The 82549-nt window shown below is 63.5% G+C and carries 73 protein-coding genes and 2 riboswitches (1 of these 75 running past the window's edge); of the genes, 23 read left to right on the forward strand and 50 right to left on the reverse strand.

Annotated elements, in window-relative coordinates:
* The 4 genes from C795_RS0101740 to C795_RS0101755 all read right to left on the reverse strand — a co-directional run.
* On the reverse strand, window positions 1-149 hold the start of the coding sequence (locus C795_RS0101740) for an acyl-CoA dehydrogenase family protein (protein WP_017792037.1). 1099 nt of this gene lie to the left of the window's left edge; 149 of the gene's 1248 nt are visible here — the first part of the coding sequence; it begins with the start codon at window positions 147-149; its stop codon lies off the left edge, out of view.
* Window positions 146-1528 carry a beta-ketoacyl-[acyl-carrier-protein] synthase family protein gene (locus C795_RS0101745; protein ID WP_017792038.1) on the reverse strand — a complete coding sequence of 461 codons (1383 nt, stop codon included), beginning with the start codon at window positions 1526-1528 and terminating at the stop codon, window positions 146-148. Before C795_RS0101745 ends, C795_RS0101740 begins: the two co-directional genes overlap by 4 nt.
* A complete protein-coding gene (locus tag C795_RS0101750; RefSeq protein ID WP_017792039.1) occupies window positions 1525-3147 on the reverse strand; it encodes a long-chain fatty acid--CoA ligase in 1623 nt (540 codons plus the stop codon). The genes C795_RS0101745 and C795_RS0101750 overlap by 4 nt, the downstream gene beginning before the upstream one ends.
* Before the next feature lie 122 nt (window positions 3148-3269).
* Complete coding sequence (locus tag C795_RS0101755; RefSeq protein ID WP_017792040.1) at window positions 3270-3731, reverse strand: MarR family winged helix-turn-helix transcriptional regulator; 462 nt, start codon at window positions 3729-3731, stop codon at window positions 3270-3272.
* 64 nt (window positions 3732-3795) lie between these two features.
* On the opposite strand from C795_RS0101755, the gene C795_RS0101760 reads away from it, so the two are divergent.
* Complete coding sequence (locus C795_RS0101760) at window positions 3796-5259, forward strand: MFS transporter (protein ID WP_017792041.1); 1464 nt, start codon at window positions 3796-3798, stop codon at window positions 5257-5259.
* A gap of 44 nt (window positions 5260-5303) precedes the next feature.
* Here C795_RS0101760 and C795_RS0101765 read toward each other — a convergent pair whose 3' ends face one another.
* On the reverse strand, window positions 5304-5900 hold the full coding sequence (locus tag C795_RS0101765) for a dihydrofolate reductase family protein (RefSeq protein WP_017792042.1): 597 nt from the start codon (window positions 5898-5900) through the stop codon (window positions 5304-5306).
* Between the two features lie 38 nt (window positions 5901-5938).
* A complete protein-coding gene (locus C795_RS0101770) occupies window positions 5939-6640 on the reverse strand; it encodes a cyclase family protein (RefSeq protein ID WP_033348835.1) in 702 nt (233 codons plus the stop codon).
* 49 nt (window positions 6641-6689) lie between these two features.
* Between C795_RS0101770 and C795_RS0101775 the strand changes: the two genes are divergently transcribed.
* Window positions 6690-7034, forward strand: coding sequence for a DUF2200 domain-containing protein (locus tag C795_RS0101775; RefSeq protein ID WP_017792044.1), 345 nt, complete (start codon window positions 6690-6692; stop codon window positions 7032-7034).
* Between the two features lie 6 nt (window positions 7035-7040).
* On the opposite strand, the gene C795_RS14800 is transcribed toward C795_RS0101775, so the two are convergent.
* Both C795_RS14800 and C795_RS0101785 read right to left on the reverse strand, forming a co-directional pair.
* The gene (locus tag C795_RS14800) at window positions 7041-7775 is read right to left on the reverse strand and encodes an HAD-IA family hydrolase (protein WP_017792045.1); all 735 of its coding nucleotides are present in this window, start codon (window positions 7773-7775) and stop codon (window positions 7041-7043) included.
* Window positions 7776-7868: 93 nt separating this feature from the next.
* Entirely contained in the window at window positions 7869-9539 is a 1671-nt protein-coding gene (locus C795_RS0101785; RefSeq protein ID WP_198008407.1) for an HNH endonuclease signature motif containing protein, read from the reverse strand.
* A gap of 169 nt (window positions 9540-9708) precedes the next feature.
* Between C795_RS0101785 and C795_RS0101790 the strand changes: the two genes are divergently transcribed.
* Window positions 9709-11361: an amidohydrolase gene (locus tag C795_RS0101790; RefSeq protein ID WP_017792047.1), complete on the forward strand. Its 1653-nt coding sequence runs from the start codon at window positions 9709-9711 to the stop codon at window positions 11359-11361.
* A gap of 110 nt (window positions 11362-11471) precedes the next feature.
* Here the strand turns inward: C795_RS0101790 and C795_RS0101795 are convergent, their stop codons facing one another.
* The 7 genes from C795_RS0101795 to C795_RS0101825 all read right to left on the reverse strand — a co-directional run bounded on the left by C795_RS0101795 (window position 11472) and on the right by C795_RS0101825 (window position 18046).
* Window positions 11472-12140: a hypothetical protein gene (locus C795_RS0101795; protein WP_017792048.1), complete on the reverse strand. Its 669-nt coding sequence runs from the start codon at window positions 12138-12140 to the stop codon at window positions 11472-11474.
* A 32-nt stretch (window positions 12141-12172) separates the two neighbouring features.
* Window positions 12173-12290, reverse strand: a riboswitch (SAM riboswitch).
* A gap of 23 nt (window positions 12291-12313) precedes the next feature.
* Entirely contained in the window at window positions 12314-12778 is a 465-nt protein-coding gene (locus tag C795_RS0101800) for a hypothetical protein (RefSeq protein WP_017792049.1), read from the reverse strand.
* Between the two features lie 30 nt (window positions 12779-12808).
* Window positions 12809-13705, reverse strand: coding sequence for a DUF1295 domain-containing protein (locus C795_RS0101805; RefSeq protein ID WP_017792050.1), 897 nt, complete (start codon window positions 13703-13705; stop codon window positions 12809-12811).
* Between the two features lie 77 nt (window positions 13706-13782).
* Window positions 13783-15654 (reverse strand): AMP-dependent synthetase/ligase, encoded by a 1872-nt coding sequence (locus tag C795_RS0101810; RefSeq protein WP_017792051.1) that lies wholly within the window; start codon window positions 15652-15654, stop codon window positions 13783-13785.
* A 127-nt stretch (window positions 15655-15781) separates the two neighbouring features.
* A complete protein-coding gene (locus tag C795_RS0101815; protein ID WP_017792052.1) occupies window positions 15782-16207 on the reverse strand; it encodes a DoxX family protein in 426 nt (141 codons plus the stop codon).
* Between the two features lie 184 nt (window positions 16208-16391).
* Window positions 16392-17327 carry a VOC family protein gene (locus C795_RS0101820; protein ID WP_017792053.1) on the reverse strand — a complete coding sequence of 312 codons (936 nt, stop codon included), beginning with the start codon at window positions 17325-17327 and terminating at the stop codon, window positions 16392-16394.
* Window positions 17328-17461: 134 nt separating this feature from the next.
* Window positions 17462-18046 (reverse strand): NADPH-dependent F420 reductase, encoded by a 585-nt coding sequence (locus C795_RS0101825; RefSeq protein ID WP_017792054.1) that lies wholly within the window; start codon window positions 18044-18046, stop codon window positions 17462-17464.
* 112 nt (window positions 18047-18158) lie between these two features.
* Between C795_RS0101825 and C795_RS0101830 the strand changes: the two genes are divergently transcribed.
* From C795_RS0101830 to C795_RS0101840, 3 genes are read left to right on the forward strand one after another with little or no spacing between them, the layout of a single operon-like run.
* Window positions 18159-18806: a MarR family winged helix-turn-helix transcriptional regulator gene (locus tag C795_RS0101830; RefSeq protein ID WP_017792055.1), complete on the forward strand. Its 648-nt coding sequence runs from the start codon at window positions 18159-18161 to the stop codon at window positions 18804-18806.
* A 9-nt stretch (window positions 18807-18815) separates the two neighbouring features.
* Entirely contained in the window at window positions 18816-19481 is a 666-nt protein-coding gene (locus C795_RS0101835) for an esterase/lipase family protein (RefSeq protein WP_017792056.1), read from the forward strand.
* 9 nt (window positions 19482-19490) lie between these two features.
* Complete coding sequence (locus C795_RS0101840) at window positions 19491-20210, forward strand: PIG-L deacetylase family protein (protein WP_017792057.1); 720 nt, start codon at window positions 19491-19493, stop codon at window positions 20208-20210.
* Here C795_RS0101840 and C795_RS0101845 read toward each other — a convergent pair whose 3' ends face one another.
* Complete coding sequence (locus C795_RS0101845; protein WP_017792058.1) at window positions 20211-20852, reverse strand: dihydrofolate reductase family protein; 642 nt, start codon at window positions 20850-20852, stop codon at window positions 20211-20213.
* A 162-nt stretch (window positions 20853-21014) separates the two neighbouring features.
* Here C795_RS0101845 and C795_RS0101850 point away from each other — a divergent pair, with 162 nt between their 5' ends.
* Complete coding sequence (locus C795_RS0101850; RefSeq protein ID WP_026139372.1) at window positions 21015-21476, forward strand: tRNA (cytidine(34)-2'-O)-methyltransferase; 462 nt, start codon at window positions 21015-21017, stop codon at window positions 21474-21476.
* A gap of 32 nt (window positions 21477-21508) precedes the next feature.
* Here the strand turns inward: C795_RS0101850 and C795_RS0101855 are convergent, their stop codons facing one another.
* The 6 genes from C795_RS0101855 to C795_RS0101880 form a co-directional block, all read right to left on the reverse strand.
* Window positions 21509-24733, reverse strand: coding sequence for a helicase-related protein (locus C795_RS0101855; RefSeq protein WP_017792060.1), 3225 nt, complete (start codon window positions 24731-24733; stop codon window positions 21509-21511).
* Window positions 24730-26466 carry a phospholipase D family protein gene (locus C795_RS0101860; protein ID WP_157486909.1) on the reverse strand — a complete coding sequence of 579 codons (1737 nt, stop codon included), beginning with the start codon at window positions 26464-26466 and terminating at the stop codon, window positions 24730-24732. Before C795_RS0101860 ends, C795_RS0101855 begins: the two co-directional genes overlap by 4 nt.
* Before the next feature lie 109 nt (window positions 26467-26575).
* Window positions 26576-27775, reverse strand: a complete 1200-nt coding sequence (locus C795_RS0101865; RefSeq protein WP_017792062.1) for a DUF6361 family protein — start codon at window positions 27773-27775, stop codon at window positions 26576-26578.
* 52 nt (window positions 27776-27827) lie between these two features.
* A complete protein-coding gene (locus C795_RS0101870) occupies window positions 27828-28742 on the reverse strand; it encodes a restriction endonuclease (RefSeq protein WP_026139373.1) in 915 nt (304 codons plus the stop codon).
* 60 nt (window positions 28743-28802) lie between these two features.
* A complete protein-coding gene (locus tag C795_RS0101875) occupies window positions 28803-31154 on the reverse strand; it encodes an AAA family ATPase (RefSeq protein ID WP_051053726.1) in 2352 nt (783 codons plus the stop codon).
* A gap of 5 nt (window positions 31155-31159) precedes the next feature.
* Window positions 31160-31927 (reverse strand): SDR family NAD(P)-dependent oxidoreductase, encoded by a 768-nt coding sequence (locus C795_RS0101880; protein WP_017792065.1) that lies wholly within the window; start codon window positions 31925-31927, stop codon window positions 31160-31162.
* Between the two features lie 270 nt (window positions 31928-32197).
* On the opposite strand from C795_RS0101880, the gene C795_RS0101885 reads away from it, so the two are divergent.
* Window positions 32198-33298 carry an NAD(P)-dependent alcohol dehydrogenase gene (locus C795_RS0101885; protein WP_017792066.1) on the forward strand — a complete coding sequence of 367 codons (1101 nt, stop codon included), beginning with the start codon at window positions 32198-32200 and terminating at the stop codon, window positions 33296-33298.
* 86 nt (window positions 33299-33384) lie between these two features.
* On the opposite strand, the gene C795_RS14805 is transcribed toward C795_RS0101885, so the two are convergent.
* The 8 genes from C795_RS14805 to C795_RS0101925 form a co-directional block, all read right to left on the reverse strand.
* A complete protein-coding gene (locus C795_RS14805) occupies window positions 33385-33744 on the reverse strand; it encodes a metallopeptidase family protein (RefSeq protein ID WP_033348843.1) in 360 nt (119 codons plus the stop codon).
* Window positions 33745-33836: 92 nt separating this feature from the next.
* On the reverse strand, window positions 33837-34685 hold the full coding sequence (locus C795_RS0101895) for a proline iminopeptidase-family hydrolase (RefSeq protein ID WP_232225405.1): 849 nt from the start codon (window positions 34683-34685) through the stop codon (window positions 33837-33839).
* 124 nt (window positions 34686-34809) lie between these two features.
* Complete coding sequence (locus tag C795_RS0101900; protein WP_017792069.1) at window positions 34810-35826, reverse strand: ABC transporter ATP-binding protein; 1017 nt, start codon at window positions 35824-35826, stop codon at window positions 34810-34812.
* A gap of 1 nt (window position 35827) precedes the next feature.
* Complete coding sequence (locus tag C795_RS0101905) at window positions 35828-36892, reverse strand: ABC transporter ATP-binding protein (protein WP_017792070.1); 1065 nt, start codon at window positions 36890-36892, stop codon at window positions 35828-35830.
* 23 nt (window positions 36893-36915) lie between these two features.
* The gene (locus C795_RS0101910; protein WP_017792071.1) at window positions 36916-37884 is read right to left on the reverse strand and encodes an ABC transporter permease; all 969 of its coding nucleotides are present in this window, start codon (window positions 37882-37884) and stop codon (window positions 36916-36918) included.
* A gap of 17 nt (window positions 37885-37901) precedes the next feature.
* Window positions 37902-38927: an ABC transporter permease gene (locus C795_RS0101915; RefSeq protein ID WP_017792072.1), complete on the reverse strand. Its 1026-nt coding sequence runs from the start codon at window positions 38925-38927 to the stop codon at window positions 37902-37904.
* A gap of 7 nt (window positions 38928-38934) precedes the next feature.
* The gene (locus C795_RS0101920) at window positions 38935-40671 is read right to left on the reverse strand and encodes an ABC transporter substrate-binding protein (RefSeq protein ID WP_017792073.1); all 1737 of its coding nucleotides are present in this window, start codon (window positions 40669-40671) and stop codon (window positions 38935-38937) included.
* Between the two features lie 55 nt (window positions 40672-40726).
* Window positions 40727-41656 (reverse strand): acetamidase/formamidase family protein, encoded by a 930-nt coding sequence (locus tag C795_RS0101925; protein ID WP_017792074.1) that lies wholly within the window; start codon window positions 41654-41656, stop codon window positions 40727-40729.
* 412 nt (window positions 41657-42068) lie between these two features.
* Between C795_RS0101925 and C795_RS0101930 the strand changes: the two genes are divergently transcribed.
* Window positions 42069-42839 carry a FadR/GntR family transcriptional regulator gene (locus C795_RS0101930; RefSeq protein WP_051053727.1) on the forward strand — a complete coding sequence of 257 codons (771 nt, stop codon included), beginning with the start codon at window positions 42069-42071 and terminating at the stop codon, window positions 42837-42839.
* Here the strand turns inward: C795_RS0101930 and C795_RS0101935 are convergent.
* From C795_RS0101935 to C795_RS14815, 3 genes are all read right to left on the reverse strand, one after another.
* The gene (locus C795_RS0101935; RefSeq protein WP_017792076.1) at window positions 42836-44131 is read right to left on the reverse strand and encodes a methyltransferase; all 1296 of its coding nucleotides are present in this window, start codon (window positions 44129-44131) and stop codon (window positions 42836-42838) included. The genes C795_RS0101930 and C795_RS0101935 overlap by 4 nt on opposite strands.
* A gap of 69 nt (window positions 44132-44200) precedes the next feature.
* Window positions 44201-44755 (reverse strand): Lrp/AsnC family transcriptional regulator, encoded by a 555-nt coding sequence (locus C795_RS14810; RefSeq protein WP_017792077.1) that lies wholly within the window; start codon window positions 44753-44755, stop codon window positions 44201-44203.
* A 114-nt stretch (window positions 44756-44869) separates the two neighbouring features.
* Window positions 44870-46378: a Na+/H+ antiporter NhaC family protein gene (locus tag C795_RS14815; protein WP_017792078.1), complete on the reverse strand. Its 1509-nt coding sequence runs from the start codon at window positions 46376-46378 to the stop codon at window positions 44870-44872.
* Between the two features lie 170 nt (window positions 46379-46548).
* Between C795_RS14815 and C795_RS0101950 the strand changes: the two genes are divergently transcribed.
* Window positions 46549-47775 (forward strand): cysteine desulfurase-like protein, encoded by a 1227-nt coding sequence (locus tag C795_RS0101950; protein ID WP_017792079.1) that lies wholly within the window; start codon window positions 46549-46551, stop codon window positions 47773-47775.
* A gap of 130 nt (window positions 47776-47905) precedes the next feature.
* Here the strand turns inward: C795_RS0101950 and C795_RS0101955 are convergent, their stop codons facing one another.
* The 4 genes from C795_RS0101955 to C795_RS0101970 all read right to left on the reverse strand — a co-directional run bounded on the left by C795_RS0101955 (window position 47906) and on the right by C795_RS0101970 (window position 51429).
* Window positions 47906-48844 carry a hypothetical protein gene (locus tag C795_RS0101955; RefSeq protein ID WP_017792080.1) on the reverse strand — a complete coding sequence of 313 codons (939 nt, stop codon included), beginning with the start codon at window positions 48842-48844 and terminating at the stop codon, window positions 47906-47908.
* Window positions 48845-49101: 257 nt separating this feature from the next.
* Window positions 49102-50058: a hypothetical protein gene (locus C795_RS14820; protein WP_017792081.1), complete on the reverse strand. Its 957-nt coding sequence runs from the start codon at window positions 50056-50058 to the stop codon at window positions 49102-49104.
* Window positions 50059-50122: 64 nt separating this feature from the next.
* Window positions 50123-50512 (reverse strand): HtaA domain-containing protein, encoded by a 390-nt coding sequence (locus C795_RS0101965; protein WP_017792082.1) that lies wholly within the window; start codon window positions 50510-50512, stop codon window positions 50123-50125.
* On the reverse strand, window positions 50509-51429 hold the full coding sequence (locus C795_RS0101970) for a LysR family transcriptional regulator (protein WP_017792083.1): 921 nt from the start codon (window positions 51427-51429) through the stop codon (window positions 50509-50511). Before C795_RS0101970 ends, C795_RS0101965 begins: the two co-directional genes overlap by 4 nt.
* Before the next feature lie 120 nt (window positions 51430-51549).
* Here C795_RS0101970 and C795_RS16400 point away from each other — a divergent pair, with 120 nt between their 5' ends.
* Window positions 51550-54588: a cytochrome P450 gene (locus tag C795_RS16400; RefSeq protein ID WP_017792084.1), complete on the forward strand. Its 3039-nt coding sequence runs from the start codon at window positions 51550-51552 to the stop codon at window positions 54586-54588.
* 72 nt (window positions 54589-54660) lie between these two features.
* Window positions 54661-56049, forward strand: coding sequence for an MFS transporter (locus tag C795_RS0101980; protein ID WP_017792085.1), 1389 nt, complete (start codon window positions 54661-54663; stop codon window positions 56047-56049).
* 104 nt (window positions 56050-56153) lie between these two features.
* Here C795_RS0101980 and C795_RS0101985 read toward each other — a convergent pair whose 3' ends face one another.
* From C795_RS0101985 to C795_RS0102000, 4 genes are all read right to left on the reverse strand, one after another.
* Window positions 56154-58319 carry an HtaA domain-containing protein gene (locus C795_RS0101985; protein ID WP_198008409.1) on the reverse strand — a complete coding sequence of 722 codons (2166 nt, stop codon included), beginning with the start codon at window positions 58317-58319 and terminating at the stop codon, window positions 56154-56156.
* Between the two features lie 139 nt (window positions 58320-58458).
* Window positions 58459-59295: an ABC transporter ATP-binding protein gene (locus C795_RS0101990; protein ID WP_232225406.1), complete on the reverse strand. Its 837-nt coding sequence runs from the start codon at window positions 59293-59295 to the stop codon at window positions 58459-58461.
* A complete protein-coding gene (locus C795_RS0101995; protein ID WP_017792088.1) occupies window positions 59292-60092 on the reverse strand; it encodes an ABC transporter permease in 801 nt (266 codons plus the stop codon). The genes C795_RS0101990 and C795_RS0101995 overlap by 4 nt, the downstream gene beginning before the upstream one ends.
* Window positions 60089-61162, reverse strand: coding sequence for an ABC transporter substrate-binding protein (locus C795_RS0102000; protein ID WP_157486912.1), 1074 nt, complete (start codon window positions 61160-61162; stop codon window positions 60089-60091). Before C795_RS0102000 ends, C795_RS0101995 begins: the two co-directional genes overlap by 4 nt.
* A gap of 31 nt (window positions 61163-61193) precedes the next feature.
* Window positions 61194-61303: riboswitch (TPP riboswitch) on the reverse strand.
* A 63-nt stretch (window positions 61304-61366) separates the two neighbouring features.
* On the opposite strand from C795_RS0102000, the gene C795_RS0102005 reads away from it, so the two are divergent.
* From C795_RS0102005 to C795_RS0102015, 3 genes are read left to right on the forward strand one after another with little or no spacing between them, the layout of a single operon-like run.
* On the forward strand, window positions 61367-62032 hold the full coding sequence (locus C795_RS0102005) for a Ykof family thiamine-binding protein (RefSeq protein ID WP_232225407.1): 666 nt from the start codon (window positions 61367-61369) through the stop codon (window positions 62030-62032).
* Window positions 62025-63389 (forward strand): NtaA/DmoA family FMN-dependent monooxygenase, encoded by a 1365-nt coding sequence (locus C795_RS14830; RefSeq protein WP_232225408.1) that lies wholly within the window; start codon window positions 62025-62027, stop codon window positions 63387-63389. Before C795_RS0102005 ends, C795_RS14830 begins: the two co-directional genes overlap by 8 nt.
* Window positions 63386-63895 (forward strand): GNAT family N-acetyltransferase, encoded by a 510-nt coding sequence (locus C795_RS0102015; RefSeq protein ID WP_017792092.1) that lies wholly within the window; start codon window positions 63386-63388, stop codon window positions 63893-63895. Before C795_RS14830 ends, C795_RS0102015 begins: the two co-directional genes overlap by 4 nt.
* 21 nt (window positions 63896-63916) lie before the next feature.
* On the opposite strand, the gene C795_RS0102020 is transcribed toward C795_RS0102015, so the two are convergent.
* From C795_RS0102020 to C795_RS14835, 5 genes are all read right to left on the reverse strand, one after another.
* A complete protein-coding gene (locus tag C795_RS0102020) occupies window positions 63917-64798 on the reverse strand; it encodes an SDR family NAD(P)-dependent oxidoreductase (protein WP_017792093.1) in 882 nt (293 codons plus the stop codon).
* Between the two features lie 148 nt (window positions 64799-64946).
* Complete coding sequence (locus C795_RS0102025) at window positions 64947-66059, reverse strand: extracellular solute-binding protein (protein WP_017792094.1); 1113 nt, start codon at window positions 66057-66059, stop codon at window positions 64947-64949.
* Window positions 66052-66930, reverse strand: a complete 879-nt coding sequence (locus C795_RS0102030) for an ABC transporter permease (RefSeq protein WP_017792095.1) — start codon at window positions 66928-66930, stop codon at window positions 66052-66054. The genes C795_RS0102025 and C795_RS0102030 overlap by 8 nt, the downstream gene beginning before the upstream one ends.
* A complete protein-coding gene (locus C795_RS0102035; protein WP_198008410.1) occupies window positions 66927-67904 on the reverse strand; it encodes an ABC transporter permease in 978 nt (325 codons plus the stop codon). The genes C795_RS0102030 and C795_RS0102035 overlap by 4 nt, the downstream gene beginning before the upstream one ends.
* A 20-nt stretch (window positions 67905-67924) precedes the next feature.
* Window positions 67925-69082 (reverse strand): ABC transporter ATP-binding protein, encoded by a 1158-nt coding sequence (locus C795_RS14835; RefSeq protein WP_051053722.1) that lies wholly within the window; start codon window positions 69080-69082, stop codon window positions 67925-67927.
* A gap of 150 nt (window positions 69083-69232) precedes the next feature.
* Here C795_RS14835 and C795_RS16405 point away from each other — a divergent pair, with 150 nt between their 5' ends.
* A complete protein-coding gene (locus C795_RS16405) occupies window positions 69233-69907 on the forward strand; it encodes a TetR/AcrR family transcriptional regulator (RefSeq protein ID WP_198008411.1) in 675 nt (224 codons plus the stop codon).
* Here C795_RS16405 and C795_RS0102050 read toward each other — a convergent pair.
* The 3 genes from C795_RS0102050 to C795_RS14845 all read right to left on the reverse strand — a co-directional run bounded on the left by C795_RS0102050 (window position 69902) and on the right by C795_RS14845 (window position 73301).
* Window positions 69902-70774 carry an EamA family transporter gene (locus tag C795_RS0102050; RefSeq protein WP_017792098.1) on the reverse strand — a complete coding sequence of 291 codons (873 nt, stop codon included), beginning with the start codon at window positions 70772-70774 and terminating at the stop codon, window positions 69902-69904. The two genes, C795_RS16405 and C795_RS0102050, sit on opposite strands and share 6 nt — an antisense overlap.
* 86 nt (window positions 70775-70860) lie before the next feature.
* Window positions 70861-71436: an NADPH-dependent FMN reductase gene (locus C795_RS0102055; RefSeq protein ID WP_017792099.1), complete on the reverse strand. Its 576-nt coding sequence runs from the start codon at window positions 71434-71436 to the stop codon at window positions 70861-70863.
* 53 nt (window positions 71437-71489) lie between these two features.
* Window positions 71490-73301 carry a DHA2 family efflux MFS transporter permease subunit gene (locus C795_RS14845; protein WP_017792100.1) on the reverse strand — a complete coding sequence of 604 codons (1812 nt, stop codon included), beginning with the start codon at window positions 73299-73301 and terminating at the stop codon, window positions 71490-71492.
* A 253-nt stretch (window positions 73302-73554) separates the two neighbouring features.
* Here C795_RS14845 and C795_RS0102065 point away from each other — a divergent pair, with 253 nt between their 5' ends.
* The 5 genes from C795_RS0102065 to C795_RS0102085 all read left to right on the forward strand — a co-directional run bounded on the left by C795_RS0102065 (window position 73555) and on the right by C795_RS0102085 (window position 78038).
* The gene (locus tag C795_RS0102065) at window positions 73555-73938 is read left to right on the forward strand and encodes a winged helix-turn-helix transcriptional regulator (protein ID WP_017792101.1); all 384 of its coding nucleotides are present in this window, start codon (window positions 73555-73557) and stop codon (window positions 73936-73938) included.
* A 117-nt stretch (window positions 73939-74055) separates the two neighbouring features.
* Window positions 74056-75447 carry an amidase gene (locus tag C795_RS14850; protein ID WP_017792102.1) on the forward strand — a complete coding sequence of 464 codons (1392 nt, stop codon included), beginning with the start codon at window positions 74056-74058 and terminating at the stop codon, window positions 75445-75447.
* 183 nt (window positions 75448-75630) lie between these two features.
* A complete protein-coding gene (locus C795_RS0102075; protein WP_026139383.1) occupies window positions 75631-76254 on the forward strand; it encodes a dihydrofolate reductase family protein in 624 nt (207 codons plus the stop codon).
* Between the two features lie 73 nt (window positions 76255-76327).
* Window positions 76328-77419 carry an AlkA N-terminal domain-containing protein gene (locus C795_RS14855; RefSeq protein WP_017792104.1) on the forward strand — a complete coding sequence of 364 codons (1092 nt, stop codon included), beginning with the start codon at window positions 76328-76330 and terminating at the stop codon, window positions 77417-77419.
* The gene (locus tag C795_RS0102085; RefSeq protein ID WP_017792105.1) at window positions 77409-78038 is read left to right on the forward strand and encodes a methylated-DNA--[protein]-cysteine S-methyltransferase; all 630 of its coding nucleotides are present in this window, start codon (window positions 77409-77411) and stop codon (window positions 78036-78038) included. The genes C795_RS14855 and C795_RS0102085 overlap by 11 nt, the downstream gene beginning before the upstream one ends.
* Here the strand turns inward: C795_RS0102085 and C795_RS0102090 are convergent.
* Window positions 78035-78469 carry a VOC family protein gene (locus tag C795_RS0102090; RefSeq protein WP_026139384.1) on the reverse strand — a complete coding sequence of 145 codons (435 nt, stop codon included), beginning with the start codon at window positions 78467-78469 and terminating at the stop codon, window positions 78035-78037. The genes C795_RS0102085 and C795_RS0102090 overlap by 4 nt on opposite strands.
* A gap of 208 nt (window positions 78470-78677) precedes the next feature.
* On the opposite strand from C795_RS0102090, the gene C795_RS14860 reads away from it, so the two are divergent.
* Together C795_RS14860 and C795_RS0102100 are read left to right on the forward strand one after the other, a co-directional pair.
* Complete coding sequence (locus C795_RS14860; protein WP_017792107.1) at window positions 78678-81143, forward strand: DUF4073 domain-containing protein; 2466 nt, start codon at window positions 78678-78680, stop codon at window positions 81141-81143.
* Between the two features lie 239 nt (window positions 81144-81382).
* Window positions 81383-82549, forward strand: a 1167-nt coding sequence (locus C795_RS0102100) for a DUF222 domain-containing protein (RefSeq protein WP_017792108.1), incomplete at its 3' end; no start/stop codon positions are given.

Raw genomic sequence — 82549 nt, forward strand, 5'->3', positions numbered from 1 at the left:
CGCAGATCCTCAATGTCCTCGGCACAGAACTGGTTGTCGCGGTCATACGCGTGAGCGCGATCGCGGAAGCGCGCGAGCAGCCAGTTCGGCAGAAACTGCTCTTCGAGCTGGGCCTGTCGTGCTTCACGGTGCTGTGGTTTCGCGGTCATGCTGAGTTCTCCTTCGCGGCACGGTGCTTCTCAGAAACACGGCGCACTTCAATGCCGTTGTGTCCTTTAGCCATACTGTCCTCACGCCACTCACGCAGCAGCACGGCCCCGTTGTGCCCGCCGAACCCGAACGAGGTCGAGAGCACGGTCGGTCGCTCGTGCGCTTCCGCGAGCGCACGAGCTTGCCCGCTCACGAAGTTCCAGCCGGGCTCCGCGGGGGTATCGAGGTTGATGGTGGGAGGCATTGCGCCGTCGCGCAGCACCATCACCGAAATGAGCGCTTCGACGACGCCGGCCGCGCCGAGCAGGTGTCCCGTGCTCGACTTTGTGGCACTAATTGGGATCTCTCGCGCACGCTCCCCGAGCGCGGCTTCGAACGCGCGCAGTTCGGCTGCGTCTCCGGCGGGGGTACCGGTGCCGTGGGCGTTGATGTGGTCAATGTCTACCGGAGCAACCTCGGCATCGGCGAGGCACGCCGCGATGGCCTGCGCCGCTCCCCGCCCTTCGGGGTGCGGGGCGGTTGGATGATGCGCGTCGCTCGAGGCGCCGAACCCGGCGAGCTCGGCAAGCACGCGCGCCCCGCGTTGGCGCGCACTCGAGGCCGATTCGACAAGGATCGCGGCCGCGCCCTGGCTCATCACGAAGCCCGCGCGGTCCCGGTCAAACGGGCGCGACGCGGCAGCGGGCCTATCTTCAAAACCTGCGGCGAGCGCCCGCAGGTTCGCGTTCGACGCCAGGTTCACGGGGTTGAGGCAGTCCTCCATCCCCACGACGAGCACGGCGTCGGCGTAGCCGTGGCGAATGCGCCGCAGCGCCTCTCCCAGACCGATCGCTCCGCTCGCGCACGTCGCAGAAACCCCCTGCGCGGGTCCCTGAAATCCATACCGCTGGCTGATGAGCGCCGCGGCCGAGTCGGGGGCTCCGTGCATGGAAAGAGTGAGCGGAACGGCCCGCGGGCCGCTGGCATCGAGCGCCCGGGTCGCTGCCTGTATCGCGTCAATGGGGCCGGATCCGGTGGCCGCAATCACCGCGATCCGCTGCAGGTCGAGGTTCGAGGCAGTACCGAATTCAGCGGGCACCCCTTCAGCTTGCTCAAGTGGCTGCGCAATACCTGCTTGGGTGAGCGCCTCGTCTGCGGCTGCAATAGCCCACTGTTGCACTGGACTGATGCGGCGAGCGAGCTGCGCGCCAACCTGCGATGCACCGTCAAAGCCTCGGATCTGCCCGCCGATGCGCACGGCAAGATCGGCGAACTGTGCGCCATCAAGTTCGGTGATGGCACTATGCCCCTCGCGCACCGCTGACCACAGGGATTCGGCGCTCTGGCCGCTCGGAGTGATGGCGCCGAGGCCGGTGATGACCACCCGCTCGCCGTTCACAGCCGCTCCGCAATTTCGGAGCTAGCGAGCTCAGTCACTTCACCGCGCCGGATCTTGCCACCCACCGTGCGCGGAAGCCGCTCCACCCGAAACCACCTGGTGGGCACGAATTGTGGCGCGAGCAGCGACTCTGCACGCGCACGCAGGGCGTCTCGCCCGGGAGCATCTCCCGATTCGCCTTCCATCACGAGCCCGATGACGCTGCCCAGCTTCGGGTGCGGCAGCGCAATCGCGCACACATTTGCGTAGCCTACGAAGGCGCGCTCCACCTCCAGCAGGGACACCTTGTGTCCGCCCGTGATGGCGATGTCGCCGGCGCGGCCCAGGAGTTCGAGTTGCCCGTCGACCATGCGGGCCTGATCGTGCACGGTCGCCCAGCCGTCTGCGCCCACCAGACGCTCCGTCGTGGTGCCCGCGACGTATCCGTCAGAGCAGGCCTCAGCGAGAATCCAGAGCGTCCCCGGCTCACCCTCCGGAAGCTCGGTGCCAGACTGCATAGCACCGGCCTGGGCAGCACCAGCCTGCACACCACCAGCTTCACGCACGCTCGCGCGAACCCCGTCATAGACCTGCACCCGTGTGCCGTCGCCCCCGCGGCTATCGCCGATGAACCCGATCTCGGCCGCACCGTAGTAACTGATCAGCCGAACCGAGGGGAGCTCACTCGCAAGCGCTTCCCGAATGCTCGCGGGCAGATTGGCACCCCCGGTCACCACGAGGTCGAGCCCCGAGAACGCCTCGGGAGTGCGCCTCGCAGCGGCAGCAATCCCCTGCACAACCGCGGGCACCGCGACGACGCGGGTAATCCCCTCACGCGCGACCCGAGCAGCTACCCCAAAAGCGTCGAACTGGTCGGCCAGGTGCACACTGCCCGCAGTCGCCAGACACTCAATCACTGCGTAGAGCGTCAAGCTGTACGAGACCGGCCCGGGAGCCAGCGTCGCGGCACCGGGCAGTGGCTCGAGGTGCGCCGTCGAAATCGCGAGATTCGCGCGGTATTGCGCCCGCGTCTTGATAAACGCCTTGGGATTGCTCGTGGTGCCCGAAGAGAAGAGCAGCAAAAATGCCTCGTCACCTGCGCGCACCTGGGGCTGAGCCAGCTGCTCACGCGGCGGAAGTGCCTCAACCGCGAACCGCGGCTCCGGATCCGCGCGCCCCACGAGCGCCTCGAAGTCTCGGGGCGTGATCACGGTGCCGCCCCAACCGCGCCGAATCAGCGCGGGGGAAAGCGCTGCGTCGTCGGAGATCACCACGCCAATACCCGTGGTGAGAATCACCTCAATACGATGGTCGATCGGCCAGCGTGGGTCGATGACTGCCGACACCGCACGAAACCCCGCAAGCCCGGCGACCACGCGAGCTGCGAGAAACGCCGACTCGACGCTCACCGCGGTGATCGGGATGCCGCCGGTTTCGGGGGCGGGGCAAGGCGGAAGAGACTGAGCCTGGTGGAGCTCGTCTACCGTGGCAAACACGCGAAGCGAGTCAGCAACCAACTTGGCGTATGTCAGGCGCTCGCGTTCCGCGCCCGCGGGTGCCGCGCTCCCACCCGATCCGGCAATTGCGACGCGATCGGGATGCCGGGCTGCCGCCTCGAGAATTGCCCCCGTGATCGGCATGCTCCACCTCCCAGTGCTTGTCGATGCCCCTCTGAGGGGCCTGCGCCCAGTCTAGAGAAGACCACCGTCAAGACGAGTGCCGACAAGCGTGTTCGCGCATGGAGGCTATTCAGCTCGCGGGTCTACTCAGCGCGCGGCCAGGGCTGCACATAGCGGCGTTCGATGGACTCGTTGAGGTGCCGCAGCACCCGGGCCAGATCACCGAGTTCCTCGTCGCTCCAGTCGTTGATTGTGCGGGCGAGGGCAGCGCGGCTCTGGTTCTGTTCAAACTCGAGCGTCATCTGCCCCGAGAACGTCAGCTTAAAGACTCGAGCGATGCCGCCCGCGGGGTCGGCCACGCGCTCGACGTATCCGTCCCGCACAAGCCCAGCCGTCTGCCGGTTCAGGGTCGATGCGTCCAGGCCAGTTACGTCTGACAGCGTGCCAATTGAGGCGGGGCCACCCGCGGCAATCAAGCTCAACAGCGTGTACGCGCTGCCCTCGAGCACCGGGTCATCGCCACGAGCACGCCCCACTGCACTCGTAATGTGCCGCGCAAATGCGAGCGTCTCAAATTCGATGGCCGCAATGAGGTCGGAGGTCATGCCGCCAGAGTAGCAAAATGAGCGTGAAAATGTGCATCTTGCATCCGATGTGTATGATGCATAAGTGATCCGAACTTCGCGCGACTCTCGCGCTGCCTTTCAGCCCTCGCCCGGTCTCATCGTCGCGGTGCTCGCCGCTGCCGGGATTCTGGTGTCGCTCGCGCAGACCCTCATCGTGCCCCTGATTGGCGAGCTGCCGAGCATGTTCGACACCTCGGCCGCCAATGCCTCCTGGATCATCACGTCGACGCTGCTCGCGGGAGCCGTCTCCACGCCAATCACCGGCCGTCTCGCCGATCTCTACGGCAAGAAGCTCATGCTGCTCGTGGCTATCGCTGCATTCGTCGCCGGATCAATCGCTTGCGCCCTCGCCGACTCGCTCGGAGTCATGGTGTTGGGACGCACCCTGCAGGGCGTCGCGAGCGGCATGGTGCCGCTCGGCATCTCGATCCTGCACGAACTCCTGCCCCGCGAGAAGGCCGGGGCGGCGATCGCGCTCATGAGTTCCTCCATGGGCATCGGCGGCGCCCTGGGCCTGCCGATCGCGGCGGGAGTAGCGCAGTTCGCCGACTGGCGGATGCTGTTTTGGGGCGTGGGCATCGCCGCTCTCATCGTGGGCACCGCGATCGCGGTCGTCATTCGGCCGCGGCCACAGGGCCGTACGGGCGCGAGCTTCGATGTTGTGGGGGCGATTGGGCTGGCGATCGGACTCGTCGCGCTGCTGCTCGGTATTTCCAAGGGCAGCGAGTGGGGCTGGGCGAGCCCACTCACGCTGGGATCGTTCGGTATCGCGATCGCGGTTCTTGGGCTGTGGGGCTGGTACGAACTGCGCCTGCGCCACCCGCTCATCAGTCTGCGCACGGCCATCATTCCGACCGTGTTGTACACAAACCTCGCATCGATCATGTTTGGTTTTGTGATGTACGCGATGAACCTCGTCGTGCCACAGGTCATGCAGCTGCCGGTCACGCTCGGTTATGGTCTGGGACAGCCGATGGTGATCATGGGATTGTGGATGATGCCGATCGGAATCGGCATGATGGCCGTCGCGAAGATGGGCGCGGAGATTAGCCGCACCCGCGGGCCGCGAGTCACGCTGATGCTCGCTGGCATCGTGATCGCGGTGGGCTACGGCGTGATCGCTCTGGTCCTCGGCACTTTGGGCAACCGCGCACCGGGAGAGGCGCCGGCCTCGCTTATCCTGACCACGATCGTGCTGTTGACAATTGGTAGCGCGGTTTCGGGCTGCGGCATCGGTTTCGCGTTTGGTGCGATGCCGGCGCTCGTCATGGGTTCGGTGCCCGCGGCGGAGGTCGCCGCGGCAAACGGGTTTAATGCCCTCATGCGCTCGCTCGGCACCACCAGCGCAGCCGCCATCGTGGGAGTGATCCTCGCATCGATGATGCACGACGTGGGTGGGACACTCGTGCCGACGCTCGACGGGTTCCTGGTGTCGCTCGCCGTCGCGGTCGGGGCAGCCCTCGCGGGCACCGCCCTCGCGGCCGCGATTCCCCGCGGGCGTAAGTAACGCGAGTAGCGCAAGGCCGCCAGAAGTCTTCGACCCCTGGGTATCTAGTCGCGAATCACCCCGTACTCCAGGCGTGCGAACTGCCCCACCGCGCGGGCGCTCTCGAGCCGCAGCTTGGCCGGATCAATGCGCCGCGGTAGAAGCGGCGCGCCACCGGGCAGCGTTGCCGGGGCTACCGACACCGCGATGCGGTCGAGCACCCCGGCGTCGTAGAACTGCCCTGCGAGGTCTCCCCCTCCGACGATCCAGACCTGGGGTACGGGTGAGCCAGCGACAGCCGGCTCACCCGCCGCCGCTTCCGCAGCCGCCGCGCAGATTTCGGGCAGTGCGTCGGCCACCGACCCACGCAGCAGCCGCACGTCCGCGCCCTCGGGTACCGGAAGGTCGCGCGAGGAGAACACGAACGTGATCTTGTCGCCGTACAGTTCGCCCCAGCGTTTGGGGTTTTCGAGCAGTTGTTCCTGCTTCAGCACCCACTCATAGGTGTGCGATCCTTCGACCAGCACCCGGGCCTTCGAGGGGTACAGCTCGTCGGTCGGAGCGTCGCCGCCCTCGACGGCAAAGAGCCAGTCCAGGCTGTGGTTCTTGTCAGCGAGGAATCCATTGAGCGTAGTGGCGGTGTCAAAAATGAATAGGACCATGCGGGCAGGCTACAACCCACCCCCGACATGTCATTCAGCTAGCGCATCAGATCACTGCCGGGCCGCCAGGCCACGGCACGCACGGGGGCGCCGTCGCCGGTGAGTGGCAGCGGAAAGAAGCCGACCCGTGCGAGCGCACCGAGTTGTTCGAGGCCGCGCAGGTTCTCCACGATGAGCCCATCACCGCCCAACACGACGTCGTGCACGGGAAACACTCCGGGCGCCGCTTCTTTGCCAAGCCCCAAACCCGCTCCTCCGCCCGCCACTTCGGCAGCGGTGCGATCCGGACTCAGCGTATCGACCCCCAGCACGCGCATGCCGCGATGCCAGAGCGCCTGAGCCGCATCGCGGTCGAGGAACGGATGGTCGAAAGCAAGGTCGGTATCGAAGTGTCGATCCCAGCCGGTGTGAATCAGCACGATGCGCGGCACCGCGACGAACTGTTCGAGCTCAGCCTCGAGCATCGCGGCATCGATGCGAGTGCCGGGCCCGACACGGTCTTCGAGGTGCAGCACGAGCGCGTCGCCGACGAGTTCGTCGAGGGCCACCTCGTCGATGCTCCGGCCGCCCTCGACCGAGTGCGAGGGCGCATCGATGTGGGTGCCGGAGTGCGACCCCAGGCTCACCGCCATCACTTCCGCACCATCAGCATCGAGCGAGAGGGACTGCACGCATCGCACCCCGGGGTCGCCCGGATACACAGTCATGCCTGTACGAATCGAGTGACTCAGATCGATCATGCTGGCAGTGTAACTGGGCGCGGGCGGCGGGCGGGGATACACTCGCGGCATGCACCGAATCTTTGAGACAAGCTTCGCGTCGGTCTATCCGCTCTACCTCGCCAAGGTCGAGCGGAAGGGGCGCACGAAGGACGAGCTTGATACTGTCATCGGCTGGCTGACCGGGTACTCCGCGGCGGAGCTTGAAGATCAGATCGCCCGCGAGACAACATTTCGCGAGTTCTTTGCTTCGGCCCGGCTAAATAAGGCGGCCTCACTCATCACCGGGTCGGTGTGCGGTGTGAAGGTACAGGAGGTCGAGGACCCCCTCATGAAGCAGATTCGTCTACTCGACAAGGTGGTCGATGAGCTGGCCAAGGGCAAGGCGCTCGAAAAGATCCTGCGCACGCTGTAGCGCGGGTTAGCGGGTGCGCACCCTGATTCGATCCGGATCGAGCACAAACTCACACGCGTCCAGGTCGCCCACCACCGCGAACTGTGCCGCGGATTTGGCACCGGTGCCGCTGTGATCGTTGCTTCGGTTGCTGTGACCCAGCATCGCCGCAAAGAAAGTCGCCGCCGATTGGAGTTCGGGCTCGGAGTGCGAGGTCGCGACCGCGAGCACATGGCCGCCCGCAGCAAGACCCGCGCCGATCCCTGCGGGGGCGTCCTCGATGACCAGGCAATCGGCCGGATCGACGCCGAGCTCTCGTGCGGCCATGCGGTAGCCCGCGGGGTCGGGCTTACCGCGGGGAACATCTTCGGCGGCGATGAACACCGGGGGCACGGGGAGGCCTGTGGCCCGAAGCCGCGGTTCCATGATTGAGCGGCCGCCCGAGGTAACGGCGGCCCAGCGTGGATGTGTCTCACGCGCGAGTTGTTCGAGGAGTGCGCGGGTGCCGGGAAGCGCGACCTCGCTACCAGCGTACTCAAGTTCGAGCGCATCGAGTTCGGCGAGCGCTCGCGGAATCTCTTCCTGCGGCAAGAGCTCTGCGAGGGTGTCTTCGCTGCGTCGTCCGTGGCAGGTCAACAGGATAGGTTCGGGGTCCAGGCCCCGGGTGGCGGCCCAGGCCCGCCACACTCGCTCGACGGTGTCGATCGAAGCCACCAGGGTTCCATCGATGTCAAAAAGCAGCGCTGCCACGTCGATTCGCATGCAATCAGCCTACGGTGAGAGCAACTGGTTCGGCGAAGGATCTGGACAACGGTGCTGACCTTGTTCCCGCGGGCTGCTGGGTGGTTTGGGTGATTAAAACGGGGCTGTCCCCTCACCGCCCTGGCGTTTGTCATTACCCCGATCCCTGCTGCTATCGCGGGCCTTACTGTCGCTCCGCGCTTTCAACGGCGGGAAGTCCCTGCCCCACGGTGTTTCACGTTCGGTTCCCGATCCGTGCCCGGGTGCGGGAGGCGCAGCTGTCCCCTCGCCCTCGTCCACCGCTCGAAATCGCACGTTACTCTCAGGCCGGTCGACAAAGGTGCGCCCGGTCGGACTGACCCAGCTGAATACGCCGTTCTGGTCTTGCGTCACCGTCCACGGGGTCGCGTGTTTCAACGTGTGGTGTCGACGACACAAATGCCCCAGATTGTCACTGCTTGTGGGCCCTCCCCACGCCGCATCGATCGTGTGGTCAATATCGCACCAGGCCAGCGACGCCCGACAGCCCGGGAACCGGCAGTGGAGGTCTCTCGCACCAAGGAATCTGCGTTGCGCGGCCGAGGGCCGATACGTGTCGACCGTGAGCACGGTCCCGGTATCAGCGTCCACGGATACTTTCTCCCAGCAGGTCGCATGCGCCGCAATATCGGTGGCGTCTTCGTCGCCGATCGGGCCATACCCCTCCAACGTCGCGACATCAGCACCTGTGCCACTGGTTCCTGCGATGAGGTCCAGCTCGTCAGCGTCCAAGAACCCACTAAACGGCTCGTCGAACTCGTTCTTGCTGGCGCGAAATCCCCCACCAACACCCTGCCTGATGCGGCGCACCGGAACGATCACTTGCACCCGCGCCCTCACATTACTGCCGGGCGCACCATTGGTGCGCAGCTGGTCGAAGTCGCTGGTGAGGAGCATGTCGGTCAAGAGGTCGGCGCGCAGCTGGTCAGCCGTCCGGTTATCGGCCGGAAAGTTATCGGGAGGGCGGTTGTCGGCGGAGCGGGTATCAGCCACATCGAACGTTTGCTGGCAGACCCCAGCCGCAGCCGCAGCTTTCTCGGCGCTCTGTCGCTCATCCAACGCGAGACGCGCCATCTGGTCTAAGCGGTCCTTAATCCCGTACGCATACGGGGCCGGCAGGTATGCCGTCAGATCGGCCATCCCGTCCTCGCGCTCCACCACGAACACCCGCCGCAACGCGCGCGCCCGCTCACACCGCTCCTCACGCCCTTCACCCGAATGCTCCTCGGCCAACTGCTTCGCGACCGGCCGCAACCGGCCCACCGACTCCCCTGCTGCGAACTCGAGCACCCGTGCCTCATACGCCCCGCGCGCTGCCTCGTCATCGATGATCTCGCCCGCATCAACAATCGCGTTCGCGTGCGCCCCCGACAGGTTTCCCCGGGTAAGCGCCCGGTAGACCGCCGGATACTGCTCCACGAGCTCGGTGGCACGCCCCATTTTCAGCGCGATCGTTCGATCCGACTCGTGTACCGCCGCACCGATCTCGGTCTGCACGGCACGGTACGCCATATTGAGGGCACTGTCCGTCGGCTTCCCGCCAGCACCCGCCGCCGCACCAGCCCCCGCAGACACAGACGCAGACGCAGACGCCATCTGCCTGGCCATCATGTCACCGGCCTGCAACAGCATCGCTTCCGCCGCCTCCAACGCATGCATTTGCGCACGCACCGCAACAATTCCCGCCACCACCGAATCGAGCACCGCGAGGAGCTCGGCAGGTGGATTCAACGGTGAATGTCTCATGTGAATAGTGTCCCCGGGACCACTGACATGGGACGATCGGCTTGTAGTTGACAGCCGACGCCGCTTCCACTTAACTGTCACCAGCGCCCCGCTACGTACACCGTACGACACCCGGTCCGAGGCGCATCCCAACCATTCCCTACCCTGACAATGGCGTGAAAGGTTAACAATGAATTCGAGGCTCTCCGGCGGCAACATCGCCGTCATCGGCGCGCACCTGCGCAGGAACGTTGCGGCTGCCGCACACGGCAAGGCTGCTACAGCTCTGCTCATACAGGATGGTGTCATTGCGGCCATAGGTTCAGACGACGAGATCCGCGCTGCCGCAACCGCCGCCGCAGCCACAGCCCCCAACCCCATCGAGATCATCGACGTGCGCGGCGCCACCGTCACCCCGGGGCTGTGGGACTCACACACCCACCCCATCTCGGGTGCGCTCTCTACCCGAGGCGTCGACCTCGGCGGCCTGAGTACGATTGACGATCTGCGCGCGCGCCTCGCAGAAGCCGCCGCGGCACTCGCGCCGGGCGCATGGCTCGAAGGATGGAACCTCGAATACGAGATGTTCGAGGAAACCGGCATCGACCGCAGCACGTTCGAGGACGTCGTCGGCGACCACCCGACATACCTCCGCTTCTACGACGGCCACACCGGCCTCGCCTCGCTATCCGCACTCACCGCCGCTGGGATTCACGAGCCGGTGCACTATCCCGATGGCAGCGAGACCGTCGTGGACAAGAACGGGCGTTTCACCGGTGAGCTCAGCGAGATGTCGATCCTGAGCGACATGGCCGAGGCCATTCCGATCGCCGACATTGAGGCAGAGCTCGACCGCCTCGAGGCGCTGCTGCTCAAGTTCGCCGCGACCGGCATCACCGGCAGCGCGATCATGGACGGCACCGCGAATGACAAGACCATGCTGCGCGAACTCGAGTCGCGCGGTCGCCTGCCGCAGCGCCTCGTGCTGCACGAATGGCATAAGGTACATCACACCGACGCTGATCAGGATCGCGTCATTCAGGAGAAAGACGAGCGCGGCCGCCTCTGGGAAGGCGGCGCGGTGAAACTCTTCTCTGACGGAGTCATCGACACCGGTACCGCACTGCTGCACGCACCAGACACCCACGGCGACGGGCGCGAGGCCGCCTGGCCCGAGTGGAGCGAGTACAAGCGCGTCATTCGCAAGTACCACGATGCCGGGATTCAGATCGCGACGCACGCCGTCGGCGACCGTGCCGTCAACGATGTGCTCGACGCATACGCCGAGCTGCCGCCGCGGGCCGTCGGACAACCTCACCACTCGATCGAGCACCTCGAGGTCATGAGCGATGCGGATGTCGCGAAGCTCGGCACCTCGGGCGTCACCGCGTCAATGCAGCCGCTTCACATGCAGTGGCGCAGCGAGGATTTCAGCGACAACTGGGCCCAGCGTCTCGGCGAGGATCGCCGCAGCACCGGTTACCGGGCTCGCGACGTCATCGATGCCGGTGCCCGTCTGACCCTCGGATCGGACTGGCCCGTGGCCGAGTTCGACCCCCGGGTCGGGATGGCTTGGGCGCGCGGCCGTCACACTCCGGGAGCCGACGCCACCGTTGTCTTTGAGCCCGAGGGGCTACTGACCGGCGAGGAGACGCTTTTGGCATACACTCTCTGGCCGGCACAGGCCCGTGGCTGGCAGGATCGCGGCCATCTTTCGGTCGGTGCACTCGGCGATGTCACTGTATTCGGTGGCGACCCCGTCACCACCACGGTAGAAGATCTCCCCGAGCTGCCAATCGTATTGACCGTTGTCGACGGGAACGTCGTGCACCGGGCAGCGTAGCCCAGCAACCGGCGCCTCAACAGTTCGGCTTCGAACGGACGCGCGGCCCGATCCGGCACATCAGGATCGGGCCGCGCCCTAGACGCCCCCAGGCGAACTCGACCCGTTCGCTAGCTCATCATGACGTCAGCTGAAGTGAAGGTTCGCGCCCCCAGCGCGACCTTGTGGCCCCGGTAGCTGCGAGGTGTCAGGCCAGTCGCGGTGAGCTCCCGAGCTCGCGCAGGGTAACCAAATACCTCGGGCAGGCCGCCTGCTTCGAGAAGCCGCATGGCCTCAGAACGCACCTGCGAGCCCGGGTGCACGAACCCGTGCGGCTCAAACTGGAAGAGGTTCCAGCACCACGCGGTAGCGTCAGCGCGCGTGAACCCGGCCCAGGCCCCCTCGACAATTACAACTGCTGCGTCGGGCGCTGCGTAGGCTTCGTCGAGCTTTGCCCCGCCGAGCCGAAGCCGCTCGACGGCCCCCGCTTCTCGGCGCTGCAAGGCGGCGGCTGCACGCTCGCGGTCGATCGCTGCAAGGCGCTCGCGCACCTCCTCGAGCGTCATCCGAGTGACGCTTCCATCAGACTCCGCGTACTCAAACCCCACGGGGCGAAGCGCGGCCAGGAACCCGACCTTGGTCCCCTCGGTGACGGCTCCGCGCAGCGCAGCGACGTCAAGCAAGGGGTCATCCTCAGTTCGCAGACCGAGCGCCCGCCACCAACCGATATCTCTGACACTGCCGACGACATCGGCAGCGTCCGCGTTCAATCGCGATGACGAAATGGATGAATCAGACATGGGGCAACGCCCCTCTCCGGGGCAAAACACCCCATCGAACCTTGCATCGCGAGGATTCGCGAAGCCCGTTCTTCCCCTGGGACACCCGGGAATCGATGGATTCGGGTTGTCGCGTAACCGGCCAGGTACCTACGGTCACGACTCTTGAACGTGAGCTGAGCGTAGCACGGGGCTCAGACGTTGAGGTTCCAGCCCCGCGAAAGCCTCTTGATCCGGAGCTCTCGTAGGCCCCAGGAGCCGCGCAGCACCGGCCAGATCAGCCAGGCAAGCGGGCCCGAGAATTGCAGGGTGTCCGTCCACGTCGCACGCTCCGGATCATTGGCATGCGGCGCAATGGACATCTGGTGATGCCACTTGCGGGCGAGCAGCAGCGGTCCACTCACAGCACCGCCACGATCGTGCATCGTGCGCACTTGAATAGCTCCACGAGTCTGTATCGAGTCCTGCACCGAAATTTCTTGGCGCCCCACCGGAACGATACCCAGGGCCCGCAGGTGCACGGTGACCGCGTCGCCCGTACGCAGCCGCTCGGGAGTCGGTTCATCAAAACGCATCTGCAACAGCGGGGCGTAGACGCTCGCCACGGTATCGGTGCAGTGCAGGGCCTCCCATGCGGTGTCGGCAGCGCAATCAATCATGAATGAAATCGAGATCCTCACCGCATCACGCTACTTCTTGGGTGGCATCGGGATGAGTACCGATGTGCGTGCTCGATAAGCCTGATACTCGGGGTCATCGCCCCACTTCTGCTCGGCTTTCTTGTCAAGGGTGGGGATTCCGCTGACCCGCGTAAGGAGCAGCACAACAAGGACGGGAGAGAGAAGCGCGATCCACTGCCAGCCCTGCAACGCCGGTGCGGCGATGACGAGTACGCCAATCCACAGCAGAATTTCTCCAAAGTAGTTGGGGTGGCGCGATACCGACCAGAGCCCGGATCGGATGAACCGGCCACGGTTGTTGGGGTCGGCCTTGAACCGACTCTTTTGCAGGTCGGCGGTCACTTCGATCGTGAACCCGATGATCCACAGTGCCAGACCTACCCACGTGGTCCAGTCAAGCGGAGCAGAGTTCGAGGATGCCAGCGCAATCCAGGCCGCCGCCGCAGTCAGGCTCACCCACAGCGCCTGGAGCGTCCACACCATCAAGAATCGCAGCTTCGACTTCTTAATCTCATCGAACCGGTCGTCTCGGCCCGAACGAATGTTGCGCACGAACAAGAAGCTTCCAAGCCGCACGGCCCACACCACCACGACCGATGCCAGAATCAAATCACGCGCGTCGAGCGAGGGCGCGAGCAGCACCAGCATGATCGTCACTGCAATGTAGGTGAGACTGCCCGTGGCGTCAAAGAAGCGATCGGTCTGAGCGATGGATGCCGGAATGTACGCAATCCACTGCACGACAAAGGCCACGAGCACCGCCAAAGCGAAGCCGGGGAAACCGGGGGTTGATCCGGATCCACCTACCGCCCAGCCGTGTTGACTACCAGCGAGCGCAAGCAGAATCCCCATCACGACAACGATGCAGATGACGGAGACGAGGACGACGGGGCGGGGTCGTGACATGGTTTCTGAACTTTCTGAAAGCAGTGATCTGTGTAATGGGAGCGGGGGACGTGGCGGGGCCGACCTCGGGTACTGGGCTATGCGTAGAGCACGTCCACGAGTGGGGCACCCGCTTTGAGGAGCGCCTGTCGCTTCAGCTTCATGGTGGGGGTGACGAAATCGTCCATCTGTTCGGTACCGAGCACGACCGCTGTCCAGGCCTGCACCCTTTCGGAAGGCGGTACTGCGGCGTTCGCCTGCCCAACAGCCGCTGAGATCTCTTCGTTCAGCCTTCCGTCTCGGCAGTCAGCGAAGCTCGTGGCGTTCAATGCTTCAGGCGCGCTATCGCCCCGCTCACTAAACCAGGAAAGCGCAGCCTCAGTATCGATCACGACCAGTGCGGTGAGGTATGGACGGTCATTCCCAACGAGGGTTGCGTGCGCCACCAACGGGTGTTGCTCGACGTCTTGTTCCCAACTCTCGGGTGAGATAGTGCGACCGGTCGAAGTAACGATGACGTGCTTGAGCCGCCCGGTAAGCGTCAGCGCTCCCGTCTCGTCGAGTGATCCAATATCACCCGTTCGAAAATAGCCGTCGATAAACGCGTCCTCGTTTTGCTGGCTATTGCGGTATCCCGCAATCACCCCCACGCCACGTGCGAGAACCTCACCGTTGGGGGCGATCCGCACCTCGTTGCCAGGCAGGGGCGTCCCGACGCTTCCGGCGACGAGCGAGCCGGGGCGACCGCCAGTCAATGGTGCAGTTGTTTCGGTGAGCCCGTACCCTTCGATCACCGGTACGCCCAGCCCGCCAAACAAGAGCGCGAGGTCGGGGCGCAGCACTGCCGCACCTGAGAGCAAGTACTCCATCCGCCCGCCCATGACCGATCGGAGCCTCGAGTAGAAGAGCCGGTCAAAGAATGCTCGCCGCATTCGAAGCATCACCGGTGCTCGGTCGCCAGACTCGATGTACTGTGCCCACTCAATCGCGGTGCGCTGTGCGCTGCGCCATAACGGGAGAAGATGCTTGTCTCGCGCAGACGCGGCCGCAGCCGACTCGATCTTCTCGAGCACCCGGGGCACAACCACCAGAAAGGTGGGTTTGAGGATCGATAGCGCCTGCACCACCTCTTTGGGATCGGAGAGGTGTGCGACTCGCATACCATTGGCGATGCAGATCAGTTGCAATGCCCGTCCAAGCACATGGGTGAGCGGCAGGAACAGCACTGTGTTGCCGCTCTCATGCACGACTTCCGAATAGGCCGCAGCGGTATTGAGTACCTGTCCCACCAGGTTGCGGTGGGTGATGAGCACCCCCTTAGGCGAGCCCGTAGTGCCTGATGTGTACACGATGGTGGCAACGTCGTCGAGCGCGGCCTCGATCCGGCGCTCTTCTAGCTGCGCGTCCGTCACCGAGTCACCCAAGTCAGTAAGTGCAGACAGTGGGGAGTGCGGCCCCGATTCCAACAGCCAAATGGTGGGTGCTTCGGTTTTGGCGAGTGCAGAGGCCGCGATCAGCCGCTCGCGATGCTCGGGAGCGGCTGCGAACGCCACGACAGGTCGCGCGTCGGCGATGATGCTCGATAGCTGCCCAGCGGGCGCCGTGTCATAAACCGGCACGACCACTGCCCCGGCAAACAGCGCAGCTTGGTCAACAACTGCCCACAGGTATTGCGTGGGCGCCATGATCAGCACGGTTTCACCGCGCTGCACACCGCTGGCAATCAGCCCCTTGGCGAGATCCTGCACTTGCCCGGTGAACTGCCGCGTACTCACGGGTGTCCAGGGCTGATCGATCGATGCCCCGACCTGGCGAGTTTCAAACGCGATGTGTTCGGGTGCTGTTTCGTATCGCTGCAGCAGGAGATCTGTGACGTTTCGATATTGGTCAATTTCAACCGCCGAAGGCGTGACGGCGCTATCCGCTGCAACGACAGTGGTGGTCTGGGGCAGTGCACTCGATCGGCTCACGCCTACAACGTTAGCTGAATTTACCTAGATAGGCTAGTTACAACCCTGGCTTATTGCATACTGGGCTCCTTAAAAGCCTGGCTAATCAATTTCGCCCTTCCCCGATCACGAACAACGCGGCCCCGGATCAGCGCCTGCGGCGCGGTCGTTCTTTCCAGGCCGCGGTGGACCACAGGGCCGCGAGCACGAGGAGTGGCTGAAAGAACAGTCTGGCGAACCGCTTCGCATCGGTGTCGAGCCCGAACCCGTCTCGCGCATTGAGCCACTGGGAGATATTTCCGGGGAACACTGCAATAAAGAAGACGGCCACAACCCACCCGACAGCAACCCGCCGCCTGGGCAATGCAATGAGCGCACCACCGAGCGCGACCTCCACGACGCCCGACCCCACCACCACCAAGTCTGTGTCGAACGGGAGGGCCTCCGGCACCTGAGCGACGAACTCTTCCCGCGCAAATGTCAGGTGCGCGATGCCCGCGAACGCAAGAAACGCTCCCAGCAACAGGCGAGCAACGGTGCGCGGCAGTGACGTGTGCGAGACCGGCGCGATCAATTGAACAAGCGGAGTTTTCTTCAGTAGATCCATGTCACAGTCTCTCCGATCGAGCATGCGTCGGGCCCCACTGGCCCGACGCATGAACACATCTGCCTCACATCGTCGCACGGCCCGCGAAGCGCGCGCAACGGGTGCCCTCTCCCCGCGAGGCTTGAGGCAACATCACGCCGAGCAACGTCAGCTACACTCCCAGCAACTCCTCCGCACCGGCTCCGGGCACCGACAACGAAACCTGCGTCCCCCAGGGATCCGGCACGACGATCGAGCGGCCCGTGTCGGCGAACTGCAGTCCCCGCGCGCGCAGTCGAGCCGCGAGCGCGTCGAGGTCCTCACGCCCGGGCAGCGTGATCGCGACGTCCGCGAGCCCCAGGCGGGCGGCCCGAGGGCCCGCTCCCTGACTGTTCCACGTATTCATCGCGACATGGTGGTGGTAGCCGCCAGCCGACGCGAAGAGCGCGCTTGAGATCGCGGTCGCCGTCGCTTCGAAGCCCAGGGTATCTACATAAAAGTCGCGGGCAGTCGCGACGTCGCCCACCTGCAGGTGCACGTGACCCACCTTGCCCGCCTGGGCAGAGGCCGATGCGAGCACTGCCTCATCCAGGTGCTCGGCAAGGTAGGCGTTGGGGTCGAGGTAGTTCGTGGCCATCTGAATTTCTCCACCAAGGAACCCCCAGGTCTCGCGCGGGCGGTCGACATACAGCTCGATGCCGTTGCCCTCGGGGTCGGTGAAGTAGAAGGCCTCGCTCACGAGGTGGTCGCTCGATCCGGCGAAGCGACTGCGCGGGTCCTGTGCCGCACGGTACACCGTGGCGGCGAGGCTTGCGGCATCCTCAAACAGGAACGCGGTGTGGAACAGCCCCGCGTCTCGCGGGCTAACCTCGGGAAGATCCGGCGCGTGAATGAGCCGAATCAGCGGCAGCCCGCCGCGGCCCAGCACCCGATGCACCTGGCCCGCGATCACACGCTCTTCGATTGGCTCGAGCGCGAGCGCCTGCGCGTAGTAGCTACTCATATTCTCGAGATCACCGACGTGCAGGCTGACGGCATCCATCTCGAGCGCAGCCGAGAGCGTCTGGTCATGCACGGGAGCGGTCCGTGGGTCAAGCTGCTGGTTCATGTGTGTGCCTTCCTTGGTGGCGCTGCGGCCCGATGCCGGGCGGGGATTACGGTTCCCGCGAGCGGGTTGCCTCTGCACGCGGCTCCGGATCGGTGGGCCCGGCACCACGCATGGTGCCGGGCCCACCGAGTTGATTAGCTGTTGAGCGCGAAGCCGCCGGTCCAGTTGATCTTCTCACTGGCCGCGAGCGTGAGCTGCAGGAAGCCAAGGGCCTCAAGCTCGTGCGCCCGGCTCAGGGCACCGGCATCGATCGCGGCGATGCCCCCCGCGGTGACGGCGGCTACGAGAGCGGCCTTGGCATCGACATCATCACCTGCGACGAGCACGGTAGTCGCCGCCTCGCCAGCCTTGCCCGTGGCAAGTGTCGCAGCAAAGTTGGTATTGAAGGCCTTGAGTACCCTCGATTGGGGCAGCGCGGCCTGGATCTCGGCGGCGGCCGAGCTGCCGACGGGCACGACGAGACTGTCGAACGTCTCGAAGTCGAGCGGGTTCGTAATGTCGACCACGGTCTTCCCCTCGAACTGAGCACCGTACGACTCGAGAACGCCAGCGACCGCCGGGTACGGCAGCGCCAGGATCACGGTTTCGCCAGTAACGACGGCCGCCTGGGAGGCGGCCTGCTCGTGGGAAATGTAGTCGACGTCAGCGCCACCCGCGGCGAGCACGCCGCCGATTGCGTTCGCCATGTTGCCGGTGCCAAAAATCGTGAACGTTGCCATTTCGGAATTCTCCTCGCTTGGTCGCTTCCCACCCGGGAAGCATTGGTTGCAGGTACAACTAAAAGATAATCACACTTTACTTGTAGGCGCAACCATTTGCTAGAATTGCCACATGACCACTCCCCTGAGCTACCCCGAACGCGTTGCAGTGGCTCGACTGCACGCCATGCTTGAGCTGCTGCCCACCGCGCTCGACAAGCGACTCGGGGCCGTGGGGATCACCGCGTTTGAACACACCCTGCTCGACGTACTCGAGCAGAGCGATGCCCATCGCATGCGCATGAGTGAGCTCGCGCGCAAGACCAACGCAACGCTCCCGCGTCTCTCGCGGGTCGCTTCGTCGCTCGAGCGACGCGGACTCATCGAACGGGCCCCCTGTCCCGAGGACGGCCGCGCGACCAACGCGGTGCTCACTCCCCTGGGCGTTCACGTGCACGAACAGTCTCAGGCGCTGTACGCTTCGGCCGTGCGCGAACTGGTGCTCGAGGGGCTCGGCAGGCTTCCCGGGGACGGCGTCGCGCTGCTAACCGACCTGACCTATGCGGTGCTCACGAGCCTCGACACCGAACACCCGCGAGGAGCCCAGCTAGCGGGCGATCCCGCGCCGGAGTGCGCTGCGGATCCGACGCCCGCGTGCGACGCGGATCCGGCTCCCGAGCCAGCGTGCGCGGCCGATCCTGTGCCCGGGTGCGACGCAGATCCGGATTCGGAACCCGCGTGCAATGCCGACCCGGTACCGAGCGATCCGGTGACAATCTAAGCTGAGTGCATGAACTTTGTGCGGCATCAGCTGGCCCGCCTTGCCGATTATGCGTATGCGGGCTGGCGGCAGCTGAGCGGCATGATGTCACGCGCTCAACCCGGGGACTTCCGCAGCGGGCACCTCGCTCCGGTGCTGATCATTCCGGGCGTCTACGAACGGTGGCAGTTCCTGTTGCCCGTAATTCGCGAACTCCACGGCGCCGGGCATCCCGTGCACGTCGTGAGCGCGCTGGGCAGCAATCGCGCCCCTGTGCCAAAAGGCGCGGCGCACGTTACCGGGTACCTCGTCGAGCACGATCTACACGCCGTCGTCATCGTGGCACACAGTAAGGGTGGCCTCATCGGCAAGCATGTGATGGGGTTTGGCGAGGGGGCGGATCGCGTGCGTCAGATGGTCGCGGTGGCGACCCCGTTCGGAGGATCACGGTACGCGAACCTCATGCTCGGCCGCACCCTTCGCGCCTTCCGTCCGGCGAACGAAACGCTCGTGCTCCTTGCCGGCGCGTTGACGGCGAATACGCGCATCGTTTCGGTGTACCCCCGTTTCGATCCGCATATTCCCGATGGCAGCGCACTCGCGGGCGCTCAGAACGTGGTGGTCCAGGCATCGGGGCACTTCCGCGTCCTCACGCACCGGGAAACGCGGGCCGAAATTTTGCGCGCCGCGGCGTAAGCTGCAGGCATGACCACTCTCGAGTTGTTTACCCCCGAAAACGTTGAGCGGGTACTGTGCATCGTGGCACACCCCGATGACATGGAGTACGGCGGATCCGCCGCGGTGGCGGAGTGGACGGCGCAGGGCATCGAGGTCTCGTACCTGCTACTCACTGCTGGTGAGGCTGGCATCAGAGGCATGGCACCCGAGATTGCGCGGCCGCTTCGCGCCGCGGAACAGCGCGCATCCTGCGACATCGTGGGTGTCTCGCGGCTCACAATCCTTGATTTTCCCGACGGGTTGCTCGAACCGAATCTCGCGTTGCGCGAGGCGATCTGTCGCGAGATTCGCATCGTGCGCCCGCAGATCGTGGTCACCATGTCGTGGGAGCTCGAGGCGGGCCGAGGGCTGAACCACGTCGACCACCGCGCGACCGGAATCAGCGTGGTCGATGCCGTGCGGGACGCCGATAACCCGTGGCTGTTCACCGATCAGCTCGTGAGTGGGGAGCTCACCGAGTGGAAGGCACCGTGGCTGTGCGTCACCATGCACGAGCCCGCACACGCCATCGAGGTCTCGGAGGCATCTCTCGAGCGAGGCGTCGCGTCGCTCGAGGCGCATCGCCACTATCTTGCCGCTTTGCCGGATCATCCCGCTCCGCGCGATCTCATCACCGGAATCTTGACCGGGGGCGGTGAAGCGGCGGGCGTGCCCCTCGCATTGCCGATTCACGCGTACGCAATGTAGCTATCTACTTGCTGCCTTGGTGAACGTAATATGCGTGGTGCCTGACGGGGTCGTCTCTGATTCGACGGTGAAGTCGCGTTCGAGCCCCTCAAGTCTGTCCCACAGACGCACACCACGGCCCAGGATGATTGGCACGACGGCTACGTGCAGCATGTCCACGAGGCCTTCGGCGAGGAATCCCCGCACGATGGTGGGCCCGCCACCGATTCGCACGTCGCGGTCGCCCGCGAGTTCCCGCGCCAGGGTGAGGGCGTCTCTGTTGGACGCATTGACGAAGTAAAACGTATTGTCGCCCTTACACTCAAGCGGAGCGCGCTCGTGATGGGTCAACACCACTACCGGGGTGTGGAACGGCGGGTTATCGCCCCACCAGCCGCGCCATTCGGGGTCGTCTTGCCAGCCGGGTGGGCCGAACTTGTTGGCACCCATGATCTCGGCGCCAATGTTTTCGCCCCAGCGCCGCGCGAAGCGATCGTCGGGCTCTGACGCGAGCGACACCGGCTCTCGTTCGCGGTCGCCCGTCATGCCCTGGAACGTGGCCGTGGGAAAGAACCATTCTGTGAGTCTGGTGCCGGCGTGACCGAAGGGGCTCGCAAGTGATTGCCCCTCGCCCGTGGCAAACCCGTCGAGCGATACGCTCATATTGTGGACTCGAACCAGTGACATGATGCCTCCCGCGATGGATGCTTCGTTGCGAGGTTGAGTCTACGCCTCACCTCCGACGAGGCCCCATAGTCTCAGCATTCCCCGACCAACTTCGATTTCGGAGGCGGCAACCGACCCAGCGCCCGGTAGGCTCGTCGAGTGACTCGTGTGCTCTTCTTTGAACCCCAAATCGCAGGCAACACCGGCAATGCGATTCGCATGGCCGCGGGTAGCGGTGCTGAGCTGCACCTCGTCAACCCGCGCTTCGATTTCGAGGACGCAAAGCTGCGCAGGGCCGGGCTCGACTATCACGACCTCGCCGTTGTCACGGTGCACGATTCGTTTGAGGCGGCGCTCGCGGCCCTGCTGCCCGCCCGCATCTTCGCGTTCACGGCGCGCACCACGCGCCTCTACACCGATGTGGCGTACGAACCGAGCGATGTGCTCTTGTTTGGCCCCGAGCCGACCGGTCTGCCCGACGAGATTCTGCAGCACGAGGCGATCACCGATGCGCTGCGCGTACCGATGCTGTCGGGCCGGCGATCGATGAACCTCGCCAACTGCGCCTCCGTGGTGACGTACGAGGCCTGGCGCCAGCAGGGCTTTGCTGGCCAGGAGTAACTGGCTTCCCAGGCAGCCAAGGCATCTGAGCTCTAGCGGTTTCGCTCGGGTGGCCGCAAGTCAATCGTTGCGGCCTCAGCCCCGTCGACACCCCGCTTCTCCAACATCTCGACCATGTCCTCCTGCCGCGGCTGCCCCAAGGTAAGCCGGTAGAGCGTGAGCGCTGAACGAAGTTTTTCGTAGCGTTCCAGGTCGCGGCTCAGCGGGTACTGCACGAGAGTGCGCTGAATCTGCGCTGGCCCGGGATACATCCACCACGGTGAAAATTCCCCAGCTTCATTGTCCGTCAGTGTCGCGGCGTCGAACGCAGCGCGCCAGGCACAACGGTCAGTCGATACGAGCACATCTTCCCAGTGCTGAGAGGCTACGTTCTTGCGCACAGCATGGCCGCCATATCGGTTCACGCGGCCCTCACGCTGTTCGAAGTCCACCGGGTTACTCGGCAAGTTCCAATGAATAACCGAATGACTCCACCAGTGGAAGTCAATGCCTTCTTGCCCCACGCTGGTCGAGGCAAGCACGAACGGAGCGAATGGGCTGTTAAACGCGGCCCGTACGGCAGATTGGCGTGCTACGTCGGCGTCCCCTTCACTTCGAGATTGGTCACCCCCGCCGTATCTCACTGCGAATCGGGCGTTCATCGAGATCACGTCACGCTCGAGCGTGGCCTCGCGTGCGTGGTAGGTCGCTGGCCGCAGCCCCAGGGAAGTCGCCACATTCAATGCCATCGTGCCAAGCATTTCATCGGTCACCGGCTGTTGGCCGGTCTCGCACCACAGTTGGAACAGGTACTCGTCCAACACCGCCCGCAAATTGCCATCTGCGCAGTAGTCGAGCACTCGACGCCAGTACGGCATGCGTGAACCTGCATCAGAGTAAAGGGTATCGAGCAGCTCTTGCGCTTCAGGCCTGTTGAAAAGCGCGCGCAACCCTTCCGCGATCGTAAATGCAGCCCGCCAAACACCCCGCGGTGTACAGTCCCCGTTGGCTAGAGAAGAGAGCGAACGATACGCCAGGCTCCCTGGAGAGAACGCAACAATTCGCGCCAGATCGGGGTGCGAGAGGTACTTAGGCTCCGTTCCGGATCGCTCGCTCCCCACGCTTCGCGCGTGATCCTGAGCTTTCAGGAGATTGGCCCGAAGACCAGCGATACCACGCGAAGTTGATCCTGGCTCAGGTACCGCGTTCTGGTCGCCTCGCGTCGCGCGCCCCCCGGCTTCGTCACGGTCAATCGCGAAGGTACTGTCTGTTCTTTCCGGATCAAAAGCTCCGCTGTGTCCGAAAAACGCTTCCCATGCACGCTCCGTGGTTTCCCCTTGCGGCAGCCTGGACGCAATCTGCTCGACGAGCGCTGAGCTTTCAATCAAGCCCCCATTGGCTCGCACTGCGGATAGTTGGTCGGCGACGGACAGAAGTTCGGGGTGGGGCCAGAAAATGGCGAGCGTCGACAGACTGGCGGCCTGATCATCAGTCTGTCGGTACGTAAAGCGCTGCGTGGGAGCCGTCCGATCCGAGGCAGGGAGCCCTTCATCCGAGATCCCCCTCATCCGCCGCTCAGCTTCGTGGCTCACGATCGAGGCGATCGAGGTAGGTGCGGCCGACCATGCAGAGAACAGCACCTGTTTCGTGACACGGCCATCTGAGAATGGCGCATAGGTCGGGCCTGGCTTGAGGTACGGCATCGACGGAGGCAGCCATAGGAGTTTCCACCACCCAGCATCGAGCGTCTGGTCCATGAGCGCGCGCAGCGGCCCGCCGCCCACGTCGATCATGGCCCGGCGCTCCACTTGGTCACGGGTGATCGCGTGTGTGCTCCGAAGTTTACGTTCGAGATGCTTAGCTCGACGCCCGCCTGCAGCTTCGTCGATGGCGCGCGCAATCTTGTAGTGTTCCATGAAGTTCGCGAAGTGCGGCACCGATTTCCAATACTCCAGGTTCACCGGACTGCCGACCTCGTTTCCGAGCTCTGCAAGCGCAACCCAACGCGACAGATCTGAGCCGGTGGGGACGGGAACTTCGAGACGCTGCACCTCCACGAGGTCTTGGCCGTTCATCGTGTTGGGCCGTTCTGAACGGGACATCATGGTGTTCAGGCTTCGTCGTACGCTCGCTGCGGCGGCGAGCGCTGAGGAGCCTGAGACGAGGGTCTCGCGGTATTGCTGCAGTGCGTGTTGAACTTCCTGGATTCTGGCCTGATCGTCGTTACACAGAAACTTCACTATCGCGAGAAAGTCTTCATAATGATTCGCGTCGTTCTCTGTCGCCTGGGTGAAGGGTTCGTAAGGGGTGGCTGAAAGCAACAGTACTTTTACACCGCGATAGCGGAACAGGCCATCTGCAAGCTCGGCTGCATCGCCACCCTTTTCTGGGTCAAGGAGGGACTTGAACCGTTGAAACTCGTCGAGAATCACAAGGTCCGGTTCTAGCGATTCAACACTCGCCAAAGCAAGATGGGTGCGAAGCTTTGCAATAAGCGCAACAATTTCTTGCCGAAGTTCCTCTGGCAGGTCCTGCTGCGACGATTCAGCGCCCATAATGTTGTTGCGCGCCACGTGGCCGCTGATGCGGTCTCGCAATCGCACAAAGGTTGTGAGCGATCCCTGCTCACGCGCAATGTTCTCAAAACCGTCTCGGATCGTGGCGTCGATCCGACCGTTCATTCCAGCAGCAATGCGCTCCACATAACCGCGGGCGAACCGCTCCACAGATTCCACGCGGCCTTGAAACATCACGCGTGTTGCGTGCTGCTGCGCGCCATCATGTTGCAGCAGGTCGTCTAGGAGCAGCACCAGCAGAGCTCGCTCATCGCCGCTCCCCTGATGCGACGAGGCTACGGAAAACGAGGTACCCGGCGTGAACGAGACGAGGTTGATCGGCTTTCCCGAGGACGAAGTCGAAGGAGTAGACAGGCGACTCGATTCAAGGGCGAGCAACGAAAGTCGGGTGGCCATTGCGACCTCAGTCTGGCCTGTCACATTCAACCGTTTGAGGTTCTGGCCTGCGAGGTCACGATTACTGCAGATATAAACGATGTCGATGCGTTTGACGCTGTCATCAGATTCGAGCGCCCGGATCGTCTCGGCCACAATGCCACGTGCGATCACGCTCTTGCCAAGGCCTGTCTCATCGGCGATCAAGAACCGGCCGGAGTGAGCAGCCGACTCGGGGCCATAGAACTGGTTCGTCACGTGTGCCACAGCGTCTTGCTGAAAGCTCCGCAGTCCTTGAAGCACCGCGTCTCTATCTACCGCACTCATCGTTTGCTCCTTTCCTGTCCGCTCGCGTTCCGCGCATCCCACACGCTTTGCCAAAGCTCTGTGAATCCTTCAGGCAAATCAAGTTCCAGGTCGTCAGTTGATCGCAGTTCCGTGTAGATCCGGTGCACCACGTCGAGCCCCTCATCACCGTTTGCAAGCGACCCCAGCATGGCTTCGAAAAGGCCACGGCTTAATGTTGCCGTCGACCAGTTCCCAGCGCTCTCCCCAGCACTTCCTGCCTTCAGATCAAACTTCATTCCCTCAGGATCAAGTAGCAGAGCAAGCAGCCGCAGAAATTGGTCGCCTCCGGTTATTCCGTGAGCCAGGATGGCGTCACGCCTGGCCGATACATCATCGTGAAGCGTCGCCATCACGAGAGTCCGTGCTTTCACTTCTTCACCCGCGACCCGCTGTTTCAAGGTGATGTGTATGAACGGAGTGACCTGCGTAAGCGCCAGGTGAGTCAGTTCCTCGGCCTCGATTTCGTTCGACGCGAGTACTTTGCTGTCGCCCGGCCGCGAATTCAAACACCACGAGATCGAGACATCTTCTTCTTGCAGCTTTTTTAGGAGCGCAACTCCTTCTGGCTCACACCACACCCTCATCGAATATGGCTCGCCTGCGACTACACGGGCATGAAACCTCTTACCCGCGAGTGCTCTGAGACTAGCTTCAAGTCTGTGTCGGGCTTCCTCTGATGCGCTTGGTTCTGCCCCGCCTGTTGAGCGATGAGGTTCCAGCATTGGAGCGAGTTCTGCAAGCACATTGGCCGGAGCGAAGTCACGGGAGTGTCCCTCAAGTTCCACCATGAACTCGACGTTGTTGCGCAGTCCGCCGCCGGTCACGTTTGCTGACCCAATCAACGCCCGCGACTGACTGCTGTAGCGACGCCGCTTGAAGAATATTGCTTTGGCGTGCAACCCGCTCAACGTCTCTGGTGTTTCTGCGTCGAAGTCACCGGACTCGCTGAGCTGGGCGTCCAGGACATAGGTTTCGAGTCGCTTAGTAAAGATCTTGCTGGGTAGGCTGTCGATACTTTCGGCTCTGGAGACGACGGTCGTTCTGCCCGCAACTTGGCGTCGTGCGAGCGAAAGCCCTTCCTCAGACAAGAACGGTGAAATAATCAACGCTTCTGCAGCGTCAAAGTCGAGCATGTTCGCCACCGAGTCCTGCGGCGTTGTACCTTCTGGCGTCTCAAAATGATCGTGTGCCGATCCCGAGAGGACATGAAATTTGAGGCCGGTCACTCCTCTCGGCAACTCCCATTCCACGTTCAAAAGGCGCTCAGCCAGCCCACGAATATTGGCGGTGCGGGTGTCATCAAGGGTGGCCTTCCCCAGGACACACAGGCCACGAAGGAAGCTGCGCAACGGGAGGTTGCGTTCGTGCGCGGCTTCGGCCCCAGCGTCACTTGCTTGCACCCCGTCGAGCCGAATCGAGAGGTCCCAGCTTCGGTCTTCTGTCAGGTTGCGACTCAGGCTCAGCAGGCGGTACGCACGTTTGTCACCTGAGGCGAATTCGAGTATCCAAACCTTGGGATGGAAAATGCCGCGGCCCGGGTGCACCGTGTGAAGCACCGGTTCGAGCAGAGCGACCAAGTCGGAGCGCACACCGGGCCGTATTTCACCTGCTTGCGTGAAGAGGGTGATGCGGTCGGTGAGGCGCGTGAGCGCTGCGATGATGCCGAGGTCATGATGTGAGACCAGACTCTTAGACGCGAAGGAGAGGGGCACCGATAACGCCGTCGCAAGGTCGAGTGTGAAGGTCGTTCCTACTGCTTGGAGCAGCTCATATCCTCGGGGTGGCTGCAGGCTGTCTGTCAGGAGCGACCTATTGTGAGGTTCAAACATTGAACAGCCCGTCTTGGATGTCGATCAGGATTCTACGCACATACGTCCAGCGGTAGATGTACCGCCCTGCGCCCGAACTTCCACCCCAAGTTTCGAGCCGTGGGAGATTGTTGATCCGGGCCATCGCGCCTTTATTCTGCCGTTCCCTTGCTGTCACAAGCTCGCGCGCAGGTGCGTGTATCAGGAGGGTTCGGGTGTCGACTGTTTTGAGGAGCGCGGCCCACGACCGCACAAAATTCTCGGTGGATCGTCCGACCTGGGATCCACGGGTACGTGTGAGTAGCGCAAAGAAACTATCGAGGTCCCAGTCGCGATCGTGCTTCTCTGCTTCGTAGCGCGAAGCCCATTCTGCGAGCCGCCCCGCGAACTCATCACGTTTGCCGACGATGCGGGTGAGGTTGTGCTCTTCATAGCTTTCGGCGATGAGCACGTTGTACAGCAGCTGAGCTCCGTGCATCGTTTCCGAAAAATACCGTGCGTGAGCGAGTGTGTGCTGTGCGGCGCCTGTCACTGTATTAGCTGCCGGGTCTTCCCATGGGGCTCCGCTGTCCTTATCGAGTGTCTGTGTCACGAGGTGCGCAAGCAAAGTATTCGGGGCGGTTGTGAGAAGCCTCTCCCGGAGCCAGGTCGACTCTTCGACGGTGAGAGCCATTCCTCCCGGAGCTTCGTGCGGAAAGCCTTCCGGAGCAGCCGGCATCTCTGGCCGCCAGGCACGAAGTATCGTGGCGCTGTGATCGAGGTCTCCTTGCGCGAGCTGCGCCCCCTCGATGCTGATCGCCTGCTCGCGACTCAGGTGGGGGTTCGTCAGAATTCCATAGGTGCCGAGCGCCGACCAGTAAAGCGAGGAAGGCATGGTTTTAAGCGTTGAGCCAGCTTCTGCGCCAATGATGCCTAGGTCTTGTACTCCACTCTTCTTAAGCGTCTGGATGAGGGCCGCTTCTCTGGAGCGGGTCTGGGCGAGAGTGCCACCCTGCTTCGAAACCTGTTGAAAGACCCACGGAATGAACAGCAGATACTTGGCACGGGTGTGCAGCGTGGAGGTACCGGGAAAGAGCGCGTCTGAGAGAGCATCACGAAGCTGACCCAGTCCGAGCTCTTCTCTGCTTTCCTTGTCAGTAAAAAGCCCCAGGATCTCCCTCATACGTCGTTGTTCAACGCTGGAGGAGTCGAGCCACGAGATTGACGACGCCATTCATACCTCATTGTGTGTTGGAGCATTTTGGGGGCCGGGGCACATCCGGGTCCTACTCGAAGTAATCTTCGTCGACCTCGACTGCGCTGAAGCGCTGCTTTTCTTGTACGCCCACACGGTACGTGATCATGAGGTCGACTAGGCGCGTCCCGTCAATGAGCACAATCCGCGAGGGAATCTTCTCGGCATAGCTCACCGCTCCGTGGGTGAATGAGCTCGTCGTAAGAAACACGCCTCGCGTCGCCCCGAATCCATGGAGCGCCCCCACGAATGCTTGAATAGCCTCGCGTCCCACGTTATTGCCCTCTTTGTAACGCTTCGCTTGAATGTAGACCTGGTCGAGCCCCAACGCATCCTGGTCAATCAGACCGTCAACGCCTTCGTCGTTGCTTCCGCCGATGCGACGGCCTCGCTGGGCGGCACCGCCGTAACCCATCTTGAGGAGCAGATCGACAACGGCTTGCTCAAAGAAGTCAGGATGGCTGCCTCGAAGTCGCTCGAGAAGCTCTTGTCCTACTGTGTGTTCGATGCGCGCAACCGCGCTCTCGATCGTTTCAATAGGGTCCGAGATTTCCTCAATTTCAATGGCTGGCGCTGAGGGTGTCTCGTTCGCCGAGTCATCAGCCCAAAACGGCGAAAATATCTTGTGCGCACTTGAAAAGTCCATGCCCGCAGCGTGCACTTTGAGCGCCTCGTGCCCGGTTTCTGTAATGCGATAGAAACCGCGTTCTGGTCTAGTAACCCAATTGGCGCGATACATGTGGCTGAGCGTCCACCCCAGTCGCTGCTCGAAGCGAGATCCACCTGATTTAAGGAGTTCTGCCTGAGCTTCGCTCGAGAGCTGAATCCTCGCCGCGACCGCATCAAATATGCTTCGTCGTTGGATGGATTCACCCGGTTCGAGTACGTGCAGTGTTGGAATAACAAGCTCGGGCCATGTGGGCACCAGGGAGGTCTCAGCAGTCACAGGCCTAGCTTGCCATGTTTCAGAACAGAAAATTCCCGACCCCAAGTGAAGTGAGTCTGGTCACAGCGCCCAGTCGAGAAATTCCTCGGCCTCGAGCACCGGCTTGCCCCACTGCGCGGCCTTCTTCGCCTTGCCCGACTGCGTGCCGCGCTGCGCCACAACCAACACGTCAGTCTTCGTTTTCGTCATGTTGTCGGAGATCGAGAGACCACGTTCGCGGGCCACTCGTTCCATCTCGTCGCGCTCGTAGAACCCATGCACCCGTGACACCACTTCGCCGGTGAAACAGACGCGCGTGCCGGGCACGAGCAGTGTCTCGCACGACCGTGATTCTTGTAGTTCGAATCCCTCGGGCAGCACCAGCACCCCGAAATGCTGTTCGACTCCGCGCAGTCGCTCCACGACCTGCTCGTCGCGATCGACAACACGTTCCCAGGCCACCCCGAGATGGTCTGCCAGAATCTGCGCCGCGTCGTCCTCGGCCGACAGGTGGCCGCCAACCGTGAATGCCTCGGGTCCGTTGTGCCCCAGTGAACCAGTCGATCGCTGCAGCAGATATCCGCGCCCGGCATGGTGCCCCGGAAACGGGCTGCCCGCGACGCTCGCCAGAGCGTCAGGCGTTTCGGTCTCGATCCGGCGCCCGATCGAGAGCATCGCCCGGGCCCGCTCGAGTGCCGCGGGCGCTCGAAGCGCGCGTCGATCCGGATCCAAGATCTGTGCTTCAGGCAACTCGGCGCCCAGGGGCATGCGCGTGACCACCCCATTGCGCTTGAGCTCGGAATCGATGAGGCTCAGCGCGTAATCGATGCCGACGCCGGTGGGCACACGACCCGCGAGCAGGGGCGCGAGTGCGGCCCAGGCTTCGGCGAGTACCGGGGCGAGTGCGACGTCGCGCGTCGTGAGCCCGTAATCGGTCTGTGCGGAGTACAGGTCGCTCGTGGGGTTCACGACCGTCGTGGCCTCGTCGCCATCGTCCGTGACGACCGCAATCTCAATGGGCCGGGGCCGGTAGCGATCCCCCTCGCGTCCCACGTGCAGGATCGAGACATACGCCCGCCCGAGATCGTGAGCACCGGGCTGGCCCGTCTCGAGATAGCGGCGCACGAGAATGTCAGTCTTGAGGTCGCGCGGAATGACGTCGCGCTTGAGCACGAGCCCTTCGAGACTCGTGCACCGGCTGAGCGCGACGTAGAGCTGGCCGTTCGCGAAGGTGCCGCCGGTGAGGTCGACGATGACGCGATCGAGCGTTTGCCCCTGGCTCTTGTGGATTGTGATGGCCCACGCGAGCTTCATGGGCAGCTGGGTGAATGAGCCGACGGATTCGTGGGTGAGCGACCCGGCGCGGCTGACCGGACGCGTGATGTCCCAGCGGTGCGGCTCGACCTGCACGCGTCGGCCCTCGCGCAGCAGCACGGTGATGATCGGGTCGCCGTCGTGGTCGTACTTGATCGTTTCGATGCGGCCGATGCTGCCGTTGACCCATCGATCGCTGGGGTCGTTGTTCAGCAGCATGACCTGCGCGCCGACGGCAAGCTGCAACCGTTCCTCGGTGGGAAGCTCGAAGCCGTCGGTGTCGCCGGTCACCGTCGCATGGAACACGGTGGGGGTTGGGGTGAGGCGCTCGAGCATCTGCCGATTGCGGGCACCCACAATGCGGTTTGTGGTGGCAAGGGTGAGCCAGAACTCGTCGAGATCCGGATCAAAATCGGGGTTCGTGCGCGCGTTGAGTTCGGCGCGCGCGTCCTCGAGCAGTGCGCCCTCGCGCACCGCGTTCAGCAGTTCGACGAGCTTCGAGTCTCCGAGCTGCCGAAACACGGTGGTGAGTTCGACGGTGGGAAAGCTGTCTTTTGCGAAGTGCTTCGCCGAGAAGAAGTAGGGCGTGCCGAACTGCTCGGCGATGAAGGCGGCCTCGTTCTCGCGCACCACGGGCGGCAGCTGGTAGAGGTCGCCCACCAGCACGAGCTGCACTCCCCCGAACGGTTCGCCCGGCTTGGGCCCAAAGCGCTCGAGCGCCGCCGCCATCGCGTCGAATAGGTCGGCGCGCACCATCGAGGTCTCATCGATCACGAGGGTGTCGAGCGTGCTCAACGCCTCGGCGAAGCGGCCCGGGTAGTACCGCCCGCTGCGCACCGTCTCCTCGTTGATGCCCGTGGGAAACGAAAACAGCCGGTGGATCGTGTAGCCGTCGACGTTGAGTGCGGCGATGCCCGTGGGCGCGACGGTGATCGTGTTGCGCTCAGTTTCTTCAAGAAATCGGCGAATCAGCGTCGATTTACCGGTCCCGGCCTTGCCCGTGAGGAAGATATTGCTGCCCGAGTGCAAAAGCTCGAGGGCGCGGGCGAACTCGGGCGTGATGGTGATGATGGGTCGGGGCGCCTCGGGTGCTGCGCTGACTTCGGTCGCCACAGACATGCCGGTCACAGCCCGCGCTCCTCATTGATCGAGTTCGCGCCATCGACCACGAGCAACTGCCCCGTGATGTACGAGGCCTCTGGGCTCGCGAGGAAGGCGACGGCCGCAGCTGCTTCGGCTGGTGATCCGGATCTGCCCATCGGAGTCGCCCGCCCCATCGCGAGCTCGTGATCGGTGGCCGATCCGGTCGCGATCCAGCCCGGAGCGACCGCGTTGATCGTGATGCCGTGCGGTGCGGTCTCGACCGCGACCGCACGGGTCAGCCCGAGCACCCCGGCCTTCGCGGCGTGATAGCCGACGTCACCCCGGTAGGCCTGCACCGGGCCCGAGAGCGACGCGACGTTCACGATGCGACCGCGGCCCAGCTGCTTCATGCCAGGTATCGCGCGCTGGGTCATACGGAACGCGGTCGTCAGGTTGCGATCCAGCGCCGTGGCCCACTGCGTCGCGGTGATGCCTTCGATCGCGGCGGGCTGCTCGGGGTCCGTGACCGAGGTCATGCCCGCATTGTTGATCAGAATGTCGGCCGTCCCCAATGTGCGCTCGGTGGCCGCAAACACGGCCTCGACTCCTGCACCGGTGGTGAGGTCGGCGACGACGCCGTGGGCGTCGACGCCCTCAGCAGCAAGGACCGCCGCGCGCTCGAAAATGCGCTCCGTGGTCGAGGTCAGCATGATACGGACCCCGCGCTCGCCCAGCATGCGTGCCGCGGCAAAGCCGATTCCGGTCTCGCTGCCGGCACCAGTGATGATCGCGATGTTTGCAGTGCTCATGGGGCCGATCTCCGTTGTCTCAGAATGCGGTGGCCATCCCAGACTATTGCCAGGCATGCCCGCTTCAGACACTGTGCGAGTATTCCCGCGACACGTTCGCAGCGAGCGCAGCGATTAATATGCGCGCGCATGTTTAGGAGGAGTAGTGTGGAGAGCGACGTGAGTTCGGCCGCTTTGCCTCTGATCACGACCACGAGTTCGCCGTTAGACCCGCAAGCTGCCACCACGTCTTCGAGTAGTTCTTCCTTCCACAAGAAATCGAGGAAATTCATGAAGATCACAGCGGCAGTGGCCACAGCCCCCAAGACCGATCTCGACATTCGCGAGCTGACGCTCGACGCTCCCCGCGCCGACGAGGTAACCGTGCGCATGGTTGCTTCGGGCGTCTGTCACACCGACGCCATTGTGCGCGACCAGTGGTATCCCGTTCCGCTCCCCGCAGTGCTCGGCCACGAGGGCTCGGGCATCGTCGAGGCCGTCGGCACCGACGTAGTTGACCTCAAGGTTGGCGACAAGGTCGTACTCGCACCCGCATCATGCGGCGCCTGCGAGCAGTGCATCAGCGGCCACCCCCAGTACTGCACCGATTTCTACGCCCTCAACTTCGGGGGCAGCCGCGCCGACGGCAGCAAGATGTTTGAAGACAACGGCACTGAGATCTCATCGAACTTCTTCGGCCAGTCATCATTTGCGTCGATGACCAACGTGCGTGCGCGCAACGCGGTTAAAGTAGCCGACAACGCCCCGCTCGAACTACTCGGGCCGCTCGGCTGCGGCATCATGACCGGATCGGGTGCCGTACTCAACGTGCTCAAGCCCAGCCCCGGCGAATCAGTGGCGGTATTCGGCACCGGCGCAGTCGGCCTCGCTGGCATGCTCGGAGCCGTCGCGAGCGGCGCCACGACCATCATCATGGTCGACATCGTTCCATCGCGCCTCGAGTTCGCCAAGGAACTCGGCGCTACCCACGTCGTCAATTCCAAGGAGGTTGACCCGGTCGAGGCGATCCGCGAGATCACCGGCGGCAAGGGCGTCAACTACGCGCTCGACACCACCGGTGTACCCGCAGTGTTCAGCCAGATGACCAAGTCCCTCGCGACCCGCGGCCACGGCGCGCTCGTCGGCGCGGCCAAGCTAGGCACCGAGGCACCCTTCGACATCGGCACGCTGCTCCTCAGCGGCATCAAGGTCTCGATGGTGATTGAAGGCGATGCTGTGCCCCGCGAGTTCATCCCTAAGCTGATCTCGCTGCACGAAAAGGGCCTGTTCCCGTTCGACAAGCTCGTGAAGACCTACGACTTCACCGACATCAACCAGGCCTTCGCGGACAGCGAGGCCGGCATGACGATCAAGCCGGTCGTACTGTACTAAAGCGCGTGTAGATCTATTTAGATCCGGATCGGGCCCCTCGCGAACGTTCGCGAGGGGCCCGATCTTGTTGATGCGTGGAGATGCAGCTAGCGCTTGTTCGCCTCATGCAGCTCATGGAGCTGTGCTTCAGTCATTCCCAGGTGTGCGCCGATCTCGCGAATGAGTGTGTTCCAGACTTCACGCTTCAGCTGTTCTTCGTTGTGGGCATGGGCAAGCATGGACTCACGGTAGAGCACCACATTGTCGGGGATCGCCTCGGCACCAAAGTTTCCGCGTGCGGTAAGCGGTGTACCTCGGTACACCGCAAGCACGTTGAGATTGCCGTCTTCCGGCGCATCTTCCACGGTGATCGCGACGTTGTTGAGCACCTTCGCGAGGTCGTCGGGCAGTTCATCCATGAGGGATGCGACGAGGTCGATGAACTGGTCTTCAGTGACTGGCTTCATGGGGACAGTCTGGCACGGGCGAATCGTCGATGCAGCAATCAGCCAGTTAGACGGGCTCCTCGCGAGCGATCGCGAGGAGCCCACCCTTCACATCAGGCTTCTTTCGACTCCATGAAGTTTTCGAGGATCGCCAGGATTTCAGCTGGCTTCTCGAGATGCGAGCAGTGGCTCGTGCCTTCGACCACGACCGACTCCACATCAGAAATGTTTGCGACGTAGGGCGCCCAGGTTTCGGGAGTGGCCTCATCGAATTCACCTGCGAGCACGAGGCACGGAGCTTCGATGAGATGTAGCTGGTCAATGATCGACCAGGTCTTCATTGTGCCGATGACGTGGAACTCGTTGGGGCCATTCATGGTGTGGTACACCGTGGGCTCCGCCTGCATCTGAGCGTCACTCGCTACCATTTCAGGCGGGGTGGGCACCACGTTACACACGTGGCGCCGGTAGAACTCGTCCACGTAACCGAGGTACTCAGGGTTCTCGATGTCACCGGCGTCTTCAAACTTCTTCATGGATTCATCCATGCCTGCAGGTAGCTCCCCGCGAAGACGCGCCGCTCCTTCCAGCCACAGTTCCATCGAGGCTGGCGAGTTACAGATGCTCGCAGACACCAATCCCTCAGGCCGACGAACCGCGATCTCCGCGGCAAGCATGCCGCCCCACGACTGCCCAATGATGTGGTACTTCGAGAAGCCCAGAGCCTCGACGAGGTTGTGAAACTCATCAACAAACAGTTGCGGGGTCCAAAACTCCGCAGGTTGATCAGGCAGATGCGTGCTGTTGCCACAGCCCAGCTGATCGTAGTGAATGACCGTGCGGCCCTCGGCAGCTAGGCCTTCTAGCGGCAGCATGTAATTATGAGCCATTCCAGGGCCGCCATGAAGCACGATCACCGGCAACTTTGCCGGGTCTGGATTCACGGGCGTAGAGGTTCTCATCCAGGTCTTCCAACCTCGGAAGTCCACTTCTTGTGTGGCTACCTGCCAAAGGGTGTTCTGCGTTTCACTCATCCCAGGTCCTCCTTAAATTCTTCATCAGTTCTGTGTGGTCGTTTTAGATCAGTTAGACGGCAACCGCACCAGGTATGGCCGAACCTTCAGCAGCGGGCACGGCCGGAAAGTGGCATGCCGCCTGAGTGCCGTTTTCCAAAGTCCGAAGCTCTGGCTTCTGCGTGACGCAGATGTCTTGCGCGATTGGACACCGAGGAGCGAATGGGCACCCTACCGGGCGATCGATGGGGCTTGGAATCTCGCCCTCAATATTTACTCCCACTCCAATCTGCACATCCGAACTCGCATCAGTGGCCGAAGCCAGCAGCGCCTGAGTGTACGGGTGGGCCGGCCGGTGGTAGATCTCCTCATTCGTGCCGATCTCAACAATCTCACCGAGGTACATGATGATGATTCGATCGGCCATGTGCCGCAACACACTCAGGTCGTGCGTAATGAAGAGATACGAGAGATTCCGCTCCTCCTGTAAGTCAGCGAACAGGTTGAGAACCTGTGCCTGAATTGACACGTCGAGAGACGCCACCGCCTCGTCGGCAATGATCAGCTCGGGGTTCACGATGAGCGCACGGGCGATACCCACACGCTGCCGTTGCCCGCCCGAGAGCTCCCCGGGAAATTTGTTGTAACTCGAAGCGGGCAGTCCAACATCGTCCAGCAGCTTCAGTACGCGTTCTCGAATCTCTTTCTTGGAAAGATTCGTCTGGATCTGCAGCGGGTCTCCTACGAGTTCTCCAATCGTGCGCCTCGGGTTCAGTGAATCGTAGGGATCTTGAAAAACCATCTGTACGTTCTGACGCAGGGTTTTCAGATCCGGGTTCTTGGGCTGCAGCAGCTCTTTACCCTGGAACTTCACAGTGCCCGAGGTGATTGGGTACAGACCCATCAGACACCAGGCGAGCGTGGATTTGCCACACCCAGATTCACCGGCAATTCCGACGGTTTCCTTTTGTCCGATGGAGAAGGAAACTTCGTTGACTGCGTGAAGCTTCTTGTCCATCCACGGCATCCAACCGGTTGAGACCTTGAATGTCTTTACGAGGTCTTTGACTTCGAGTAGCGGTGTCGTCATGTCATGCCCCCAACTCAACTACAGGTTCAATTCCCAGGTGTTTTTCACTCTGGCTAGCTTGCAAGCTGCTTCGAAGCTCGGCGCGGGAGTCCTCGGGAAGCCAGCAGGCATCCACGTGATCCAGGTCAGACACCAACCCGGGTAGGCGAGGTGTCGTCGCGCACTTGTCGAATGCGAGCGGGCAACGGTTTCTGAACCCGCACCCCACGAGCTTCTCGACTTCCTGCGCACCCGGTGCGCTGCCGGGAATCGCAACAAGCCTGTCCACCCGCTTTCCGCGCACCGAGGGCACGGCGCCCAAAAGTCCCCACGTGTAGGGGTGACGCGGGGCATCCAATACCTCGCGGCGCGGTCCACTCTCGATCACACGGCCCGAATACATGATCTGGATCCGATCGCACATACCGGCGAGAACACCCATGTCGTGCGTGATCAAGATGATCGAAGTATCGAAGTCATCTTTCAGCTCACGCATCAGTCCGAGCACCTGAGCCTGGGTGGTCACGTCGAGCGCAGTCGTCGGCTCATCGGCGATGAGCAAGCGCGGCGAGCATGAAAGCGCCATGGCAATTGCGATGCGCTGACGCATGCCCCCCGAGAGCTCGTGCGGGTATGCGTTGTATCGCTGTTCTGGCGCGGGAATGCGCACGCGCTTCAGCAGTTCGATGGCCCGCTCCTTCGCTGCGGCCTTTGTTACTTTCTCATGGATCCGGATCTGTTCAACGATCTGCGACCCAACGGTGTACACCGGGGTCAGCGAGTTCATGGGGTCTTGAAAGATCATCGAGATGTCTTTGCCCCGAAAACGCCGCATGTCCTTAAGTGGTAAATCGAGAAGATCAACCCCGTCGAACACGACCTCGCCAGTGACGGTCGCAGATTTGTTGTTGAGCAGGCGCATCATCGCGGTCGTCGTGACAGATTTGCCTGATCCGGATTCACCTGCAATGCCGAGGATTTCTCCCTCACCAATCTCAAATGAGACGTTGTCGACCGCACGCACAGTGCGGCCATCGAGCTGAAAATCGACACAGAGGTTGTTCACGCTCAGCAGTGGTTTTTTCATGTCTACTTATCCAATACCCGTGCTTAGGAAGCCCGGACTCGAGGGTCAAGGCGTCCCTGAATGATGTCGATCACCATGCTGGTCAGCACGACGAAGAATGCCGTATAAAGCACCGTTCCCATGAGGATCGGCAGGTCGAAAGTGCGCAGCGCGTCGTATGTGAGACGGCCGAGGCCCGGCAGGTCGAACACCACCTCAACCAGCAGAGCGGCGCCACCAATCAGCACACCAAAGTCCATGCCAAACAGCGCAATCAGTGGCGTCATCGACACTCGAAGGTTGTGCTTCAGCAGCACGCGAGTCTCTGACATTCCCTTCGCGCGCGCGGTAAGCACGAATCGCTCGTTGTCGGTCGCCACGATCTCAGACCGGAGCACACGCGAGTAAATGCCGATGTACATCGCGGCGAGTGTCAGCCACGGGAACAGCAGACTCAACGCCCAAGCGCCTATGCCTTCGGACATGGGGGTATATCCGACGGGTGGAACCCATCTAAATACAGTCGCGTGCAGTGAGCCCTGCGTGATCAGGTTCACCATCTGGCCGAGCCAGAAGACCGGAAGCGAGATACCGAGAATGCCGATGACCATGATCAGCGGATCAAGTACGGTCCCGCGGAAGCGACCGGCGATCGTGCCAAGCACGATCGAGATTGACATCCAGATCACTGCGGCGCCCGCGACCAGTGACAGCGTGATCGGTGCGGCCCGAATGATCTGAGGAACAACAAATACGCCGCGATCCAGGAACGACGTGAGCTCCTGGGTAATGAGGAGCTTCTTCATCATCAGGAAGTACTGCACGACGAGCGGCTGGTCCAGACCAAATTCAGCGCGTACTCGAGCAAGAATTTCAGGAGTCGCGTTCTTACCTGCCAACCTCGCCACCGGATCAACTCCCGGGGTGGCATAGAAGATCAGGAACACGATGATGCTGATTGCGATCAACACGAGGAGCGCAGAAGCGATCCGCTTAAGAATGAAACGAGTCATATCGATGTACCGTCCGATCAGTTCGCTTCGAGCGAGTCGCGCAGGGCGTCACCGAGAATATTGAAGGCAGCCGCTGTGGCTGCGATGAGCAAGCCTGGTACAAGCGCGACCATAGGCCTCGTGTACATCATTGCGAGGCCATCGTTGATGATGGTTCCCCAGCTCGCCTCGGGCTCCTGAACACCAACGCCAAGGAATGAAAGCGCAGCTTCGATGAGCATGCACAAGGCGATCATGATGGGGATGTACACCAGAAGCGAAGGCAGCACATTTGGAATCACGTCGCGCACCAGGGTACGCATGCGCGAGGAACCAAGCGAGGTTGATGCCTTTACGAACGTGCGATTCTTGATGGCCACGGTCTGTGCACGGATCGGTCTCGCCACATAGGGAACGTAGATGAGCGCGATGATCAAGGTCGGAATCATGAGCGAGTCTGATTCCAGGTTGATTGGCCCCCAACTAAAGCCGTTTTGCACCAGGATGATCGACAGCGAGATCGCGAGCAGGTACACAGGAAAAGCCCAGAGCACATCGAACAGTCGCGACAGGATGCTGTCAGTGATGCCACCAAAGAAGCCAGCAATCACGCCGAGTCCGCCACCAACCAGGCAACAGAGAAACGCGGCAACGCCTCCAATCAGCAGGCTGTTAGCTCCACCAAAAAGGATGCGGGCCATGACGTCACGGCCCTGAGCATCAGCGCCCAAGAAGTAGTTAGTGAGATCCCAAGTGGGACCAATAGGAGTGACACCGAAGCTACCGTCTACCCCGCTCTGCAGCAGGTCGACTTCTTCACCGTTGATCACGGTTGTGCCATTGATGTTGCTATTGAACACCGCAGTATCTGGGCTGAGCAGCGACAGGTACAGCGGTGCGCAGACCGCGGCAGCCGTGATCAAAACGATCACGGCCACCGCGGACCAAGCTGCGGGTTTAACCCGCAGCTTTCGCCACGCCGTCGCCCAGGGACCAGTACCCAGTTCTACGGTTGCTTGTGCTGCCTCGGCAGAACGAACGACAGGTTTCAGAAACGACGACATGGTTAGATCACTGCACCCAGAACTGCGAGAGAACCGCGCTGTAGAGGTTGCTGAAGTGGTAGTTACCTACGCGCTCTGACAGGAAGTCAATGCGCTTGGGCGTAAACACGGGTGCCAGCGGAGACGCTTCCATCATCGCTCGGTCAGCCTCTGCCCACAGCTTGTCTGCTTCATCTGCGTCAGTGAGCTGAGCCTCAGCTGCTGCATCCATCATCTTGTCCAGCTCCGGATCACAGATGCCTGCGATGTTGACGCTTGACTCGCTGCTGGGGTTGAACGAGGCACACGAGGTCAGCACCTGAAGGAAAGCCGAAGGTGCTGGGTAGTCCGCGTACCACTGCGTGAACGACATCTGCACGTTGTTGTCGGTGTTCTGCACGTAATTGAAGTGGATGCTGTCAGAGAGCTTGGTGAGCTTGGCCTTGTAGCCGAGCTCGTTCAGCAGGCTCTGCATGTACTTGCCGCCCTCGACGCGAACGGGAATGTTCTCGACGTAGATGTTCACTTCCTGGCCAGCGGTGCCAGACTCTGCGACGAGCTTCTTGGCCTTTTCCATGTCGGGGCCGTCCCAGGCGCCGCCTGGCTTTGCCGTGTACATGCAGTCATCTGAATGCCCCATAAAGCCTGGGGGCAGAATGGTGCACACAGGAGTGGCCAGTGCTTCGCCACCCACGAGCTTCACCATTGCTGCGCGATCAATCGCGTAGTTCACTGCCTGGCGCACGCGTACGTCATCAAACGGAGCCAGGTTCACGTTCATCGTGAAGTACTCCATTGCGGCCTGCTCATTTGCATGGAACTGGCTAGCGGTGGCACCGGTGCTGAGCTCCGCGAGGCGATCGGTTGGAACCGGATCAAACATCCAGTCTGCGTCACCGTTCTTGATCTTGGTGACCGCGTTCTGGCCTTCGACACCGAACGAGTAAACGATCTCGTCTGCGTAGCCCTGCGGCTGCGCCAGATGTGACCATTCCTTGAAGTTGGGGTTGCGCTTTGCAACCAGTCCGGTCTTTGCGTCGTAGCTTTCCACAAAGTACGGGCCGGTCGACGGAAGCGGGCTGCCGCCTACATCCTTGGCGGGCGAATCTGCAGGGAGCACCGAAGCATGCGGGGTTGCAAGCTTGTAGAGGAAGTCAGGATCAGCCTTTGTCAGCTTGAACGTGACCGTACGAGCGGCATCGTCCACGACGATGCCGTCACTCAGGTCGCAGCCCTCGGGGGTTTCGATGCAGACGTCCGCACCCGTAATCACGTCGAACCATGCCGAACTGGTGGGTCCTGAGATCTTAAACATGCGCTCGAAAGAGGCCTTAACGTCTGCCGGCTCAAGCACGTGACCGTCAGAGTAAGTAATGCCTTCACGAATCTTGAAGGTGTACTGCTTGCCGTCATCTTCTGCGGTGGGCAGTTCTTCTGCGAGGTCAGCCTGAGGCAGGCTCGATTCGGGTCCGCTGGTCTGGCCCAGCTTGGTTAGGCCATCGTAAAGAAACTGGAAAACCTGCCAGCCGTCATTCGAGTAGTTGATCTGGGGATCGAGTCCACCCGTAAAACCAGAGGCAGCAACAAGGTTCAGGGTTCCGCCCTTGTGCTCTTCCTGGAATTCGGGGTTCGCGCCGCCAGTTTCTTCCTGACCCTTACTGGTGTCGCCTCCGGCATCAGGTGCGGCGCCGCCGCCACAACCTGACAGGAGCAGCGCCGCAGATAGTGCGACCGCTCCAATTGATGTCTTAGTGAAAGTTTTCACCGATACTCCATTCGTCATTGATCTGAAGATTTGACCGTTGCCGCCTTTGGGCAAACTAGTCCTGGTTGGAAAGGATCCATTTGGGGATGTGGTGGGTGGTAATTGCACCCGCAGCAACCATCGTGTCTTCGGGGGTTGCCGCCGAGCCAGCCGGGCCGCCAAGCGCCGAGTTGACTGTCGCACTCATCACAGTGAACGCGTCACCGCGCGAGAAGCCGTGCACCTTTGTGAGGAAGCGGAAGGCTCGCTGATATCCATGGGCAAGTGAGTCCTGGAGTGTATCGCCGAGGCCGACGAAGATGATCTCATCTTTGGTTTCAAGCACCGGGGCAGACACGGAGTACTCGCGGGTGAGATCAACCGTTGCCGTAATCTTGCCCGCTGCTTCAACTGCAACGTCTGAGGCTTCGCCTTCGGCCATGACTGCGTGGATGTCTCCGAGACCGAGGTAAGCGCCATCGATTCCCACAGGTAGGTACAGCCGAGTACCAATCGTCGCGTACGTGAGGTCAAGGTTGCCGCCCTCAGGGTAAACAGGTGACATCGAAGAGTTTCGACCGGTCGCCGGAGCTGTACCAAAGCAGCCCACCATTGGCCGAGCTGGGACCTTGATTGTGTCGGTCAGGTGTACCTGACCATCAATGATCGGAATCTTTCGCATGTACGGCTCATCGCCCATAACCTCGGCCAGTGCACCCGAGCCTTCGAAGTATCCCGACCAGCCGTGGTCTCCGAGAGTAATGTCTACGATATCGACGATCAAAGTGTCACCAGGCTGTGCGCCTTCGACCACAACTGGTCCCGTAATCGGGTTCATCATCGATGTCAGGTTCTGGCTGCTTCCGCGCTCTGCGTACTCCGCGTATGACTCATCAGAAGTCTCAAACACAATCTGTTCACCGGTGCCCGGTGCGATCGTCAGTGACGGCAGGTCATCGGCAGAAAACCCCGAATGGGCCTTTTCTTTCGACAGAAAAACACTCACATGAAACTCCTTTGATTCATAAACGTCTTGACCTACTTCTGAAAGTCCATACCGAGGAAACCCAGAGATAAAATCTGCAGTTCTCCTGCGATGACTTCGATGTCCTAAGGACGCAGTTGTAGCTTGCCTCTCACTATAGTGAGGTTTAAGGTATCGAAAACGACCATAGGGTCTCTGAATCCCAACAAGGCGTAACAATTTGATTACCGATTTATTGCCTCTTGCCGCACCTCGGCAGAACCCTTATGGTTTTGTCACGCACCATTTAAGCCCCAGTGGCACCCCAATTTCTCAACGACGAGGAGTCATTTCAGCAACGTATTTTCTTGGCGCAATCTAGAGGTGCTCTCGCACCTTCACCGCGCAATGCCAGTGGAGATCTTCAAACACATCGTCTTTACGATGCATCATGATGGCATTGCGCATCAACAAAGGCAGGAGACCGTTGGCTCCGTCCAAGGAGGGGCTTGAGTTTCTCACTCGCCCGCTACACTCGACAAACCCATATGAGGAGACGGTCCAGCGCCTCTTACAAGTCGTGCGCTTAGGACTCATTGGCCCTAATGGACGTCTCCCCTCAGAGCGAGACCTTTCGGCCATGCTCGGTGTAGGTCGCAGCACAGTGCGGGAGGCGCTTTCGACCCTAGCTGAGGCTGGATACACCGTCTCTCGAAGAGGGCGTTATGGCGGCACTTTTGTTGCCCATGCATTACCAGATTCAGAACCCCTCGAAGTGTTCTCCGACCTATTTTCGCCGCACGAGTTGGCCGATTTGGGCACCACTCGTCGAGTATTGGAAGTGGGAGCGGTGCGCGAGGCAGCGTCGCGCCCACTTCCAGCCTCAGAGCGCGCTTCGCTGCAGGCTGCGCTTGAAGAGTGTGCAAATACCGAGCTGTCCAGCTACCGACGTCTTGACTCTCGACTGCACATACTGTTTGCCGAGCTTTCTGGGTCTGCCAGCCTCATTCAGCTCGTTGCCGATGTGCGCACAAGAGTCAACTCGGCCCTTGACTGCATCCCTATGCTCGCCCCGAACCTGGCTAACTCGCACGAGCAGCATCAAGCCATCTCGCAAGCGATCCTCGCGGGGCACCCCGAAGAGGCGGCAGCGGCCATGACAGTTCATCTCATGGGGACGGAGTCCCTCTTACAGGGGTTCTTAGCGCATCAGGATAGCGACTAGCGCTGAACACCCAACCGCCACAACGACGTCACCTCGCGCGAGCGCACGGCGTGCAGCACGTCCGCCGCATCCGACGCCCGGCCATGAGTGGGCACGGTGTCGAGCCGGTCGATGACTTCGAGCCCGGCGCGTTCGATCGCTTCGAGCAGCATCTCCCGTGTGCGCAGCCCGAGCAGTTCGGCGAGGTCCGAAATGATCAGCCAGCCCTCGCCGCCCTCGGTCAGGTGCGAAGCGAGCCCGTCCAAGAACTGCAGCAGCATCTTGCTGCCCGGGTCGTACACGGCGGCATCGAGCGTAGTCGCCGCGCTGCCCGGCAACCACGGCGGGTTACATACAATGAGCGGCGCGCGACCCTCAGGGAACATGCTCGTGAGCTGGGCCTCGGCCAAGTCAGCGATGCCGAGCCGCGCAAAGTTGTCGTTTGCGCAATCAACCGCCCGCTGGTGCAGGTCGGTGCCGACAACTCGGGCGACACCGCGCTTCGCGAGCACAGCCGCGAGCACTCCCGTGCCCGTGCCGATGTCAAACGCGAGATCGACATCGCCTGCGAGCGGCGCCTGCGCGACGAGGTCGACATACTCGTGCCGCGTCGGCAGAAACGTGCCGTAGTGCGGGTAAATCTTCGCCCCCAGGCTCGGCACATTGACGCCGTTCACGAACCACTGGTGCGCACCCTGCACACCCACCAGCTCCTGCAGGCTTACAACAGCTCGGCGCGCCACTGCGTGGCCAGCACCACCTGCGGGCTTTGATCCGGATCCCGGCCAGCCGCCATACCCAAATTCGATCGCGGGCCCGACCTTCGGCGCACGCGGGAGCGGGATCTCGGCAAGACCGCTCTCGGTATCCACTTCGAGCGGCACCAGGATCAGCGACATGATGCGCGAGCGACCGGCGCGCGCCTGCCGAATCCGGTAGAACTCCTCGGCATCGGTGCGCGCGGTATCGGCTTCGTTCGCCGACGACTTCGGGGCCTTCTTGCCCTTGTTACCCTTGGCAACCCGGCGGTCGATCGCGCTCAGAATCTGTTTCGCGTTGTGAAAGTCACCGAGCCACAGCATCGCGGTGCCCTGCGCGGCGTACTTCACAGCCTGGTCGGCGGTGAGTCGATCATCAACCGGCACCACTCGCTTGGGCGCCGGGCGGTCATTCGCCGACAACCACTCGGCAGAGTGCGTCTCGCCGCCAGCCTGCCAGGTCACAAACGAGTCGGGCGCGACGTCGCCAGGAATCTGATCGGAAGCGATAGGAGATCGACCTCGTTCGGTTGCGGCCAGGCAACGCTCGCTCACGCACCAGACGCGCCGCGAACAGCAAGACCCATGGATAAATTGGACCCTTTGAGTCTACTAATGCGGGGACTACGCGCTCTCAGCGTGCTTCGCGAGTAGCGTGTTGATCCGGTCGATCTCAAATGTTCCCGTGCTCTCGGTATAGAAAGCAACTCGAGTCTCGGTGAACTCGAGGTCGTTGCGCGACCAGATGTGCTCGGCGATCATGCTCGTCAGGTGCTCAAACCCGGTCGTGCGAATGCGCAGAATCAGGTCGGAAGGGCCAGTAACGACCGCGATCTCCTCGATGTTGGGTACTGAGCCGAGGTCCTCGAGCACAGTGCTGCGGTCGAATCCCGGGCGAATGAGGATCGACAGATAGACCACCATCGAGTAGCCGAGCGCCTGCCAGTCGATGTCAACGCTGTACCCCTTGATCACGCCGACGCTTTGCAGCCTGGCGAGACGCTCCGACACCGCGGGCGACGACAGCCCGACGGCCGCAGCAAGGCTCTTGAGCGTCGCACGCCCGTCCTCGAGCAGCAGCTTCATGAGCTTGAGATCGATCGCGTCGGTCGAGGGCAGTGGCGCGGGGTTCTTGATCTCCTCAGAGACGCGAACAAAGCTGTGTTTACTCCGGTCCAACAGCGTCCCTTTCGTCGAGCCAGCCCCTCGGCACGGGCAAGCGGTTGTTAGCCTAACAGGCGCCGTTCTCCCGCCTTTGCGGGAAAACGGCGCCTGTCAGATTGGCGCGGCTCGCTACTTCAGGTGCATAACGGGGACGGTGCCGGTGAGTTCGGCCTGGTATTCCAGATCCGGATCAGCCTGCTCCACACCGCCCTGGCCCTCATACGTGCGGCCCCAACCGGTGGCGATCGCAAAGATCAGCACGAGCGCGAGCGCGAACGGGTAGAACGCAGCGGTGACGATCGCAAAGATGCTGAGCGCGGGTACGCCTTCGTAGCCCTGTGTGCCGACCGACGCGATGAGCAGGAACGAGCTCACGATCGGCACGACGGTGCCGACCATGGCGAAGCAGTCCATCACGTTCGAGCGGCGGTACGGGTGCAACCCGGCGGCGCCACCGATCTTGTCGGTGAGCGGGCCAGCGAACGCGATACCGGGGCCGTTGAGGCCCGCGAGCACGACGGTGCAGAGCAGACCCGAGATACCCATGGTGATCTCGGCGCCGCGCACGGACTGCATCTTCGGTCGGCTCAGCAGCGACGCGACCACACGATCGAAGATGCCTGAGGCCTCAATGATGCCGATCATCGAGAAGATCGCGACCAACAAACCGATGAGGGGCAGCATGCCCGCGAAGCCGGTGATTAGGTAACCGGTGGGGGCGCCCTCCGAGGCTCCGACAATGCCGGGCAGATCGGTGAGGCCGGTGACGAGTGCGGTGATCGTGCCAACGACGAGCCCCACTCCCACGGCGAGGTAGATGTCTCGCTTAGTGAAGGCAACAATGAGCAGCGCGGCGACAGCGAGCAACATCCACAGTCCCGTCGGGTCAGCGTCGGCCTCGATCACAGCATGTGCCGAATCGTCTGCCATGACAAACCCCGCTATCAGGAAACCGATCGCCGTGATGCCCGCGGCGGGCAGTGCGTAACGGGTACGGGCGCGCACCACGCCACCCACGTCGGCAAGCCCCTCGCGGCGACGGTAGCGCTGCGTCGTTGCAGAGATCACTGTCGTGTCAGAGATGGGGGCCAGGTTGTCCCCGAAGATCGCGCCCGAGAGGATCGCGCCGGCCAGCAGCACGGGCTCGGCACCGATTGCGACGCCGGCCGAGTACATGATCGGGAACATCGTGAACATGGTGCCGATTGATGAACCCGTCGCAAGCGCGATGGCACCCGTGACGAGGAACGTGAGCCTCGCGAACGGTGCGCTCGAGATATTAAGAGTCTGTGCGAGCCAGATGAAGCCGCTCGAGACGCCCGTGGTCTTGAGCATCTCAGACAACAGGCCGACCATCAGCATGAGCACGAACAGCGTGGCTGCGGTCTTTGTGCTGACGCCGGCGATTGCCGCGTTCCAGAAGTTCGACTGGCTGCGCGCGAGCCAGGAGCTGATGAAAATACCGATAAATCCGGCGACGGCGAGTGCGGTGAGGTCGAAGACCTGTTCACCGACGAAGAAGTAAATCGACCCGATCACCAGGGCGATCGGTGGAATGAACGCGCCGAGAAGACCGATACGAAAACGAACTTCGTTTTCTTGTTCGGTCGTAGCGTGCGCTGCGGTGGTAGTTGACATGAGCTCTCCAGCTTCATTGATGAAGTCACACCGGGAAGCCCGATGCGATAAACCAAAGGTAGTCTGTCAATAATACCTAACAATCACAAGCTTGAATTACCCTACACTTAGGATTATCAATTCTGGCGCGCACTGCGGCAGCCTCCGAGTTCCCATTCAAAGGAGAAACCATGACCTTCTCGGGCGAAAACATTCGGGCCGACTTTTCGGCCCTCGCGCACGGCTACGCATTCTTCGATGCGCCGGGCGGCACACAGGTGCCCGATGTGGTCGCCGAACGCATGGCGGCGGCAGCCATCGCTCCTACCTCGTACCGCAACCCGCTGTCGCCCACCGGGCGCAATGCAGAGCGTGCCATCGTTGAGTTTCGGGCCGCGGCGGCGGACCTCCTCGGCGCTGACCCCGCCGGTATCGTCCACGGTCGCAGCTCTACGCAGCTCGCTATGGAGTTTGCGCGCACGCTCTCGAAGCGGTGGCAGCCCGGCGACAACATCGTGCTCACCACCCTCGAGCACAACTCAAACGTCCAGCCATGGGTACTTGCTGCCGAGCGAGTGGGCGTCGAGGTGCGCTACGCCAAGTTCGACCACGCCACGGGCGAGCTGCCCGTGGGCGAGTTCGAACGCCTCGTTGACGAGCGCACCCGCCAGGTCGCCGTCACGGGTGCCTCGAACTTCGTGGGAACCCAGCCTGACGTCGCCGCAATTGCTGCAGTCACGCACGCGGTCGGCGCGCTGCTCTACGTCGACGGCGTACACAACACCGCGCACTCCGCGGTTGACGTGAAGCTGCTTGGCGCCGATTTCTACACGTACTCCCCCTACAAGCTCTTTGGCCCTCACTGCGGCGTGCTCGCCGCCGACCCCGCACTGCTCGAAGAACTTGAACCCGACAAGCTGGCGCCGTCGCCCAACGTGGTGCCCGAGAAGTTTGAGCTCGGCACGCTTCCCTACGAGATCCTCGCGGGCGTCACCGCTTCAGTCGATTACATCGCGAGCCTCGCGCCCGCCGCGGCCGCAGGCGGCACCCGCCGCGAACGCATCGTCGCTGCGATGCACGCGATCGATGAGTACGAACTCGACCTGCGCACACGCCTTGAAGAAGGCCTCGCCAAGGTGCCCGGACTTACGCTCTGGTCTCGGGCACAGCAGCGCACCTCAACGCTGCTGTTCACCATCGACGGGCTCAACCCCATCGAGGTGGAGCGCAAGCTCACCGAGCAGAACCTACTCGTGCAGGCCGGCAACTTCTACGCGATCGACGCGTGCCACCAGATGGGCCTCGGCGAGCCCGGCGGCATTCGCGCGGGGTTGGCACCCTACAACACCGTCGAAGAGGTCGACGCGCTGGTAGTTGGCCTGAACGAACTTGCGGCGGCTGTAGGCGTCGTCGCATAGCTCCAAGTTCGAGCAGCGTCTGACAAGCAGAGCGCGCCTCTAACTACGGCCCGGGATCCGGCACATCAAGTGCCAGATCCCGGGCCGCATCTTTACTGCAAAGCAGGCAGCTTCCATGCGCTGAATCGCGCTATGCAACCTCGCGAGCATAGGTGAATGCGCGCGCCGCCCGATCGAGCGACATGAACTCCGTCACGCCGCCCCAGCTGTCGTGGTCGATGAGCCGCAGGCCGCTGTCGAATTGCTGCTTCACGAGATCCTCGTCGCCCATCCACGACATGGTGCAGGCCAATGTGTTGCGCATGACAAGGGACTCGGGGTATCGCTGCAGCAGGTCGTAGTACCCCTGACGCATGAGGCTCTGGTCAAGTACGGCTTCTTCGAACTCAACCTGCGGGTTCGAGGGGTAACTCGCCCAGTACGAGTACGCAACCAGGTACCCACCGCACCCGAGTTCGGCTCCGGTCAGTTCGAGTACCCGCCGCGCAAACAGGTCAGCGTAACGCCCGTCCCTGCCAGACCACCGCGGCAACAGCGATTGCATGTGCCCACCAAACAACGAGATATTAATGCGATCCAGGCTCCATGCCCGCTCGAAAAGTGCTTCCCGTGCGGCATCGCTCATGCCCGTGACCTGCCCGATCTCGCTCGACACCTCCAGCCAGAAATAGTGATCCTCGCCATGGGGGTTCGCTGCATCAAGTACGGATTGAGCAGTACTGAGGGCTGCGGCAAACCCCGCCCACTGGCTTGGCTCTGTTTCATGAGCCCAGGCCGCCCCACGTTCCATTCCCGCGAGTTGCAGCAGCGCCTGGGCGTACACGGCACCAGTGAGGGGCGACGGTGCCTCGTTAAAGCGGCGCGCGAAAGGGTCAAGGTACTGCGGCATCTGTTCGAGGTCGTCGGGTACCCGGTCCCCCGTGGCCCAATACGGAATGACTGCACTCAGCAACCGACCATTCGGCAGGACCTCCCGGCGCTCGACCGCGGTGCGGTACAGACCTTCAAGCTCAGAGAGCGTGCCGTTTTCTGCGAGGCCTGCAATACGTGCACGCAATTCGCCGAACACCCCAAATGATTCTTCGTGCGTCGCGAGCCTCAGACCGTGCTTGCTTTGAACTGCTCGAGCCCCTTCTCGCCGTAAGGGTCTGTACCTCGCTTGAACCAACCAAACACGTTCTCTCCTCGTTCGCCCCACTGCCAGCGCAGCCCCCGGAAGATTTTAGCGACGAGTGTCCTCTAATTCAGAATTCGGCAATCACCGTCTTTGAGGATTCAGGCGAAGGTCAACGAGCCTTGACCGGGGCTTCGGCAGCCTCGGGTGGTCTACTCGGACTTCGAGCGTGTGATCGCTTTTGTCGCACGCTTGGCCCCCGATGCGACACCGTTCGCTCCCGTCGCAACACCCTTTGCCCCCGCCGCCACACCCTTCGTGAGGCCCGCGGCGACACCAGCACCCGCAGCGCGCAGTCCCTTGAACGCACGCAGTTCGATGGGCTCGGCTCCTTCTCTGGGCTCGAGCGTCTCAGGGAATGTGGCCGGCGCGGGTCCGAATGCGTGCTGCGACGACGTCACGACCTTGCGTCCGAGCAGCAGGTTTCCGGTGCCACCGACGGCGGCACCGATGCCGAACGGCAGGGCCTTGCCCACGATCGATCCGGCACCAAATTTTGCGAACTTGCGCAGGAAGGCCGCTTGCAGTCGATCCAGTACGAATCCAACCGAGCCCCGAGGCAGAGCCGAAGTGACAATTTCGCCCCAGAACACGGAGCGCGAGCCGCCGCGCCCCGTCACCTGCCGGGTGAACTGACCCAGCAAATCGCCCGCTTCTTTGCCCAGCATGAGCGTCATGATGAGGATGCGGGCGCGGTCGGGATCCTCGACCGGGATCCCATGGACCTCGGCAACGGACTGCGCGAAGAGCCCCGTGCTTTCGAGGAAGCCGACGGTCTCGACCCCCGCAAGCGTGAGCGCGACCGGGGTCGAAACCACCGGGATCACCGCGCTTGCGCCCACAGCCGCCCCGCCACCCGTGACGGCCAGCAGGTAGCGGCGTTCGAGGATCTTAATGAGCTGCGCCGGCGTCGCGTGCGGATTGCGCAGCCGAATGCTGCGAATGTGCGCGAGCACGATCGGCCGCTGCACGCCGAGCACCTTGTCGAGCGCGCGCACGAGCACAGGATTGGGGTGGGGCACCGCAGGCTCGATAGGGTCATCCACCAGATGCAGCTGATAGCCGCCCTGATTCGGTACCGCGATGAGTTCACCCTGAGATTCGGTCATGGGCAGGAGTGTAGTTTCCTTGACTGCGCCCGAGCCGCATATCTGCGGGTTGCACTCAGCCACATCACCTGAGATAGAAGTCGTCGAGCGGCGTCCCCTCTTCATACGGCCCGAAGAAGAGGTCCGAACCCTCCTCGGTGAGTGTGAGTCCGGTGCCGCGCACGCCATCGAAGGTTGCAATAGACGTGAACCGCAGTCTCTCCCCTGCGTCGTCACCCAGCTCGAGCGCCCACCCCGAGGGTGTCTCGACCAGGGCCGGATCCGCGAGCACGACGCGCATCATGCCGCTGTGCCCCGTGAGCCGCACAACCCCCGTGAATCGAAGACCGGAGCCCGCAAACACCAGCTCGCCATTCGATTCCCGTTCGACGCCGTCCAGTTCAACGGCCCCGTCTTCCATGCGGTTGACGTAGTTCATGAGCGAGCCCTTAATGCCCCACACCAGTGATGTCATGCTCGACTTCCCGGCCATTCGACGTCACGGGCAAACTGGATAAGCGCCTCGACTCTCGGTGTCGGCGCGTGGCTCGACGACCAGATGACGTCGACCCCGACGGGGCGCACGGCAGGCGAGATCTCTTTCATAACCACAGGGTACCCCTCATAGCTCGCAGGGTTTTCTGGTCGCTGAACGAGGACGCCGTACCCGAGCCCTCTACCCACAAGCGTGCGAACCGCCTCGTAGCTGGAGGTGCGGTGCCGAATGCGCGGGGTGATCCCCCGTTCACGAAACAACGACAGCGTGTGCTCGCTCGAGGGCGGCGCATCGAGGAGAATCAGGTCCCGCTCCGTGACATCTTCGAGCCGGATCGTCGGTCGATTCGCGAACGGGTCATTGACGGCAAGCAGCACGTGCGCGGGGAGTGAGAACAGTCGCTCCCTACTCGGATTGCCCGGCACGAGCGTCTCGTAGACGAACGCCACATCGATGTCACCCGATTCGATGCGGCCCTCGAGTTGATCGTGCGTGACTTCCCGCATGATGAGATCCACTCGTGGGTGTGCCTCACCAAAATCGTGCAGCAGCGGTGGCAAGATCGTCGGCGAAAGCGTGGGGTAGCAGGCAATGGTGATGGGGCCCACGAGTTCGCCGGGCTCCCCCTCAAGTACCCGTGCGAGTTCATGCGCCGAGAGCAACAGTTTGCGCGCGTGCGCCACCACCAGGTGGCCCGCCGGGGTAAGGGTCGCTCCGTGCGCTCGCCGGCGCACGGTCAACGGCGTGCCCATAATGCGGTCGAGCTCGGTGAGCGCGTCAGACAGCGTCGACGTCGACACGTGCAGCTGGGCCGCGGCGGCGGCCAGTGTGCCCGCGTCGGTTACTGCTACGAGGTACGACAGCTGGCGCAGCGTGAAGTCAGGAATCTCCCACATGCACTCTCCAATATTCGACCAAACACAACATACTCGTCGATTAATTCCGCTTTTCTTAGAGTATTTCATTTGTGACACTGGACGCAGTTGATCCGACAGTGAATACAAGGATGTGTGATCATGGGCCGACCAGCGCCGGTCGCGGACTGGGTAACCATTCCCGACCTCTATCAAGACCCCTTCCCTATCTATGAGCGGTTGCGGGCCGAAGGCGGCGTGCACTGGGTGCCAGCGGTTGGGCGCTACCTGATCACCAGCTACGAGGCGGTGCACACCACCGAGTTCGATCAAGAAATCTTCTCGGCAAACGAAGAGGGCTCGTTGCAGATCCGTGCAATGGGCCACTCCATGCTGCGCCGCGACGATCCTGAGCACTACCTCGAGCGCAAGGCCTGGCAGCCCGCGCTGCGCCCGGGCGCGGTCAAGCGCACCTGGACCCGCATGTTTGAGCGCAATGCCGATCGCTACCTGGACGAGATGATTGCCAAGGGCCCTGGTGCAGACCTCATCTGGGACTTTGCGGCGCCGTACTCGGCAGAGAACCTGCGCGAGATCATCGGCCTGTACAACGCCGACCAGTCAGACCTGCAGCGGTGGTCTCAGACCATGATCGACGCCACGGGCAACTACGCAGACGACCCCGAGGTGTGGGCACGAGGCAAGCAATCGTTCGACGAGGTCGACATTGCACTCGACGAGATGCTGCACTGGCATGCCAAGAATCCCGACGACTCTCTCCTGTCGTCGCTCCTGCGCATTCCCGACTACCAAATGCCGCTCGAGAAGATTCGCGCCAACGTTAAGATGACGATCGGTGGTGGTCTCAACGAGCCGCGCGACGCCATCGGCGTCGCCGCGTGGGCGATGCTCACGCACCCCGAGCAGCGCGCCGCAGTCGCGAGAGACCCGGGCCTGTGGCCCACCGTGTTCGACGAGACGATCCGCTGGGTCGCACCCATCGGCATGTACTCCCGACAGGTGACGCGGGAGACCGAGCTCGCCGGGGTGACACTGCCCACTGGCGCCCGTCTCGGCATCTGCATCCTCTCGGCGAACCGCGACGAAACTCTCTGGGAGGACGCGCAGTCCTTCGACATCTTCCGACAGGTGAAGCCCCATTTGGCCTTCAGCAAGGGCGTTCACGTCTGCCTCGGCGCCTGGGTAGCGCGAGCCGAGGTCGCCGCGGTCGGCCTGCCCAAGCTCTTCGAGCGCGTTCGGGGGCTGCAGCTGCACCCCGAACGCCCCGCCCACATCGGGGGCTGGGTCTTCCGCGGAATGCTGGACCTCCCGGTCACCTGGGATGCGGCTGCGACGGCAGAACTACCTGCCCCGGTAGCCGGCTCTGCCAGCAGTAACGTCCAGGCCTCTCCGGCAGCTGTCACGCAGGCGTCCGCCCTTGCCCCGCGGGTCGCGATTGTGGGATCCGGGCCCGCCGGATGCTTCACCGCGCAGGCGATTCACAAGCGCTTCCCACAGGCCAAAATTGACGTCTTCGACCGCCTCCCTGTGCCGTACGGCCTGCTGCGCTACGGGGTCGCGGCCGACCATCAGGGCACCAAGTCGATCTCGCGCCAGTTCGACCGCCTGTTCCTGGGCGACAACATACGCTTCCACGGCGGAGTCAACATCGGCAGTGACATCACCGTCGAAGAACTGCGGGGCTCGTTCGACGCGGTGGTCCTTGCGAGCGGCCTGCGCGAGGACGCGCGCCTCGACATTCAGGGCGCCGATCTCGAGGGTGTGCACGGTGCCGGGCAGGTCACCCGCAAGCTCAACGGTCACCCCGACGAGCATGATTCCACGATCACACTGGGCGAATCCGTTCTCGTGGTGGGCCACGGTAACGTTGCGCTCGACGCGGTGCGTCTCATCGCGCGCGACGACCTGGATGGTACTGATCTCGACACCGACACCCATGCGCAGCTGACGGGCGCCGTGCGCACGGTCCACGTCGTCGGCCGCTCGGCACCAGAGCACGCGAAGTTCGATCCGGTCATGATGCGCGAGCTGGCCGGGCTGCCGGGCATCTCCCACCAGGTGCACGGGGTCAATCTGGAGGCGATCACGGTCGGCAAGGATGCCAGGCTCGATGCGGTGCACGCGCTCTCCGTCACCCCGGGCGCGCGGCTCACCGTGCACTGGTGGTTCGAAAGCTCGCCGACGGCCCTCTTAGGCGACACTGCCGTCCGCTCGGTGGAGCTTATGACCGCCGACGGGCCCGTGACGGTGCAGGCAGGCTCCGTCATCACGGCGATCGGGTTCGCCGCCGACGCGTCGACCCTCGTCGTCCCCGGGGAACACGCGAGCGGCAGAATCGATCCGGGATACTACGTGGCCGGCTGGCTGCGCCGCGGCCCGCGGGGCACGATCCCAGATCAGCGAGCAGATTCTAGGGATCTCGCGCTCGCGCTCGCCCAAGATATCGATGCCGGATCGGTGCCCATCAGTGCTTCGGGAATCGAGAAACTGAACCACCTTGTGCACCGGGTCGACTTCGACGGTTGGCGCCGCATCGATGTTCAGGAGAAACAGCGCGCGCTGCCCGGGCGCACCCGCGCCAAGTTCCGTTCCTTTGCAGAGCTCGTCTCCGCTGCTTCAGACATGTCCGTGGTCCCATCGGAAGCCGATCACGTTGAGCACGCGGCGATCGTTGGCGGCGCCACCGGCGTCCCGGTTACCGTGCTCTTTGGCACGGAGTCGGGCAATGCCGAGCTCGTCGCGGAGGGGCTGAGTCAGCATCTGGGCGGCGGATCCGACGTCTTGGTCGAGGACCTTAGCGAGTTCTCCCCCGACTCTTTCGAGTCCTCGCGGCTGTACCTCGTGCTCTGCTCCAGCTATGGCGACGGGGAGCTTCCCACAAACGTGCGCGCATTCCACGATGCGCTCACTCAGGGCACTGCCGACCTCTCTCACCTGAACTACGCAGTCTTTGGGCTGGGTGACCGCAGCTACACCAAAACCTATTCGCGTGGCAGCGAGCTTCTTGATGAAGCGCTATCGGCCCGTGGGGCATCTCGTGTGGGCGAGTATGGTCGCCACGACGCCTCAGGCCCACTCGACGCGACGGATGTAGCCCAGGAATGGGCAAATGGGGTCCTCACTGAGTACAGTTTGAGAGGCCCTGCGCCGCTGCCTAGTTCCCTCGCGGTTGCGCGATAGCGCCCCGTCGCCCCCGAAACCCAATACCACTAACCACCCAAGACAGTGTTGTCACATTCAAGGAGTAAGCACATGGAAGTGCCCGCAAGGACAGAACCCTTCACCCCCACAGGAACAATCGCCACGACCAGCGACCAGCGACGAGTGGTGTTTGCCACCATCGTTGGAACCACTGTGGAGTGGTACGACTTCTTTATTTACGCACAGGCTGCAGGCCTCGTGTTCGCGACCACGTTCTTTGGCCCGGCAGGCCCGAGCGTCGCGCTGCTGCTGTCGTTCCTCACCGTCGGACTCAGTTTCCTCTTCCGCCCGCTCGGAGCATTCTTGGCCGGTCACTTCGGTGACAAGTACGGCCGCCGTGTGGTACTCATGGTCACGCTCATCATGATGGGCGTCGCAACCACGCTCATCGGCTTACTTCCCACCTACGCAATGATCGGCATCACCGCGCCGATCCTGCTGATCCTGCTGCGTATTCTGCAGGGCATCTCTGCCGGTGGCGAGTGGGGCGGCGCTGTACTCATGGCCGTCGAGCACGCTCCCAAGAAGAAGCGTGGGCTCTTTGGCGCTTCGCCTCAGATCGGTGTGCCGATCGGTCTGTTGCTCGCCTCGGGAATGATGGCCATCATGTCCGTCATCGCACCGGGTGAGGCATTCGTTGAGTGGGGCTGGCGCATCCCGTTCCTCTTCAGCGTCGTGCTCATTTTCGTGGGTTACTTCATTCGCCGTCACGTCGAGGAAAGCCCCGTCTTCCTCGAGCTCGAGAAGCGCAGCGAGGCCCCGAAGACCCCGATCCTGCAGCTCTTCCGCAAGCACTGGCTCCTCGTCATCATCGCGGCCCTCATTTTTGCTGGCAACAATGCCGCGGGCTACATGTCGACGGGTGGCTACATCCAGAACTACGTCACCAACCCCGAGGGCCCGATCGGTCTCGATCGCGGCCCGATTCTGTGGGCGGTCACCGGCGCGTCTGTCGGCTGGCTCGTCTTCACTTGGCTCGGTGGCTGGATGAGCGACTACATTGGTCGCCGAAACACCTACATCATCGGCTGGATTGCGCTCATCGTTGGCGCCCTCGTATTGTTCCCGCTCGTCAACACCGGCGAGATCTCGATGATCTTCCTCGGGCTGATGATCCTCACGGTCGGCCTGGGCCTCACTTACGGCCCGCAGGCCGCCCTGTACGCAGAGCTCTTCCCCGCTTCGGTGCGATTCTCGGGCGTATCGATCTCGTATGCCTTCGGTGCAATTCTGGGCGGCGCCTTTGCCCCCACCATCGCGACGGCGCTCGTGCAGGCGACCGGCACGACCTGGTCGGTCGCGTTCTACCTGGTCGGTATGGCCACTCTGGCCCTGATCGCGACGCTTCTGCTGCGCGACCGCAGCGGCATCCCCCTCGGCCCTGACGCCGAGGAAGAGCAGGCGAAGTCGCCCATTTTCGGTCACTCACACGCAAAATAGTGCAGTCTCGTCGCCAGTAACTCGGCGGCATCAACTCAGGGGTCCGGGCGAACGCTCGGACCCCTGAGTCGTATGTGTGGCGAGCACCGCCCCACACCCCCAAATTACTCCTCCGTCAGCTCCGGATCAAACGCCGCCGCCGATGCCGCACGCCGCTTGGCGCGCACCGCGACAAGTAGCAGCACACCGACGCCCAGAAGCAGCAGTGCGCCGCCCGCGAGCAGGACCGGCGTGGCCAGGAACCCGGTGTTTGATAGCTGAGTCACCTGCGCAGAAGGATTTGAAGAACTGCCGGAATAGGCTGCAGCTTCACTCCCTGTGCCTGCGCTGTTCGTTGCGCCGCCCGCAGCATCACTGTTGCCCGCAGATCCTGTGCTGCCAGAAGAATCGGCGCTTCCCGCAGATCCCACACCACTCGAAGAATCGGCACTGCCAGATGATCCGGCGTCGACTACGGGAGCACCGAGCGTGAGCGCAAGGCTAACCGGAGCTGGTGCCTTCTCTGCGTCCATCGAGGCCCCAGTTGACAGCCACCAAGAGCGCAACTGCGGGTCGAGCCAGGTGACGTAATCTGCGGGGTACGAATCGGGGTAGGTGTAGCCGTCGATTTCGAGAGCGCGCCCGGCAAAGTCGGGGGAAGCATTCATCGTCACGCTGTCGTCTGCGAGCTGCACCGCGGAGTTCTCAAAGGTGGCAAGCGAGACCCGCTTGAAGCCATCGCTCGCAAGGTTTGCCGACACGTTCCAGGCAACGTCGAAGCTCAGTTCACCGCTGCCGTCAGCGCGGGTGACGAGCCGCGGGTTGCCAATTGTCGTCGTGAGTTCAGGGACGAGACCCGGGTAGTGCTGAATGCGCACTCCACCCGTCCACACGAGTTCAGCCTCGCCCGTCGCGGGGTCCCACCAGCCAGCAGGGGCTGTGAAGCCGAAGACGTCGTCGGTGCGAGTAGCTTCGCCGAGCAGGTGGGGCGCCCAAGCGAGCATGTAGTCGTTGATCGCCCAGTTCAGTTCACCATTCGCGATCTGCCTCGCCCCGGCGGGTGCGGCCGCGGGGGCGGGCGCATCGGGCCCCTCCCACGGCGCATTCTCGGCCGGAGGGGTTGTGGGCTGCCCCTGCCCCGGAGCAATGTCGCGCACGGTCGGAGTGGGCCGGTCACCCGACCGGGTGATGTCGCTGAGCTGCGATGTATAGGGATGGCTGACATAGAGGTGCGTCCCGTCTGCACTCGCGCCGAGCCCCCAGAGGTTCGCTTCACCGGATCCGGTGCCGCTAGTGACGCCCGCTGCGGTGAAGTCGACGGCTGTGGTCGCGGTCCAGGTGTCAGGGCTAATGACCGAGACCATGTTTGAGAACCCGTCAGTGGTGACTACCTCGTGGGTGGCGGGATTCACGAGCATCTCGTACGAGTTCTCGCCCACCTCGATCGGGGCGCCCACATAGGCCCGATCGGCGACCCGCAGGCTCACGACCCTCGTGTTCTCCCAGTCGTCTGAGATCGTGGGCAGCACTCCCACGTGCAGCTCCCCCAGGGTTTCGTCGAGTGCGAGCAGGCTCGGCCGACCGCCCAGAGCTTCACCGTCAAACTCTGCGGTGGCAACGGGAATCGCGATGCTGTCGAGCCAGCTTGATGCGGCAGTACTGTAGCCGGTGAGCACCTTGGCGCGGCCCTCGGCGATCCAGATCATATGGTTTTGAGAGTCGTACACCGCGTCTTTTACGAGCGGATACTTCTCGCCGCTGACCGCGATCGGGGCGGATGCCGTCCCGGCTGTTGGGTCTACCCGGGTCAGCCCGCCAGAGTCAAAGACGTAGATCAGGCCCGTGTCGGTGTCCTCCACGATGCCTGACGGATACTTTGGCATGCCTGAGATCTCGGTTACTGCGTTGGTGTCGAGTGACACGACGCTGAGCACGCCCGTTCGGTCGTGGGCGACGTACAGCCGCTCGCCATCGACGCTGAGCTCAATCTCGGCAGGGTCCGTGCTCGACAGCTCGATCTGTTCGGCGGCCGGCGCACCCGTGGCGAGATCGAGCCACCCGATCGCGCTACCGGGCGCCCCGTCGGCTCGATCCGCAGCGACATACACCCGCTCGCGAGCGTCGTCGACCTCAGCGTTGCGGTTCACACCGCCCACCTCATGCGTCTCCGCAAGCGAATAGTTTGCCGCCGCGTGCGCGGCCTGCGGCACGAGCGACGTAGAGATTGCCGCGGCCGCGAAGAGGGCAATACAGACCCGTCCCCGCCGCGACTTGGAACGAACAGACTGCATGAAGTTGCCCCTTGAAATAATGATCCTGCGCATTGAACAGACTTCATCATATGAATGAAAGTTAGGGTAACCTAATCTTCATGTGATGATGCGCGTCGGGGTTCTCCAAGCACCGACCCTCAGCTCCAGCGCCGCCTCTCTACCAGGCCACCGCCCGCAGCAGTGCGTGCAGCTCTGCTTCACGAAGCGGCACCCGCGGGTCGGTGAGAAACCCGTCGCCGCGCTCGATGTCGCGCGTGACCCGCACCTCACCCGCGATCGGGCCCGCTACCCCGGGCAACACGAGCACCCGATCCGACATGCGCACCGCCTCGCGAATGTCGTGCGTGATCAGCAGAATGCTCCACCCGTGTTCGGCCCAGATGTCGAGCAGCCACCGCTGCAGTTCATCGCGCGTAATCGCGTCCAGCGCGCCGAACGGCTCGTCAAGCAGCAGCACGGGTCGCTGCTGCACGACCGTGCGCAGAAACGATACGCGCTGGCGCATGCCTCCCGAAAGCTGCCGCGGGTAGAGCCGTTCGGTGCCCGCAAGCCCAAACGGCGCAAGCAACTCACCCACGCGGCGGCGAGCCTCGGCCCTGCGCACTCCTGCGACTTCGAGCCCGATGCCAGCATTGTCGACGATGCGCCGCCATGGCAGCAGCACGTCGCGCTGCGGCATGAACGCGAACGGACGCACCCCCGTGGCCTGCCGCGCTACTGGCTTGCCCGCGTACCGGACCTCGCCGGCGTCGGGCGCGAGTGCGCCCGTCAAAATCGACAGCAGCGTCGATTTGCCGCTGCCACTTGGCCCCACGAGCGACACGATCTCACCCGCGGCGACTTCAAACGAGACATCTGACAGCACTGCCTGGTCACCGAACGATCGGCTCAGACTGCGTACCTCGAGGTCTCCCTGGGGACGGTGCATCGGCGAACCGGGTGACAACACCCGGCTCGATCCGGATCCGGCATCAGATAATGCCACGCCGCTCATGCACGCACCTCCCGCTTCGTGCGCAGGTCGTGACCCTGTTCGATGCGCAGCCAGGGCACGCAGACGCGCTCGATGAGCGCGACCGTGCCATACAGCGCGAGGGTGAGCAGAGTGCTCACGAGCACCGCGGCCAGCACGAGGTCGGTGCGAAACACGTGCTTCGCCGACTGCATGTAGACGCCCAGGCCAGTGACGGCGCCCGCGTACTCGGCGAAGATCGCGCCGACGACGGCGTAGGTGATCGAGATGCGCAGCGACGAGAAGAACGACGGGATCGAGGCGGGCAGCCGGATCATGTGAAACACCGTGAGCCGCTTTGCCCCCATCGAGCGCAGCAGGTGTTCGGCCTCGGGCTCTGCCGACGCGAAGCCGCGCATGAACCCGACGACCATGGGAAAGAAGGTGACGAATGCGACCAACAGAATCTTGGGCAGTAGCCCGAATCCGAACCACAGCACGACGAGCGGGGCGAGCGCAATGAGCGGCAGGGTCTGACTCACGATGAGCAGCGGCAGGAGCGCGCGGCGCAGCAGCGGCGAGAAATCGAGCAGCGAAGCCGTGAGAAATGCCACCGAGACCGAGAGCGCGAAACCCACGAGCGTCGCGAGGAGCGTGGGTACCGTGTTGCGCCAGAGGGCGTCGCGCTGCTCGTGGCCCGATTCGAGGATGCGGGTGGGCGACGGCAGCATGTCTGCTGGCACCAGCCCCGTAGTCGACGCGAACTGCCACAGCGCGAGCAACGCCACCGCAGCCACGAGGGGCGGCAGCAGCGCGCTCGCGAGGCTGGGCCGGTTCAACCGAGGAACTCGTCGGTGTAGTACTCGCTCCAGTCGGGCTCTGCTGTCAGTGGCTTGCCCTCGGCGTCGACGAGGAAGCCCTGCTTAAACAGGAACGCACCAAACTCGTTCCAAGCCTCGGGGTTCGGTGCGCCGATCGGGCGATCGGGCGAGACGAGGAACCCCTCGTCTGCCATGAGCGCGGTCGAACGCTTCACGAGTTCCTGCGCAGTGCCAAGCGTGTCGGGGTTGGCCGCGATCAGCAGGTCGGCGGCCTCCCTGGGATGATCGGTCGCGTACTGATAGCCGCGAGCAACCGCCTGCACAAACGCCTCGGCCTCCTCGGAGTGTTCGTTCAGAAACGCCTCGCTCGAGACGATGCCGGTCGACTGCTGGTCTGGCACCCCGAAGTCCTGGTACTTGAAGGCCCGGTATGGGTGTCCGTCGATTTCGGTCTGCAGGTTCTCCCATGTTGCGACCGACAGCGTGAAATCAATGCGCCCCTGCGACAGCGCCTCGTAGGCGCCGGTGTCGAGCACGACCTCCTCGAAGTCTCCCGATCCGCCGTCGCCGGTGATCGTTCCCTTCGCAAGCGCCGTGTACAGCGGTGCGCCGAAGCCGCCGAAGGTAAGCCCGTCGAGATCTGAGGGGCGGGTGATGTCTTCGCGGTCGCCGAGCACGACGAGGCGGCCCGTGTCAGTCTGGGTGATGCTGTACACCGACTTCACGTCGAGCCCCGAGGTGCGGGCCATCTGCACGCTCGACTGGCCACCGATGCTGAAGTCGGCTTCGCCGGCCGACACGAGCTGCATAGCCGAGGCCGAGCCGTACGGCAGAATCTCGACGTCGATGCCGGCGTCCTCGAAATACCCGAGCTCGTCAGCCACGAAGACGCCGATGTGGTTCGTGTTGGGGGCCCAGTCGAGCGCAAAGCTGACCTGCGTAGGGGCCGATCCGGCATCTGCGGAGGCGGCAGCATCTGAGGGTTCTGCCCCCGAGCATCCCGCGAGCGCGAGCGCTCCCGAGGCGGCCAGTGCCGCGGCGGCGAGCGCCCGGCGTGCGAATGTAGGCGTGGTTGTGTGGTTTCGCATGAAAGCGTGCCCCTTTTTCGTGGTGGGCACGGGTTCGATAAGAGTGTCTCCCTGCGCTGGCATGACCCAGATCAGGTTCGACGGTCGAAGGTTGATGACCTTCCTCTCAGCCCGGCATACCGGACTCCCGTGTGGCTCACATGCTAGCAGCGACCCTCGACATCGCGGCAACCGCAGATCCCACGATCCCCTATGGTGGGTTTCGTGACGACATCAGCCAACGACGCTTCGACTACGCCCGCCGCCATCATGACACCTGTCGAGTACGGCGTGGGCGCCAGGTTCACGCTGTCGATCTACGACTCCGACTACGTACGCATCATTCTGGGCGCGCTCGCCGAGTGTGACGCAACGGGACTCACCGTGACAACGAACGATATCTCGACGTTTGTCACGGGCTCGGAGCAGCGCGTGGTGAACTACATCAGCGACGTGATTGCTGTCGCCGCGGCGAGCGGCGCGCATCTCTCTGCGGCGATCCTGCTGTCTCGCGGCTGCCCCGGCGAGCTGGCCTGCGCGCTGCCGCAGGGGGTGTATGCGTTGGCCGCCGCCCCGATCGCGCTCGATGCGACGGGGGTGCGGGCCCGGGCGCACTGGTCGCTCTACCCGCTGCTCGATGGTGCGTCGGGTTCCGGATCGGCCCACGCCGTGCCCACCGAGCACATGGGCCCGATCTACGCCGCGATCGAGGAGGCCAAACGGTCAGGAATCTTCTCGGGCTCCGACCACTTCGCGACCCGGCTCGACGGAGACCTCGCGCAGGTCTTGCAGACCGCCGCGAACGCTTGGATCGGCGTGGGCGCGGTCGTGCAGCACGTCGTCACCCACCTGACTGTGTCGATCAACAGCCCCTCGCCCATTCGTGACTGAGCGGCGAACTTCGGGCATGCACCTCGTCGGCATGGTGAACCCGCCGACGAGTCAGTACGCCGAGAACTGGCGTAACCCGCTGGGCCGCGCCGATTGGCTGAGCGGGCGCTTCTACCAGGATCTCGGCCGCACCCTCGAGCGCGGACTGTTCGACATGATCTTCTTCGCCGACGCCCTCGCTGTGCCCGAGGACGGCGCGGGTGACTACGCGACGACACTGCGCACCGCTGGCAAGGGGTCCATCTATCTCGATCCGGTGACGACCATTGCGCTCGTTGCCGGTGCGACGAGCAAGATTGGTCTCGGTGCGACGGTGTCAACGAGCTTCGTGCCGCCCTACGCCATCGCCCGCCAGCTGCTATCTGTGGACCATCTCTCTGGCGGCCGCGTCGCCTGGAACATCGTGACTTCGACGACCGACGCTGAGGCCCGCAACATGGGCCAGGCCGGCATCGCCTCACCGGGTGATCGCTACGATCACGCCGATCAGGTGGTTGAGACGGTCACGCAACTCTGGAATTCTTGGGAACCAGGCGCGCTGGTGCACGACCAAGAAGCGGGCCTGTTTGCTGACCCGGATCGCGTTCATCGCGTTGCCGACGAGCTTGCTGATCTCGCTCGCGGCCCGTTCACGCTGCCGCGCAGCCCGCAGGGCCAGCCGGTGCTGATGCAGGCCGGATCATCGCCGCGCGGCCGCGCCTTTGCCGCGCGATGGGCCGAAATTGTGTTCGCGATCGGGGATTCCGAGGACGACATGCGGGCACTGCGCGAAGAGCTCCGTGATCGCGCACGCGTCGACCACGGGCGCGATCCCGACTCGATCAGGGTGTTACAGGGGGTGCAGCCCATCGTGGGGTGGACCGAGGCGGAGGCCCAGGCGAAGCTCACGTCACTCAAGGCGCAGATCGACCTCCCCGCAGCCCTCACGAAGCTCGAGCGGTTGCTGCACGCCGAGGCGCTCGACCCGGCCGCGCGCGCAAACGAGGCACTTGCGGCCCACCGCGGAGCCACGGGCAGCGTGGGCTTCGAGGACATGCTCGCTTCAGTCAGCGAGCGCCGCGACTTTACCGTCGCCGAGCTCGCGATCGAACAGGCCCTCAACCAGCTCCACCCGCAGCTGGTGGGTTGCCCCGCCACCATTGCTGATCGTCTCGAGCACCTGTTTCTGACGGAGGCCGCAGACGGGTTCATTGTGATGCCGGCCCTGTACCACTCGTCCTTCGAGGACTTCGTCAACGGGGTGGTCCCCGAATTGCAGCGGCGCGGCGTGTTTCGCCGCGCGTACGGGGGCGAAACGTTGCGGGCGCTGCTCGATCAGCCCAGCCCCGGTGCTTTCGAGGCCCAAGCACGCCGATGAGCCTGACGATCCGCAGCGCGCACGCAACCGAGTTCGCTTCTCTGGTGTCGCTGGAGGAGCGTGCCGACGCGATACTCGTGGAGTACCTGGGCGCGACGTCATGGCCAAACGCGGACCCTGATCGGTCGGCTCAGCTGGGCTTCACGCTCGTTGCCGAGATGGAAGGGGTCGACGAAGGCAACAGCACCCTCGTAGGGTTCGCGCAGGTATTGCTGCCTGACGGTCTCGCTCATCTCGAGCAGCTCTCTGTTCTTCCCGAGCATGGCCGCCGGGGTATTGGAGGGGCGCTCCTCGAGGCCACGGTGACCGAGGCTCGAGGCCGCGGCTTCGCCGAACTTACGCTGCGCACGTACGCCGATGTACCTTGGAACGCGCCCTTCTACGCCAGGCACGGATTCGTGGAGAGTGATCCGGATTCTGATTTTCACCGCATGCTCGTTACGGCAGAGGCCAGGCTCGGCCTCGAACGCTATGGCCGCCGAGTGCAGATGACTCGGGTGCTCTAAAGCACCTACGAAGTCACGCCGCTACTGGCGTCCCGTGAACTTGTCCATCGACGAGTACACGTGAAAGAGCTTGTCGGCGACTGCGTCCCAGGCGCGCGTCGGCAGCACCCCGCGAAACGCCATCGAGAGCTTCACCGTCCACGGCCTCAGCACGAGCGGCTTGCCCGCGACCATGCCCTCCCACGCTGCGCGCGCGGCGCGCACCGGCGTCATGATCGGGGTGAGCAGCGGGCCGCGGGCCCCCTCGAACATGCCGGTCGAGATGTAGCTCGGGCAAAAGGTCGTGACGGCCACGTGTTCAGCGCCGGATCGGCAGAGCTCCAGCCGCAGCGATTCGCTCCAGCCGATCATCGCCCACTTCGAGGCTGCGTACACGCTCATGCGCGGATTCGCGAGCGTGCCCGCGGCCGACGCGATGTTGAGAATGCGCTTGGGGCGTGAGCGGTCGGCGATCATGTCGGGCAGCAGTTCCCGCGTCAGCCACATGGGAGCGAGCGTGTTCACCCGCATCGTGAGTTCAATGTCGTGCTCGGGGTCGTGCTCCCAGAACAGCGCGCCGCGCACAATGCCCGCATTGTTCACGAGCACGTCGACCGCGCCGAGCTCGTCGCGGGTCCGCTTCGCTTCGCGGGCCACGGCCTCGCGGTCAGCGATATCGACGGCGTAGGCCCGGGCCCGCGTGCGCGGGTAGAGCCGTTCGATGTCTGCGGCGAGCGCGGTGGCGCGATCCTCGTCGACGTCCCACAGCGCAATTGCGGCCGCACCCTCTTTCGCGGCGCGGCGCGCATACAGCTCCCCCATGCCGCGGGCTGCCCCGGTGATGAGCACGACCGCGCCAGCGGTGATGTACTCGGCGCGACGCCTAGCCTGCGATCGTGCGAGGACGTTTAACTTCGATGTCATGGCCCCACCCTAGCCGTGGGGGACGTGCACAGCAGTCAACGTCCCCTGGTCATTCTGCGTGAGCTTGCGAGCCGCAGAATCCATCGGTGGTGGATCATGCGACTACGCCCGCCCCGAGAATCGGGGTGGGCGTAGTCGCGGTGTGGGACTAGCCCTTGAAGGTCTCGAAGATCTTCGTGTAGTTCGTCATCTCCTCGTTGTTGCAGGGCTTGACCGGCTGCGCAAGGTCGTAGCCCTCGGGCAGGTTGATGGCGGGGCTGTTCTTGAGCTCTTCGCTCATCAGCTCCTGTGTGCCCTTCACGCCTGAGTTGTAGGCCTGGAAGTTTACGGCGACCGCCATGTTCTCGGGGTCAAGCATCCAGTTGAGGAACGTCTTGGCCTGGTCGACGTTCTTCGCGCCGCTCGGAATCGTGAAGTTGTCCTGCCACAGGGCGATGCCCTCCTTCGGGTAGACGAACTCGAGGCTCGGGCGATCCTGCATGGCGCGGTGGGCCGCACCGTTCCAGATCATCGCCATCGTCTGCTCGCCGTTCGCAAGTCGTTCGAGGATGCCGTCGCTGTTGATGGTGCCGACGCGCGGCTTGAAGTCGACGAGCAGATCTTGCACCGCCTGCAGCTCGGGGCCGTCGGTCGTGCAGAACTCTCCGCCGGTCACGCGCAGGCCGGCGTTGATGACCTCGGTCTGGTCATTCATCGTGCCGACCTTGCCGGCGGACTCGGGCGGGTTGAAGTAGTCGGCCCACGAGTCGAGCTTCTCGGTGACGACGGCGGTGTCGTACATGAACGAGGTCGTGCCGTAGAGGTATGGGGTCGAGAACTTGCGGCCCTCGTCGAAGTAGACGTCGAGGAAGGCCGGCTCAATGTTGCCGCCGTTGGGCAGGCTCGTCGCGTCGAACTCAAGCAGCAGGCCGTCATTGGCCAGAATTTCGACCATGTAGTCGCTCGGCACGACCACGTCGTAGCCCGCACCGTCTGACGCGCGCAGCTTCGCTTCGAGGCTCTCGTTCGAGTCGTAGTAGTCGACGTTGAGCGTGATGCCCGTGTCGTCTTTGAACTTCTTCACGAGCTCTTCGGGGTAGTAGTCGCTCCAGGTATAGAGGTTGACCTCGCCACTTGTAGCCTCGACGTATTCGGTCGCGGCGGGGGCGTCGCCGCCACCCGCATCGGTGACCCCGCCGCCGCAGGCGGTCAGTGCGAGCGCACTTGCGGCCGTGATCGCGAAGGCCGACGCGACCCGGCGACCCATAATCTTCTTATGCATGCTGCTTACTCCTTCGTTGGGTTTGCAAGAATGTGATGGTGGTAACGACGATGGCCATGACGAGCAGCAGCGTCGCGATGACGTTGACTGCGGGGCTCGCACCACGGCGAATCAGGCTGAACAGGAATACCGGTAGCGGGGTCGCTCCCGATGCCGAGAGGAAGTTCGAGATGATGAAGTCGTCGAGCGAGATCACGAACGACAGGATCGCGCCCGAGATGATGCCCGGCACTAGGAGCGGCAGCGTGATGCGCCGAAACGTCTGCCAAGTTGAGGCACCCAGGTCGGTGGCGGCCTCGAAGTAGCTCGTGCCGAGGCCCTTGAGCCGGGCGCGCACGGGCATCAGTGCGAACGGAATACAGAACGACGTGTGGGCGAGCATCAACGCGAACATGCCGGGCTGTAGCCCGATCATGCGAATGAAGCCGAGGGTCGCGACCGCGAGCACGATCTCGGGCACCACGAGTGGGGCCGAGAGAATCGCGAGGGCGACCCCGCCAAACTTGGCCCGCAGTTGATCGATGGCGAGCGCGAACAGGATCGCAAAGATCGTCGCCACGATGGTTGCCACAATCGCGATCTGCAGCGACACTCCGACCGACTTTAGCAGGTTCGCGTTCTGCGCAACTTCTGCGAACCAGCGGGTGCTGAAGCCCTTCCAGATCAGCGCCGAGTCTCCGTCGTTGAACGCATAGATCGTGGTGATGAGGATCGGGATGTATAGGAACACGATGCCGAAGATCGCGATCGGGGCGACGCCGGGAAAGTTGCGCAGCTGCAGCGCCCGGGGCGCTTTGCGCGGTGCGGCCGGGGCAGGGCGATCCGGAGCAGCCGAGCCAGCAGGGCCAGCCGCGGGAGTGTGTGTGGTCATAGCGAGATCTCCACCTTCTTGCCCGATTTGCGGGAGTAGAGTGCGATCGCGATGAGCGCGATCATGAGCATGATGAGAATGACCACCGAGAGCGCCGCGCCAAAGGGCCAGTTGCGGGCGTCGCCGAACTGCGACGCGATCAGGTTACCGATGAGCAGCACGTTGCCGCCGCCAAGCAGCACCGGCTGCACGTACGAGCCGAAGGCGGGCATGAACACGAGCAGGATGCCCGACACGATGCCCGGCATTGCGAGCGGCAGAATGATGCGGCGCATCACGGTGACCTTCTTGGCGCCCAGATCGTAGGCGGCCTCGGCGAGCCTGAAATCGAAGCCCGCGAGCGACGAGTAGATCGGCAACACCATGAACGGCAGGAACGTGTAAATGAGGCCGAGCTGCGATGCCATCGGCGTGTACAGCAACTCGAGCTTCGGGAATCCGAGGGCCGCAAGCGCCTCGTTCACGATGCCGTTTTCATTGAGAATCAGCATCCACGCGTAGGTGCGCACGAGCAGGTTCGTCCAGAACGGAATCGTGACGAGCAGCACGAGCACGTTCTGTAGTTTGGCCGAGCGGGTTGCGATCCACAGTGCAATGGGAAACGACAGTACGAGGCACACGATCGTCGTCACGGCCCCCTGAAACAGCGAGTCGCCAAACACCTTCAGGTAGCGCGGATCGAACTGGGTGTTGCCCACGAAGTCCGACTGGAACAGGAAGTTAATGTAGGGCTCGAGCGTGAACTGGTAGACGATGCCGCCGCCCTGCGGGGGCCGCGACATGAATGAGAACACGATGATGATCACGAGCGGGCCGATCGTGAACAGGGCCGCGATGATGAGCGCGGGGATCACGCCCGGCCAGGCGAAACTGCCGGGCTTGCGCGTGCCACGCCCGCGGCGCTTCTGATCGCTCAACGGCACCATGTTCACGCCGGTGCGGTCGGCCACCGGCCTCGGTTCGGGGCGCTTCATGGGCGCCTCAGAGCGCGACATCATGCGCCCCGCGATGCGTCGGTCTCGGGGGCGAGCGGCCGCAGCGCCTCAATCGGCGCGTAGAGCGGCAGCTCGGCCTCGGGCCGGATCGCCGCGTCGAACGGGGGCGCCACGCGCACCGCGAGCTCGGTGCCGTCGGCGAGCTCGACGGTCGCGCGCAGGTCGGTGCCCATGTAGACGAGCTTCGTCACGCGCCCGGTCGCGAACTTCTCACCGGTCGGATCGAAGTGAATGCGTTCGGGCCGGATCGTGAGGGTGACGTCCCCGGTCGGTGTGGGCACTGATTTGGCGAGCCGGATCGCGTCGCCGCCGGGCAGCTGCACAGTGAGGGCGTCGTCCTCGCCGCGCGTAGCCTGCGTGGTGATGAAGTTCGTCTCGCCGATGAAGTCGGCCACGAATCGGCTAGCCGGCTTCTCGTAGATCTCCTCGGGAGTGCCGATTTGCTCGGGTCGACCGTCATTGAACACCGCGATCCGGTCCCCCATGCTCAGTGCTTCCTCCTGGTCGTGCGTCACGAACACGAAGGTGATGCCAGTGGTGCGCTGCAGCCGCTTCAGCTCGGACTGCATGCCCCGACGCAGCTTCAGGTCGAGCGCCGCGAGGGGTTCATCGAGCAGCAGCACCTGGGGCTGCTTCGCGAGGGCGCGGGCGAGCGCGACGCGCTGCTGCTGACCGCCCGAGAGCTGCTCAGGTTTGCGATTCGCCATTTCAGACATCTGCACAAGCGCGAGCATTTCTTCGACGCGCGCCCGCACGCGGGCCTTCGACATGCCTTCCATCTCGAGCCCGAAGGCGATGTTGTCGGCGACCGTGAGGTGCGGAAACAGGGCGTAGGACTGGAACACGGTGTTGACCGGGCGGGCGTGGGGTGCGAGCTGATCGATACGTCGATCGCCCAACACGATCTCGCCGTCGTCGAGGGTTTCAAGACCTGCGATCGACCGCAGGAGCGTCGTCTTGCCACAGCCAGAGGGGCCGAGCATTACAAAGAACTCGCCCTGGGCAATCGTGAACGAGACGTCGTCGATGGCGTGCACATGAGTTTTCTCTGGCGTGATGAAGGTCTTGCGAGCGTGTGAAATGCGCAGTTCACCCGAGGGGGAATCCTCTGGCCGCACACGGTCAAGACCTGAGATGGTGGGAATGGGGGTAGTCATCCAGTCGCCTGCTCTCTGCGAACCGGGTCTGCGCCGATGCAGACCCTAATGCTGGATAAAGCTAATGGGGTTAGATTAAGTTTGCAAGTGTCTGGTCTTGAGCTTTACCAAGCTGAGACCATCGAACACGTTCTCGACGAGGAGGCGATCATGAGTGAACCGACGACGGAGCCTTCCTCCGCGCCGCGAAAACCGGGACGCCCGTCGAGGCCGCCCCTCACCGAAGCCATGATCGCGCAGGCCGCACTCGAGATCATCGATGAACACGACTGGCAGTCGTGCACAATGAAGGCCCTCGCGCAGCGGCTCGGTGTGCGCGCCCCCTCGCTGTACCACCACGTCGCAGGCCAGCACGAGATCGTTGATTTGGTGCGCAAGCTGGTCGTGAGCGAGATACACGATCCGGCGATCTTGGATCTACCCGCGGCCGAGGCGATGTGGCAGTTTGGCATCGCGTATTACCGCGCATTCGCCAAGCATCCCAACACGATTCAGCTGCTCAGCACGACACCCATTCGCGACCGGGACACCCTGCAGATGTATGAGGTGTTTCTGCAGGCGCTCGTGCGGGGTGGTTGGGACAAGCAGCGCGCGCTCGAGGCCCTGCTGGGGCTCGAGCACCTCGCCCTCGGGTTCGCGTTCGAGTGGAACGCCGAAGACCTGATGCTGGATCCCGTAGCCGCGGCCGCCCACGGGGCGCCGCTCGTGGCCGAGATCACGCACGACCGCACGAATCAGAACGCCATCGCCGAGAGCACCTTTCGCAGCCTGCTGGGCCGCTACATCGCGATGTTCGAGATGGAGGCCGGTGACCAGAGCCTATGAGTGCTGCTCGCGGCGCCCGCCGCGTTGAGCGGCCACCCCCGCGATCACGACAATCGCGATTCCGGCGATCTGTAGGATCGAGGGGGCCTGGCTCAGCACGAGAATGCCCATGACCACGCCGAGCGCCGGTTCGATCGACAGCAGCGTACCGAATGCGGTGTGGGTCATGCGTCTGAGGGCCAGCATCTCGAGCCCGAACGAGATAACAGGAGCGATCAGCGCAATGCCCGCGGCGAGCAGCAGCACCCAGAGCTCGGGGTTACCGCCGAGTACCTGGGGCAGGCCGATCACCGTCGTGAACACTGCAGCGACGGGAATCGTGATCGCGAGGCCGCTAATACCCGCGTAGCGGTCGCCCACGAACTGGGTGAACACGTTGTACAGCCCCCAGCAGACACCGGCGAGCAGCGCGAAGCCAACACCCACAAGGTCGATCTCGCCCTGCCAGGGTTCGGTGAGCAGTACGACCCCGACGAGCGCGAGCGCTGGCCAGGCATAGGCGCTACGCTTCTTGTTCGCGATCGCGGCGACCGCGAGCGGGCCGAGAAACTCGATGGCGACGGCGGTGCCGAGCGGAATGCGCTCGACCGCCATCAAGAAGAAGGTCGTCATGAACCCGGTCACGAGCCCCAGCACGAGCAGCGCCGGCACATCCTTCCCCCGGATCGACCGCAGCTTCGGGCGCACGATGGCGAGCAACAGCACTGCCCCAAAGCACATGCGCAACCAGGCGGTGCCTCCGGCCCCGACCTGTTCGATCACGGTCACGGAGAGCGCGTTCGACAGCTGAATCAGCAGCATGGCGGCGACCGCGAGTGACCACGGCGGAATGGCCGCCCCGCTGGGCTTCGACGTTAGGCGGTTCACTTCGCCGTCTCCTTTGCACGATGCTCGGGCGTCGTGCAGCCGCAGCTCAAGCGCCCAAAACTGCAGCCTACTGCACCGACGAGCTCCTAGTGGACGAGCGCGTTCTCGGTGAGTGTGGCGCTCGCTGCGCGCAACGCATCCGCCGCAACCGCGACGATCGGTTCCGCATCAACGAGCCGCCAATCGGTGCCATAGCCGTCGCGCGGGATCGTGATCTCGACGCTGCCCGCCGCGGTATTGAGCCCAATGAAGTCGAGCACCTGCTGCAGCTGGGCGGCGGCCTGACCGCCACCGTGACCGCCGTAACTCACGATGAGCGCAGGCTGCGCCTTCCACTCTGCGTACAGGTAGTCGATGGCGTTCTTGAGCGCCGCCGGGTAGCCCCCGTTGTACTGCGGGGTCAGGAACACAACCGAGTCGCTCCCGGCGATGATCTCGCTCCAGGCTTTGGTGTGCGCGTGCGTGTAGTTGCCCATCGCGGGCATCAGCGGCTCGTCGAGCATCGGCAGGTTGAGTTCGGCAAGATCGATGATCTGCACGCGTGCACCTGAGGCCTCGGCAATGATCGGCGCGATTGCCTCGGCGATCTGGTCACCAATGCGCACGGGGCGCACGCTGCCGACGACGATGCTGATGAGCGGGCGCTCAGTGATTTCGGTCATGGAGAGACTGGTCCTTTCGGGGTGGAGTGACATTTCGATCCGGATCAGCGACGCTACGCGTCGCTCGGGCTGGGCTTGCGTACAAAGAACGCACCGATCACGACGAGCAGCGAGAGCACCGCGCCGATCTGGAATGCGGACTGGATTCCTCCCGCGGCCGCGGTGACCGCGGTTGATCCGGAGCTGATGAGTTCGGCGGTGCGACCCGACAGGATGGTGATGAACAGCGCGGTTCCAGCTGCGCCCGCGACCTGCTGAATCGCGCTTACCGTCGCCGATCCGTGCGAGTAGAGCTCGGGGCCGAGGGCCCCAAGCGCCGATGTAAACAGCGGGGTGAACATGAGCGCGAGGCCGATCGACAGAGTCAAGTGCGCGGCCACAATGAACCAGGGCTGCGTCGTGGCTGTGACGGTCGAAAGCGCCCAGAGTGCTGCGCTCACGATGATACTGCCGGGAATCACGACCGGGCGGGGGCCGAATCGGTCGAAGAGTTTGCCGACCGTAGGGGCGACGAGGCCCATCACGAGTCCGCCGGGCAGCATCATCATGCCGGTCGTCACGGGTGAGAGCTGCAGCACGTCTTGCAGGTAGAGCGGCAACAGGATGAGGGTGCCAAACATCGCCGCCATCATGAGCGTCATCAGTCCTATGGCGATGGCGAAGCTGGGGCTGCGGAACGTACGCAGATCGAGCAGCGCGCGATTGGTGCGCTGCAGCACGAGCTGGCGCCACACGAACGTGGCGATGCCGAGGGCACCGGCTCCGAGCGCGATCCACATCTGCTGGGCGGGCCCACCGGCGGCGACGCCACCGATCAGGCTGAGCCCGAAGACGAGGCCGCCGAATCCGATGGCCGAAAGCACGACCGAGAGCGCGTCGATGCGACCCACCTGGGTCTCGCCGATGTTCTTGATGCGCAGGTTACCGACCACCAGCATCACGATGGCGATGGGCAACACAAGCCAGAACAGGAAGCGCCAGGACGAGACGCTCAAGATGAAGCCCGAGATCGTCGGGCCGAGCGCGGGTGCGACCGATATGACGATGGAGATCCGGCCCATGAAGCGGCCGCGAGCGTTCGCGGGCACGACCGTCATGATGGTCGTCATCAGGAGCGGCATCATGACTGCGGTGCCCGTGGCTTGCACGATGCGGCCCGCGAGCAGCACCTCGAAGCCCGGGGCGGTCGCCGCGATCAGCGTGCCGAACGAGAAGAGACTCATGGCGATCGTGAACATCTGCCGCGTGGTGAAGCGCTGCAGCAGGTAACCCGTCATGGGAATGATGACGGCGAGCGTCAGCATGAATGCGGTCGTGAGCCACTGTGCGGCCGCGATCGTGATGCCGAGGTCGGAGACGAGGCTGGGAATCGCGACGCCCATGATCGTCTCGTTGAGCATCACGACGAACGCAGCGCCAAGCATTAACCAGATGACGCTGAGCGAACGCTCGTCGCCGAAGGGCTGTGGTTGGGTGTTTGTGCTGGCGGTGGCTACGCTCCCGCTCATACGAGCACGACCCAGGAGAAACCGATGGCGAGCGCCGCGAGCCCGAGGACGAGGCTGGGCGCGAACGACTCGCTTCGGCGCAGGTGCAGGGCGACCGCGACAGCCATCGTGAGGGCGAGGGCGAATGCCGCGACGGGCGTCAGCCAGGGGGGCGATGCCGGTGGCGGCGGGCAGGATCAGGCCGATGGCGCCGATCACCTCGAGCGCCCCGATGCCCTTGAGCTGCGCGGGGGTCACTTCTTCGACCCAGGCCATCTTGGTGCGCACCTGCGCGTACGGGGTGATGGTTCTCATGGTGCCGGCCATGGCGAATGCTGCGGCGAAGAGGGCGGTGACGATCCAGAGTGCGATGATCATGCAGGCCTCCTACTTGGTTACGAAAGGTAAGTATTAATGGTTACTGAAGATATGTAACGCGGGTAGGGTGGGATTATTCCGCACATTTGAAACACTTTTGGTGAATGATTTCGGGCACTCGAGCGTTACGTTTGAGTGCAACCAAGTTCTTCACACCTCACCCAGAAGGCAGACGATGCCCCCGTCACAACCCCCCATTCAGCCAACTCTCCCTCCTGCGGGCGAGCAGCAGGGAGCGCCCCACGGTGGCGCCATGTGCAGCACTGATCATCCGGCAAGCCGCGTGATCCGCGACACGATCGCGCGCTTCGGAGACAAGTGGAGCATTCTCGTGATCGGGCTACTACAGGATGGGCCGCAGCGCTTCGGCGACCTACACCGACGGGTCGACGGCATTTCACACCGCATGCTGTCGCAGACACTGCGCAGCCTCGAGCGAGACGGGCTCGTCTCACGCACGAGCTACCCCGAGGTGCCGCCGCGCGTCGAGTACGCCGCGACCGAGCTTGGCCGATCGCTGTCCGAGCCGATTGTGGCACTCGTGAACTGGGCCGCAGACAACCACCTGGCCATCTTTGAAGCGCGGGAGGCGTTCGATGCCGCCGCCGAACTCGCTGCGGAACCAACCGCGGAGTAGTCGCTTCTCAGTAACCCAGCCACGATCGCTGGTGCGGCGCCCCGCCGACGGTGTAAAGTACAAACGTACACCGCACCGTACACCGTACGGCAAGGACGCCGACCAACAAGGAGCACCGTGGATCTGCACTACATCACCGCTACCGAGGCTATTCGCCAGTTCGAAGCGGGCACCCTCTCCCCCGTCGATCTACTCGAGGCCTCCATTGAGCGCACCGATCGCACCGAGCCTCAGGTCAATGCCGTCACCGAGCAAATGATTGAGTCAGCACGCGCCGCAGCCAAGGACTCTGAAGCCCGCTACCGCGCAGGCACCGCCCGGCCACTCGAGGGCGTGCCGCTCATGATCAAGGAGGAACAGCCGATTGAGGGCATGCTCGCTGAGGACGGTTCTCTGCTTGAGAAGGGCAACGTTGCTGAGCTCACCCATCCCATCGTGGAGCGCATCTTTAACTCCGGTGCTGTCGTGCATGGCCGCACCACGACACCCGAGTTCTGCTGCGCCCCCGTTACGCACACCAAGCTCTGGGGCGTCACGCGCAACCCGCACAACCCCGACATGACCTGCGGTGGCTCATCGGGTGGATCGGGCGCGGCGCTGGCCGCAGGCTCGACCATCCTCGCCACCGGTTCAGACATCGGCGGCTCGATCCGTATCCCCTCTTCCTACTGCGGCGTCGTCGGGTTCAAGCCCCCGTTCGGCCGTGTGCCGGGCCTGCCCCCGTTCAACAGCGACACCTACTGCGCCGATGGCCCCATGGGTCGCAGCGTCGCCGATGTCGCAGCGCTGCAGAACGTCATCGTTGGGCCGTGGGCTGGCGACGCGGCTTCGCTGCGTCCCGCCCTCCTCGTGTCTGGCGAATCGGGCAGCCTCGTCGGCCTCAAAATCGCGCTGAGCTACACGCTCGGCGCGTTCAACCCCGATCCGTCCGTGATCGCCAACACCCGGGCCTTCGCAGACGCACTGCGCGCCGCGGGCGCAACGGTCGACGAGGTCGACCTGCCCTGGACCCAGGATCAGCTGAACAGCACGGCCTGGGCTCACTTCGGTCAAATCATGGGTTCGTTTATCGAGAGCATTGGCGAAGGCGACCCTGCCCAGCTCGAGCAGCTCATGCCTTACACGCGGGCATTCATTCACGCCGCAAGTCAGGGCGGCGACTACGTCGAGGGGCTCGTCGCCGAGTCTGAGTTCTACCGCCCCCTCGGCGACATTCACGAATCCTACGACGCGCTGATCTGCCCCACCATCGCCAACACCGGGATGGCCGCGGATTACCCTGGCACCGACACGCTCGAGGCGTTTGGCGATCTGATGACGCTGCCATTCAATGTCATTGGCCGGGTGCCGGTGCTCGCGGTACCGTCGGGGCGCGCTCCCAACGGTGTGCCCACTGGCGTGCAGATCGTGGGCCGCACGTACGACGATGCGACAGTATTCCGCATCGGCGCAGCCGTCGAACGCGAGCTCGCGCTGTGGACGACACAGGAGTGGTGGCCCGCGCTGTAAGCATGTCGCGTTGACAACTTTGGGGTTGCCAGTGTTCCTCCCGGATACGGGCTGAGAGTGCTGGCAACCCCATTGTTTGAGCAAAACCCGGGTGGGACAATTGAAGCAACCCCGCCGTAGGGCCTTCACGATGGGATGTGAGACCACGAGCGACGGGTGACCGGCAACCGAGCGGGGCACACCATGGGACTCATTCACATCGATCTTTTCACGACGCTCGATGGCGTTGCCCAGGCCCCCGGCGGCCCCGAAGAAGACCCCGAACATGACTTCAAGTTCGGCGGTTGGCAGGCCCCCCTGATCGACGAACTCGTCGGCGACCAGGTCGAATCTGGCATGACAAAGATGGACGCGCTGCTACTGGGCCGCCGCACCTATGACATCTTTGCGGGCTACTGGCCGGCCATCACCGAGGGTTTCATCGCAGAGCATATGAACCGCGTGCCCAAGTATGTAGCGTCACGCCAGCCGCGCAGCCTGAGCTGGGCCAATTCCGTGCAGTTGGGGCCTGAAACCGAGTCCGAGGTGCGCAAGATTCGTGACCGCCACACGAACATTCACGTAATCGGTAGTCTCGACCTCGTGCAGACGCTCATCGCACACAAGCTCTTCGATCAGCTCAATCTCTGGGTCTATCCCATCGTGCTCGGGGCAGGCAAAAAGGTCTTCGCGCACGGAGCTGTTCCCACGAGCCTGCGCCTCATCGAACCCGCGATCACGTCCCCCAACGGGGCGGTGCTGCTGCGATACATGCGCTCCCTCGAGCACCCGCAAACGGGCACCATGTCTGAACGGCGCGCGGAATAACGCCGCGCCCGCTTCTCCATCTCCCTCGCTCCGTGCCCTCGCCACTGACACCTCACCGTGTTACCGTCAGGGCATGAATCTCGATACCGATGTGCGCGAGCATCACGCGCCCATCACGCTAGAACTCGAGGCGGCCCAGCCCTTCGACGCCTATAGCGTGTTCGATTTTCTCAGTGCGCGTGCGATTCCCGGTGTCGAGAGCGTGGCGCGCGCGGAGCGCCTCGAATCACCCCTTGCCCCATCGGGGGACGAGTTCGAAACGACGCTCACCTATGCCCGCACCGTCCGCGCACCAGGTGGGCCAGCGGCCTGCGAGGTGACGTGCGCCCGCACTTCCGTCGGGGCAGGGAGATCCCCGGAGCACTCCGATTGGCGCATTTCCGTGGCCATCGAGGCCACCGAACCCCACGATGTAACCCATGTCGCGGCGCTCATCTCGAGAGTTTTTGACCTCAACGCGGAGTCCGCCCGCATCGACGCGGATCTCGCCCGCGACCCCGCGCTGGCTCCGCTCGTGCAGGCCAACCCCGGGGTACGTGTGCCCGGCACGGTCGACCCCGCTGAGCTCGTGATGCGGGCGATCATCGGCCAGCAGATCACGGTCGCCGCAGCCCGCGGCCATCTCACTCGCCTCGTCGAACGCGCCGACCCCCCGGTGCCCCTTACGACCACCGCAGCCTTTGGCCTCACGACGCTCTTCCCCACCCCGACCCAAATCGTTGCGACAGTCCCATACATCGGTCCGCGCGAAGAGCTCGACCCCGATCGGCCGCTCCGCCTCCCCCGCCGCCAGAGCAACGCGGTCCGGGCTGCGGCCGAGGCGCTCGCGAGCGGCACGCTCGATGCGCGCGCGGGAGCTGATCCGGACACGCTCGCTACGCAGCTCGCGGCCGTGCCCGGGATTGGCCCGTGGACCGCTGCCTATATCGCGCTGCGGGTGCTGGGCGATCCCGATGCGTGGATGCTCGGTGACGTCGCGCTCGTGGCGGGGGCGCGGGCGATCCGGATCCTGCCCAGCACCCGCGAGGGCAGCAAGCAGGCCGAGCACCGGGCCCTCGCCGAGCGCGCCGCCCAGTGGGCGCCCTGGCGCTCTTACGCGTCCATGCACCTGTGGCGCGCTGCCGCGCCACCTACCGAACATAAGGAGCTCAGCCATGCAGCCTGATAGCCCAGCGGTCGCCCTCACCCGCGACACCCCTGATGGCCCGTTCACGCTCGTCACGGGTGCGCTGGGCGTGCTCGCATCGGGCTGGACCGATGATCTCGATGAGCTGCTGCCCCTCATTCACGAATCGCTGCGCCCCGCGCACGACGATGTGCGGGTGTTGGATGCGGCCGAGATTGCCACGGCCATTGCGGGCGACGTGAGTGATGCGGGTGAGGATTCCGGATCGGCCGAGCGCCTTGCGTTCGAGGCACTGGCAGCGCTTGAGGCTTACTATGCGGGCGATGTTGCGGCCCCGGGGCGCGTGCCGACGGTGCAGAAGTCGGGCCCGTTTCGCGAGCATGCCTGGGATGTGCTGCGCGAGATCGCGCCGGGCGAGGCACTCACCTATACGGAGTTTGCAGCGCGGTCGGGCAATCCTGAAGCAGCCCGCGCCGCGGCCAGCGCGTGCGCTATGAATGCGGCGGCCCTGTTCGTGCCGTGTCACCGGGTGATGCGGACGGACGGATCGCTGGGCGGTTTTCGCTACGGGCTGGCGGTGAAGGAACGGCTGCTCGCGCGCGAGGCTGCGGCATCGCCGGGTGCCGGCGGACATGCGGTGTCGGTGTCGCTGTTTTAGTCGAGGCAGAACTCGTTGCCCTCGATGTCTTGCATCACGAGGCAAGACTCGCTCATGCCATCGGCTTCAAGCAAACGGAGCCGTGTGGCGCCAAAAGCTTCGAGCCGAGTGGCCTCAGATTCGAGCGCGGCCAATCGTTCGGCCCCGCGTAGTCCCGTGCCCACACGCACATCGAGGTGCACCCGGTTCTTCACCTGTTTGGGTTCTGGCGCGCGCTGAAAGAATAACCGCGGGCCAACCCCTTGCGGGTCCTGGCACGCCCAGCGGGCCCCGCGTTCTTCGGGCGGCATCGTCTCATCCAGGGCTTCCCAGCTCTCAAAACCGGGAGGGATGGGCGGGTCAACGTATCCGAGAACGCGCTTCCAGAACTCTGCCACGGCTCGTGGATTCGCACAGTCGAACGTGATTTGAACTTGTTTTACGGTGGCCATGATTCACCGTACCTCTGCGCGATCGTGAGAGTAAGGGGCTTGATCCGGCCCTACCTGGACAGGCTTGCACAGTTGTCTGCCCTATCCGTCCTCTTCGAGGGCCAGAGTGGCCGCTTGTTCATCCCCACGACAGGGGACGTTTGCCGGGCGCTGGGAGTCTGCTGCCTGTGCCCGATGCCTTCGGGACACCTGTGAAAGGAACCCGTTCATGTCTGTATTTCAGTCGGCCGCTTTCTCGAAGCGCCGCCAGTGCGCCTACGCCGGGGTGTTGCTTTCGGCAATGCTCATACTTCCTCCCGTAGCCAGCGCGCACGCCATCGAAGCTCCGCCCGTTTCTACCGAAACTGTTACCGATGCCTTGGCTGATGAAGTTACCAATGGTGCAGCCGAGGTTGCTGCCGAGGAAGCTCCCGAGGCGGTTGCCGAGGGCTCGTCCTTCTCTCTGTCAGCCACGAGTGTCATGGCCGGCACCACGCTGAAGATCGATTACGCCACAGATGTCCCGCACGCCGAGAACTGGATCGGCATCTACACCGGTGGCGTGCAGCCCGGTGACAAGAACTCACTCGTCTGGAAATACACGCCCGATGCGAGTGGCCAGGTCAGCTTCGCGCTCGATCTCGCTCCCGGCACCTATGACGTGTGGTTCCTCGAGAAGGGCGGCTATGACGGGCTCGCACCGATGCAGGAGCTTACGGTCACCGCGGACCCGTCGGCATCAACCCCTGGTGACCCCGATGCCCCGGTCACCATTGACCCGGTCGTTACCGATACCTCCACCGACGGCGTGATCTTGCGCGAGACCTTCAACACTGGCAAGCTGCCGAAGGGTTGGGACGCCCAGTTCTCATCGCCCCACGAGGGCGATCAGAACTACGCCGGTTGGCAGAGCACCACCCGCGCTGACTGGTCGGCTGCGGTCGACCAGATGCGCGACCGGTTCGGCCGCACCGCTGCGTCGTTCCTTGTTGCAGACGCCCAGCAGTTTGGCGGCAGCGAATTCAAGGCCATCCTCACGAGTGCGCCGGTCGACGTCAGTGAACTCGACGCGGTGCGTCTCACGTTCGACAGTCACTTCCGCGGTGCCGCAGGGCAGGCGGGCGCGGTGAAGGCAAGCTTCGATGGTGCAGACCCCGTCGAGGTGCTGCGCCTCGATTCGGCGAGCGTCAGCGATGGCTACGACGGGATGCAGCTCAATGCGGCGCAAGAGATCGTGGTCGACACCCCAGCACGGGCCAAGCAGGTTGAGTTTTCGTGGGAGTTCACTGGCGCGGCTGACGCGCGCTACTGGGCCATCGACTCGGTCGCGGTGCACCAGGTGCAGCAGGCTTCGGCAGGCGAACCCACCCAGGCGTGGGTCGTGTCTGACATTCAAGGACACCCGAATGATTTTGCGCACGGAATCGAGGACATGAAGAAGATCGCGCCCAATGCGAACGGGCTGCTCATGGTCGGCGACATTGTGAACTCGGGTTCGGTTCGAGAATGGCAAGAAATTTATGACGTGATGGACGCCTCGAAAGACATCCGCCCGCCCCAGACCGTCGCGGGGATGGGCAACCACGAGCGCTACGCTTCGGGTGGCTTCGACGCTAATTTCCAGCGATTCCTCGATTTCGCCGAGCGCGACAAGGCATGGGGCGAATACGTGCTCGAGGGGCCCTCAGGCGACCTGCCCGTGATCGTGCTGGGCCAGGAGCTTTCGGGGCCAAGCGACGTGCCCATGACTAATGCGCAGGTCGAGTTTCTTGAGGAGCGGCTGGCCCACTGGACGGAGCTCGACAAGCAGGTCATGGTGATGAGCCACTTCCCGCTCGGCAACACTGTTTCGGCGTCGTGGCTGCCCTGGTACAGCAACCACCACCAGCACAACAACCGGCTCACGAGCATCCTCGGCAACTACCCCAACGCGGTCGTGTTCAGCGGCCACACGCACTACCCGGCTGAGCTCGGCGACTGGTCGATGCAGCGTCGCACTGCCGACGGTCACGCTGACGGGTTCTGGGCGATCAATACCCTCGCGATGCACATCGAGTGGGATGCGCGCGGAGAGAATTCAAAGGGTGCCACCGAGATCACTACGGGCGATGTCAACCGCGGGCTCACGGTCGACGCGTACGAGGATCGCATGGTGGTCACGGCCCACGACTTCGCGACTGATCAGCAGCTGCGGCAGGTCACGATCCCCAACCCGCTCGTCACTTTCGCGGGTGAGCTCGCACCCGATTCGGAGCGCGACGCAAACTACGATGCGGTCGATGCCGCCCTCGCCTCGGTGCCCGCCGATTTGAGCAGCTTCACGGCGGGATCGGTCGCCACACTGCAGACTGCCATTGACGCGGTCGATCGCACCCTCGCCGCCGACAAGCAGGCCGAGGTCGATGCGATGGCCGCGGCCATCACGACCGCCGTCGCAGCGCTCGAGTCGGATCCCGGTGGATCCGCGGGCGCGGGCGGTACGAGCACCGCGAGTGGCACGAGCGCTGCGAGCGGCAGCTCCGGAGCTTCGGGTAACACGGGAGACTCGGGTACTTCGGGATCCGGATCAAGTAGTGCCGCGGGCGCCGAGCTCGCGAACACCGGAGCGGCCGGATTCGCGGGCATCGCGGCGGGCGCGCTCGCGCTGCTAGCGGCGGGAGGCGCGCTGCTGATGCGTCGCCGTTCGGCCGAGTAGGCGACCAACACCTCGTGTCGGGAGGCCACCGGAGATCAGGGGTCGTGAAGACCTGATTGCCGGTGGCCTCCCTCTGGTTGTCGTGCCGTCAAACAAACCCATTTGATTTGTAGGGTGCAAACCTAAACATCAGCCACTTCTTTAGAGGTTCCCGAGAACTTCCCCGCATCCCCACCGAACCGCATATTTACGCCACTTTACGGGGCCTCAATGTCCGACGTCCCTGCTGTACTAGCCTCATGCAACTCCCCTTCGACACCGACAGCCCCTACCGCGGGCACCTGACCGACCTGGTCTCCCGCGCTGTCGATATCGATGCCCGCCTCCGCGCCCTCCAAGCCGAACGCGCCACCCTCTTTGCCGAGGCATCCACCCTCGCCGACCTCGAAGGCACGCGTCCCCTCACCAACCCCGGCGATCTGACTGCGCCTGTCAGCCGCGCGGATCCGTTTGGTCCCGACCAACGCCTCCCCCAAGGTACGACCACCCGTCGTGACCGTGCGCACCGGGTGATCCGGGCCGAGCTCGCCAGCGCCCTCAACATTTCGGCATGGACCATCGCCAGCGATATCTCCCACGCCGTCGACACCCTCACCCACTTCCCCGTTCTTCATGCGGCGCAGGCCCGCGGGGAGATCACCGAGAAGCATGTGCGCAGCGTCGTCGACGCGGGCCGCATCATCGGACACCTCGCCACCGAACAGACCGGCAGCACCCTTATCGACGAGGCCGGAGTCGTGTTGGAAGCGGACGCCGCGGAGGCCGAGATCGCCCGCCGCTACGCCTGCTTCGACACCGAGTTGCTCCCCCATGCGCAGTCGCTTACCCCGGCCCTGTTGGTGCCGGTCGCGAAGCGCCTCGCCGAGAAACTCGCGGGCGCTTCCTTTGACGACCGACACCGCATCGCCCGCCGCGACCGCCACGTCTCCTTGACCGAACTCGAGGATGGCATGTGCCAGCTCACCGCCCTCGTCACGAGTCTTGAGGGTCACGCCATCTTTGACCGCCTCACCCAGTACGGCAAACAGCTCCAAACCAGCGACCTCACCGCCAGCACTACCGCCAGCCCCAGCGGGAGCATGGGCACGGACGCCGGTACCTGTGACAGCGGCAGCAATGCTCACTCCACAGACGGTGTGCAAGCCACCGGTATGCGAGCTTTCGGGGTGCGAGCTTCCGGGGTGCGAGCTTCCGGGGTGCGAGCTTCCGATATGACTGGCACGGCTATGAATGTCAGGATTCCAGCATCAAGCGAGGCTAGTGAAACGAGCAGCGCTACCGGTAGCGTGCGGGGTGTGGTCGGCGAAGCCGCCGCAAATGTCTTCAAACGGCCCTTGGGCGAGGCCCGCGCCGACAGTCTCGTTTCGCTCCTCCTCGAGGGCGAACTCACAGAGCCCTCCGGCAGC

Source organism: Leucobacter salsicius M1-8 (genome assembly GCF_000350525.1).
GTDB lineage: Bacteria > Actinomycetota > Actinomycetes > Actinomycetales > Microbacteriaceae > Leucobacter > Leucobacter salsicius.

What these genes read in the sequence shown, in the direction of transcription:
- C795_RS14815 (WP_017792078.1), bottom strand. Translation starts at nt 46,378, where the DNA reads ATGTCAACTACCACCGCAGCGCACGCTACGACCGAACAAGAAAACGAA.
- C795_RS0101980 (WP_017792085.1), top strand. Translation starts at nt 54,661, where the DNA reads ATGGAAGTGCCCGCAAGGACAGAACCCTTCACCCCCACAGGAACAATC.
- C795_RS14800 (WP_017792045.1), bottom strand. Translation starts at nt 7,775, where the DNA reads ATGCGAATCGACGTGGCAGCGCTGCTTTTTGACATCGATGGAACCCTG.
- C795_RS0102035 (WP_198008410.1), bottom strand. Translation starts at nt 67,904, where the DNA reads ATGAAGCGCCCCGAACCGAGGCCGGTGGCCGACCGCACCGGCGTGAAC.
- C795_RS14860 (WP_017792107.1), top strand. Translation starts at nt 78,678, where the DNA reads ATGTCTGTATTTCAGTCGGCCGCTTTCTCGAAGCGCCGCCAGTGCGCC.
- C795_RS0102030 (WP_017792095.1), bottom strand. Translation starts at nt 66,930, where the DNA reads ATGACCACACACACTCCCGCGGCTGGCCCTGCTGGCTCGGCTGCTCCG.
- C795_RS0101985 (WP_198008409.1), bottom strand. Translation starts at nt 58,319, where the DNA reads ATGCAGTCTGTTCGTTCCAAGTCGCGGCGGGGACGGGTCTGTATTGCC.
- C795_RS0101790 (WP_017792047.1), top strand. Translation starts at nt 9,709, where the DNA reads ATGAATTCGAGGCTCTCCGGCGGCAACATCGCCGTCATCGGCGCGCAC.
- C795_RS14855 (WP_017792104.1), top strand. Translation starts at nt 76,328, where the DNA reads ATGAATCTCGATACCGATGTGCGCGAGCATCACGCGCCCATCACGCTA.
- C795_RS0101855 (WP_017792060.1), bottom strand. Translation starts at nt 24,733, where the DNA reads ATGAGTGCGGTAGATAGAGACGCGGTGCTTCAAGGACTGCGGAGCTTT.
- C795_RS16400 (WP_017792084.1), top strand. Translation starts at nt 51,550, where the DNA reads ATGGGCCGACCAGCGCCGGTCGCGGACTGGGTAACCATTCCCGACCTC.
- C795_RS0101775 (WP_017792044.1), top strand. Translation starts at nt 6,690, where the DNA reads ATGCACCGAATCTTTGAGACAAGCTTCGCGTCGGTCTATCCGCTCTAC.
- C795_RS0101765 (WP_017792042.1), bottom strand. Translation starts at nt 5,900, where the DNA reads ATGGTCCTATTCATTTTTGACACCGCCACTACGCTCAATGGATTCCTC.
- C795_RS0102015 (WP_017792092.1), top strand. Translation starts at nt 63,386, where the DNA reads ATGAGCCTGACGATCCGCAGCGCGCACGCAACCGAGTTCGCTTCTCTG.
- C795_RS0101770 (WP_033348835.1), bottom strand. Translation starts at nt 6,640, where the DNA reads ATGATCGATCTGAGTCACTCGATTCGTACAGGCATGACTGTGTATCCG.
- C795_RS0101805 (WP_017792050.1), bottom strand. Translation starts at nt 13,705, where the DNA reads ATGTCACGACCCCGCCCCGTCGTCCTCGTCTCCGTCATCTGCATCGTT.
- C795_RS0102090 (WP_026139384.1), bottom strand. Translation starts at nt 78,469, where the DNA reads ATGGCCACCGTAAAACAAGTTCAAATCACGTTCGACTGTGCGAATCCA.
- C795_RS0101840 (WP_017792057.1), top strand. Translation starts at nt 19,491, where the DNA reads ATGACCACTCTCGAGTTGTTTACCCCCGAAAACGTTGAGCGGGTACTG.
- C795_RS0101785 (WP_198008407.1), bottom strand. Translation starts at nt 9,539, where the DNA reads ATGAGACATTCACCGTTGAATCCACCTGCCGAGCTCCTCGCGGTGCTC.
- C795_RS0101970 (WP_017792083.1), bottom strand. Translation starts at nt 51,429, where the DNA reads ATGTGGGAGATTCCTGACTTCACGCTGCGCCAGCTGTCGTACCTCGTA.
- C795_RS14845 (WP_017792100.1), bottom strand. Translation starts at nt 73,301, where the DNA reads ATGATCATCGCACTCTGGATCGTCACCGCCCTCTTCGCCGCAGCATTC.
- C795_RS0101830 (WP_017792055.1), top strand. Translation starts at nt 18,159, where the DNA reads ATGACCACTCCCCTGAGCTACCCCGAACGCGTTGCAGTGGCTCGACTG.
- C795_RS0101930 (WP_051053727.1), top strand. Translation starts at nt 42,069, where the DNA reads ATGGCATTGCGCATCAACAAAGGCAGGAGACCGTTGGCTCCGTCCAAG.
- C795_RS0101755 (WP_017792040.1), bottom strand. Translation starts at nt 3,731, where the DNA reads ATGACCTCCGACCTCATTGCGGCCATCGAATTTGAGACGCTCGCATTT.
- C795_RS0101990 (WP_232225406.1), bottom strand. Translation starts at nt 59,295, where the DNA reads ATGAGCGGCGTGGCATTATCTGATGCCGGATCCGGATCGAGCCGGGTG.
- C795_RS0101895 (WP_232225405.1), bottom strand. Translation starts at nt 34,685, where the DNA reads ATGAGAACCTCTACGCCCGTGAATCCAGACCCGGCAAAGTTGCCGGTG.
- C795_RS0101965 (WP_017792082.1), bottom strand. Translation starts at nt 50,512, where the DNA reads ATGACATCACTGGTGTGGGGCATTAAGGGCTCGCTCATGAACTACGTC.
- C795_RS0101795 (WP_017792048.1), bottom strand. Translation starts at nt 12,140, where the DNA reads ATGTCTGATTCATCCATTTCGTCATCGCGATTGAACGCGGACGCTGCC.
- C795_RS0101820 (WP_017792053.1), bottom strand. Translation starts at nt 17,327, where the DNA reads ATGAACCAGCAGCTTGACCCACGGACCGCTCCCGTGCATGACCAGACG.
- C795_RS0102020 (WP_017792093.1), bottom strand. Translation starts at nt 64,798, where the DNA reads ATGACATCGAAGTTAAACGTCCTCGCACGATCGCAGGCTAGGCGTCGC.
- C795_RS0101905 (WP_017792070.1), bottom strand. Translation starts at nt 36,892, where the DNA reads ATGAAAAAACCACTGCTGAGCGTGAACAACCTCTGTGTCGATTTTCAG.
- C795_RS0101865 (WP_017792062.1), bottom strand. Translation starts at nt 27,775, where the DNA reads ATGGCGTCGTCAATCTCGTGGCTCGACTCCTCCAGCGTTGAACAACGA.
- C795_RS0101800 (WP_017792049.1), bottom strand. Translation starts at nt 12,778, where the DNA reads ATGATTGATTGCGCTGCCGACACCGCATGGGAGGCCCTGCACTGCACC.
- C795_RS14835 (WP_051053722.1), bottom strand. Translation starts at nt 69,082, where the DNA reads ATGACTACCCCCATTCCCACCATCTCAGGTCTTGACCGTGTGCGGCCA.
- C795_RS0101835 (WP_017792056.1), top strand. Translation starts at nt 18,816, where the DNA reads ATGAACTTTGTGCGGCATCAGCTGGCCCGCCTTGCCGATTATGCGTAT.
- C795_RS14805 (WP_033348843.1), bottom strand. Translation starts at nt 33,744, where the DNA reads ATGAAGCCAGTCACTGAAGACCAGTTCATCGACCTCGTCGCATCCCTC.
- C795_RS0101900 (WP_017792069.1), bottom strand. Translation starts at nt 35,826, where the DNA reads ATGACGACACCGCTACTCGAAGTCAAAGACCTCGTAAAGACATTCAAG.
- C795_RS0101875 (WP_051053726.1), bottom strand. Translation starts at nt 31,154, where the DNA reads ATGTCTGTGGCGACCGAAGTCAGCGCAGCACCCGAGGCGCCCCGACCC.
- C795_RS16405 (WP_198008411.1), top strand. Translation starts at nt 69,233, where the DNA reads ATGAGTGAACCGACGACGGAGCCTTCCTCCGCGCCGCGAAAACCGGGA.
- C795_RS0101845 (WP_017792058.1), bottom strand. Translation starts at nt 20,852, where the DNA reads ATGAGCGTATCGCTCGACGGGTTTGCCACGGGCGAGGGGCAATCACTT.
- C795_RS0102085 (WP_017792105.1), top strand. Translation starts at nt 77,409, where the DNA reads ATGCAGCCTGATAGCCCAGCGGTCGCCCTCACCCGCGACACCCCTGAT.
- C795_RS0102000 (WP_157486912.1), bottom strand. Translation starts at nt 61,162, where the DNA reads ATGCGAAACCACACAACCACGCCTACATTCGCACGCCGGGCGCTCGCC.
- C795_RS0101910 (WP_017792071.1), bottom strand. Translation starts at nt 37,884, where the DNA reads ATGACTCGTTTCATTCTTAAGCGGATCGCTTCTGCGCTCCTCGTGTTG.
- C795_RS0101880 (WP_017792065.1), bottom strand. Translation starts at nt 31,927, where the DNA reads ATGAGCACTGCAAACATCGCGATCATCACTGGTGCCGGCAGCGAGACC.
- C795_RS0101885 (WP_017792066.1), top strand. Translation starts at nt 32,198, where the DNA reads ATGAAGATCACAGCGGCAGTGGCCACAGCCCCCAAGACCGATCTCGAC.
- C795_RS0101915 (WP_017792072.1), bottom strand. Translation starts at nt 38,927, where the DNA reads ATGTCGTCGTTTCTGAAACCTGTCGTTCGTTCTGCCGAGGCAGCACAA.
- C795_RS0101825 (WP_017792054.1), bottom strand. Translation starts at nt 18,046, where the DNA reads ATGGCAACGTTCACGATTTTTGGCACCGGCAACATGGCGAACGCAATC.
- C795_RS14820 (WP_017792081.1), bottom strand. Translation starts at nt 50,058, where the DNA reads ATGACCGAATCTCAGGGTGAACTCATCGCGGTACCGAATCAGGGCGGC.
- C795_RS0102075 (WP_026139383.1), top strand. Translation starts at nt 75,631, where the DNA reads ATGGGACTCATTCACATCGATCTTTTCACGACGCTCGATGGCGTTGCC.
- C795_RS0101750 (WP_017792039.1), bottom strand. Translation starts at nt 3,147, where the DNA reads ATGCCGATCACGGGGGCAATTCTCGAGGCGGCAGCCCGGCATCCCGAT.
- C795_RS0102065 (WP_017792101.1), top strand. Translation starts at nt 73,555, where the DNA reads ATGTGCAGCACTGATCATCCGGCAAGCCGCGTGATCCGCGACACGATC.
- C795_RS0101950 (WP_017792079.1), top strand. Translation starts at nt 46,549, where the DNA reads ATGACCTTCTCGGGCGAAAACATTCGGGCCGACTTTTCGGCCCTCGCG.
- C795_RS0102025 (WP_017792094.1), bottom strand. Translation starts at nt 66,059, where the DNA reads ATGCATAAGAAGATTATGGGTCGCCGGGTCGCGTCGGCCTTCGCGATC.
- C795_RS0102055 (WP_017792099.1), bottom strand. Translation starts at nt 71,436, where the DNA reads ATGACCGAAATCACTGAGCGCCCGCTCATCAGCATCGTCGTCGGCAGC.